General features: G+C 36.4%; 97 protein-coding genes, 4 tRNA genes, 1 other RNA gene and 11 pseudogenes (1 of these 113 cut by a window edge). 81 read left to right on the top strand and 32 right to left on the bottom strand.

The window, feature by feature from the left end; all coding sequences use genetic code 11:
- The 16 genes from V4P55_RS03720 to ligA form a co-directional block, all read left to right on the top strand.
- Positions 1–519, top strand: the final stretch of a protein-coding gene (locus V4P55_RS03720; protein ID WP_455473789.1) for a UDP-N-acetylmuramoyl-L-alanyl-D-glutamate--2,6-diaminopimelate ligase. The gene continues 930 nt to the left of window position 1, outside the view; the window shows 519 of its 1,449 coding nt (coding positions 931–1,449); the start codon falls outside the window, past its left edge; its stop codon occupies positions 517–519.
- On the top strand, positions 519–1,940 hold the full coding sequence (locus V4P55_RS03715) for a UDP-N-acetylmuramoyl-tripeptide--D-alanyl-D-alanine ligase (RefSeq protein ID WP_455473788.1): 1,422 nt from the start codon (positions 519–521) through the stop codon (positions 1,938–1,940). Before V4P55_RS03720 ends, V4P55_RS03715 begins: the two co-directional genes overlap by 1 nt.
- Before the next feature lie 23 nt (positions 1,941–1,963).
- Positions 1,964–3,034 carry a phospho-N-acetylmuramoyl-pentapeptide-transferase gene (mraY, locus tag V4P55_RS03710; protein ID WP_455473787.1) on the top strand — a complete coding sequence of 357 codons (1,071 nt, stop codon included), beginning with the start codon at positions 1,964–1,966 and terminating at the stop codon, positions 3,032–3,034.
- Between the two features lie 4 nt (positions 3,035–3,038).
- Positions 3,039–4,439, top strand: a complete 1,401-nt coding sequence (gene murD / locus V4P55_RS03705) for a UDP-N-acetylmuramoyl-L-alanine--D-glutamate ligase (RefSeq protein ID WP_455473786.1) — start codon at positions 3,039–3,041, stop codon at positions 4,437–4,439.
- Positions 4,440–4,572: 133 nt separating this feature from the next.
- Positions 4,573–5,730, top strand: a complete 1,158-nt coding sequence (locus tag V4P55_RS03700) for an FtsW/RodA/SpoVE family cell cycle protein (RefSeq protein WP_455475030.1) — start codon at positions 4,573–4,575, stop codon at positions 5,728–5,730.
- On the top strand, positions 5,720–6,871 hold the full coding sequence (gene murG, locus V4P55_RS03695) for an undecaprenyldiphospho-muramoylpentapeptide beta-N-acetylglucosaminyltransferase (protein WP_455473785.1): 1,152 nt from the start codon (positions 5,720–5,722) through the stop codon (positions 6,869–6,871). Before V4P55_RS03700 ends, murG begins: the two co-directional genes overlap by 11 nt.
- The gene (murC, locus tag V4P55_RS03690) at positions 6,855–8,282 is read left to right on the top strand and encodes a UDP-N-acetylmuramate--L-alanine ligase (protein ID WP_455473784.1); all 1,428 of its coding nucleotides are present in this window, start codon (positions 6,855–6,857) and stop codon (positions 8,280–8,282) included. Before murG ends, murC begins: the two co-directional genes overlap by 17 nt.
- Positions 8,260–9,237 (top strand): UDP-N-acetylmuramate dehydrogenase, encoded by a 978-nt coding sequence (gene murB / locus V4P55_RS03685; RefSeq protein ID WP_455473783.1) that lies wholly within the window; start codon positions 8,260–8,262, stop codon positions 9,235–9,237. Before murC ends, murB begins: the two co-directional genes overlap by 23 nt.
- 240 nt (positions 9,238–9,477) lie before the next feature.
- A complete protein-coding gene (locus V4P55_RS03680; RefSeq protein ID WP_455473782.1) occupies positions 9,478–10,398 on the top strand; it encodes a D-alanine--D-alanine ligase in 921 nt (306 codons plus the stop codon).
- On the top strand, positions 10,386–11,285 hold the full coding sequence (locus V4P55_RS03675) for a cell division protein FtsQ/DivIB (protein ID WP_455473781.1): 900 nt from the start codon (positions 10,386–10,388) through the stop codon (positions 11,283–11,285). The genes V4P55_RS03680 and V4P55_RS03675 overlap by 13 nt, the downstream gene beginning before the upstream one ends.
- Positions 11,285–12,583 (top strand): cell division protein FtsA, encoded by a 1,299-nt coding sequence (gene ftsA / locus V4P55_RS03670; RefSeq protein ID WP_455473780.1) that lies wholly within the window; start codon positions 11,285–11,287, stop codon positions 12,581–12,583. Before V4P55_RS03675 ends, ftsA begins: the two co-directional genes overlap by 1 nt.
- 65 nt (positions 12,584–12,648) lie before the next feature.
- Positions 12,649–14,391: a cell division protein FtsZ gene (gene ftsZ, locus V4P55_RS03665; RefSeq protein WP_455473779.1), complete on the top strand. Its 1,743-nt coding sequence runs from the start codon at positions 12,649–12,651 to the stop codon at positions 14,389–14,391.
- A 198-nt stretch (positions 14,392–14,589) separates the two neighbouring features.
- A complete protein-coding gene (gene lpxC, locus V4P55_RS03660; RefSeq protein WP_455473778.1) occupies positions 14,590–15,462 on the top strand; it encodes a UDP-3-O-acyl-N-acetylglucosamine deacetylase in 873 nt (290 codons plus the stop codon).
- Between the two features lie 166 nt (positions 15,463–15,628).
- A complete protein-coding gene (locus V4P55_RS03655; RefSeq protein WP_455473777.1) occupies positions 15,629–16,522 on the top strand; it encodes an outer membrane protein assembly factor BamD in 894 nt (297 codons plus the stop codon).
- A gap of 25 nt (positions 16,523–16,547) precedes the next feature.
- Positions 16,548–18,215, top strand: a complete 1,668-nt coding sequence (gene recN, locus V4P55_RS03650) for a DNA repair protein RecN (RefSeq protein WP_455473776.1) — start codon at positions 16,548–16,550, stop codon at positions 18,213–18,215.
- A 113-nt stretch (positions 18,216–18,328) separates the two neighbouring features.
- On the top strand, positions 18,329–20,488 hold the full coding sequence (gene ligA, locus V4P55_RS03645) for an NAD-dependent DNA ligase LigA (protein ID WP_455473775.1): 2,160 nt from the start codon (positions 18,329–18,331) through the stop codon (positions 20,486–20,488).
- 256 nt (positions 20,489–20,744) lie between these two features.
- Here ligA and V4P55_RS03640 read toward each other — a convergent pair whose 3' ends face one another.
- The 8 genes from V4P55_RS03640 to ssrA all read right to left on the bottom strand — a co-directional run bounded on the left by V4P55_RS03640 (position 20,745) and on the right by ssrA (position 28,657).
- Positions 20,745–22,571: an aminopeptidase P family protein gene (locus V4P55_RS03640; RefSeq protein WP_455473774.1), complete on the bottom strand. Its 1,827-nt coding sequence runs from the start codon at positions 22,569–22,571 to the stop codon at positions 20,745–20,747.
- A gap of 15 nt (positions 22,572–22,586) precedes the next feature.
- Positions 22,587–23,456, bottom strand: a complete 870-nt coding sequence (locus tag V4P55_RS03635) for a 50S ribosomal protein L11 methyltransferase (RefSeq protein ID WP_455473773.1) — start codon at positions 23,454–23,456, stop codon at positions 22,587–22,589.
- Between the two features lie 30 nt (positions 23,457–23,486).
- Positions 23,487–24,068 (bottom strand): SCO family protein, encoded by a 582-nt coding sequence (locus tag V4P55_RS03630; RefSeq protein WP_455473772.1) that lies wholly within the window; start codon positions 24,066–24,068, stop codon positions 23,487–23,489.
- Between the two features lie 614 nt (positions 24,069–24,682).
- The gene (locus tag V4P55_RS03625; protein WP_455473771.1) at positions 24,683–27,016 is read right to left on the bottom strand and encodes an ATP-dependent helicase; all 2,334 of its coding nucleotides are present in this window, start codon (positions 27,014–27,016) and stop codon (positions 24,683–24,685) included.
- Between the two features lie 116 nt (positions 27,017–27,132).
- On the bottom strand, positions 27,133–27,384 hold the full coding sequence (locus tag V4P55_RS03620) for a ribbon-helix-helix domain-containing protein (RefSeq protein WP_455473770.1): 252 nt from the start codon (positions 27,382–27,384) through the stop codon (positions 27,133–27,135).
- A gap of 6 nt (positions 27,385–27,390) precedes the next feature.
- Positions 27,391–27,579 (bottom strand): DUF4169 family protein, encoded by a 189-nt coding sequence (locus tag V4P55_RS03615; RefSeq protein ID WP_455473769.1) that lies wholly within the window; start codon positions 27,577–27,579, stop codon positions 27,391–27,393.
- Between the two features lie 8 nt (positions 27,580–27,587).
- Positions 27,588–28,139: an SspB family protein gene (locus V4P55_RS03610; RefSeq protein ID WP_455473768.1), complete on the bottom strand. Its 552-nt coding sequence runs from the start codon at positions 28,137–28,139 to the stop codon at positions 27,588–27,590.
- 163 nt (positions 28,140–28,302) lie between these two features.
- Positions 28,303–28,657: a transfer-messenger RNA gene (ssrA, locus tag V4P55_RS03605) on the bottom strand.
- A 94-nt stretch (positions 28,658–28,751) separates the two neighbouring features.
- Here ssrA and V4P55_RS03600 point away from each other — a divergent pair.
- Positions 28,752–29,065 (top strand): annotated as a pseudogene (locus V4P55_RS03600) (DUF2853 family protein).
- Positions 29,066–29,156: 91 nt separating this feature from the next.
- Here the strand turns inward: V4P55_RS03600 and V4P55_RS03595 are convergent.
- The 3 genes from V4P55_RS03595 to V4P55_RS03585 form a co-directional block, all read right to left on the bottom strand.
- Positions 29,157–30,464: an MFS family transporter gene (locus tag V4P55_RS03595; protein WP_455473767.1), complete on the bottom strand. Its 1,308-nt coding sequence runs from the start codon at positions 30,462–30,464 to the stop codon at positions 29,157–29,159.
- Between the two features lie 913 nt (positions 30,465–31,377).
- Complete coding sequence (locus tag V4P55_RS03590; protein WP_455473766.1) at positions 31,378–32,685, bottom strand: MFS family transporter; 1,308 nt, start codon at positions 32,683–32,685, stop codon at positions 31,378–31,380.
- A gap of 839 nt (positions 32,686–33,524) precedes the next feature.
- On the bottom strand, positions 33,525–34,829 hold the full coding sequence (locus V4P55_RS03585) for an MFS family transporter (RefSeq protein ID WP_455473765.1): 1,305 nt from the start codon (positions 34,827–34,829) through the stop codon (positions 33,525–33,527).
- Between the two features lie 189 nt (positions 34,830–35,018).
- On the opposite strand from V4P55_RS03585, the gene V4P55_RS03580 reads away from it, so the two are divergent.
- The 10 genes from V4P55_RS03580 to ilvC all read left to right on the top strand — a co-directional run bounded on the left by V4P55_RS03580 (position 35,019) and on the right by ilvC (position 47,819).
- Positions 35,019–35,813: a thymidylate synthase gene (locus V4P55_RS03580; protein ID WP_455475123.1), complete on the top strand. Its 795-nt coding sequence runs from the start codon at positions 35,019–35,021 to the stop codon at positions 35,811–35,813.
- Entirely contained in the window at positions 35,810–36,319 is a 510-nt protein-coding gene (locus V4P55_RS03575) for a dihydrofolate reductase (protein ID WP_455473764.1), read from the top strand. Before V4P55_RS03580 ends, V4P55_RS03575 begins: the two co-directional genes overlap by 4 nt.
- Positions 36,320–36,463: 144 nt before the next feature.
- A complete protein-coding gene (gene hflK, locus V4P55_RS03570) occupies positions 36,464–37,606 on the top strand; it encodes an FtsH protease activity modulator HflK (RefSeq protein ID WP_455473763.1) in 1,143 nt (380 codons plus the stop codon).
- A 2-nt stretch (positions 37,607–37,608) separates the two neighbouring features.
- Positions 37,609–38,556, top strand: a complete 948-nt coding sequence (gene hflC / locus V4P55_RS03565) for a protease modulator HflC (RefSeq protein ID WP_455473762.1) — start codon at positions 37,609–37,611, stop codon at positions 38,554–38,556.
- 142 nt (positions 38,557–38,698) lie between these two features.
- Positions 38,699–40,204 (top strand): Do family serine endopeptidase, encoded by a 1,506-nt coding sequence (locus V4P55_RS03560; protein WP_455473761.1) that lies wholly within the window; start codon positions 38,699–38,701, stop codon positions 40,202–40,204.
- 602 nt (positions 40,205–40,806) lie between these two features.
- Positions 40,807–41,709: a tRNA (adenosine(37)-N6)-dimethylallyltransferase MiaA gene (miaA, locus tag V4P55_RS03555; protein ID WP_455473760.1), complete on the top strand. Its 903-nt coding sequence runs from the start codon at positions 40,807–40,809 to the stop codon at positions 41,707–41,709.
- Positions 41,710–41,928: 219 nt separating this feature from the next.
- Positions 41,929–43,728 (top strand): acetolactate synthase 3 large subunit, encoded by a 1,800-nt coding sequence (locus V4P55_RS03550; protein WP_455475029.1) that lies wholly within the window; start codon positions 41,929–41,931, stop codon positions 43,726–43,728.
- A 411-nt stretch (positions 43,729–44,139) separates the two neighbouring features.
- Positions 44,140–45,261 (top strand): ATP-dependent DNA helicase, encoded by a 1,122-nt coding sequence (locus tag V4P55_RS03545; protein ID WP_455475028.1) that lies wholly within the window; start codon positions 44,140–44,142, stop codon positions 45,259–45,261.
- Positions 45,262–45,331: 70 nt separating this feature from the next.
- Positions 45,332–46,063 (top strand): pyridoxine 5'-phosphate synthase, encoded by a 732-nt coding sequence (locus V4P55_RS03540; RefSeq protein ID WP_455475027.1) that lies wholly within the window; start codon positions 45,332–45,334, stop codon positions 46,061–46,063.
- Positions 46,064–46,799: 736 nt separating this feature from the next.
- A complete protein-coding gene (gene ilvC / locus V4P55_RS03535; protein ID WP_455475026.1) occupies positions 46,800–47,819 on the top strand; it encodes a ketol-acid reductoisomerase in 1,020 nt (339 codons plus the stop codon).
- A gap of 90 nt (positions 47,820–47,909) precedes the next feature.
- On the opposite strand, the gene V4P55_RS03530 is transcribed toward ilvC, so the two are convergent.
- The 3 genes from V4P55_RS03530 to V4P55_RS03520 all read right to left on the bottom strand — a co-directional run bounded on the left by V4P55_RS03530 (position 47,910) and on the right by V4P55_RS03520 (position 53,582).
- Positions 47,910–49,310, bottom strand: coding sequence for an amino acid permease (locus V4P55_RS03530; protein ID WP_455475025.1), 1,401 nt, complete (start codon positions 49,308–49,310; stop codon positions 47,910–47,912).
- 1,255 nt (positions 49,311–50,565) lie between these two features.
- A complete protein-coding gene (locus tag V4P55_RS03525; protein ID WP_455475024.1) occupies positions 50,566–51,948 on the bottom strand; it encodes an AAA family ATPase in 1,383 nt (460 codons plus the stop codon).
- Between the two features lie 1,558 nt (positions 51,949–53,506).
- Positions 53,507–53,582: transfer RNA gene (locus V4P55_RS03520), tRNA-Lys, on the bottom strand.
- Between the two features lie 475 nt (positions 53,583–54,057).
- Between V4P55_RS03520 and V4P55_RS03515 the strand changes: the two genes are divergently transcribed.
- Entirely contained in the window at positions 54,058–55,638 is a 1,581-nt protein-coding gene (locus tag V4P55_RS03515) for a TerC family protein (protein WP_455475122.1), read from the top strand.
- Between the two features lie 554 nt (positions 55,639–56,192).
- On the opposite strand, the gene V4P55_RS03510 is transcribed toward V4P55_RS03515, so the two are convergent.
- The 3 genes from V4P55_RS03510 to secD form a co-directional block, all read right to left on the bottom strand.
- Positions 56,193–57,143 (bottom strand): lysylphosphatidylglycerol synthase transmembrane domain-containing protein, encoded by a 951-nt coding sequence (locus V4P55_RS03510; RefSeq protein ID WP_455475023.1) that lies wholly within the window; start codon positions 57,141–57,143, stop codon positions 56,193–56,195.
- A 27-nt stretch (positions 57,144–57,170) separates the two neighbouring features.
- A complete protein-coding gene (gene ybaL / locus V4P55_RS03505) occupies positions 57,171–58,925 on the bottom strand; it encodes a YbaL family putative K(+) efflux transporter (protein WP_455475022.1) in 1,755 nt (584 codons plus the stop codon).
- Between the two features lie 109 nt (positions 58,926–59,034).
- Positions 59,035–61,542: a protein translocase subunit SecD gene (secD, locus tag V4P55_RS03500; protein WP_455475021.1), complete on the bottom strand. Its 2,508-nt coding sequence runs from the start codon at positions 61,540–61,542 to the stop codon at positions 59,035–59,037.
- Between the two features lie 541 nt (positions 61,543–62,083).
- Between secD and V4P55_RS03495 the strand changes: the two are divergent.
- The 5 genes and pseudogenes from V4P55_RS03495 (at position 62,084) to V4P55_RS03475 (ending at position 69,200) form a co-directional block, all read left to right on the top strand.
- A pseudogene (locus V4P55_RS03495) lies at positions 62,084–64,455 on the top strand (mechanosensitive ion channel domain-containing protein).
- Complete coding sequence (locus V4P55_RS03490) at positions 64,449–64,721, top strand: hypothetical protein (RefSeq protein WP_455475020.1); 273 nt, start codon at positions 64,449–64,451, stop codon at positions 64,719–64,721. The pseudogene V4P55_RS03495 and the gene V4P55_RS03490 overlap by 7 nt, the downstream one beginning before the upstream one ends.
- A 779-nt stretch (positions 64,722–65,500) precedes the next feature.
- Positions 65,501–66,307, top strand: coding sequence for an outer membrane protein (locus tag V4P55_RS03485; protein WP_455475019.1), 807 nt, complete (start codon positions 65,501–65,503; stop codon positions 66,305–66,307).
- A gap of 534 nt (positions 66,308–66,841) precedes the next feature.
- Complete coding sequence (locus V4P55_RS03480) at positions 66,842–67,786, top strand: porin (protein ID WP_455475018.1); 945 nt, start codon at positions 66,842–66,844, stop codon at positions 67,784–67,786.
- A gap of 538 nt (positions 67,787–68,324) precedes the next feature.
- Positions 68,325–69,200 carry a tyrosine-type recombinase/integrase gene (locus tag V4P55_RS03475; protein WP_455475017.1) on the top strand — a complete coding sequence of 292 codons (876 nt, stop codon included), beginning with the start codon at positions 68,325–68,327 and terminating at the stop codon, positions 69,198–69,200.
- Here the strand turns inward: V4P55_RS03475 and V4P55_RS03470 are convergent, their stop codons facing one another.
- From V4P55_RS03470 to V4P55_RS03445, 6 genes and pseudogenes are all read right to left on the bottom strand, one after another.
- Positions 69,201–69,479, bottom strand: coding sequence for a helix-turn-helix transcriptional regulator (locus V4P55_RS03470; protein WP_455475016.1), 279 nt, complete (start codon positions 69,477–69,479; stop codon positions 69,201–69,203).
- A gap of 99 nt (positions 69,480–69,578) precedes the next feature.
- A complete protein-coding gene (locus V4P55_RS03465; RefSeq protein WP_455475015.1) occupies positions 69,579–70,061 on the bottom strand; it encodes a DUF488 domain-containing protein in 483 nt (160 codons plus the stop codon).
- 90 nt (positions 70,062–70,151) lie between these two features.
- The gene (locus tag V4P55_RS03460; protein ID WP_455475014.1) at positions 70,152–70,775 is read right to left on the bottom strand and encodes a lambda exonuclease family protein; all 624 of its coding nucleotides are present in this window, start codon (positions 70,773–70,775) and stop codon (positions 70,152–70,154) included.
- Positions 70,736–71,563, bottom strand: a pseudogene (locus tag V4P55_RS03455) (RecT family recombinase). Before V4P55_RS03455 ends, V4P55_RS03460 begins: the two are co-directional and overlap by 40 nt.
- Before the next feature lie 127 nt (positions 71,564–71,690).
- A complete protein-coding gene (locus tag V4P55_RS03450) occupies positions 71,691–72,059 on the bottom strand; it encodes an antA/AntB antirepressor family protein (RefSeq protein WP_455475013.1) in 369 nt (122 codons plus the stop codon).
- A gap of 57 nt (positions 72,060–72,116) precedes the next feature.
- Positions 72,117–72,496: pseudogene (locus V4P55_RS03445) on the bottom strand (hypothetical protein).
- A 214-nt stretch (positions 72,497–72,710) separates the two neighbouring features.
- Between V4P55_RS03445 and V4P55_RS03440 the strand changes: the two are divergent.
- Positions 72,711–72,911, top strand: a complete 201-nt coding sequence (locus tag V4P55_RS03440) for a hypothetical protein (protein WP_455475012.1) — start codon at positions 72,711–72,713, stop codon at positions 72,909–72,911.
- Positions 72,912–72,920: 9 nt separating this feature from the next.
- On the opposite strand, the gene V4P55_RS03435 is transcribed toward V4P55_RS03440, so the two are convergent.
- The gene (locus V4P55_RS03435) at positions 72,921–73,538 is read right to left on the bottom strand and encodes a S24 family peptidase (protein ID WP_455475011.1); all 618 of its coding nucleotides are present in this window, start codon (positions 73,536–73,538) and stop codon (positions 72,921–72,923) included.
- 82 nt (positions 73,539–73,620) lie between these two features.
- Between V4P55_RS03435 and V4P55_RS03430 the strand changes: the two genes are divergently transcribed.
- Entirely contained in the window at positions 73,621–73,989 is a 369-nt protein-coding gene (locus tag V4P55_RS03430) for a hypothetical protein (protein ID WP_455475010.1), read from the top strand.
- A gap of 32 nt (positions 73,990–74,021) precedes the next feature.
- On the top strand, positions 74,022–74,366 hold the full coding sequence (locus tag V4P55_RS03425) for a hypothetical protein (RefSeq protein WP_455475009.1): 345 nt from the start codon (positions 74,022–74,024) through the stop codon (positions 74,364–74,366).
- 141 nt (positions 74,367–74,507) lie between these two features.
- Here the strand turns inward: V4P55_RS03425 and V4P55_RS03420 are convergent, their stop codons facing one another.
- Positions 74,508–75,128 carry a hypothetical protein gene (locus tag V4P55_RS03420; RefSeq protein ID WP_455475008.1) on the bottom strand — a complete coding sequence of 207 codons (621 nt, stop codon included), beginning with the start codon at positions 75,126–75,128 and terminating at the stop codon, positions 74,508–74,510.
- Positions 75,129–75,250: 122 nt separating this feature from the next.
- Between V4P55_RS03420 and V4P55_RS03415 the strand changes: the two are divergent.
- From V4P55_RS03415 to V4P55_RS03385, 7 genes and pseudogenes are all read left to right on the top strand, one after another.
- Positions 75,251–75,720: pseudogene (locus V4P55_RS03415) on the top strand (crossover junction endodeoxyribonuclease RuvC).
- A gap of 2 nt (positions 75,721–75,722) precedes the next feature.
- Entirely contained in the window at positions 75,723–76,736 is a 1,014-nt protein-coding gene (locus V4P55_RS03410; protein ID WP_455475007.1) for a YdaU family protein, read from the top strand.
- The gene (locus tag V4P55_RS03405; RefSeq protein WP_455475006.1) at positions 76,696–77,184 is read left to right on the top strand and encodes a hypothetical protein; all 489 of its coding nucleotides are present in this window, start codon (positions 76,696–76,698) and stop codon (positions 77,182–77,184) included. Before V4P55_RS03410 ends, V4P55_RS03405 begins: the two co-directional genes overlap by 41 nt.
- A 163-nt stretch (positions 77,185–77,347) precedes the next feature.
- Complete coding sequence (locus tag V4P55_RS03400; protein ID WP_455475005.1) at positions 77,348–77,701, top strand: hypothetical protein; 354 nt, start codon at positions 77,348–77,350, stop codon at positions 77,699–77,701.
- 11 nt (positions 77,702–77,712) lie between these two features.
- On the top strand, positions 77,713–78,201 hold the full coding sequence (locus V4P55_RS03395) for a hypothetical protein (RefSeq protein ID WP_455475004.1): 489 nt from the start codon (positions 77,713–77,715) through the stop codon (positions 78,199–78,201).
- A gap of 175 nt (positions 78,202–78,376) precedes the next feature.
- The gene (ssb, locus tag V4P55_RS03390; protein ID WP_455475003.1) at positions 78,377–78,814 is read left to right on the top strand and encodes a single-stranded DNA-binding protein; all 438 of its coding nucleotides are present in this window, start codon (positions 78,377–78,379) and stop codon (positions 78,812–78,814) included.
- Positions 78,815–78,824: 10 nt separating this feature from the next.
- Positions 78,825–79,412, top strand: coding sequence for a hypothetical protein (locus tag V4P55_RS03385; protein WP_455475002.1), 588 nt, complete (start codon positions 78,825–78,827; stop codon positions 79,410–79,412).
- Between the two features lie 570 nt (positions 79,413–79,982).
- On the opposite strand, the gene V4P55_RS03380 is transcribed toward V4P55_RS03385, so the two are convergent.
- Complete coding sequence (locus tag V4P55_RS03380) at positions 79,983–80,507, bottom strand: hypothetical protein (RefSeq protein ID WP_455475001.1); 525 nt, start codon at positions 80,505–80,507, stop codon at positions 79,983–79,985.
- Positions 80,508–81,342: 835 nt separating this feature from the next.
- On the opposite strand from V4P55_RS03380, the gene V4P55_RS03375 reads away from it, so the two are divergent.
- The gene (locus V4P55_RS03375; protein WP_455475000.1) at positions 81,343–81,654 is read left to right on the top strand and encodes a hypothetical protein; all 312 of its coding nucleotides are present in this window, start codon (positions 81,343–81,345) and stop codon (positions 81,652–81,654) included.
- Positions 81,655–81,657: 3 nt separating this feature from the next.
- Positions 81,658–82,254, top strand: a complete 597-nt coding sequence (locus V4P55_RS03370; RefSeq protein WP_455474999.1) for a hypothetical protein — start codon at positions 81,658–81,660, stop codon at positions 82,252–82,254.
- Between the two features lie 302 nt (positions 82,255–82,556).
- Here the strand turns inward: V4P55_RS03370 and V4P55_RS03365 are convergent, their stop codons facing one another.
- Entirely contained in the window at positions 82,557–83,108 is a 552-nt protein-coding gene (locus V4P55_RS03365) for a hypothetical protein (RefSeq protein ID WP_455474998.1), read from the bottom strand.
- A gap of 535 nt (positions 83,109–83,643) precedes the next feature.
- Here V4P55_RS03365 and V4P55_RS03360 point away from each other — a divergent pair.
- Positions 83,644–83,982, top strand: a pseudogene (locus V4P55_RS03360) (Rha family transcriptional regulator); the annotation flags it as partial.
- Positions 83,983–83,999: 17 nt separating this feature from the next.
- Here V4P55_RS03360 and V4P55_RS03355 read toward each other — a convergent pair.
- Complete coding sequence (locus V4P55_RS03355) at positions 84,000–84,230, bottom strand: Arc family DNA-binding protein (RefSeq protein ID WP_455474997.1); 231 nt, start codon at positions 84,228–84,230, stop codon at positions 84,000–84,002.
- A 44-nt stretch (positions 84,231–84,274) separates the two neighbouring features.
- Here V4P55_RS03355 and V4P55_RS03350 point away from each other — a divergent pair, with 44 nt between their 5' ends.
- Genes V4P55_RS03350 through V4P55_RS03340 form a run of 3 tightly spaced genes read left to right on the top strand, consistent with a single transcriptional unit; the run spans position 84,275 to position 85,531 of the window.
- Positions 84,275–84,508, top strand: a complete 234-nt coding sequence (locus V4P55_RS03350; RefSeq protein WP_455474996.1) for an Arc family DNA-binding protein — start codon at positions 84,275–84,277, stop codon at positions 84,506–84,508.
- The gene (locus V4P55_RS03345; RefSeq protein ID WP_455475121.1) at positions 84,498–85,259 is read left to right on the top strand and encodes a phage antirepressor KilAC domain-containing protein; all 762 of its coding nucleotides are present in this window, start codon (positions 84,498–84,500) and stop codon (positions 85,257–85,259) included. The genes V4P55_RS03350 and V4P55_RS03345 overlap by 11 nt, the downstream gene beginning before the upstream one ends.
- Positions 85,256–85,531: a hypothetical protein gene (locus V4P55_RS03340; RefSeq protein ID WP_455474995.1), complete on the top strand. Its 276-nt coding sequence runs from the start codon at positions 85,256–85,258 to the stop codon at positions 85,529–85,531. Before V4P55_RS03345 ends, V4P55_RS03340 begins: the two co-directional genes overlap by 4 nt.
- 148 nt (positions 85,532–85,679) lie before the next feature.
- Here V4P55_RS03340 and V4P55_RS03335 read toward each other — a convergent pair whose 3' ends face one another.
- Positions 85,680–85,784: a CopG family antitoxin gene (locus tag V4P55_RS03335; protein WP_455474994.1), complete on the bottom strand. Its 105-nt coding sequence runs from the start codon at positions 85,782–85,784 to the stop codon at positions 85,680–85,682.
- Positions 85,785–85,876: 92 nt separating this feature from the next.
- On the opposite strand from V4P55_RS03335, the gene V4P55_RS03330 reads away from it, so the two are divergent.
- The 10 genes and pseudogenes from V4P55_RS03330 to V4P55_RS03285 all read left to right on the top strand — a co-directional run bounded on the left by V4P55_RS03330 (position 85,877) and on the right by V4P55_RS03285 (position 94,509).
- Positions 85,877–86,407, top strand: coding sequence for a hypothetical protein (locus V4P55_RS03330; protein ID WP_455474993.1), 531 nt, complete (start codon positions 85,877–85,879; stop codon positions 86,405–86,407).
- Positions 86,400–87,041 (top strand): phage baseplate assembly protein V, encoded by a 642-nt coding sequence (locus V4P55_RS03325; RefSeq protein WP_455474992.1) that lies wholly within the window; start codon positions 86,400–86,402, stop codon positions 87,039–87,041. The genes V4P55_RS03330 and V4P55_RS03325 overlap by 8 nt, the downstream gene beginning before the upstream one ends.
- Positions 87,038–87,379, top strand: coding sequence for a GPW/gp25 family protein (locus V4P55_RS03320; RefSeq protein ID WP_455474991.1), 342 nt, complete (start codon positions 87,038–87,040; stop codon positions 87,377–87,379). The genes V4P55_RS03325 and V4P55_RS03320 overlap by 4 nt, the downstream gene beginning before the upstream one ends.
- A complete protein-coding gene (locus V4P55_RS03315) occupies positions 87,376–88,203 on the top strand; it encodes a baseplate J/gp47 family protein (RefSeq protein WP_455474990.1) in 828 nt (275 codons plus the stop codon). Before V4P55_RS03320 ends, V4P55_RS03315 begins: the two co-directional genes overlap by 4 nt.
- A complete protein-coding gene (locus V4P55_RS03310; RefSeq protein ID WP_455474732.1) occupies positions 88,203–89,309 on the top strand; it encodes a phage tail protein in 1,107 nt (368 codons plus the stop codon). The genes V4P55_RS03315 and V4P55_RS03310 overlap by 1 nt, the downstream gene beginning before the upstream one ends.
- Before the next feature lies 1 nt (position 89,310).
- Positions 89,311–92,452, top strand: a pseudogene (locus tag V4P55_RS03305) (DUF4815 domain-containing protein).
- Positions 92,453–92,464: 12 nt separating this feature from the next.
- Positions 92,465–93,424, top strand: coding sequence for a Bgr_08870 family protein (locus V4P55_RS03300; RefSeq protein ID WP_455474734.1), 960 nt, complete (start codon positions 92,465–92,467; stop codon positions 93,422–93,424).
- Between the two features lie 99 nt (positions 93,425–93,523).
- Positions 93,524–93,802 carry a type II toxin-antitoxin system RelE/ParE family toxin gene (locus V4P55_RS03295; protein ID WP_455475120.1) on the top strand — a complete coding sequence of 93 codons (279 nt, stop codon included), beginning with the start codon at positions 93,524–93,526 and terminating at the stop codon, positions 93,800–93,802.
- Positions 93,803–93,812: 10 nt separating this feature from the next.
- Positions 93,813–94,121: a HigA family addiction module antitoxin gene (locus tag V4P55_RS03290; RefSeq protein ID WP_455474989.1), complete on the top strand. Its 309-nt coding sequence runs from the start codon at positions 93,813–93,815 to the stop codon at positions 94,119–94,121.
- A 61-nt stretch (positions 94,122–94,182) separates the two neighbouring features.
- Positions 94,183–94,509: pseudogene (locus V4P55_RS03285) on the top strand (HigA family addiction module antitoxin).
- Between the two features lie 28 nt (positions 94,510–94,537).
- On the opposite strand, the gene V4P55_RS03280 reads toward V4P55_RS03285, so the two are convergent.
- On the bottom strand, positions 94,538–94,798 hold the full coding sequence (locus tag V4P55_RS03280; RefSeq protein ID WP_455475119.1) for a type II toxin-antitoxin system Phd/YefM family antitoxin: 261 nt from the start codon (positions 94,796–94,798) through the stop codon (positions 94,538–94,540).
- Between the two features lie 231 nt (positions 94,799–95,029).
- Between V4P55_RS03280 and V4P55_RS03275 the strand changes: the two genes are divergently transcribed.
- The 16 genes and pseudogenes from V4P55_RS03275 to V4P55_RS03200 all read left to right on the top strand — a co-directional run bounded on the left by V4P55_RS03275 (position 95,030) and on the right by V4P55_RS03200 (position 108,307).
- Positions 95,030–96,421, top strand: a complete 1,392-nt coding sequence (locus tag V4P55_RS03275; protein WP_455474988.1) for a phage tail sheath subtilisin-like domain-containing protein — start codon at positions 95,030–95,032, stop codon at positions 96,419–96,421.
- Positions 96,421–96,927, top strand: coding sequence for a phage major tail tube protein (locus tag V4P55_RS03270; RefSeq protein ID WP_455474738.1), 507 nt, complete (start codon positions 96,421–96,423; stop codon positions 96,925–96,927). The genes V4P55_RS03275 and V4P55_RS03270 overlap by 1 nt, the downstream gene beginning before the upstream one ends.
- Positions 96,928–96,929: 2 nt before the next feature.
- Positions 96,930–97,217: a phage tail assembly protein gene (locus tag V4P55_RS03265; RefSeq protein WP_455474739.1), complete on the top strand. Its 288-nt coding sequence runs from the start codon at positions 96,930–96,932 to the stop codon at positions 97,215–97,217.
- 38 nt (positions 97,218–97,255) lie between these two features.
- Positions 97,256–97,327 carry a hypothetical protein gene (locus tag V4P55_RS03260; RefSeq protein ID WP_455475118.1) on the top strand — a complete coding sequence of 24 codons (72 nt, stop codon included), beginning with the start codon at positions 97,256–97,258 and terminating at the stop codon, positions 97,325–97,327.
- Positions 97,324–99,111, top strand: a complete 1,788-nt coding sequence (locus V4P55_RS03255) for a phage tail tape measure protein (RefSeq protein ID WP_455474987.1) — start codon at positions 97,324–97,326, stop codon at positions 99,109–99,111. Before V4P55_RS03260 ends, V4P55_RS03255 begins: the two co-directional genes overlap by 4 nt.
- A gap of 5 nt (positions 99,112–99,116) precedes the next feature.
- Positions 99,117–99,506 (top strand): phage tail protein, encoded by a 390-nt coding sequence (locus V4P55_RS03250; RefSeq protein ID WP_455474741.1) that lies wholly within the window; start codon positions 99,117–99,119, stop codon positions 99,504–99,506.
- Positions 99,503–99,724: a tail protein X gene (locus V4P55_RS03245; RefSeq protein WP_455474742.1), complete on the top strand. Its 222-nt coding sequence runs from the start codon at positions 99,503–99,505 to the stop codon at positions 99,722–99,724. The genes V4P55_RS03250 and V4P55_RS03245 overlap by 4 nt, the downstream gene beginning before the upstream one ends.
- Positions 99,721–101,031: a phage late control D family protein gene (locus V4P55_RS03240; RefSeq protein WP_455474986.1), complete on the top strand. Its 1,311-nt coding sequence runs from the start codon at positions 99,721–99,723 to the stop codon at positions 101,029–101,031. Before V4P55_RS03245 ends, V4P55_RS03240 begins: the two co-directional genes overlap by 4 nt.
- A 584-nt stretch (positions 101,032–101,615) precedes the next feature.
- A complete protein-coding gene (locus V4P55_RS03235; protein ID WP_455474985.1) occupies positions 101,616–103,613 on the top strand; it encodes an N-6 DNA methylase in 1,998 nt (665 codons plus the stop codon).
- Between the two features lie 32 nt (positions 103,614–103,645).
- Entirely contained in the window at positions 103,646–105,097 is a 1,452-nt protein-coding gene (locus tag V4P55_RS03230) for a restriction endonuclease subunit S (protein ID WP_455474984.1), read from the top strand.
- A 97-nt stretch (positions 105,098–105,194) separates the two neighbouring features.
- A pseudogene (locus tag V4P55_RS03225) lies at positions 105,195–105,500 on the top strand (phage antirepressor KilAC domain-containing protein); the annotation flags it as partial.
- Positions 105,497–105,778 carry a hypothetical protein gene (locus V4P55_RS03220; RefSeq protein ID WP_455474983.1) on the top strand — a complete coding sequence of 94 codons (282 nt, stop codon included), beginning with the start codon at positions 105,497–105,499 and terminating at the stop codon, positions 105,776–105,778. The pseudogene V4P55_RS03225 and the gene V4P55_RS03220, both read left to right, overlap by 4 nt.
- A 108-nt stretch (positions 105,779–105,886) precedes the next feature.
- A pseudogene (locus V4P55_RS03215) lies at positions 105,887–106,554 on the top strand (lysozyme).
- Positions 106,551–106,778: a hypothetical protein gene (locus tag V4P55_RS03210; RefSeq protein WP_455474982.1), complete on the top strand. Its 228-nt coding sequence runs from the start codon at positions 106,551–106,553 to the stop codon at positions 106,776–106,778. Before V4P55_RS03215 ends, V4P55_RS03210 begins: the two are co-directional and overlap by 4 nt.
- Positions 106,779–106,906: 128 nt before the next feature.
- Positions 106,907–107,125 (top strand): hypothetical protein, encoded by a 219-nt coding sequence (locus V4P55_RS03205; RefSeq protein ID WP_455474981.1) that lies wholly within the window; start codon positions 106,907–106,909, stop codon positions 107,123–107,125.
- Between the two features lie 363 nt (positions 107,126–107,488).
- A pseudogene (locus V4P55_RS03200) lies at positions 107,489–108,307 on the top strand (DNA adenine methylase).
- Positions 108,308–108,526: 219 nt separating this feature from the next.
- Here V4P55_RS03200 and V4P55_RS03195 read toward each other — a convergent pair.
- Positions 108,527–108,612 (bottom strand) — tRNA-Leu (locus tag V4P55_RS03195).
- A gap of 148 nt (positions 108,613–108,760) precedes the next feature.
- Between V4P55_RS03195 and ilvA the strand changes: the two genes are divergently transcribed.
- The 3 genes from ilvA (at position 108,761) to V4P55_RS03180 (ending at position 112,280) form a co-directional block, all read left to right on the top strand.
- Positions 108,761–110,026 carry a threonine ammonia-lyase IlvA gene (ilvA, locus tag V4P55_RS03190; RefSeq protein ID WP_455474980.1) on the top strand — a complete coding sequence of 422 codons (1,266 nt, stop codon included), beginning with the start codon at positions 108,761–108,763 and terminating at the stop codon, positions 110,024–110,026.
- A 35-nt stretch (positions 110,027–110,061) separates the two neighbouring features.
- Positions 110,062–110,592, top strand: coding sequence for a hypothetical protein (locus V4P55_RS03185; protein ID WP_455474979.1), 531 nt, complete (start codon positions 110,062–110,064; stop codon positions 110,590–110,592).
- A gap of 257 nt (positions 110,593–110,849) precedes the next feature.
- Positions 110,850–112,280: a DEAD/DEAH box helicase gene (locus tag V4P55_RS03180; protein WP_455475117.1), complete on the top strand. Its 1,431-nt coding sequence runs from the start codon at positions 110,850–110,852 to the stop codon at positions 112,278–112,280.
- 406 nt (positions 112,281–112,686) lie between these two features.
- Here V4P55_RS03180 and V4P55_RS03175 read toward each other — a convergent pair.
- Positions 112,687–112,761: transfer RNA gene (locus V4P55_RS03175), tRNA-Asn, on the bottom strand.
- 181 nt (positions 112,762–112,942) lie between these two features.
- On the opposite strand from V4P55_RS03175, the gene V4P55_RS03170 reads away from it, so the two are divergent.
- From V4P55_RS03170 to V4P55_RS03160, 3 genes are all read left to right on the top strand, one after another.
- Positions 112,943–113,017, top strand: a tRNA-Cys gene (locus V4P55_RS03170).
- 215 nt (positions 113,018–113,232) lie between these two features.
- Entirely contained in the window at positions 113,233–113,907 is a 675-nt protein-coding gene (locus tag V4P55_RS03165) for a protein-L-isoaspartate O-methyltransferase family protein (RefSeq protein ID WP_455474978.1), read from the top strand.
- A gap of 54 nt (positions 113,908–113,961) precedes the next feature.
- A complete protein-coding gene (locus tag V4P55_RS03160) occupies positions 113,962–115,254 on the top strand; it encodes a TolC family outer membrane protein (RefSeq protein WP_455474977.1) in 1,293 nt (430 codons plus the stop codon).
- Positions 115,255–115,343: the final 89 nt, after the last annotated feature.

Here is a 115,343-nt window from a genome sequence, read left to right as displayed (position 1 = left end):
ACGGGAGTGTCTCCTGAGAAAGTTTTTCGTTCTCTTGAAAATTTACGAGGAGCACCTGGACGGTTAGAATTGGTGGGAAAAACAAATCATAATGCTCCTGTTTATGTAGATTATGCGCATAAACCAGAAGCTTTGGAGCAAGTATTGCTTTCGGTTCGTCCTTTTACGCAGAAGCGTCTCATTCTTGTTTTTGGCTGTGGTGGTGATCGTGATAAAGAAAAAAGACCTTTAATGGGCAAAATTGCAGCGAATAAGGCTGATATTGTTATTGTAACTGATGATAATCCTCGCACTGAAACACCAGAAAAAATTAGAAAAGATATTTTACAAGCAGTACCAGAGGCAATAGAAATAGCAGATCGGGGGGAAGCAATTTCTTATGCAGTAGGACTTCTTGAAGCTGGAGATACATTGATTGTAGCTGGAAAAGGTCATGAGGATGGTCAAATTATAGGGCAAGAAATCTATCCCTTTTCAGATCGTTTGCACGTGCTTTCTGCTTTAAAGGAAAGAGAGTAATGATCGCGCTATGGGATAAACAAACACTGCTGACTGCGATGAAGGGCTTTACAATTGGATGCATACCAGAGACGTTTTCTGGGGTTTCTATTGACAGCCGAACGCTTGTAAAGGGCGATATTTTTTTTTGTATAAAAGGCGATCGCTTTGATGGCCATGATTTTGCTGCACAAGCTTATGCACAAGGTGCTGGAGCTGTTGTTATTGCGCAAGATCATTTACCTGAAGTAGAAAAGTTATCACTTCCATTCATTGTTGTTCCTGATGTTCTGCAAGCATTAGAAAAACTCGCACAAGCTGCACGTAAGCGCTCAAAGGCTAAGATTATTGCTATAACGGGTTCTGTTGGGAAAACAACAACAAAAGAAATTTTAAAACAGACACTTGAAACTGTTGGAAAAGTTCATGCTAATCCTGCTTCTTTTAATAATTGTTGGGGGGTCCCGCTAACTTTGGCGCGAATGCCTGTTGATAGCGATTATGGTATTTTCGAAATTGGTATGAATCATAAAGATGAAATTCGTTCTCTTGTTAAATTGGTTCATCCACATGTGGTTTTGATTACGCAGATTGCCGCTGGGCATATGGGATTTTTTAATAATCTGGAGGAAATTGCAGATGCAAAAGCTGAAATTTTTGAAGGGTTGGATGAGGATGGCATTGCCATTTTAAATGCAGATAATAATTTTTTTTCTCATTTAGCCTTAAAGGCAAAGCAATGTGGTGTGAAAAAAATCTTAAGCTTTGGTGAGATTAAAAATTCTGATTATCAGGCAAAAAATATACATCTTTTCGCAGATTATTCCTCTATGATTTTACGTGTTGGGGAGCAAGATAGGGTAATTAAAATTGGTGCTCCTGGACGACATATTATACAAAATAGCTTAAGTGTTATTGCTGTTTGTGATGCTATTGGTGTTGATTTAGAACGTGTTTTACTTTCTTTCCGCCATTTTTTGCTTCAAAAGGGGCGCGGTGTTCGTTATCGATTGTCCTTATCAAATGGAGGTTCATTTCATTTAATTGATGAAAGCTATAATGCTAATCCCGCTTCTATGCGTGCTGCTCTTGATTTGCTGGCTATAGGGGAAATAGGACCATGTGGTAGGCGAATTGCTATTTTAGGAGATATGCTAGAATTAGGAGCTTATAGTGAAAAGCTTCATCGTGATTTAGTAAAACCAGTATACCTTTCTGGCGCTAATCCGGTTTTTTTATTTGGTGAGGCTATGAAGTTTTTAGCTACTGATCTATCCCCATACGTTAAGGTTTATTATGCTGAAAATGTTGAAAAAATTTTATCTCTTATTTTTGCAGAAATTTCTGATGGAGATCTGTTGATGATTAAGTCATCTCGTAGTCTTTATGCATCAGATATTGTGACTGCATTGCTTGATCGCTATAAAGTGTTTTCTTTATAATTTTAGTGGGTTTTTTTTACATTATGATGCTATTTTTTTCTTTGCTTAGTGATTGGCTTCCAGGCGTTAATGTTTTTCGTTACATTACTTTTCGTACTATTGCAGCTATGCTTACATCGGGGCTGATAGTGTTTTTGTTTGGTCCTAGCATCATTACCGCTCTTAAATTGCGACAAGGGAAAGGGCAGCCGATTCGAGCCGATGGTCCTCAAACACATTTTAAAAAAGCTGGAACACCTACTATGGGTGGATTAATGATTTTAACTGGTGTTATTATATCGGCTCTTTTGTGGTGTAATTTATCAAATGTTTATCTTTGGATATCATTGTTTGTTATGCTTTGTTTTGGAGCGATTGGTTTTTATGATGATTATCTTAAGGTAACAAAACAAACGGAGAAAGGATTTTCTGGTAAAGCACGACTAAGCTTAGAGTTTTTGATTGCGATGGTTGCTGCTTTTTGTATTTTGCAAATTGGCTCTTCTGAATTAGCGTTACCCTTTGTGAAAGACTACTTTATTAATTTAAGTTGGTTTTTTATCCCTTTTTCTGCTTTTGTTATGGTCGCAACTGGTAATGCAGTTAATGTAACTGATGGACTTGATGGGCTTGCTATTGTTCCTGTCATGGTTGCCGCTCTTTCTTTTGCTTTAATTGCTTATCTTTCTGGTAATATAATTTTCGCCGATTACTTACAAATTCATTATGTATCAGGGACAGGTGAATTAGCTGTTTTATTGGGAGCTGTTGTTGGTGCTGGTCTTGGATTTTTATGGTTTAATGCACCTCCTGCGGCAATTTTTATGGGAGATACCGGTTCATTAGCGCTTGGAGGATTGTTGGGTGTTGTTGCTGTGGCAACCAAGCATGAAATTGTTTTGGTTTTTATTGGTGGGCTTTTTGTTGTAGAAGCATTCTCCGTTGTTATTCAGGTTGGTTATTTTAAATTGACAAAAAAACGTGTATTCCTCATGGCGCCAATTCACCATCATTTTGAAAAAAAAGGCTGGACAGAAAGCCAAATTGTCATACGTTTTTGGATCATTTCAATTGTTTTGGCTTTGATTGGTCTTTCAACACTTAAGTTGCGGTGAGATTGTGATTTGTGTTGAGTGTTTTAAAGGTCAAAAAGTAGCTCTGTTTGGATTAGGACGGTCAGGAATAGCTGCAGCGCAAGCATTGATAAGTGGCGGTGCAGAAGTGGTTGCATGGGACGATAGTCCCTCAGGTGTGAAAACAGCTAATGAGGCAAATATTTCAACCAAGGATCTCCAATATGAGGATTGGTCCAAATTTGTTGCATTGATTTTAACGCCTGGAGTTCCTTTAACTTATCCTAAACCTCATTGGGTTGTTGATAAAGCGCGTCAAGCAAATGTAGAAATTATCGGCGATATTGAATTATTTGTTCGCGCGCGTAACCATTTTTTACAACATTCTGGCTTGCATGATAAGGATGTGCCATTTGTTGCTATTACGGGCACAAATGGGAAATCGACAACAACAGCTTTGCTTACCCATTTATTAAAAGAAATGGGGTATGATGTACAGATGGGAGGAAATATTGGAACTCCAATATTATTGTTAAAGCCATTTGTGAAAAAATGTATTTATGTCATTGAGTGTTCATCATTTCAGATTGATCTTACACCATCTCTTCAGCCGACAGTTGGTATTTTATTGAACTTAACACCAGATCATATTGATCGCCATGGCAGCTTTGCTCACTATGTGCAATCTAAGAAGTATTTGGTTTCTAAAGCACGCCATGCTTTTATTTCAATTGATGATATAGCTTGTCAGGATTTGTATCAAAAATTGATTGATAAAGGTCGCCAAGTTGAGCCAATTTCTAAGAATCATTTTATTGCAAATGGTTTTTATGCAGAGGGGACAAAACTTTTTTCTGCTCGGCATGGAAAGTCTCATATGCTTGCAGATCTTGCCCATATAAGCACATTGCGCGGTAGTCATAATGCACAAAATACTCTTATGGTATTGGCAACATTGCAGGCTTTAAAAATTACGGATCCATATCTAGAAAAGCATTTGGCAAATTATAAAGGATTAGCGCATCGTATGCAGCAGGTGCGTAAAATTGGATCAGTTTTGTTTATTAATGATAGCAAGGCTACCAATGCAGATGCGTCGGCTCCTGCACTTTCTGCCTTTGATGATATTTTTTGGATTGTTGGAGGGCAAGCAAAGAAAGGAGGAATTAATACTCTGAAAGGTTTTTTTCCTAAAATTCGGAAAGCCTATTTAATTGGGAGTTCAGCAGAAGAATTTTCTGGTGTTATTGGATCTGCATTTCCTTTTTCTATGAGCTTAACTTTAGAAAATGCGGTGCATGAAGCAGCTATAGATGCGGCTTGTTGCAAATTAAAAGAGTCTGTTGTTCTTTTTTCACCAGCTTGTGCAAGTTACGATCAATTCAAAAATTACGAAATGCGTGGAGACGCATTTATTTCTTTTGTTATGCAGTTAAAAGAAACATAAAATATAAAAAAAAATGATTGTATGTTAACATTCCAGAATCCTTTTTCGTATATTTAGGCTTTGAAGTGCTTGCTAAAAAATAAGCAAATCATGTCACTTTGAATAAAAAATATTGAAGGATAAAGTGGGTATGATGATTACACGTGCAGATCGAGATCCTATTGCTAATTGGTGGTGGACAATTGATCGTTCCATTTTTACTGCTTGTTTGATGCTGATGGGAATTGGGATCATGTTGTCTTTTGCAGCAAGCCCTGCTATTGCAAGAAAAATCGGAATTGCTGATAGTTTTTATTTTGTTCGTTGGCATATCATTTTTAGCATTCTAGCATTTTTTACTTTGATTACTATATCTTTTTTTTCTCCTCGTAATATCCGTCGATTATGCGCTCTTTTGTTAGTTGTAATGCTTGCTCTTATGATTGCAACTTTATTCTATGGTCCAGAATTAAAAGGAGCACGGCGGTGGATTCGTGTATTTGGTGTTTCTATACAGGCTTCTGAGTTTATGAAACCAGCTTTTATCATTATGTCGGCTTGGATTTTTTCAAAACAGGTAAAATGTCAGGGTATTTTCAATTACATGTTAGCTATTTTGCTTTACGTTTTTTGTAGCGTGCTTCTCATTTTACAGCCTGATATTGGCCAAACACTGTTAATTAGTGCTGCGTGGGCTGGTTTGTTTTTTGTTACAGGTGTATCTCTGGTCATTATTGGATTATTTGTCGCTGTAGTTTTGATTGGACTCGTTTTAGCGTATTTTTTTCTTTATCATGTGCGTGAACGGATCAATGGTTTTTGGACAGGTAAAGGTGATACCTTTCAAGTAGATGTAGGACGTGAAGCTATTTTAAATGGTGGCTGGTTTGGTCAAGGTCCAGGTGAGGGAGTCGTAAAACGTATCATTCCTGATAGTCATACAGATTTTGTATTTTCTGTTGCTGCTGAGGAATATGGTATCATCCTCTGTTTGTTGATTTTGGTGCTTTTTGGTTTTATCGTCACGCGTGCACTTTATATAGCAATAAATACGCGTGATACATTTACACGTTTTGGTATTACTGGCATAGCAATGATGATTGGTTATCAAGCAGGAATTAATATGGCTGTGAATTTGCATTTGATGCCTCCTAAAGGCATGACATTGCCATTTATTTCTTATGGTGGCTCATCTATGGTAGCAATTGCTATTTCTATGGGTATTTTGCTTAGTTTAACACGTCGTTGGCCAGAAGCACGTCTTTCAGCTTTTTCTTCATCAGTTATTCCGGATGCAACTTATGAAAAATAAAAAGGTTATTGTGTTAGTTGCTGGTGGTACAGGGGGGCATCTTTTTCCTGCAGAAGCGCTTGCTGTTGAGCTAAGGAAACGTGGGTATGATGTTCATTTAGTAACAGATGAAAGGGCAAAGAGTTTTGTACGTTGCTTTGACGAAGGGCATGTTCATATCGTTTCATCAGCAACATTTGCAAGGCGTTGTCCTTTTGCATATATAAAAACATTTTTGACATTGTTAAAGGGAATAGGGCAGTCTTTAGCGCTTTTTTATAAATTGCGTCCTGTTCTTGTTGGTGGATTTGGTGGTTATCCAACAGTTCCTCCTCTCATAGCGGCTTTTTTTATGAGACGTATAACATTTATTCATGAACAAAATGCTGTTATGGGGCGTGCCAATCGTGCATTGGCGCCTATTGTACATGCGATAGCAGGCGGTTTATTGCCGCAAAATCGTGTTTATCCCCATAAAACTCTTCTAACTGGTAATCCTGTGCGTGATGCTATTCTCAAAGCAGCAGAAGTCTCTTATTGTCCCTCTGTTGGTAAAAAGCCATTTCACTTTTTAGTTTTTGGTGGAAGTCAAGGAGCTTCTTTCTTTTCGCAAATTGTTCCAGAAGCAGTTGCTTTTCTAAGTGATGAGATCCGTAAACGTTTGCGGATTGTGCAACAAGTTCGGGGTGAAGCTACAGAGTTGACAAAAATTTATCACGATCTGGGCGTGCAAGCAGAAATCTCTCCCTTTTTTGATAATATGGCTGAACATATGGCGCGATCTCATCTTATTTTATCGCGTGCAGGTGCTTCATCTGTCTGTGAAATAGCAGTGATTGGTCGTCCTTCTTTGCTTATTCCATATCCTCATGCCTTAGATCATGATCAAGCAGAAAATGCCGCACTGCTTTCTGCTGTAGGGGGAGCTAAAATTATACCAGAAAAAGATTTAAGTGCACGAAAATTAGCATCTCTCTTAACGTATGCTTGTTGTGAACCGCATTTGTTAGAAAAACAAGCTCTTGCTGCGAAAAAGGTTGGGCAACTCTACGCAACCATTCATCTTGCTGATATGGTAGAAGCATTGATTGCAGGACGATCGCTGTCGGATATTAAATCAAATATGAAAAAAGAGGAGTCTTTTAATGAAAATGCCGCTTAATATAGGTCTTATCTATTTTGTCGGCATCGGCGGGATTGGTATGAGCGGAATTGCGGAGGTGTTGCACAGTCTTGGCTATAAAGTAGAAGGATCTGATCAAGTTGATAATGCAAATGTTAAACGTTTACGAGATAAAGGAATTCAAATCCATATAGGTCATCATGCAGACAATTTAAAGGACGCAGAGGTTGTTGTTATTTCTACTGCTGTAAAAAAAACAAATCCTGAATATATTGCTGCGAAAGAAAAGCATTTGCCGATTGTAAAACGTGCTGAAATGTTGGCTGAATTGATGAGGTTTCGTCGGGCAATTGCTGTTGGTGGTACGCATGGAAAAACAACAACCACATCAATGATTGCAGCACTTCTTGATGCTGGACATTTTGACCCGATGGTGATTAATGGTGGGATTATTAATGCTTATGGAACCAATGCTCGTATGGGCGATGGTGATTGGATGGTTGTTGAAGCTGATGAAAGTGATGGTACATTTTTAAAACTTCCCGCTGATATTGCTGTTATTACAAATATAGATTCTGAACATTTGGATCATTATGGTAGTTTTAATGCTGTTCGAGATGCTTTTAGGCAGTTTGTAGAAAATGTTCCATTCTATGGCTTTGCTGTTTTATGTCTTGATCATCCAGAAGTTCAAACATTGGCTAGCCGCATTGATGATCGTTGGTTAATTACGTATGGAGAAAATCCACAAGCTGATGTTCGTTTTTTTAATTTGTTGATGGATGGTCAAAAAACGCATTTTGATGTTCTTATTCGGTCGCGAAAAACAGGAAAAGAAGCAGAATTGAGAAACTTGGTTCTGCCAATGTCTGGGAAACATAATGTTTCTAATGCAACTGCGGCGATTGTTATTGCTCATGAGCTTGGAATTTCAAATGAAGCTATAAAAAAGGGTTTGGCAGCATTTGGTGGAGTGAAGAGGCGTTTTACGCAAACAGGAAGTTGGCGTGGTATTAAAATATTTGATGATTATGGGCATCATCCTGTTGAAATAAAAGCTGTCTTACGTGCAGCTCGTGAAAGCACAAAAGGGCGGGTTATGACAGTTGTACAGCCACATCGCTATTCACGTTTACGTGATTTATTTGATGATTTTGCAGCCTGTTTTAATGATGCAGATACCGTGATGATTACACCCGTTTATGCAGCTGGGGAAGAACCGGTTACTGGCTTTGGCGCTGGAGAGTTAGTAGAGCATATTAAAATGGCAGGTCATCGTGATGTGCGCCTAGTGAACTGTTTAGAGGATGTTGTTTCAATTGTATCTACATTCGCTAAGTCTGGTGATTATGTTGTTTTTCTTGGTGCTGGCAATATCACACAGTGGGCTTGTGCATTGCCTAATAAATTAATGGTACTTGATAACAATGATAAATTTTCAAGTAATTAATGGTGAGGCGCTGTTAGCGCAGTTACAGCCAGTATTGGGTGGGATCAAGGGGAAGCTTACACCTAATGTTGATATGCGGAAAGTAACATGGTTTCGTACTGGTGGGTTGGCTGAGCTTTTTTATCAGCCTGCTAATGAAGAAGAGTTGGCTTTTTTTCTTCAAGTTTTACCTGAATGTGTTCCTATAACAATTGTGGGAATTGGTTCTAATCTTCTTATTCGTGATGGGGGTATTCCTGGGGTTGTTATTCGTCTTTCGGCAAAAGGTTTTGGGCAAGTGCAGCAAGTTTCTCCGACGCGTCTTTTCGTTGGCGCTGCAACAGCGGATAAACATTTAGCAGCAGCAGCTTTAGAGGCTGAAATTGCAGGTTTTCATTTTTATCATGGGATTCCTGGTGGTCTTGGTGGAGCACTAAAAATGAACGCAGGAGCTAATGGCATTGAAACAGCTGCACGTGTTGTTGAGGTTTATGCGCTTGATCGTAAAGGACAGCGTCATATTTTGAGTTTGGCGGATATGCGTTATTCTTATCGTCACTGTGATGTCTCCGAAGATTTTATTTTTACAGCTGCTTTGTTGGAAGGGCAACCAGGAAAGAAAGATGATATTCGTGCTGCCATGGATGAAGTTGCTTATCATAGGGAGACAGTACAACCTATTCGCGAAAAGACAGGTGGATCAACTTTTCGCAATCCAAAAGGGGCATCTGCTTGGTATGTTATAGATAAGGCAGGATGTCGTGGTTTGCAGATTGGCGGTGCGCAAATGAGTGAAATGCACTGCAATTTTATGATCAATACGGGCAATGCAACAGGTTATGATCTAGAAGCATTAGGTGAAACAGTGCGTGCGCGTGTTTTTGCTCACTCATCTCATTTATTACAATGGGAAATACAGCGTATTGGCCAATTTGAGCAAGACCGTATAGTTTCTTTTTTTGATCATATTCGTTGATTTTTTGAACATAAAAAAAATTCACGAAAAAAAAATGAGTCATTTCAAAGAGATAATCAAAAAAATTCTTTAAGAATCAACAAATTAACAGCAAGACTCTTGCGTCATGCGTTTGAGTCTGATTCATTAGAGGAAATGCTAGATTGTTGATTCGCAAAGATAAAACTTAATTTCTCCTGTATATGGTGTTGGTGAATTCTATGTGGTCTATATGTAGTATACAAAAGGGAAAAGGTCGTTATGAAAGATAAGCATGTAGCTGTATTGATGGGAGGGTTTTCTTCTGAACGACCTATAAGCTTGTCTTCAGGTTCTTTTTGCGCAGATGTTCTTGAGGCTCAAGGATATCGTGTAAGTCGCGTAGATGTTGATAGTCATATTGCTTCTGTTCTTGAGCAATTGCGTCCTGATATTGCTTTTAATGCATTGCACGGGCCATTTGGTGAGGATGGACGTATTCAAGGTATTTTGGAATATTTAAAGATCCCTTATACGCATTCTGGAGTGATGGCATCAGCATTGGCAATGGATAAGGGGCGTGCGAAAATTATTGTTGTTAACGCTGGTGTTTCTGTCGCACCTTCTTGTGTTATGAGTCGTTTTGCGGTGGGGAGAAAACATCCTATAGAGCCTCCCTATGTGATTAAGCCTGTGTGTGAAGGGTCGAGTTTTGGTGTCACAATTGTGGAGGGATACGATACTTTGCCACTGCATAAAATTGTGGGGTCTGAATGGACTTATACGGATGAGGTCATCGTAGAAAAATATATTCCTGGGCGTGAATTAACTTGTGCCGTTTTGGGAAATGAAGTTTTGGATGTTTGTGAAATTATACCTGATCAGCGTTTTCAGTTTTATGATTATGAGTCAAAATATAAATCTGATGGCTCTCTTCACATTTGTCCTGCGCAACTTTCACCAAATATTTACCAAAAGGTGCAAGAAATGTCTTTGGCGGCGCATCGAGCGATAGGTTGTCGAGGCGTTAGTCGTTCTGATTTTCGTTTTAATGAGGAAGCAGAAGAGTTGATTTGGCTTGAAATTAATACACAGCCTGGCATGACATCAACGTCTCTGTTTCCTGATATCGCGAAAGCGAGTGGTCGTACTTATAGCGATATCGTTCAGTGGATGGTGGAGGACGCATCATGTATGCGTTGAATATTAATAGAATAAATGTTCAGATGGTGTTTTTTGTGCCCATTTTTTCACGTCTTTATCGTCGTTTTTTTTGGTTTATGTTTAAGTTTGTCAATATTCATGTCCCTCGTCATTTGGGTTCTTTTGCTGTTGTATTTCTTTTCTTTATAACAGCGCTTTACGGAATCTTATCAAGTGGTAACGTAGGGACAATTATGACAACGACAATGTCGGACATTGGTTTTGTTATTACTGATGTTGATGTGCATGGCAATAAGCGTGTCAAAAAACAAGAAATTTTAAAACTTTTAGGGCTTGATGTTTCTCCATCGATATTTATTTTTGATGTTGGTGGGGCACGTTCTGTTTTAGAGCGGCAAGTTTGGATTCAGTCGGCGATTGTTCAGAAGATTTATCCCAATCGCTTGCGTATTTCAGTTGTGGAACGTGAACCGTATGCAATTTGGCAGCATGATGGCATGATGGATATTATTGATAATACAGGACGTGTGATAGTGCCTTTTCAGGGAGGGCAAGTTCAAGATTTGCCTCTTGTGGTTGGGCAAGGTGCACCCAATTTTGTCAAAGCATTTATTCAAGCTCTTTCAGCGTACCCGCAGATATATGATCGTGTCCGTGCTTATGTTCGTATAGGTGATCGACGTTGGGATCTTATTTTGGATAATGGGATACGCGTTATGCTGCCTGAGAATGGTGCACTTAGAAGGCTTGCTTCTCTTATTGAGGCGGGTCAGCTGCAAGATCTGTTTTCGCGCGATATTTTAAGTATTGATTTGCGTCTTCTTGATAGGGTTACAGTTTCTTTATCAGATGTAGCGTTGGAGCGTCGTAGTGCTACTGTGGAAGAAGAACGCATTTTAAATGCGCGTAAGGTAGGGGGGCTATAATGTTTTTAGGATCACATCATGCAGGGGGACGGAAAACACGTTTTCTGACAGTTCTTGATGTGGGGTCAAGTAAGGTTGTTTGTCTCATTGCTTGTTTACGTCCTTTGAAAAATGCACAACATTTGCATGGTCGTACACATTCCATGGAAATTTTAGGTTTTGGAGTGCAGCGTTCACGCGGTATTAAATCTGGTGTTGTAATGGATATGCTTGCGGCGGAACAGTCAGTACGGTTGGCTGTTGATGCAGCAGAGAAAATGGCAGGCTTAGTGGTTGATTCGGTGATTGTGAGTTTTTCATCTGGTCGATTACAAAGCGCTCTTATTAATGGTATGGTACATCTTGATGGTCGTGAAGTTACCTCGCGTGATGTGCGTATGGCGTTAGCGGATGTTTCGCGCAAGGCTTTTGATGTTGAGCGTCATGTTTTGCATTCCGTTCCGATATCTTATGTATTGGATGGAGATAAAGGAATCTCTGATCCTGTTGGGATGGTGGGGGAATTGCTCGGTGTAGATGTTCATGTTGTGACCGCAGAAACAGCAGCTTTGCGTAATTTAGAAACTTGTATTAATCGTGCTCATTTGAGTGTTGAAGCAATGGTTGCAACACCATTAGCAAGTGGTCTTGCTGTTTTAATTAATGATGAAGCGCGTTTAGGGGCAGCATGTATTGATTTTGGTGGTGGAACAACAACATTTTCAGTGTTTTTTGAGGGAAAATTTGTTCACGCGGATTCTCTTGCGGTCGGTGGGCGTCATGTGACTCTTGATGTTGCACGCGGTTTTTCTACGTCTATTAAAGAAGCTGAACGTTTAAAAGTTGTTTATGGTTCGGCGCTTTTGACGAGTGCTGATGAACAGCATATGATTAATGTGACAGAGCTTGGCAGTGAGTTTCGTGAGACCCAATATCCGCGTGCTGTTCTTTGTCGTATTATTCGTGTACGTGTTGAAGAAATCTTAGAAATGGTACGCGATTGTCTTAATCGATCTGGCTTTGGTCATATTATTGGGAAACGTGTTGTTTTGACTGGAGGGGCAAGTCAGCTAATAGGGCTGCCAGAGATGGCGCGTACTATATTAGGAAGAAATGTTCGTATAGGAAGACCTTTGGGTATTTCGAGGCTTCCTTCTCTTGCAAAAGGGGCGGCGTTTTCGTCTGCTGTTGGGCTATTAATTTATCCGCAATTAGTGGGTTTTGAAGAGAAAACTGTGCAGGCGGCAGTAAATCATTCATCGATGAGCACGCGTGGATGTTTTCAGCGTGTTGGTCAGTGGTTGCGTGAGAGTTTTTAAGTGTGTTTATTCAGGGTTAATTTTCATCGCTTGGGCTTGCGATGTCTTATGAAAAGGAAAAGAAAATGACGATTAATCTGCATCGGCCAGATATCGCGGAATTGAAGCCACGTATTACCGTTTTCGGTGTAGGCGGTGGTGGCGGGAATGCCGTGAATAATATGATTAATGCTGGTCTTCAGGGAGTTGATTTTGTTGTTGCTAATACGGATGCACAGGCTTTAGCAATGTCAAAAGCTGAACGTGTGATCCAGCTTGGTGCAGCAGTGACAGAAGGTTTGGGTGCAGGTGCTTTACCAGAAGTTGGGAGAGCAGCTGCAGATGAATGTATTGATGAAATTATCGATCATCTGGCAGATTCCCATATGGTTTTTATCACTGCAGGTATGGGAGGTGGCACCGGAACAGGAGCAGCTCCTGTTGTTGCTCGTGCAGCGCGTGAAAAAGGTATTTTGACTGTTGGCGTTGTGACAAAACCATTCCAATTTGAAGGTGCTCGTCGTATGAAAACAGCAGAAGCGGGTATTGAAGAATTGCAAAAATCTGTTGATACATTGATTGTTATTCCCAATCAAAATCTTTTCCGAATTGCCGATGAAAAGACAACTTTTGCTGATGCTTTTGCTATGGCGGATCAAGTGCTTTATTCTGGTGTAGCTTCTATTACAGATTTGATGATTAAAGAGGGGCTTATTAACCTTGATTTTGCGGATGTTCGTTCTGTGATGCATGAAATGGGTCGTGCGATGATGGGAACTGGTGAGGCATCCGGTGATGGTCGTGCTTTGGCTGCTGCTGAAGCTGCTATTGCTAACCCACTATTGGATGATACTTCTATGCGTGGCGCTCGCGGTCTTCTGATTTCCATTACGGGTGGTCGTGATATGACTTTATTTGAAGTGGATGAGGCTGCTAATCGTATTCGTGAAGAAGTTGATGCTGATGCGAATGTTATTTTTGGTGCGATTGATGATGAATCTTTGGAGGGCGTTATTCGTGTGTCTGTGGTTGCAACGGGTATTGATCGTGCAGTCAATGAGGTAGCTCAGCCTTCTCATCCTAAATTACAGAAACCTGTAACTTCTCGTAAAAGCGATGCCGGAATGCCACAGACTTCTTTTCACATTCATACCTCTTCTCAATCACGTTCTGAACCAATGAGAGAAGTGATGGAAACACTAGAAGCAGAAATGGAAAAAGCTCCTGAAGAGAAATTCCAGCCTAAAAGTCAGATTTTTGCACAGTCTGCGGATGCAGTTTTTGTACGAAATACAAATGCTTCTTCCTATGGAGCGGGTGTTCCACAAGGGCAGTTATCAAATGCGCCGCGTGCACAGATTAATCGCGTTTCTAATCATTCCTTGGCAACAGCAGTGAGCATGGAAGCAACGGCGCATACTCTTGATGAGATGAAAGGGATTATAAAACAAAATGAAAGGCAAGCGCAGGCTCGATCAACCCCAGTACGCATGCCTGAACTAAAAGATTTTCCTTCTGTTGCTTACAGCCAAAAAGAAAGGTCAGCTTCTATTGATCAGGGTCCTCGCAATCTTTGGCAGCGTTTAAAACAGAGTATAACATCCCGCGAAGAAACAGAACCGGAAGCTCGGTTGGAGCCTGCTGTAAAATCTCAGCAGCAAGACTCTTCTGTTTATGGTAAAAATTCTCAAGCGTTTCTTCAAGATTCTTCTGTTTATGTTCCACGTCGTTCTGGAGAGTTGCATCCATATGAAGCTCAGGAACAGCGTACTATAAGCGAAGAAGATCAGTTGGAAATACCAGCATTTTTACGCCGTCAGGTGCATTAATTAGAAGACGTTAGAAAAAGAAAAGTTTTTCTTCTTTTTTTGTGATAAGATAAAAGCTTCATGCAAATGGGCTGTGTTCTTAGTCTTTTTGTAAACCCGCTTATAATAGAATAGGTGGGTTTATTATTTATTTATATGTTTTATTTTCTATGTTTTTTTAAAATTAAAAAGTCTTAAAAAATCAATCAATTGATTATTATGAAATTTATGCAAAAATATCAGTTTACTCTTAAAAAGGCTGTAACATTTCAAGGGTATGGCGTTCACAGTGGTTGTTCGTCTATGATAAAAATTTTTCCAGCAGATGTTGATAGTGGTATTATTTTTAAACGTCGTAGAATAGATGGGACAGAACAAGTATTCCAAGCGCATGCATCGCAAATAGGAGCGGTTGAATTATCAACAACGCTTGGACATGGAGATGTAAGAATTGATACGATTGAACATTTAATGGCTGCAATTGCAGCATATAATTTGGATAATCTCATTATTGAAGTATCGGGGAATGAAATCCCTATTTTAGACGGTTCTTCATGGCAGTATTGCCAAGGTTTTGAAGAAGTTGGTGTTGTGCAGCAAGATGCGTTACGTTCTTATTTTTTTATAAAAAAGCCATTGCGTGTTGAAATGGGTGGTGGCAGTGCGGAATTTTTACCGTTTGATGGTTGTAGATTTGACGTTACGATCTCTTTTCCTTCCACTGCTATTGGTAAACAAAATTTTATTTTTGATCTTAATGCACAAGGATTTCGAGATGATTTATCACGTGCACGTACTTTTGGTTTTATTAAAGATGTAGAAAAAATGCGTGCTTCTGGAAAAGGGTTAGGTGCTTCTTTGAAAAACTCGCTTGTTATTGGTCTTGATAACAAAGTTATGAACCCAAGTGGCTTTTATTGGGAAAACGAATGTGTTCGACACAAAATGCTTGATGCAATCGGTGATACTGCTCTGCTCGGAACACCTTTTATTGGATTATTTCGTTCATATTGTAGTGGACATAGGATAAATTTGCAATTGGTTAAGGCTGTGTTGGAAGATGAATCATGTTATGAGAAAATTCACTTATAGGTATGAAAAAAGGTGAAAATACTTTATTGCGATCCATTTGATTTGTAAGGCAGATAATTGATCTCAGTTTATAAATGGGTTAGTTGGTTTTAAAGTGGTGTAGTATAAAGTTTTTTATAAATAATTTTTGCTATGAAGTGATATTCTCTGGAGGCCAAAAAAAATTATGACACAATCTCACATACGTATTAAAAATATGGCATATGGGAAATTTAATATTGTACGTAAAATATTTAGTAGGGTTCTTTTGGGGAGTACCTTTTTGTTGGCAGGTTGTTTATTTCAAGAAAAAAATACCCTTCCTTCATCCGCATATGTTTTATCAATCGATCCACCGGATGTTTTATATAATCAGGCACTTGCTAGCTTTAATAATGGACGGCTTGAAGAGGCGTCGAAAAAGTTTTTGGCGCTTGAAAAGCAGTATGCTTATACTGAATGGGGTCGTAAGTCTTTGGTAATGGGGGCTTTTACAAATTACCAGCTTGCCAAGTATGATGATGCGATTGGTATGGCTCAGCGTTATATCACTCTTTATCCAGGGGCTGATGATGCAGCTTACGCATATTATATTGTTGGTCTTTCTTCTTTTCGTCGAATTCCTGATGTTACACGTGATCAACGCGATACTAAGCGCGCTATCGCTGCTATGCAGCTGCTCATAGAACGTTATCCAGATTCTAAGTATGTTAAGGATGCTAAAGCTAAAATACGTTTTGGGCGTGAACAGCTGGCTGGTAAAGAAATGCAGATTGGCCGTTATTACGAAGAGGGTCGCAGGTATCTTGCTGCAAGTAGAAGATTCCGGACAGTAGTTGAAGAATATTCAGATACAAACCAAATTGAGGAAGCGCTTTTCCGCTTAACAGAGGTGAATCTTGCTCTTGGTTTAACTATGGAAGCTCAAACGGCAGCAGCTATTTTAGGACGTAATTATCCTAAAAGTCAGTGGTATAAATTGTCTTACAATTTACTGAAAAAACATAAAGTATTGCCACATGAACATAAATCTTCTTGGATTTCAAATGCATTGAGTGGTAATAAGAATAAGGTACAGTAATAGGAATAAGGCACGTTGATTTTAGATGCTGGTACAGCTTTCGATTCATAATATTGTTTTGATCGAAACGCTCGATATTCATTTTACGGCGGGTTTGTCGGTTTTGACTGGAGAAACGGGCGCGGGGAAGTCTATTTTACTTGATGCTTTGTCACTAGCACTTGGTGGACGTGGAGATGCATCTCTTGTACGTCATGGTGCAGCACAGGGACAGGTGACAGCTGTTTTTGATGTGCCTACTTCACATCCTGCACGTCACATTATTCGTGAAAGCGGTTTTGATGATACAGGTGATATTGTTCTGCGTCGTGTGCAATCAAGTGATGGTCGTAGCCGTGTCTTTATCAATGATCATGTCGCCAGTGTCGCATTGATGCGTAATATTGGTCGTATGCTGGTTGAAATCCATGGACAACATGATGATCGTGCGCTTGTTGATACTGCTACACACCGTCAATTATTAGACGCTTTTGGTGGACTTGAAAATGAAACGGAAAGTTTACGTCAATGTTACCAAATATGGCGTGAATTTGAAGAACAATTACAAAAACAGCGTCTTAAAGTAGAAGATGCTATACGTGAGACTGACTATCTTCGTGCTTGTGTGAAAGAGCTTGATAAACTTAATTTTCAGGTTGGTGAAGAAGAAGCGTTGTCTCTTCGTCGAGCTGATATGTTAAAGCTAGAAAAGATAGCGACGGATATTAAAGAAGCTGATGATCTTTTAAATGGGGCAAAATCGCCAATTCCCGTTCTTTCCAATTTAGTCAGACGTTTGGAGAGAAAAATGCCTGAAGCGCAAACACTGATTGCACCTGTGGTAAAAGCAATTGATGATGCATTGCATGCACTTGCTATAGCACAGGATGGGATTGATGCTGCAATGCGAGCGTTGGATTTTGATACTGGTGAATTAGAACAAGTAGAAGAGCGTCTTTTTACTCTTCGAGGGATTGCTCGAAAATATCATGTCGCAGCGGATGAGCTAACACAGTTACGTGATAAAATGGATGCTAAGCTTTCTGATTTTGAAGAAGCCCAGACTACATTAACACGTTTTGAAAAAGAAACGAGAGAAGCTAAAAAAAATTATGATACATTAGCGCAGTTACTGTCGATAAAGCGTCGAGAAGCAGCCAAGCGTTTATCTGAAAGTGTTATGGCCGAATTACCTGCATTAAAATTAGAAAAGGCAGAATTTATTGTTGAAATGCAAAGTGATGCTGAAAAACGTACGGCAGAGGGGATTGATCGTGTTGAGTATTGGGTTCGAACAAATCCAGGGACTCGTGCTGGACCGATGCTTAGTGTTGCTTCTGGTGGTGAACTTTCTCGCTTTTTATTGGCATTAAAAGTTGTCTTATCTGACTGTGGATCAGCTCCCACGCTCATCTTTGATGAAATTGATACAGGAGTCGGTGGGGCTGTCGCAGCTGCTATTGGGCAGCGCTTGCAACGTTTATCAAAAACTATTCAAGTTTTTGCTATTACACATGCACCACAGGTAGCATCTAAAGCGCACAGCCATTTTCTTATTTCAAAAGCGAAGAGTGGTAATGAAGAGCGTTTTATTACGGCTATTCATAAAATGGAAGAGCAGGAGCGTACAGAAGAAATTGCACGCATGTTGGCGGGAGAAAAAATTACTGAGGAGGCACGTGCAGCTGCCCAAAAGCTTCTTGCACAGGAATAGTTGATAAGCCAATAAATACCGACACTGGCGTGCGTTTGTGCATTTATTTGGTTTTATTTTGTAACACAAGAGTTGAAATTTTATGGCTGTGTTCATAAATTAGAATCGGTATTATGAATAAAAATGCAATGAAAAACTTAACTGCTCTTGAAGCAGAAAATGAATTGAAATGGTTGGCAAAAGAAATTGCACGTCATGATGTGCTTTATAATAATAATGATCAGCCTGAAATTTCTGATGCAGAATATGATGCACTTCGTCGTCGTAATGCGGAGATTGAAGCTCTATTTCCAGAGTTAATACGTTCAGATTCTCCATCGTATAGAGTTGGAGCACCAGTTTCTGAAAAATTTGAGAAGGTTGTCCACGCTCAGGCAATGCTCTCTCTTGATAACGCCTTTATTGCTGAGGATGTTAGTAATTTTGTTGAGCGTGTTCGTCGTTTTTTACGTCTTCCAGAAGCACAAGTTTTAGAAATAACAGCTGAGCCAAAAATTGATGGTTTATCTTTATCTTTACGTTATGAAAAAGGAAAGCTTGTGCGTGCCGCTACGCGTGGTGATGGACATGTAGGTGAAGCTGTAACCGTGAATGCACGTACAATTTCTGATATTCCGCAAGTTTTGCAGGGTGAATTTCCCAATATTATTGAGGTTCGTGGCGAAGTTTATATGAGACGGGAAGATTTCCAAGCGCTTAATGTCAGTCAACAAGAGAAGGGGAAGTTAGCTTTTGCTAACCCTAGAAATGCAGCGGCTGGTTCTTTACGTCAGCTAGATTCACGCATAACAGCTGGCAGGAAACTTCATTTTTTTGCTTATGCTTGTGGTGAGGTGAGTGAAACATTTGCAGAAAGCCAAATGGAAATGATGCAAAAGTTTCAAAAATACGGATTTATTATCAATCCATTAACAAAAGTTTTTAAGACGGTAGAAGAGATTATTTCTTATTATCATGATATTGAAGCGTGTCGTCATTCCTTAAGCTATGATATTGATGGAGTTGTTTATAAAGTTAATGATTTGACATTGCAAATGCGCTTGGGGTTTGTATCTCGCTCACCACGTTGGGCAATTGCGCACAAATTTCCAGCAGAAAAAGCGACAACTCTTTTGGAAGATATTGATATTCAAGTTGGAAGAACTGGAGCATTAACGCCTGTTGCACGTCTTGCACCTATCACTATTGGTGGTGTGGTTATTACGAATGCAAGCCTGTATAATGAAGACTACATTAAAGGGATTGGCAATAAAGGTGAATCAATTCGTGAAGGGCGTGATATCCGTGTAGGGGATACTGTAATTGTACAGCGTGCTGGTGATGTAATTCCTCAAGTTATTGATATTATTATTGAAAAACGTCCAAAAGATTCTTCTGCTTTTGTTTTTCCTCATTTCTGTCCGGTTTGTGGGAGTCATGCTGTTCGTGAAGAGGGAGAGGCTGTACGTCGATGCACAGGTGGACTTATTTGCCAAGCTCAAGTGATTGAGCGTATTCGTCATTTTGTTTCGCGCAATGCCTTTGATATTGAGGGTCTTGGTAAGAAGCAGGTAGAATTTTTCTTTCATGTTCAAGATAAAACGCTTTGTATCCATACACCAGCCGATATCTTTACGTTACAACGACGCCAGGAAAACTCTCTAACACGCTTAGAAAATATGGAAGGTTTTGGTACCGTTTCAGTACGTAAACTTTATGATGCTATTAACGCCTGTCGAAAAATTCCTTTAAGCCGTTTTTTATTTGCGCTAGGCATTCGTCATGTTGGAGAGGTTAATGCACGGCGTCTTGCACGTGCTTATCAAAGTTATACTGCTTTTGAAACTGCAGTAATGGCAGCTATTATGCCATGCGATAAAACCGGTGAAGTGGGCAATGAGGTTTGGAGAGATCTTATTAGTATCGAAGGGATTGGACAACGGGTAGGTGCAGCGATTGTTGATTTTTATCAAGAAGCACATAACCGAGAGGTTTTATCTGCTTTGCTTAAGGAAGTAACGCCTCTTGATGAAGAGCTTTTTAACACATCTTCTTCGCCAATAGCAGGAAAAATAATTGTTTTCACGGGAACTTTAGAACATATGTCACGTGATGAGGCAAAAGCATTGGCAGAGCGATTAGGCGCCAAGACATCAGGCTCTATTTCTAAAAAAACAGATCTTCTTGTTGCAGGATTAGGGGCAGGGTCAAAACTGACTAAGGCGCAAGAGCTTGGCGTTGAGGTTATGGATGAGAATACATGGCTACAGCTCATTAAAGGACATCATATTTAAACTTTTTTCTTTCAAGGATGATGCGGGGTGGCGTATTATTCGTTCTGCATGAAGATTGGATATAATTTTTTTATGTATTGCAGCAAATATTGGTAATCTTTTTTAAAACTATTATAATCTGGTTTATTTTTGCAAAACAGTTTTATTTTTTAGATACAGTTTAATTGTTCCTATAAGGAATATTTTTGCTTTCTTTGAGAGTTTAAGTGGCATCCTTCTCCTTACGAGAGAAAGATGCTCCATGCAGCCTTATTGATTAAATTGGCATTGTTGCCTCTTTGATCCATTTTTTGTCTTCTTCATTTAAGTAAGGCGCGTTAACTTGATAAACATGAGCATGGTAGTCATTGAGCCATTGTCGTTCTTGCAGTGTTAAAAGCTCTGGTAGGATTAACCGCCGATCAATAGGGCAATTTGTGATTGTTTCAAATGATAGCATTTCTATATCGCCACCGTTGATTTTTTGTGCTGGTTTTACAATCATCAAATTTTCAATACGAATGCCAAAAGCACCTTCGCGGTAATAGCCAGGTTCATTAGAGATAATCATTCCAGGGATTAATTCTTGACTTCCACGACTTGAAACATTTTGAGGTCCTTCATGGACAGAAAGATAAGATCCAACGCCATGACCCGTTCCATGGGCATAATTAAAGCCTGCTTTCCACAACGCGATGCGTGCTAATATGTCAACATCTTGTCCGCGTGTTCCTCTTGGAAATCGTGCGGAGGCAAGAGCAATCATACCTTTGAGAACAAGAGTAAAACAGCGTTTTTCTTCTTCTCCAATATCTCCAATTGCCACCGTTCGTGTAACATCTGTAGTGCCATCACGATATTGTCCACCTGAATCAACAAGATAAAGCTCACCAGCATTTAGTCTTTTATTTGTTTTTGTCGTTACACGATAATGAATAATTGCACCATTTGCACCTGCTCCAGAGATTGTGTCAAACGATAAATCTTCAAGTTTTTCTCCCATTTCGTTTGCTGTCGTTATACGGAATTCTTCTAATTTTTTAGCAGATGAAATTTCATCCTGTGTGCCCGGTGTTTGTTTGTCTAGCCAAGACAAGAAACGAGTAAGTGCTATACCATCGCGCAGATGCGCTTTACGTGCCCCATCTAATTCTGTAGAATTTTTAACAGCACGTGATAAAGAAGCAGGATCGGTAAGAGAAATGAAAGAGCTCCCTTCTTCTTCAATAACTATGCGCAATTTTTCGCATGTTAGCTGTGGATCTAAAGCAAAAACTGTTCCCTTTTGAACGTAATCTTTGATCTTTGAAACTAATTGCTCTGGTTCATACAGTTTTACATAATTTTCCAAATATTGCTTCTGTTCTACTCCAAGTTTTTTGCTATCAATGAATAAGGCTGGTGTTCCTTTTGTAGGAATGAGAGCAAAACAAAGGGAAAAAGGGGTATTGGAAACATCTTTGCCACGTATATTGAATGTCCATGCAATAGAAGAAGGATCTGTAAAAATAAAAGCATCTGCGTTTGCTTGTTGTATATTTTTTCGAATTAATATTAACTTTTCATCTGTATTACATCCTGCGTATTTGAGAGGATGAATAGATAAGGCAGATTGCGGTAATTTGGGTTGATCATGCCAAATAAGATCAATAAGATTAGACTGAGTTGCAACAAGTCTCCCGCCTTCTTCCAATTCTAATGCTTTTTTTAACGCATCTGTCGCCGCAATGGTGTGGAGCCATGGGTCAAAACCAATAGAGAGCTTTTGCTTATTTTTTGCTAACCATTGTGATGGTGGGCAAGATATTAAATCTTCATAATCAAAAATACGAGGATCTGTTTGTTGGCGAACTTGGAGTTTATAACGTCCGTCTGTAAATATAATAGCTTTATTCTTTAAAATGAGGGCTATACCAGATGACCCAGTAAAGCCAGTCAGCCAGCGAAGACGTTGCGCATGTGGAGGAACATATTCTCCCTGATGCTCATCTGCACGTGGGACAAGAAATCCATCTAATCCAAGGCGATCAAGTTCTTTCCGAAGAGAGGCAACACGTTTTACAGCACAGTCTGGATTTGTTGTCACTTCAAAAGATTGATACATGATAACCCCTTTTTTTTATTTTAGATGTATAGTGACCCATTCTTGACGATGGTATGTTTCGATATGTTTTAAACCATGTTTTACATAAGCTTCTAAAACATAATCTCGTTGCTCTTCAAGAATGCCTGATAATATAAGCGACCCACCTTTTTGCAGTGCTTGTACCATTTCTTGTGCAAGCTCAATGAGAGGATTAGCAAGAATATTAGCGACAATGAGATCAAAGGGGGCACGTGATGCAATGTCATTATGGTTAAATCCCGTGGCGGTAACAGCTGTGATATATTCTTTTACGTTGTTGAGCTCGATATTGTATTGTGCAACTTGAATAGCGACAGGGTCAATATCAGTGGCAAGAATAGTAATAGGCTTGAGCATTGCTATGCCAATAGCAAGCACACCGCTTCCAGTTCCAAGATCAAGGGCATTTTTGGGATTTTCGTTTTGCACGACTTTGGCAATCATTTCTAAACAACCAGCTGTTGTTCCATGATGTCCGGTACCAAAAGCTTGATTGGCTTCAATTTCAATAGGCAAAACATGAGGTGGAATGTCATTTCGATTATGGCTTCCATGAAGGAAAAAGGGACCTGAACGCACAGGCGTCAATCCCTCTAAACTCCGCTGAACCCAATCAATGTTTGGAAGAGTCTCTCTGTGAATTTTATCAGGATCCACTGAAAAGATATTTGCAAGGCGTTTCAGAATATCCTCTTGGTGCTCTTCATCTACATAAAGAGAAAGCTCATATATAGAATTTTTTTCATCTATTTCTGTAAGTCCAAGAGGATATCCTTCTTCTTCAAAAGTTGTTTCCATAACAGTATAAAATCGTTCTGCATCGCTTTTGAGTGCGATATAACACAGACGAATCTGCTGAGACATATTGTTCTTTCTTTTAAGTGTTTATCAAATTTAATTTGAAACGAGTTTTTTAAGCTTGTTAATGGCAATTTCGTCTTGAATATCAGGGTCGATTTTTCCAGTTTCATAAGGAATAATACCTGCTAATTTACCACCTTTTTTTAATAAAAAAATTGCTGCTGTGTGGTTGTAGGTATAGTTTCCATTTGTTCCAGGCACTTTTTCAGCAACAATATTGAAAGAGTCTACCATTTTATGAACTTTTTCTGGATCACCACTGATTCCAATGATTTTATGGTCAAAATTACTAAGGTAATCACGCATTACTTCAGGTGTATCACGCTCAGGATCAACAGTTACAAACCATAGTCCTAATTTATCAGCGTCTGGACCAAGCTCTGTAAGCCACCGATCAAGATTAGCAAGCGTGATAGGACAACTGTCAGGACACATAGTATAACCAAAGAAAACAGCTGAAGGCTTGCTGCGAATATCATCTTCGGTAACTGTTTTTCCATTAGAATCTGTGAGAATAAAATTATCGCCTAACGGTTTATTTCTAAAGGCATCGTAAATGAAAACGCCAGCAAGAAATAGGACCGTTATTCCTAAGATGCGCATTACATTTTTCATAGTTTGACTCTTCTATAAAATATAAAAAACTGTAGTATTGATGACAGTTAATTCTGATTTTTGATATTGTAATCACTTTTATCCACTTAGTCTCTCATATTATCGATAAAAAAACAATTGATGAAAAGCGAATAAAATCTAAAAAAAAATTTCAATTTTGTAAGGTAAATCTCATATTAATATAGAGGGAATAAATATTAAAGGGTTATAAATTAAAGCGCCGTGAGCAAAATAAAGGAGAGAAAAATTTAATTGCATTTCATATGTGTGTAAATATATTAAAGACTTCTGTCGAATGCTTTTATATAGAAAAGCATGTAAGAGCGTTTTTTTCGATATGACTCAATGAGTTGTTCTTGAGGAAGAGATTTTACTCCCTATGGTTATTGTAGATGCTTTTGTCGGTCGATAATGGACAATATATTTTTTAATGAATGCACTTTACATATTGAAGTGTGGTTTTGTAAAATCTTCTCTTTTGGCTAAATTTATAAAGAAGAACAAGAAATATATGCGTTGGTAAGTAAAGTTTAACAATCGTAGCCTTACTACACACAAAAGCAGTCTTCAAAAAGCAATACTTTATTTGAAAAAGTGATTTTATTATACTTTAGCTAAGCTTTATTGACAAAATTATCTAGAACACGCTTTTCTCCAGACTTCTCAAATGTAATGGTTAATTTGTGTCCATCCACTGCTAAAACACGACCATAACCAAATTTAATATGGAAAACCCGATCATTAACTGAAAAATTTGAGGGTGCACTAGATGTTGATCGAGAAACTATTTCTCCTTCAATATCCTTTTGTCCACGTTTCCACCTTGGTGTTGAATAATCTTGATAAACAGAATCTTGATGCTTAAAGTACGATCTTCCATAGCCGCCATAAGAAGTTTCTTTTGCTATTATTTCTATGTGTTCTTGTGGTAATTCATCAAGAAAGCGAGAGGGAATTGTAGATTGCCAAAGTCCATGAATTCTTCGATTAGAGACGAACCATATATGCAGATTTTTTTTTGCTCTTGTTAGTCCTACATATGCTAATCTCCGTTCTTCTTCTAGTCCTGAGCGAGCACCTTCGTCTAATGAGCGTTGATGAGGAAAGAGCCCTTCTTCCCAACCAGGAAGGAAAACAGTTTCAAACTCAAGCCCCTTGGCGGAGTGAAGCGTCATAATATTGACAGCATCCATATTTTCATTGCTCTCAGCTTCCATAACCAGTGCAACATGTTCTAAAAAGCTCTGAAGACTTTCAAATTGTTCTATAGAACGAACCATTTCTTTGAGGTTTTCTAATCGTGTTGATGCTTCTGGTGAACGGTCTTCTTGCCACATAGCTGTATAGCCTGATTCATCAAGAATTATCTCGGCAAGCTCTCTGTGAGGTGTGTTTTGCAGCATATTTTGCCAGCGGCGAAAATTTTCTATAATGTTTCGTAAAGCAGTGCGTGCTTTTGGTTTTAGCTCGTCTGTTTCGATGATTTCAGAAGCGGTAGCAAAGAGGGGTATAGAACGTGCACGTGCACTCTCATAAAGATGACGTAAGGTTGTATCTCCTAAGCCACGCTTTGGTGTGTTGATAATGCGTTCAAAAGCTAAATCATCTGCTGGTTGAACAACAACGCGCAAATAAGCCATAGCATCGCGGATTTCCATTCGTTCATAAAAGCGTGGGCCACCAATAACGCGGTAATTTAATCCAAGTGTTACAAAGCGATCTTCAAATTCACGCATTTGAAATGATGCTCGCACCAATATCGCCATATGATTTAGTAAATGTCCCGTTCGTTGCGCTTGCTCAATTTCTTCTCCGATTGCGCGTGCTTCTTCTGGTGAATCCCATGCGGAATGAATTTTAACTTTTTCTTCTTGAGTATTTACTTGATCAGAAAAAAGTTCTTTTCCAAACCTTCCTTGATTATGGGAAATTAAATGAGAAGCAGTTTTTAAAATATGTGATGTTGAGCGATAATTGCGTTCTAAACGGATAATTTTTGCAGAAGGAAAATCTTGTTCGAAGCGCAATATATTGTCGACTTTAGCTCCACGCCACCCGTAAATGGATTGGTCATCATCTCCAACACAACAAAGGTTTACATGTTGTCCTTTAGGACGTCGCGCTAAAAGACGAAGCCAAAGATATTGCGCTGTATTTGTATCTTGATATTCATCTACGAGGATATAGCGAAATTTAGAATGATATTCTTTGAGAACATCTGGATTATTTTGAAAGATAGAAATAGAGTGAAGCAGCAAATCACCAAAATCACAAGCGTTAAGACTTTGTAAGCGATTTTGATAGCTATGATAAAGTTTGCGTCCCATACCATTGCCAAAGGAATGTGCATCACTTTCTGAGATACGTTCTGGTAAAAGCCCTTGATTTTTCCAAGAATCAATCATTATTGCAAAGCTACGTGCTGGCCAACGCTTATCGTCTAATCCTTCAGCTTGAATAAGTTGTTTTAAAAGACGAATAACATCATCGTTATCAAGGATTGTAAAATTTCTTTTTAAATTAACGAGTTCTGCGTGGCGGCGCAAAATCTTTGCACCAATGGCATGAAAAGTTCCAAGCCAAGGCATTCCTTCAACAGTTTCACCAATAAGTTCGCCAATACGCATTTTCATTTCGTGTGCTGCTTTGTTCGTGAAAGTTACAGCAAGTATCTGTTTAGGGAAGGCAAGTTGAGAGCGCAAAATATGAGAAATGCGGGTAGTCAAAACACGTGTTTTCCCAGTTCCAGCACCCGCAAGAACCAAGAGAGGTCCTTCTGTATTTATGACGGCCTGCTGTTGTTCAGGATTGAGGTTTTCTAAATAAGAAGCATCATATTGTGTTTTTCTTATAGTAGCGTTATTCGTACTTACTTCAGGGCTGTTTTCATGCTCACGAAGAGAGGACGCATCTTCAAAAAACGGTATATGATCGGAAAAATGACTCATCGTACCTTATTTTGTAGTACTTTTTTTCTTTAAGCGCTATAAAAAACTCTCTCTCAAGAAAACTGTAACAGTTTTTTTGATCAAATAGAAGATAAAAACCGTAAAAAAATGGAATATTAAAGAGTTCGATTAAGAACACTCTGGAGTGCATAAACGCGTAATGAGGCTGAAAGATTTATCTGTGGGGGTCTTTTTTTATCAATATCAGCGATAATAAAAGTTAAAGATTTTCCCTTTTTACGTGCTATAGCCTTAAGAACTTCTATAAATGATTGTTCTAAAGATACGCTTGTTGAGTGTCCATCAATACGAACAGATATTTTTTTTAAAACTGTTTTTGACCAATCAATAAGATCATTTTCATGCATGCTTTTTTACTCTGATTCATTGCGGCATAAACGGTTTTGATTAAGAAATTTTTTGGTTTTTAAGGATCTCTTTTGTTCAAATAGCTTTTCAGTTTTTGTTCTTCCAAATCGGTAGCGATTTTCCTCCGCGTGAATGGCTTTTTCCACACGTTTTTTTTGTTTTCGAAAATGGCGAAGGTTAATAAGTTCAACCATGGATAAATCTATTTATTTTTTCTAAAGGAATCTAAGGAAACGACATCAGCACTTTGTTTGGTATCGTTATTTGAAGGTTCTTTATTGGTTTTTAAATTTTTCTCTTTTGTTGGTGTCTCTTCTTGCTTTTTCTTGTTTGATGGAACAGTAGGAGAGGCGCTTACAGTATTTTCTGAATTGCTATTCTCCTTAGCAATGGAATTTGAAGGTAAATCAAATGCGGCTTCAAATGCTGCTATAGGGTCATAAAATATTTGGATAGCAGTAAAAGGGATCACCAATTTTTCACTAATTTCTTTAAAAGAAAGTGTGACTTCGAAAGCTGTTTCTAATACGCTTAAATCTCGGAATTGGTGTTGTAGTACAATTGTCATTTGCTCTGGATAGCGATTTTTTAACCGATTAGAAATTTTTACTCCCGGTGCATTTGTCAAAAAAGTAATAAAGAAATGATGATTGCCTGGGAGTCCTGCTTTGGCCACTTCCAATAAAACTTTCCGTATAACTCCACGCAGTGCATCCTGAACGAGAACATCGTAGCGGATTTGATCTTTAACCATCAAAGTTTATTCCTTTTGTTTTAAAATGTCACTGAACATGAACCATTACTGTACAATGAATGTTTTCTTAAGCTAGCAATATTTTATATATTATGCACTTAATTAATTGATAAAAACACAAAATTTTATGACCAAAAGATTAATCAATAACACTTAATGTAATAGTGAAGGCTTCTGTTGCCAGGTGCCTCCGAACCCCGCTTAAATCTGCGATGATTTAAGACTTAGTTTGAAACATTCGCACCGCATTACGCAGCGAGACGTGCTTCCGCATAGTTGTCATTTGCAACTACTAAGTTAGTCCGATAACGGTGGTACAATGCCGGGTAAAAAAGCAATCTTTACGCTCTTGTCGATCCTATTTCGCCCCCATCAAAATATAATTTTTTGATTATATTTTGGTGGAGGCGCCGGGTACCGCCCCCGGGTCCAATGAGTTTATTTCATTGTTCATTTATTACCATAGCTGGTAAGCCAGCTCTTTAAATATAGATGAATAATAGTCTTAGGAAAAGGGGGGTGTTTAATATTTTAAGTTCTCTCATTATTTATTCAGCTAAATGAAATGATTAAAATATAGGCTATCAATTATTGGAAAGGGGATATAGCGAAATGATAAATGATTTGGAGATATTAAATTATATGATCAAAAGCCTGATACAGATGCAATAGAACGGTTTCGTGATCGCTTATCTTTAGTAATGAAGAGGCAAGTTCATCATTCGTTGCGACGTCAGATAGACAAGAGTTAGAGCGTGTTAAAAATGGATTCGCAACATATGAGGAATTGATGTAGGAAATGCTAAGAAAGCTATCTTAAAAATTGCAGATATATTACAGATATAATATCTGAAAGTTGGAGGAAAAGCCGTATAATTTTTTATTATTTGGTAGCTAAGCAGTTAAATGCATTTAATAAATTATAGATAATATTAAAATTGTTTCTAAGCAATTATGATAAAAAAGTATAAAAACAAAAGCCCGAAAAATTGGGCTTTTGTTTTTGAAGTTTAGTATTTAATACATATCTTTGTTTTGAAGATGTCCTTCTGTTTTGACATTTGGAACAAAGAGAAGTGCAATGAATGCTAAGATCATTACACCAGTTATGTAGTAATAAAAGATGGATTCATGACCAATACTTTTTAATTTAAGTGCTACGGATTCAGCCGTTCCACCAAGCAACGCGTTGCCAATAGCATGAGACATTCCAACACCAAGTGCTCGTACTGAAGCAGGAAACATTGCTGATTTTACAACGCCAGAAATGGATGTATAAAAACTCATAATAAAGAAGAGCCCAACAATAGTTAATAAAGCAATCAATGGGCTATTAGTGTTTCCGATAATTTTCATTCCGGGAAACGTAAAGATAGTTGCTAATATACTCCAAATAATAATGACAGTTTTTATTCCAATTTTATCTGCTAAGATTCCACATAGAGGTTGGATTAGCATAAAAATAAAGAGTGCAATAGTCATTATTGTTGTAGCAGTGTGTTTATCAAAGCCAGTTGTCGTGATCAGATATTTTTGCATATAAGTGGTGTATGTATAAAATGTGAGCGATCCTCCAGCAGCAAAAATAACAATTAGAAAAAAGGATTTTCCATGATGAAAAAAAAGTTCTTTGAAACTTCCAGTTTGTTTTTTGGAGCGGCTTTCTTTAGTGGTTGTTTCATGAAGTGAGCGACGGAGATAAATTGCAACAATTGCTGTTATTCCACCAATAGCAAAAGGAATACGCCATCCCCATGCCTTTAGCTGATCTTCTCTTAAGTAAGTCGCTAGAGTAAAGATAACAAGACTGGCAAAAAGCTGACCAGCAATAAGTGTTGCGGATTGAAAAGAAGCAAAGAGCCCGCGATGGTTTTTAAGAGCTATTTCGCTCATATAAGTTGCAGCTGTACCATACTCACCACCCGCTGAAAGTCCTTGCAGCATACGTAATAAAAGTAGTAAAATTCCTGCAGTTGCTCCAATGGTTTCATAAGTGGGCAGTATAGCAATTAAAAAAGAACCACCACACATCATAAAAATAGAAATGAGCATTGAGCGCTTTCGTCCATAGCGATCAGCAATAAATCCAAAGAGCCAACCACCAATTGGACGCATAAAAAAACCGATAGCAAAAACAGCGGAAGATTGAAAAAGCTCCATGACAACATCGCCATTTGATGGAAAAAACTGCGATGAAAAATAGATAGAAGTAAAAGCATAGACATAAAAGTCATACCATTCTACTAAATTGCCTGATGCGCTTGATATGATAGATAAAATACGTTTTCTTGTATCGTGCGTCTCTAAAACGGCTTGATTTTGCATAAGAATATTCTCCCCTTTTTTTTACACATTATTTGTAATGCTTTTTTATATAAAAAATTCCATTGCATTGTATTCTAAAAAAGGAGGTACAGCATTTTATCTTTTACGTCAAAAGTTAATAATTTTATGAAAATTTTCTATACAAAAATTGGAAATGCGTGATTCAAGTCGTGTATCTTAGAGTTTTTTTATTATTCTTTTTCTTTGTATAATTAATAAAATGAATTATCAGGTTTATATAAAAATTGACCTCAATTTTTAATATTAGGTTTTAATGATAGAGTTGATTATAAAAATTAAATTAAGTTTGAGCGCGGTCAATTTTGGTAGAAAATATGTTTTATTTACAAGCTATTTTGGAGGGAGAAACAATTAAAAGATTGCATGTTTTTTTGGTTTTTGATGAGCTTTTATGGTCTTTTAGAGGCAATATAAATACTGTATATTTAAAAACGCGAGATTAGTCTTTTTAAGACGAATAATTTGATGTTAAAAGACAATTTTTTGAATGATATTATATAGATTAAATTTTCACTTTTTATAAAAATACTAGTAAAATATTTGTTTTTATTACAGATAAAATTTATAATTAAATTATTATGTTAAGTTTAGTAGAAATTTCTATTTTAAACATTATAATTTATTAATAAAGACTAAAGAAGAGCAACATTATATAACAAGTTTTACTTTTTCCAAACTTTTAATATTAATAAAAATAAATCGAATATTTTTTAGCTCAAGTGTTATGAATTTAGTAAAATAGAAATAATATATTAAATGCTCAGTTTAACAGCTTATACTGCAATAGCGATTCCCTGTCCCTTTATAATAGAGAGAACTTTAGGATAAGATTTATAGGGATCCATAACAAAAAAGCTCAATAATTTGAGCTTTTTTGTTTAATATAAAAAAGTTAATGAATATTATCTTTTTGAAGATATCCCTTTTTTCGCGTATCTGGCATCAGGACAATTGCGATAAATGCGATGACCATCATGCCCATTATGTAAAAGTGGAATACGGATTCATGTCCCATTTTTTTTAATTGGAGTGCTACAGATTCGGCAGAACCACCGAAAAATGCATTGGCAATAGCATAAGATAGTCCAACTCCCATTGCTCGTATTGAAGTTGGAAACATTTCTGCTTTTACAATACCAGAGACGGATGTATAAAAACTCATTATACAGAGCATTCCAATAATGATGAATAGTGCAACCCATGTATCATTAGTACTAGCAATGACTCTGAGTGCAGGAATTGTACAAATGATAGATAAAGCACTCCAAATAAGTAATGAAGTTTTAGTTCCAATTTTATCTGCTAGAGAACCAAATATGGGTTGGATTAACATAAAGACAAAGAGTGCGACAGTCATTATTGTTGTGGCAGTGTGTTTATCAAAGCCAGTTGTCGTGATAAGATATTTTTGCATATAAGTGGTGTATGTATAAAATGTGAGCGATCCTCCAGCTGTAAACCCAATAACTAGAAAAAAAGCTTTTCCGTGATTACATAGAAGTTCTTTAAGACTACCAGCTTGTTTCTTAGCACGACTTTCTTTTGTAGTTGTTTCATGAAGTGAACGACGGAGATAAATTGCAACAATTGCTCCTAATCCACCAATTGCAAAAGGGATACGCCATCCCCATGCCTTTAGCTGATCTTCTGTAAGATATAATGCTAAAACAAACATAACAAGGCTGGCAAGAAGTTGACCACCGATGAGCGTAGCATATTGAAAAGAGCTAAAGAAACCACGACGGTTTTTGAGAGCAACTTCACTCATATAGGTTGCTGTTGTACCGTATTCCCCACCAACTGAAAGTCCTTGAAGCATACGAAGTAAAAGGAGCAAAATTCCTGCTGTCATTCCTATAGTTTCATAAGTAGGAAGTACAGCAATCAAGAAAGAGCCACTGCACATCATAATAACAGAAATGAGCATTGAGCGTTTTCGTCCATAACGATCAGCAATAAATCCAAAGAGCCAACCACCGATTGGACGCATAAAAAAACCGATAGCAAAAACAGCGGAAGATTGAAAAAGCTCCATGACAACATCGCCATTTGATGGAAAAAATTGCGATGAAAAATAGATAGAAGTAAAAGCATAGACATAAAAATCATACCATTCTACTAAATTGCCTGATGCACTTGATATGATAGATACAATACGCTTTCTTGTGTCATGAGGTTCTAAGGTTGCTTCATTTTCCATATGGTTATCCCTCTAATTTATTCACATTATGCTCATTTTGGGGGGCTGTTTACAGTATTTTACGTGTGACGTCAAAAATTTAATAATATCATCATAATTCTCTCGGCAAGATATGAGAAATAAAAATTTCAAGTTGTATATTTATAAGTTTTATATTCTTCTCTTCTGTGATGCATGAAGCAGGTTGTCATCTTATATAAAAATCTGTCTCAATTTTTAAATTAAGATATTTATCATACAAATCAAACAAGCGAGCACGATTAATTTTTTGCTATTGTAAAGGGATGTGAATGATAGGTTGTTTTTTCTTTATTGATAAACGAGTAAATTGTATTTGTTCTTCATCCTTATGAGCTTTTGTGGTTTTCTTAAAAGTGATACAAATGTTGTATGGTTGAAAAAATATGGTGTATCGATTTGGGATAAATGAGGTGATAAAAATGAGGTGATAAAGAAGAAAAGCTTTGTGCTATCTACAGCTTTAATGTTGTTCTTGGCAGTTCTTGAGAGTTGTTATATTGCTCACAGTATTAATTTTTTAATTAGGATTAAGATGGTTATTTTTCCTAACGTTATAAAAAATAAAAAGGTATATTTTTGTTAAAAACATCAGATATTTTTCTGATTTTTTGCTCTCTGTATTGCTGCATTAAATAAAAAGGAGAGATCTGCGTATTTATAACAATGTCCGTTTATTTTTTGTAACGCACATTACAATGGAAAGCATTGTTTTTGTGGCATTAAGGATTTTAGGATAAAAACTTATTAACTCTTGTTTTTATAGGAAATGCGTAAACAAAAAGCTCAGATTATTGAGCTTTTTGTTTCATATAAAAAAGTTAATGAATATCATCTCTTTGAAGATATCCTACTTTTTGGACATTTGGCATTAAGACAATTGCGATAAATGCAATGATCATCATGCCAATGATATAATAGTGAAAGGCAGATTCATGTCCCATTTTTTTTAATTGGAGTGCTACAGATTCAGCAGAACCACCAAATAATGCATTGGCAATAGCGTGTGCTAGTCCAATTGATGTGGCGCGTATTGAGGCTGGAAATAGTTCTGCTTTTACAATACCAGAGACGGATGTGTAAAAACTCATAACACAAAGCATTCCAATAATAATAAATAGTGCAGCCCATGTATTATTAGTACTAGCAATTACTCTGAGTGCAGGAATTGTACAAATGATAGATAAAGCACTCCAAATAAGCATTGAATTTTTTATTCCAATTTTATCTGCTAGAGAACCAAATATTGGTTGAATGAACATGAAAATAAAGAGTGCGGCAGTCATTATCGTTGTAGCGGTGTGTTTATCAAAGCCAGTTGTCGTGATAAGATATTTTTGCATATAAGTGGTGTATGTATAAAATGTGAGCGATCCTCCAGCTGTAAAGCACATAACTAAGAAGAAAATTTTTCCGTGATTGCACAAAAGTTCTTCAAGAAGTCCAGTTTTTTGTTTAGAGCGGCTTTCTTTAGTAGTTGTTTCATTAAGCGAGCGACGGAGATACATTGCAACAATTGCTCCTAATCCACCAATTGCAAAAGGGATACGCCATCCCCATGCCTTTAGCTGATCTTCTGTAAGATATAATGCTAGAGCAAATATAACAAGACTGGCAAAAAGCTGACCTCCAATGATTGTTGCATATTGAAAAGAGCTAAAGAAACCACGACGATTTTTGAGGGCAACTTCACTCATATAGGTTGCTGTTGTACCGTATTCCCCACCAACTGAAAGTCCTTGAAGCATACGAAGTAAAAGGAGTAAAACTGCTGCTGTCATTCCTATAGTTTCATAAGTAGGAAGTACAGCAATCAAGAAAGAGCCACTGCACATCATAATAACAGAAATGAGCATTGAGCGTTTTCGTCCATAACGATCAGCAATAAATCCAAAGAGCCAACCACCAATTGGACGCATAAAAAAACCGATAGCAAAAACAGCGGAAGATTGAAAAAGCTCCATGACAACATCGCCATTTGATGGAAAAAATTGCGATGAAAAATAGATAGAAGTAAAAGCATAGACATAAAAGTCATACCATTCTACTAAATTGCCTGATGCGCTTGCTATGATAGATATAACACGCTTTCTTGTGTCATGAGATTCTAGAGTATTGTTCCCCATAAGTTTGCTCCCACCTTATTTATATTTAATTATAGATTATGTTATAATATTGCATCATATGCGATATGCGTCAAAACTATGTAATTTAATTTATATTTACTGTACATAATAACATTTGCTGTATAAGAATATTTTCTGTCGACGTTGAAGCAGAAAATATTGAGAGATAAAATTGATTGTGATATCCGTATGAAACCTTACTTAGATCTTTTATCGCATATTTTAAATACAGGTATTGACCGTATGGATCGGACAGGTGTAGGGACTCGGTCAATTTTTGGATATCAAATGCGGTTTGATTTACAGGCTGGTTTTCCTTTACTGACAACAAAGAAAATGCATTTACGCTCGATTATTTATGAGCTTTTGTGGTTTCTCAAAGGTGATACGAATATTGCATGGCTGAAGAAACATGGTGTGTCCATTTGGGATGAATGGGCTGATGAAGAAGGAAATCTCGGTCCTATCTACGGTTATCAATGGCGTTCTTGGCCAGCTCCTGATGGGCGCTGTATTGATCAAATCAGTGATCTTTTGAGTATGATTAAGGAAACGCCTAATTCTCGTCGTTTGATTGTATCTGCATGGAACCCTGCGCTGACAGAAGAAATGGCTTTACCACCTTGTCATTGTTTATTTCAATTTTATATTACTGATGGTAAATTGTCCTGCCAACTTTATCAACGTTCAGGAGATGTTTTTTTAGGTGTTCCATTCAATATCGCATCTTATGCATTGTTAACGATGATGGTTGCACAGGTCAGTGGACTTAAAGCAGGTGATTTTATTCATACTCTCGGAGATGTTCATCTTTATTCTAATCATTTTGAACAGGCTAGATGCCAATTGTCTCGTACACCAAGTGCTTTACCGTTCATGCGTATAAATTCAGAGGTAACAGATCTTTTTTCTTTTAAATTTGAGGATTTTGAATTACTTAATTATAATGCGCAACCACATATAAAGGCACCGGTGGCAGTATGATTTGTTCAATTTGTTTAATTGCTGCTGTTGCACAAAATGCTGTTATCGGTCGCGAAGGTACAATGCCTTGGCGTCTATCAACGGATTTAAAACGCTTTAAGGCTTTGACATTAGGCAAGCCTGTAATTATGGGGCGAAAAACTTGGAATTCTATCGGTCGTCCTTTGCCTGGACGAACAAATATTGTCATTACACGCAATAGTGCTTTTACTGCTGAAGGTGCTATTATTGCTCATTCTTTGTCTCAGTCCCTTTCTATCGCGAAAAAGGTAGCTTCTCAAAGTGGTATAGACGAGATTTTTATTATTGGTGGTGGCGAAATTTTTCAACAAGGATTGAGTATTGCTAATAAAATACTTATCACAGAGGTTCTCGATTCTATTGAAGGTGATAGTTTTTTTCCTGTTTTTGATAAGGAAAAGTGGAATATAGTGCAAACACAATATATTCCTGATGGAGATAAAGATAGTCATCCGACACGTTTTGTTGTTTATGAGCGAAAATGATCATTTATAATTTTATAATATTGCAATATTAATTATAAGTGAAAGAGCATAATCGTATTGTAATCAGATAAAAGGCACCCTATAAGATCGAGTAAATGGTTACTATATGATGAGTATTTGTTACTAAATTTAAAAGAGGTGATAATGCCCTGGACGAATCAAAATGGTGGTGGGCCATGGAGTGGCGATAAAAATAAACTTGGTGGTGATAGAAAAACACCAGGAAAGAATCTCTTTGGTTCTGGCAGCAATAACGGGGATGATAAGAATCATAATTTTGATGATATCTTGCGTAAGGGACAAAGTCAGCTCAAACAGTTTGGTGATGGTGGTCTTTTTGTTTTGTTGTTTTTGATAGTTGTATTTTTTTGGTTATACCAGTCTATCTATATCGTTCAGCAAAATGAACAAGCAGTAGAACTGCGTTTTGGAATTCCTAAAGAACAAATTATCGGAGATGGATTGCATTTTCACTTTTGGCCTATTGAAACCTATATGAAAGTACCTCTAACAGAAAAAACAATCGCGATTGGTGGACAGCCTGGTCAGGCACAGCAAAGCGAAGGTTTAATGCTTTCAAGTGATCAAAACATTGTTAATGTTAACTTTTCCGTTTATTATAGAATTTCACACCCCAGTCAGTTTTTATTCAATGTGAGTGATCAAGAAGGAACAGTTCGTCAGGTTGCTGAAAGTGCAATGCGTGAGGTAATTGGTTCTCGCCCTGTTGACGATGTTTTACGTGATAAAAAGGAAGAGGTTGCTGATGATGTCAGAAAAATTATTCAGATGACTGTGGATAAATATCAGCTTGGTGTTGAAATAAGCCGTGTATCGATTAGTGAAGCAGCACCTCCTACGAAAGTTGCTGCTGCCTTTAATTCTGTCCAACAGGCAGAGCAAGAACGTGGACGAATGATTGAAGAAGGGAATCGTGTACATTTTAATAAAATTGGTTTAGCTAATGGTGAGGCTTCACGCACACGAGAAGTGGCAAAAGGTGAGAAAGCGCAAATGATTGAAGAGGCAACAGGGCGAGCTGAGCGTTTTGAGGCGATTGCTCGTGAAGCTGCTATTGCACCAGATGCGGTTCGCTATCGTCTTTATATGGAGATGATGGGACGTGTTCTTTCTTCACCAAGTAAGTTAGTGTTTGATCAAGTAAATTCTGCAACGGTACCTTATTTGTCGCTGAATGAGCTGCTACACAGCAATTTGTCAGAGAAAGCAACAACATCAGCGCGTTCTACAAAGCTATCAAACTTTGGCATTTCTAGGGGACAATAATCATGCAGCAATCTCGTTTTTTGTTTATCTTGAGCGCCATAGTCTTTTTTTTGGTATCCTTGTGGTTATCTATTTTTATTGTTTATCCTCGCCAGCAAGTGGCAATTAAACGCTTTGGACAAATTGTTAAAGTAGAACCTGAGCCTGGAATTTATTTTAAGATTCCTTTTTTGGACAAGATGGTTGTTATAGACAACCGGTTGTTACGTTACGATGTTCCTACACAATCTGTGCAGGTTCGCGGTGGTGCTTATTACGAAGTGGACGCGTTCTTTATTTACCGTATTGCAGATCCTAAGTTATTTTTACAACGTATTGCATCGGGACGTCCTCAAATTGCTGCACGTGAAAATCTTGCACCTCGTTTTATTGATGCTTTGCGTGCTGTTTATGGTAAGCGAGAATTTAAAGCGGCTTTGTCGGATGAGCGGGCTTCTATGATGACAGAAGTTCAGAAGCAATTTTCTGTAGATGCGGGTTCATTGGGGATTACTATTGTAGATGTACGTATTCGCAAAACCGATTTAACGGATGCTGTTTCTGAGGATGTATATCGGCAAATGGCAGCTGAACGCGAGGCTGCAGCAGAAAATATTCGTGCTCGTGGACAGCAAGAACGGGATCGTATCGTAGCAGAAGCTAATCGTAAGTATGAAGAAATTGTAGCAGCTGCAAAGCGTGATGCAGAAATTACGCGTGGTGAAGGGCAGGCTGAGAGTATTCGCATTTTATTGAATGCGCGAAAAATTAATCCATCTTTTTATGACTTTTGGTTGGCGATGGAACAGTATAAAAATCTAGAGCGTACTCCAATGGTGATTTCACCAAATGAGGCTTTCTTTTTTCATTTTCGTAATTCGCCACAAACAGATAAAGCATCTTTATCAAAAGTGAATAGGAGCTCATATAATATTGGTCATAACCCCTCAAAAGAAGAGATGAAACAGTAATTTTTTGATAGAACTTTCATAAAAGATGAGGTCTGTGATTTCTTTCTTTTATGATAAAAATGGTGTAATATCATTAAGACTACACTGATTTTGCATAAATGGATTAAGTAATGCTTTGTGTAGTATTGGTTAAAGGTATATCATGGATAAGAGTGCGTTTTTAAAGCGTTTTGCTCCCAAAGTTATAATTATCTATGTTATTTTATCTTTATCAGGATCAATGGGTTGGTCTGGTGTTGTTTCGTTGCAAAATACACCACTTTCTGTTCCAGATTTGGCTGCTGAACTTTTGAAAACGGTTGTGAATATTTCGACGGTACAGACAGTTGAAGGGACTGAGCAAGATGAGAATACTTCTGTTCCCATTATCCCGAAAGATTCATTGCTAGAAGAGTATTTTAGTGATTTTTTTACGCCTAAAGATGCTCAGAAAGGTAGCCAACTTCAGAAAGTTCGTTCTTTGGGGTCCGGTTTTGTTATTGATGCAGAAAAAGGACTTATTGTTACCAATTATCATGTTATTGTTGAAGCTGATGATATTGAAGTTAATTTCACGGATGGTACAAAACTAAAAGCAAAATTACTTGGAAAAGATAGCAAAACTGATTTGGCATTGCTTCAAGTAGAAACAGGAAGAAAAAAATTAACAGCTGTACGTTTTGGTGATTCTGAAAAAGCTCGTATTGGTGATTGGGTTATGGCAATTGGTAATCCATATGGTTTTGGTGGAAGTGTAACAGTTGGTATTATTTCTGCACGTAATCGTGATCTTAATGCTGGTCCTTATGACAATTTCATACAGACAGATGCAGCAATTAATAGAGGTAATTCTGGAGGTCCTTTATTTGATAGAGAAGGTCAGGTAATTGGGATTAATACAGCGATCATTTCTCCTTCTGGAGGATCTATTGGTATTGGTTTTGCTATACCATCTGATATGGCGCTTTCTGTTATTAATCAGTTACGTGATTTTGGAGAAATAAGACGCGGTTGGTTAGCTATTCGCATTCAACCTGTTACAGAGGATATTGCAAAGATTTTAAAATTAGACAATGCTGTGGGGGCGTTAATTGCAGGTAAAATAGAAGGTGCAGAGGTAGATAATAGCCAGCTGAAGGTTGGAGATATCATTCTTCGTTTTGGAAATGCTCAAATTAAAAACGCACGTGATTTACCGCGCTTAGTAGCAGAAAGTCCAGCGGGCAAGGTAATGGATGTTACAGTTTTTCGTAATGGGCGAGAAAAAACAGTAAAGGTTAAGCTTGGTCGTTTAATTGAGACAGATACTGATGAAAACATATCGGAAGAATCCGATAATGAAAAAAGTGATGCTCTATCTGAAAAGGCAACAATGCAATTTATGGGTATGACATTATCTGAGTTAACGAATGATTTGCGCAAAGATTATTCAATTACTGATAAGCTTAATGGGTTAGTGGTGACATCTGTTGCACAAAATAGTATAGCGGATAAAAGACGTATTCGCATTGGAGAAGTGATTGTTGACATTAATCAAAGTGCGATTACCACAATTGATGACGCCAAAAAACGACTTCATAAATTACGTGAAACTGGACGCAAAAATGCCTCACTAATTGTTGCTCGTCCAGATGGAGAGTTACGATTTGTAACGATCCAAATAGATTGATATGGCTCTATTTTGGAAGTCGTTTATTCATCAAAATATCTGCATATGAACAGCAATCTTAAGAGTATACTCGTGTTTTCTTCTATTTTGAAAAAATATGTATAAAAATACGATATTATTAAGAATTTCATATTTTTCTTTGGGTTGTATCTTTATAAAATGAAATTTATATAAATTTTAAAGGATGTTTTTCGTGATTAAGGTAATGTGCGTGCTTTACAGTCATTAAAAACTCTTTTAATTTCCTATACCACAGAAATTTTCCCCATATCCATCGGTATTGTGTCAGTTTTGTTTTGTGCATTATAGCAAAGAGTATTTTTCACCACATTACAAATATTTTGTGGCAGGTTTTTATTATGGGATAATATTATAGAAAAGAATTCTTTTGATACTTTTAAAAAGTTTTATGATGCTAATTTTATAATAACAAGGGTTAGAGAGCTTCTTTAGAGCACTATCTTATAAGTAAAAGGATAGTAATTTATATGGTTATTTGTAAAATTTAATGTCTATGATATTACAGATGTTATATAAAATTTATAATATATCATGGACATTGCAATAAATTACTTCTTTATAAACATAAGAAATTTTTATTTATGACACAAAGAACTATTACTTTGTTAGCAGGTCCTACTGCAAGTGGTAAGTCAGCGCTGGCATTAAAAATGGCACAAAAAAAAGATGCTGTTATCATTAATGCTGATTCTATGCAGATTTATGATGTTTTAAATATTTTAACTGCAAGACCAACAAAATTAGATACTGCAATTGTTCCGCATTATCTCTACGGTTATGTAAATCCTGCTGTTCACTATTCAGTAGGGCAGTGGTTAAATGATGTTAAAAAGCTTTTAAATACATGTACATCAAAATCATTGATTTTTGTTGGCGGCACCGGGCTTTATTTTCGTGCTCTTTTGGAGGGAATTGCAGAGATTCCTCATATTCCGGATGTTGTGCGGCAAAAATGGCGATTGCGACTTGATAAAGAAGGTGCTGAAAATCTTTATCGTCAATTATTGCAGGTTGACACTCTGATTTGTGAAAAAATTTCTTCGCAAGATGGTCAACGCATTGTACGTGCTTTGGAAGTCTATGAAGCAACTGGAAAAAGGTTAAGCTGGTGGCAAAAGAAAAAAACAACACCTCTCATTGCATCAGAACGTTTAAAAAAAATTCTTCTCATTCCACCACGTCAATTACTTTATGCTCGCATTAATGAAAGATTTGATCATATGGTGGAAGACGGGGTTTTAAAAGAGGTCATTGCTATCAAAAATCTTATGCTTTCTCCCTTATTACCGGCGATGAAAGCTATTGGTGTGAGTGAGTTGATGTCTCATTTAGATGGATATAAAAATTTTGAGGATGCGATTGAAACAGCAAAAAAACAAACAAGAAGGTATGCAAAAAGACAGATGACGTGGTTTCGTCACCAATTTGATAAAGAATGGATGCTTATTCCTTCATCAGAAGTACTGCAAAAAACTCTAAAATAGTTTGAAAAAAAACAAAATATTTTAAAGCGAGAGTTTTTAGAAGTATTATTTTTGATTGACGAGCAGTATTGATGAAATTAGATATTTTCAATATGAAAAATATCTTATAGTGTATGCTATATTTTAATAGGGGGATAATTACACAATATATATATTTGCGTGTAATAGGCTCTTTAAAGAGCCTTTTTTGTTATGCTATCAAATAGATGAGTGGGAAAAATGATAGATCATCCAAAAACAAAAGAAAGTGCAGACGGAAAAGCAATGTTAGGAGCTGAAATGGTTGTTCAAGCTCTTATTGATCAAGGGATTACACATATTTTTGGGTATCCTGGTGGGGCTGTACTTCCTATTTTTGATGCTCTTTATCAACAGGATGTACTTCAGCATATTTTAGTGCGTCATGAACAAGCCGCGGGACATGCCGCTGAAGGCTATGCACGCAGCACAGGAAAAGTAGGTGTTATGCTTGTAACTTCTGGCCCAGGTGCAACAAACGCTGTAACACCTCTGCAAGATGCGTTAATGGATTCTATACCTATTGTTTGTTTTTCGGGTCAGGTGCCGACAACTGTGATTGGGACAAATGCTTTTCAAGAAGCTGATACAATTGGTATTACAAAGTCCTGCACCAAACATAATTGTTTTGTTAAAGATGTAAATGACCTTGCAGCGGTTATTCATGAAGCCTTTTATATTGCTCAATCAGGACGTCCAGGTCCCGTTCTGATTGATATTCCTAAAGATGTTCAATTTGCTTCAGGTATTTATAGAGCACCCCAAACGCCAACATCTGTGCATTCTTATCCTAAACCAAAAGAGGATACTGGAGCTATTGAAGCTGCTGTTTCTCTTTTGGCAGAAGCAAAGCGTCCTGTTATTTATTCTGGTGGTGGTGTTATTTCGTCTGGTTTGGAAGCTGTACGATTTTTGCGTGAGTTTGTTACATTAGGAAATTTTCCAATTACTTCAACATTAATGGGGCTTGGTGCATATCCAGCCTCTGGTAAAAATTGGCTTGGAATGCTGGGGATGCACGGAACTTATGAAGCTAATATGACAATGCATCATTGTGATGTTATGTTAGCTGTTGGTGCACGTTTTGATGATCGTATCACGGGGAGGCTTGATGCGTTTGCACCTCATGCTCGCATTATTCACATTGATATTGACCCTTCTTCTATTAATAAAATAGTAAAAGCAGAAGTTCCTATTGTTGGTGATGTGGGTTACGTTTTAAAAGATATTATACGACATTGGCATCAATCTCATGCTGTACCAAAAAGAGAAGGTTGTGATGCGTGGTGGGATCAAATTAATCGCTGGAGAAATCGCAACTCATTAGCATATGCTGAAAAAAAAGATGTTATTATGCCGCAATATGCTTTGGAACGGCTTTATGCACTCACTAAAGATATGCATGCTTATATCACAACTGATGTTGGACAGCATCAAATGTGGGCTGCACAATATTATCATTTTAATGAGCCAAATCATTGGATGACTTCTGGGGGACTTGGAACTATGGGATATGGTTTCCCTGCTGCCGTTGGTGTGCAAATCGCGCATCCTGATGCGCTCGTTGTATGTATTTCCGGTGATGCTTCGATACAGATGAATATTCAAGAACTTGCTACTGCGGTTCAGTATAATGCTCCTGTCAAAATTTTTATTTTAAATAATCAGTATATGGGTATGGTTCGTCAGTGGCAACAATTATTGCATGGCAATCGTCTTTCTCATTCTTATGTGGAAGCAATGCCAGATTTTGTAAAATTGGCGGAAGCTTATGGAGCAATTGGTATACATTGTTCTCAAGTAGATGAACTTGATAGTAAAATAAAGCAAATGATTGATTGTGATAAGCCAGTTCTCTTCGATTGTCGTGTTCATAATTTAGAAAACTGTTTTCCAATGATCCCATCTGGGTGTGCGCATAATGATATGTTGTTGCCTGATGAAGCTAGCGATGAAGCTGTTGCGAACGCTATCCCTACTGAAGGACAAATTTTTGTATAAGACATTTGCAGCGATGATGATAATGACAACGATATGGGATATGGGGGTTCAATTTTCCTTTTTATTATTTTGTTGTTTTTAAGATATTGGAATAAAGATTGATATTAAGCTGTGTGAATGAGATTCCGTAGTTAATTTGTGCTTTTCATATTTAGCTACGGAAGAGTGTGTTTTGTTCAAACAAAAGTAGGATTTATCTAAGTAGCGGATATAAAGTTTGTACAGATTCAAATTTTACATTCCAAAAGTATTTTATACAAAATCGTGAATATGGCGATTTATGTTTATATGCTAAGAGTGCCTGACTATCAGTATGTCCAGAATTTTTGAAGAAAAACATAGCTTTTTTCTGATTGTTGCTTTGTTTTCAAAACACTTGCTCTTTTTATGCGAATCTTATTTTGATAAACTATGCAGTTGTCACCAGAACAAGATAGGGCATTGAAAGCTGTTGCTGCTTGGTTAAAAGATGGACATTCTCCCATTTTTCGTCTTTTTGGCTATGCAGGAACGGGAAAAACAACACTTGCTCGCTATTTTGCGGAAACAGTTGATGGTTCAGTTCAATTTGCTGCATTTACGGGTAAAGCAGCACAGGTTTTACGCTCTAAGGGTGCAAGTAATGCTTGCACTATCCACTCTTTGATTTATTGTCCGCGTGGTGAGGAAGAAGTTGCTGATGAGGTTACGGGGAAAAAGTCTATTGCGCCAACATTTGCGTTGAATAGAAGGAGCGCAGCTGCACAGGCTAAACTCATTATTGTCGATGAGTGTTCAATGGTGGATGAACAATTAGCACGTGATTTAATGAGTTTTCGGACACCAATTCTTGTTCTTGGGGATCCAGAACAATTGCCTCCTATATCAGGAGGAGGTTTTTTTTCTAATGGTGAGCCAGATTTTTTGCTTTCAGAAATTCACCGACAAGCACGCGACAATCCGATTATTCGTTTAGCTATGGATGTGCGTGAAGGGCGTGATATTGCCTATGGCGATTATGGGAAAGCGCGTGTTATCACCCGCAAAGAAGTATATCAAAAATTGGTTTTGGATGCTGATCAAATTTTGGTTGGGATTAATAGGACGCGCCACCTTTATAATAAGCGTTTGCGTGAGCTAAAGGGATTTATGGCAGATTATCCACAAGCTGGAGATAAACTTGTTTGTCTACGTAATGATCCTGCTAAAGGGTTGTTGAATGGCTCTTTATGGAAAGTTATGACTTCACAAAAGGAAACTGTTAAGCCAGGTATTAGTCTTCTCGTGATGTCAGAAGAGAATGAGCGAAGAGTAACAAAGATTAAGCTTTTAAAAGCAGTATTTGAGAGTCCCGATAATGAAGTTTCATGGCAATTAAAAAAGAGATATGATGATTTTGATTATGGGTATGCATTAACTGTCCATAAAGCACAAGGATCTCAATGGGATAATGTGGTTTTATTTGACGAAAGTTTTGCATTTCGTGATATGTATACGCGTTGGCTTTATACTGGAATCACACGTGCGGCAGAGTGTTTGACGATTGTTCGATAAAGCAAATATTTTATTATCAGGAATTGCTTTTTTTCTGCCTTTAGAATTATGTATGATAATGGGAGTGGACATGGCAGTAAAACTTTCAGTTAATCTCAATGCTGTAGCTGTTTTGCGTAATCGGCGGAATCTTCCTTGGCCAGATATCAAAAACATTGGTTATATAGCACTTGCTGCTGGAGCAGCAGGTTTAACAGTCCATCCGCGACCAGATGAGCGGCATATTCGTTTTTCTGATTTGCCAGACATATACAGTTTGATTAACAGTACGTTTCCCACCGCAGAGTTTAATATTGAAGGTTATCCAACTGATAAATTTTTGAATTTAGCAGAAAAATATGCTGACCAAATTACTCTTGTTCCTGATGATCCAACGCAATCAACCTCTGACCATGGTTGGGACTTTGCTCATAATGCTGAGTTTTTAGCGCCTATTATTCAACGCTTAAAAGAAAAAAAAATTCGCGTGTCTCTTTTTGCAGATCCTATTGCAGATAATCTTGATATTGCAAAAGCAATTGGTGCTGATCGCGTAGAATTTTATACTGGACCTTATGGTGGAGCGTTTAAAGATAAAGCAATGCAGGATAAAGAATTGGATAAGTTAATTTTAGCAGCAAAAAAAGCTAAAGAGCTGCAATTAGGGATCAATGCAGGTCATGATTTAACGATTACTAATCTTGCAGATTTTGTTAATCATATTCCGTGGCTTGATGAAGTTTCTATTGGTCATGGGCTTATTGCTGATGCGTTAGAATATGGAATGCATACGACTGTAAAACGTTTCCTTCAGTTATTATAATGAGTTTGCTTTTTCTTAAACTTTGTAAATGTCATTTGATAACGTTATAACAGCTTGAGTAAGAGAATTATCATATATGTTTTATAAATAATATCTCTGTCTTAAGGATGATGTGTTGATTGAAAGTTTTTTTGCTGACCTCGTTTGTGAGCTTTTGTGTGATTACTGTCATTGTGAGAACGCTTAATTCTTTTTATGTAATCTTTTACTTTTAAATGAAGACGAAAAAGCCGAATTTTGAGAGTGTTGTTTTATTAAAAAACTGTGAAACAATCTGCGTAAATAATGTTTTTGTTGCAGGATATATGAAATTGATTTTTTATATTTTTGTATGAAAACGCGAAATTACAGTGTTTATTTTTATAATTTTCTTTGCTATCTTTTTGAACCTTGTTCATGTTCAATTGTGCATTAAGCGTTTTAGTTTTTTAAGAGCTCAATTGCTAATTATGCAAAACGAAGAGTAAAATTTTTAAATATATATTTTTTATCAGTACTGTTTTGTATAATGCGTTGTTTTTTTTAATTGCAGCTAAAATTTACTTTTTTTTCAAAAATTGGGGGGAGTATAGTTTTTTAACGAAAAATGCAAATTTAAAAAATTATTTAATTCCCATGTTATTATAAAAAGTAATTGTGTTACTCATTATGCGCAAGTCTATAAGGGAAAATTTTTGCTTTTATTCAGTAAAAATATTTAAAATTTATCTTAAATGCAAATGTAAGGAAGTATTTTATGCATGTTTATTATGATTGTGATGCAGACGTTAACTTAATTAAAGAAAAAAAAGTGGCAATTGTTGGTTATGGTTCTCAGGGGCGTGCGCATGCTTTAAACTTAAAAGATTCCGGTGTAAAAAATGTGCGAATTGCTCTGCGCTCAGAGTCAAAAACAGCTAAAAAAGTTGCTGCAGATGGTTTTGAAGTTGTTAGCGTTGCTGAAGCAGCAAAATGGGCGGATCTTATTATGATGGCTACACCTGATGAGTTACAGGCTGATATTTATAAAGAGCATATTCATGATCATTTGCGCGAGGGAGCAGCGATTGCTTTTGCACATGGTTTAAGCATTCATTTCGGTTTAATTGAAGCGAAGAAAACTGTTGATGTTGTGATGATTGCTCCTAAAGGTCCAGGACATATTGTGCGTAATGAATATCAATATGGCGGTGGTGTTCCTTGTTTAATTGCTGTTGCACAAAATGCGTCAGGGCATGCTCACAACACAGCACTGTCTTATGCATGTGCCATTGGTGGTGGGCGTGCTGGTGTTATTGAAACTACCTTTAAAGAGGAATGTGAAACAGATCTTTTCGGTGAACAAGCTGTTCTTTGTGGTGGACTTGTTGAGCTTATTCGCGCAGGCTTTGAGACATTGACGGAAGCAGGTTATGCGCCAGAAATGGCTTATTTTGAGTGTTTACATGAAGTTAAAATGGTTGTTGATCTCATTTATGAGGGTGGTATTGCAAACATGAATTATTCTATTTCCAATACGGCTGAATGGGGCGAATATGTATCTGGTCCACGCGTGATCACTGATAAAACTAAAGCAGAAATGAAGCGTGTTTTAAAAGATATTCAAACGGGTAAATTCACATCAAATTGGATACAAGAATACAAGGCTGGCGCTGCCAATTTTAAAACCATGCGACGCATAAATGACAGCCACCCCATTGAAGTGGTTGGTGAAAAGCTTCGTGCAATGATGCCTTGGATTAAGTCTAACGCTTTGGTTAATAAAGAACGCAACTAAATTTTAATGAAAGTTATATACAAAAGTATAGTCATTACTTTATAAAAAAAAGGGGCAGAAAACTGCCCTTTTTGTTTATTTGTATAAGATTTATTTTTGTTTTTCGAAAAAGTTTCTTTTTCCAAATATAAAATATATGATCCCTAAAAAAATAAACCATAATGGGGTGTATTTTAATGCTATTAAAGTATCAGGCTCTAACGTCAACAAAAAGATAATGAAAGCAAAGAAGGCTAAAATAATCCAACACATAATAGTGCCTCCTGGCATTTTGTAGATAGATGCAGCATGTTGCATAGGACGATTGCGACGATAAGTGATATAGCTAATCAAAATTATAGACCATACAAATATGAATAAGATTGCTGCAATGGTGGTCACAACCGTAAAAGCATATATGATGTTTGGAGACAACGATGAAATCGTATATCCTAATAAAATGCATAAGCAAGAAAAGATAAGTGCATTGGCTGGAACATGGTTTTTGGAAAGTTTTGCAAAAATACTAGGAGCACCTTGTTTAGTTGCAAGCCCATATACCATGCGGCTGGTAGAAAAAATGCCACTATTAGCAGAAGATGCGGCTGATGTAAGGACAACAAAATTGACCAAGCTAGCAGCTATAGGGACGCCAGCAAGCCAAAACATAGCAACAAATGGGCTTTTATCTGGACTAATCTGTTCCCAAGGTGTAACTGACATAATTACAACAAGAGAAAGTAGATAAAATAGCATAATACGAATAGGGATCGCGTTAATTACTTTTGGTAAAATTATTTTAGGCTCTTTGACTTCAGCAGCAGCCGTTCCAGCCAATTCTACACCAACAAAAGCAAAGATGGCAATTTGAAATCCAGCAAAGAAACCTGTGATCCCTCGAGGAAAGATATCTCCATTGTTCCAAATATGTTTTAAAGAAGCAACATTTCCATTTGGAGAGACAAAACCGGTAAGGATCATAGAAAATCCAACAACGATTAATGCCAAAATTGCTATGATTTTAATAAGACCAAACCAAAATTCGAGTTCACCAAATAGTTTTACAGCTAAAAGATTAAACATTAAAAAGAAAATAATAGCAATGAAAACAATAAGCCACGGGCTAAATGAAGGCCACCAAAATTGTGTATAGTTTGTAATGGCAATAACCTCTGCAGTTCCAGTTACAATCCAACATAACCAATAAGTCCAGCCAATACAAAAACCTATTCCTGGACCTAGTATGTCAGCGGAGAAATCAATAAAAGATCGATATTGCATATTAGAGAGTAATAATTCTCCCATAGCGCGCATAACAAAATAGAGGGCGCTGCCTATAATAGCATAGACTAATAAAATTGAAGGGCCAGCAACATGAATTGTTTTTCCTGACCCCATAAAAAGACCTGTTCCTATAGCACCACTGAGAGCTATAAGTTGTACATGACGAGTTTCCAATCCGCGATGCAATTTTTTACGATGATTTTTATCTAAATTTTGTTTATAATCCATTTTGGGGAAATTCCCTTTATTCTTTTAAGACAAAATTATGCTAAAAAATGTCATTCTATATATGAATGCAGAAATAAGAGTAGGTTGCAAAGAAGAAAAACATTTTTAGTGACTCTCATAATTTCAAGCAAGTTATGCTAGAAAACGTTGGAAAGCAATAGTAAGATTATTTATTTCAGTGGCTGTAAGAGCTTTTGTTTGTTCATTAATGCTTAGGCAGTTTTGTTTTATAAGATTGTGTATTACTTACTGTATGTATTAGAGAGAAATGTAATCTAAAAATGAAAAAAATTGAAAAGAGGATATAGTTTTTACGCAAAAAAATATGTTATAATTTTGTTTATTTTATCTCTTAATAATGAATATAAACGGATGCTTAACCTTTATTTTGTAGTACGTTAATTCATTAAGAGTTTGATTCCTTAATTAATGATTTTGTGAAAATATTATATATGAATTTTGTATTAAGATCATTAACCTAAGGCAGAAATTATAACGGTTTGTCATGAGTACAATGATAATCACTTAAAAGTTTCATTTTATCAGTAAACTATTTAATAGTTCACATGAAAATAATTAAGTGTCTTGCTATTTGAAAAACATAATTTCAAATGTAAAATAAAAGGATGGTAATATCATTTTTTTTATATGAGATTGATGATTACAAATCTTTTTTAGATGTGTAAAGCTGAAAAACTTAGTTTTAAAGAAGCTATCAATTACATTTTGTGTAAAAATATTTATCAAAATATCATTTAATTACAATATATTATAAATGAATTATTATATATTGAATGAAGTTTAACTGTAAGTGTTTATTATAATAAACTCCATTTAAATCTTTTTTGTCAGGCATTTCTGCATATACAAGAAGATTGGTATGCTTGAGCAATAAACCCACAAAAATATGCAACTAAAATAAGTAAGCAGCATATATGCCGAGCAATTCAATGATGAACACTTTTATACCAACCTTATAAACTTTCTTAAATAATCAATCTACATGAATTCTATATGTTCTTGAAAGTTTATTATTACAGTCTGAAAATCGGACTAAAAATTGAATAAAAGAATAGTCATTTTCAAAAAACTATTTCAAAAAAGACAAAATCTAAGACTTTAACAATATTAATGATTAGCTTACCTTAGCACAGAAAAAAACTGTAATGGACTGATCTTAACGAAAAAGACGACAGACACATCACTATTTCATTAAATGCAGAGAAATAATCAACTTTATAAAAGAGAACTTTTATTATAAAAATAATTTAAAGAAGGCAATAATTTTAGTAGTATATTCTATTCCATCACTCGTTTCTTTTAGAAAATTTAAAACTTGGTCTTTGTGTTTAAGACAATTTATCCATTCTGCTTGAAGAACAGGACAAACAGATTTTTTATTCTCTTCTGTTAACGTATCTAAATCAGATAATTTTTCACAAACAATTCTAGGGAGAGTGTTGCTCTTTATCTCATTGCGTACAGAAAATACGTTTTCATGGGCTTCTTCATTAATAAGGTAAGGAGAATGAGTTGAATAAATCACCTTATTTTTACTTGATTTTAATAAATTTTTTAAAGAGCTCAGAACTTTTTTTTGTGAATCAATATGTAAATGACTTGCTGGTTCATCTAAAAGAAAAACGATCCCATTTTTATTTTTATTCGACTTTGCACGAATTTCAGTAAGAAGTTTAAAACAAAAAAACCAGCGAAATCCTTTGCTTTTTTCATGTAAAGAAAAATATCTATTATTGGATAAAATATGCAATTGGAAATCCATAGCCCAGTTATTGTTATTATTGACTCTTTCTAAAGAATAAAAATCAAATTGCTTTTCATTTCCATTGATATCTGACCAATTTTCTCCAATGACCGAATTTAAATAAGAATTAATAGCGCTTAAATTTTGACGAACAGCATCTTCATCGGTGTAATCAACGATGCTTTTTTGAAAATCAATGTTACAATCTAAATTGTCATAAGAGTCATTATGGTTATTTTTATAATAACACCCTATAAAAATATCATTGATAATTGCTTGCCATTGGCGGTTTTTTTCTGATTTCAGAAATTCGTCATCTTGAATAGTAAGACCAGAACTATCGGTAAAAGTACTTTTCAAAAATCTGATTTTATCTGGAACTTCACAAATAAAGTCACCATGATAGATAATTTCAGGTATAGATTCTTTTATCCATTCCAGAATTTCATTTTCTTCTTGTACTTTTCTTCCATTGATTAATATGGAATGATCGTAGCATTTACTATTACTAAAATGATAAACAAACGATACTTTGAATATTTCATTATTGTCTGAAGCGTTTGCTTTAGAACTATTTTGTTTTTTTATCTGTGTTTTTTCTTCGTCTTCTCCATAAGCAAGATATGCTGTTAAAATAGTATCCTTATTAAAATAAGGCGCTTTAGGACGTATAGAAGTAATAGAATTCTCGTTTAATTTCTCTCCAGAGCAAAGGCGATAGATTAAACGAATACCTTCAAGAATTGTTGTTTTTCCCGCTTCATTATCTCCGATAATAACGAAAGGAAAAGATGGATTTCCATCTGTCATATCTATTTTTACAGGATCTGAAATTCCTCTAAAGTTTTCAAACTCAAATGCAGTAAATTGCATATTTATAAAATTCCCAATATATATTGTTAAATTTGTTTTGATTTTTATAATCACTATCATTCTAAAGCAAGTTGTTTTCAATTTTTTGATTTATTTTTTTACTTTTTGAATAAAAAGTTGTGAATAAATGAATGGGTATTTTTGAATGTAATTAAATTAATTAAAATTATAAAAATGATTTAAATATAGGCGGATATTTTATTTTTTATAATTATGAAACAAGATACAGTAGAGGCTGTTTTTAGGAATAAACAGAGCAAAAAATATACTGTAATTAAGGGAATAACAAAAAATAAAGAGAGAGTTATTTTTTATTGGATGACATTGCAGTAATATAATTATTATGAAATTATGTCATTAGAAAATATTTTAGAATTGTACAAAAGAAAATTGTTCAATAGTTTTCTTTTGTATATTAAATTTTGATTTATTATATATGTTGGCAACGTATAGCAATTTATGTACGAGTGGCTATATTATAAATATTTTTGCAAAGAAGACATAAAAATGAATTTGATATTCTGTTTCTTAGCGTGCGGTTTTTTGCAAATGTTAATAAAAATAGTTCTGATTTTTACCTTTAGATTACCTCACTGAGTATCAAAGATGATTATGAAAAGTTTATTTGAATGAAAGTATGATAGAGAAATTTCATGTTTCTTGCGTAATTTAAGCAAAGAAGAAGTTTTTTAATAAAGGAAAGATTTTGTTTTTCCTTAAATGACGTTTCAAAGATTCGAAAAGTTTCAGCCAATTTAATAGAAAAGATTATTACATTTTATGTCATTGCTTTATCAAATGATATAACCGTAACTTAAGAAACGGATCATTAAAAATTACACTTGTGTAAAAGAGAATTTTTTATGTACATGAGTAGCTTATAACAATTTTTGAAAGTCCTTTTGAGATAAAGATTAATACAAAAGTTAATGACAATTTATAATCGAGAAGATGACAAATAACCTCAAAAATGCCATGTGTTTATCTTTATGAGATTATATTTTAAATTTTTGATCCAGTTTATGCAGGCGAACAGGATTTCATACGTTGCAGAATATTAATTGTAAATTGCAGGATTCAGGATACAATGTTTGCGAGTGTATGATGTTACCTTAAATTGTTTGGAAATATCACCTTGATCTAGATAAAATTTTTAAGTCCGCAATACTTCTTTTGGTTTGTGGAGGATCTTCTATATTAAAACAGAAGAATGACTTCATAAAATGAGTGCTTTCTCGAATATATAGCTGTGACTACATTAAGATCAAACAGAGACATATATCTGTTTTTATAGAGAGTTGCCATTGATGTTAGTTTAAACGGAAAAAATAAATGGCGTGCACAAAATGATTGTAGAGATTGTAAATGAAAGCTTATGCTAAATATTTTTTTACCTTGATGGTTATCTTATTGCAGAAAAAAATACAGAAATACCATGAAGATAAAAAACAGCCTTAAAAGATCACTGAAAATCTTTTAAAAAAGAAATCAACGTAAAACCTATTATTTAAACAGATTTGTTTCTCTATAATAAAAAGACGATAAATTATAATCTCACTGGTGGGTGATGAGGGAATCGAACCCACGACCCGCTGATTAAGAGTCAGCTGCTCTACCGACTGAGCTAATCACCCACGATTTCTCAAAAGGCAAGAATGAGCGGTTCTATAACGTTCCTAAGAGAGGATGTCTAGATCGTTTTATAATTTTTTGTATAAAATAACACATATCCTACCTAAATTGGCTGTGTGGTTAAAAATGTAATACTCCCTCTTGATCTTATATAAAAATAGAACCATTATAGGAATCTCAATAAATAAATGTTCTGATTGTTATGCGGAATTCTAGTTGGAGGATTATCGAGCGTAATGCCCGAGCAAAATTCAGAGAAACCTTCTTGTCGTTGCAAGAGGTGTGGGTTGCTATTCTGTTTTATAAATTTTATAAATAGCACTGTATGTTCAAGCGATGCCGTGCGGTTTTTTGCTTTGAGATTCAAAATGTTTACATTAAATATGATTATAAATTCTACGAATGAAAGCTCATGAATTTATTTTATCAATTACGCGCATTGAAGCTTTTCAAAATCTTCTTAAAGGGTGAACTGTGATGGAGTGGATCGTTGATCCCTATGCGTGGTTTGGCTTGGTTACGTTAATTTTTCTAGAAATTGTTTTGGGAATAGATAACCTTGTCTTTATTGCAATTTTAGCGGAAAAATTACCAGTGCATTTGCGTGATCGTGCACGCTTAATAGGCTTAGCCTTAGCACTAGTTATGCGGCTCTTCCTGCTTACAGTTATTGGATGGGTTATGAATCTTGATACAATCATTTTTTCTATCTCATCTTTTGTATTTAGTTGGCATAGTATCATATTAATTTGTGGTGGGGCTTTTTTACTGGCAAAAGGAACATTAGAGTTGCACGAGAGATTAGAAGGTGCAGCAAACGAAAAAGAAATAGGTTTTACCTATGCTGTTTTTTGGCAGGTCATTATTCAAATTGTTGTACTTGATGCAGTGTTTTCCCTTGATAGCATTATTACTGCAACAGGTATGATTGTCAAAGAACAAGTAATGGTTATGTATATAGCTGTGATCATTGCTATGGGTGTGATGATGTACGGGTCTGGCGCATTGATGCGTTTTGTTAATCGCCATCCTACTATTGTAATTCTTTGTCTTGGCTTTTTGATGATGATAGGCTTTTCCTTGATTGTTGAAGGTTTTGGCTTTCATATTCCAAAGGGGTATTTATACGCGGCTATTGGTTTCTCTGTTCTCATCGAGGCTTTTAATCAAATAGGGCGTCATAATCGTGAAAAGATGATTACGACAAATGATTTACGCAATCGAACAGCTGATGCTGTTTTGAGACTTTTAGGGGGTGGAAAAAAAGACGGAAATCTTGGTGAGACTGTAGATGTTATTGCTGAACAAGCTGCTGCTTCAGAAATTTTTCGTCCAGAAGAAAAAGAAATGATTCGTGGTGTTCTTGATTTAGCTGATCGTCCTGTTCGTTCTATTATGTCGCCACGTAATGAAATTGAATGGTTAGACTTAAACGGCGATGAAAATGAAATGCGTGAAGAATTGCAACAAGTTAAACACAGTCGTTTAATTCTTGCCCGTGAAAAAGTGGATGAATTTGTTGGTGTTGCTTTAACAAAAGATCTTCTTTTGAATTTGGCTGAAGGAAAAAAGATCAATTGGAAAAAAGCTATGCGTGAACCACTTGTGGTGCATGAAAATACAAGTGTTTTACGATTGATGGAACAGTTGAGGCATTCTTCGATTCAGCTTGCAATTATCGTTGATGAGCATGGATCTTTTGAAGGCGTTGCAACACCTACGGATATTCTTGAAGCAATTGCGGGTGATTTTCCTGATGACGATGAAGAACCAGTAATAGCAGAGCAGCTTGAAGATGGAAGCTTTCTTGTTGAAGGATATGCTGACATTCGCCGTCTAAGTGGCTATCTTGAACGTAATCTTGTTGATGAAGCAGATCGTTATACTACTTTAGCTGGATTTATGCTTTGGCGTTTTGGTTACTTGCCAAATGAGGGCGAAAGTTTTGAGACGGATGGCTTATGTTTTAAGGTTGTTGAGATGGATCGCCGAAATATATCTAAAGTTCTTATTTCTCGACTTACTTATCCGGAAGACATGAATCATTTAGATAAGTAAAAAAGTAAGAAAATTTGTTATTAAGCTATAAGATCACTGTAGAAAGCATTGAAAACTTAAGAATCTTGGTTGTTTGTTATTTTGCTATTATTTTGCATATGTCCAAATATATGGTGCACTTTATGTGCGTAAACTAGTATTATTAATAAACAAAAGAAATCTTCATTTGTATAAGACAAAAGGGTTCTAAAAAATAGCGCATAATAATTTATGAAATGGCTATTAATTAAAAAAGGTGATTGTATTTGCACTCGTTGGTCATTTTTAAGGCATGCACATTTTGCAAAAATTTTTTCTTTTTTATTAACTGCATAGGGAAGGTTAATGCAAAGAATTTCAAAAAAAATTAAAACATCTGTATATTTTTTATATATTTAGATTTAACAAATTTTATATTAAAGCAATTATAAATAATTAAAAAATGGAATGCTACATTAAAGAAATACAATCAAATGTTCATTGCCACTACGTTGATTTTTGGTGAAGAAGTAAACTTTACACAGATACTCTTATTTATACACGCGCAAAAAGGAAGAAAGTGAATCTTTCTTTATTTAAAGTGGTGTTTGGTGTGTTCGTTTCCAATATTGTCGAAATTCAAAAATTGCTACAACGAATAAAGAGATAATGAATGGTATAATCAAGTAAAGCATTCTAAATACAATGAGCGCGACGATAACATCAGTTGGGTTTATATTGGGCATACCTGTTATAAAAAGAGCTTCAAGAACGCCAACGCCTCCTGCTGGAGCATTAGAAAGAAGGGTAACAGTGAAGGAAGCAAGAAAAACGCCAAGCACACAAATAAAAGAAACATCAGCATTATGAGGAAGTACAGCATATATAATTCCTGCGGCTCCTAAAAGCTCTAAGGGGCTAATGAGAAGCTGTTGGATGACTATTTTTATCCGTGGGTAAGAAAGTTGAATTTTTTTCCCCAAGCGTAAAGGTTTTAATTGAAGCCAGCTGCCAAAACTATAAAGAGCTACAAAGCTGAGTAAAATTGTACCGATCATTGTCCCAAGCCATGCAGGAAGATTATGATAAATAATAGTGATAATTTTGGGTTGCAAGATCAAAACAATACCGGAAAGTAAGATTGTACCTATTACGAAAGTAAAAGAGCAGAAACCGACCAATATTGCAATTTCTGTGCCACTTAATCCTTTTGTTTTATAGGCACGATAACGCACGACAGCACCAGAAAGAACTGAAGCGCCAATATTATGAGAAAGTGCGTAAGTAGTAAACGAACATATAGCGATAAAAAACCAAGAAATCTTATGACCTAGATGCTGTAAAGCAATTCGATCATATCCGGCAAGCGCAGCATAGGCAACAAGAGAGCACAAAATGGCTAATAGCCAGTTCTGTCCACTTACATTGCTTAAGCGATCTAATACATCATTAAACGAAATGGCAGACAGTTTTATATAAAGAATGCGGATAGACACTAGCATTGCTAAAATACCGATCAGTGGCCATATAAAATGCTTTATTTTCATGCTTTTCTATCCGCTTTTGTTTTCTATTTATGTTTTTTGTAAATTGGGTTCGTCATCGTTTTTACTAAGTAAAGGTCGCTGTTCAGTTATATATCCAATAATACCGTTTGCGATTTCTTCATCATCTGTTACTACAATGTTCGCTCCCAAATCAATGAGATATGCTATGTCAGAATCAGACGATGCATGGGTAACTATTGGAATATTTTTTTCAGTAGTACGTATATTTCTTATGCATTGTCCTATTTCAATGGTATTATGCATTGTAATAACTATTTTTTGTGCGTTATTCACATTTGCTGCATCCATTATTTCTTGTTCAACGATATTTCCACAAATTGCTTCAATACCATCTGCAATTGCTTTATCAGAAAGACGTTTTGATTCTTCTACTACAACGACAAGTTTTCCTTTGTCCATTAAAGATGATGCGACGTATTTACCAACACGACCATAACCAATAATTACAATATGGTTAGTTTTTGATGTCGTTGGCACAAATTCTTGGTCAGAATGATTTGAATCAATATCAATGATCGTTTGTATGTTTTCCGAATTGGCAGGCAGATTTTCTAGGTATTGTTTAAGTCTATCAGAAACAAGAAAAACAAGAGGATTAAGCAAAATAGATAGAATCGCCCCTCCAAGAATTAATTCATGAGCGTTATTGTTTAAGAGTCCAAAACTTGAACTTAATCCTGCAAGAATGAAAGAAAATTCTCCAATTTGAGCAAGGCTGGCAGAAATGGTTAAAGCTGTTTTATTAGAATAGTGAAATGCTTTAACGATGAAAAAAGTAACAACAGATTTTCCTAATACGATAATTAACAGCGTTGCCAAGAGCGGAAAGAAATTTGTTAGTATTTTTCCTGGATCAAACAACATTCCCACAGAAACAAAAAAGAGAACAGAAAATGCATCCCGCAGCGGTAAAGATTCTTCCGCAGCGCGATGACTTAATTCTGATTCACTCATAATCATACCTGCAAAAAAAGCGCCAAGAGAAAGAGAAACCCCAAACAAATGTGCTGCCCCAAAAGCTACTCCTAGTGAAATAGCAAAAACACTAAGACGAAATAATTCACGTGATCCTGATTGTGCACTTACTTTTAGTAACCACGGAATAACACGTCGTCCAATGATCAGCATGAGAGCGATAAATATAATAACTTTTAGGATTGTGAGTACAAAAATTCCTTTAATATCTAAGTTTAACCATTGAACAAGAGGATCAATAGCTTCTTTTGGGTTGTTTCCAAAGATATTTGCTAATGATGGGATAAGAACAAGTATGAGGACCATGGCTAAATCCTCAATAATCAACCAACCAACAGCAATGCGTCCTTTTTCTGTTTCCATAAGATGGCGTTCTTGTAAAGCACGCAGTAAAATAACGGTACTTGCTGTTGATAGGGCCAGACCAAAGACTAAGCTACTGCTAAGCTCCCATCCCATGATCAGACCAAAAAGAAAACCTAAAAAAGTAGAAAATGCCATCTGTGCAATAGCTGCAGGAACAGCGATAGCTTTAACAGATAAAAGGTCTTTTAATGAAAAATGCAATCCAACACCAAACATAAGCAAAATTATACCAATTTCAGCAAGTTGGTTAATAATAATAGAATCTACTCTAATTCCACCTGTATTGGGGCCCACAATAACACCAGCTAATAAGTATCCCACGAGCGGTGAGATATGCAAACGATTAGCGATCATTCCCAAAAAAAATGCTAAACCTAAACCTGCAACGATAGTTGTAATAAGTGGCGTATCATGGAGCATGTTCTTTATGACTCTTTTCAAAAAATGAACTGGTTTAAATGAGCATTAATCCATATTCTAAATAGAGCACAACATACCATATGGATTAACGCGGTATTATCTTCATTCTTTATTTAATGCTTATACGACGATTTCGTTCATTCCACCAATTCCCAAGTATTAATAAAATAGGAGCAGCAATAAAGATGGAAGACGATGTCGCAATAATAATTCCCGCAACCATGGGGAATGCAAAATTATGAACAGCACTTCCACCCCATATTGCCATAGGCAACATAGCTAGGACTGTAGTGGTTGATGTAAAGAGGCAACGTATAAGAACTTGATTAATTGAGAGATCTATCAGTTCACGTAACGACATTTTTTTATAAAGACGCATATTTTCACGCATTCGATCATAAACAACAACTTTATCGTTTATAGAATAACCAACTATTGTTAAAAGGGCAGCAATAGCAGTTAGATTGAAATCAAGTTGAAATAAACTAAAGAAACCAACCATTTTTGTGGTATCTAAGATGAGTGTCACAATTGCTCCAACAGCAAAAAACCATTCGAAGCGGAACCATATATAAAGCGACATGGCAACTGCTGCTAGAATAACAGCAATAAATGCGGCTGAGGCAAGTTCGCCTGAAATTTTAGGACCAACAACTTCTATTTGATCAAATGTGGCATTCGGATAGATATTTTTTACAGCTGTTTTGACTTTTTCAATGGCGTTAGTTTGTTGTGCTTCACTACCATTTTGTTTTTGAACACGAATCATAATTGTATTTGGGTTATCAACATTTTGCAGTGTTACTTCACCTATATTGAGAGTAGCAAATTCTGAACGCAGCGTTGCTAAGTCTACTGGTGTTTTTGTGCTAACAATCATTTGGCTACCACCAACAAAATCAATTCCATAGTTTAAGCCAGGTTTAAAAAACAGAAAGATTGAAGCAAGCGATAAGATTATTGATAGACCGATTCCTATGAAGCGTGCTTTCATAAAATGAAAAGTTGTATTTCGTGAAATAACATTCAAAACAGAATGAAAATGTAAAGTTTTAATTTTCCATTTACGAACTGCCCAAATCATAATGAGGCGCACAATGGTGATATTCGTGAACATGGAGATGATAATACCAAGCAGCATTGTTACAGCAAAACCGCGAACGGGACCAGTACCAAACCAAAAAAGTAAAACAGTTGCAATAATTGCCGTCACATTTGCGTCAATAATAGTTGAAAAAGCGTGTTTAAATCCGCGATCTAAAGCAGCAAAAGCGCTGATCCCTTTTTGACTTTCTTCGCGGATACGCTCATTAATTAAAATATTAGCGTCAACAGAGATACCAATACCTAAAATAATACCAGCAATACCCGGTAATGTGAGTGTGGCATCTAGAAGACTGAGTGCGGCAAATGTTAAAACAGTGTGTAATGCCAGTGCTATATTCGCAATGGTACCCCAAACTCCATATAGAAGAAACATGAAAATTGTAACAAGAATAAATCCGATAACGCCTGTATAAAGTCCCATTTGGATGGCATCAGCACCAAGATTTGGACCTACGGTTTTTTCTTCAATTACAGTAAGCGGTGCTGGTAAGGCACCAGCGCGTAGAAGAGCAGCTAAAGTTGATGCTTCTTTTGTATCAAAATCCCCTGTAATTTGTCCTTGTCCATTAGGAATAACACTGTTAATCACTGGAGCAGTTAAAACTTTGTTGTCAAGAACGATTGCGAAGGGGCGGTTAATATTTTTTCGTGTTATATCGGCAAATACTTTTGCACCAGCGGAATTCAGAGTAAATGAGATGATAGGACGTCCTGGAATTTGTGGGTCAAAGCCTGCTCGAGAATCCTTAAGCACATTTCCATCTAAAGCGATTTGATCATAAATTGCATAAAGTTGTGTTTCATCAGTATATCCAGGAAGAATTGAAACGCCGATAGGTGGGTTATTAATATCGACATTAGAGGGCACAAGATGAAAGGTCATTTTAGCTGTTGTTCCCAAAAGATCACGCAGCTGCTTTGGGTTTTGTAAACCTGGCAATTGAACCATAATACGAGCAGTTCCTACCTTTTGAATGGCAGGTTCAGCGACACCAATTTGATCTATTCTGCGCCGAATAATCTCTAAACTTTGTTCAATAGCATTGTTAATACGATCTTTGATGCTTGATTCTGTTGGCACTACACGAATAATTTCATTTTGTGCATTAATAATAATATCATTGGTTGTAGTTCCAAAGCTGCTATATATGGGAGTTATCAATGTTTTTAAAGCAGAGATAGCTTTTTCATTTTGTGTTGGATCAGAAAGAATAGCAACCACGCTATCTTCTACGATACGGACACTAGACGTGCGAATTTTTTTCTCTCTTAATGTATTACGTACATTGTCCAAAAGTGTATGTAATTGGTCACGCTTCAATGTTTGAGTATCTATCTCAAGTAAGAGTGAAGAACCTCCTTGAAGATCAAGACCAAGTGTTACACGGGTGTTAGGTAAAAAATTTGAATTTTGAACCTGTTCTTGCGAAAATAAATTCGGTAAAGCAACATATATGCTGCCTAAAATAATAAAACAATAAAGGGCAGTTAGCCAACTAGGTGTACGCATGATATATTCCGCTAATATACAATCCAAAAATTATTAAAGTTAAAGACAGAAACAATATGAGAGACGGTGTTATAGTTTAAAAAATAGTAGGAGGAGCACGTTTACTCAAAAAATATTGCGTTTGAAAATCACTGATAAGCAAAATGTATTCTGTATGAAAGATTATAAAATTTTTTTTTACAAATGTTGTAACATTTAACAGCTTATGTTCAATTTCTAAGTCAATTCTATTGGGTTTAATTATATGGCTGATATGTGATTGCTTTGTTGAATAAGTTCGCGCTTCTAAATTATCCATCAATGACATACCAAAGCTGGATAAAAGAAACCAGATCATAAAAGAGAGAAAATTTTCTTTTTTGCAATATAGACGCAAAAAAAACATGCTCAAGTGCCTTTTATCCTATTATTTTTCATTTTACTTCTTATCAGCATTATAAGGTGAGGGAAAGCGTTTATAAGATTAATTGCAAAAGTTGAAAATATTTTATTCATTCATATTTAAAGGGAGTGGTTGATCGCATTTATATTTAAGGCAGATATGTATTTATTTTTTAAAAAAAATTACGCATTTTTTTTTTCATTTTTGGGATAATTGTTGTCTTTGGCTCTTGTGCATGGGGGAATTCTGTATCACAAAATACGGAAATTAAACAGTCCGTTACTGTGCATTCAATTGATGAAATTATTCAAAAACAACAGCTCATTATTAAAGCTCTTAAACAAGATACAGAAACTTTAAAAGAAGATTTTAAAAATAAATCAGAAGATGAAGATTCTTTGGCAAAATTGCGGTTACGAGCGAAAGAAATTAGTCAACGTTCTATAGAAGCAGCATTTGCTTTGCGGGCACCTCTCAATGATATTAATGCACTTCTTATGCAGTTGACAGAGCCTAGTGATGATTCCAAAAATTTAAAAATTCAAAGTGAGGAACGTAAGAATCTTATAAGTCAAAAAGCTGCGATTAATAATGCAGTGATGCGATTTGAAGAGTCCTTTTTAGCTGCAAATAGAATAGCTGGACTTGCTATTTCTCAATCTCGGGAACTTTTTAAACGTCAACTTACGCACAGATTTGAATTTTCGATAGAGACAATCAAGTATTTTGTCGAAAAAACTAAAGAAGCTCTTTCTGAATTTACTTTGCTGTTCAGTTTGTGGTGGAAATTTGTATTTTATTTAAAGCCTCTACAATTATTTCTTTCTTTGGTGATTCTATTTTTTGCTGCTCTTACCTTTTCTTATTTTAATCGTAAAGCTTTTGCACATATATACTGGCGTATTACCAAGGGAAATGAAGAAATATCTTATTTACAGCGTTTATTAGTTGCTTTTATTTCCGTACTTCTGCCTTCTCTTATATGTGTTATTTGCGTTTATCTTGCGTTTTTTTTGTTTCACAGTTTTGGTTTGGATCGAGAAAAATTAACAACAATCTTCCATACGGTTGGACATCAAATTATTTTAGTTTTTTTGATAAATCGTTTAGCTGTTGCTCTTTTATCACCAAAGATATTACATGTGCGTCTTCTAAATATTGCGCCGTCAACAGCAAATCAATTGGTGATTTTGGTTACTATTTTAGGTGGAATTTTAGCGTTTGATGCTATTTTTGATAGTATCTATCAAGTGGTCTCCACTTCTCTTTCTCTGACAATTTTTAAAAGTTTCATTGCTGTTTTTCTTGTAGCAGTATTGCTACTTATAATTTCAGTTATACCTTTACGATTTAAACGTGGATTTCCAGGTGAAAAAAAAGAACCGTTATTTTGGCCATTTTATATACGCGTTCCCATTTTTATTTTGGGATTATTCCTTATTGTAGTAGATTTTTTGGGTTATATTGGCTTAGCACGTTTTATTATGCAACAAATCGTGATCGATAGTGCATTTTTGGTTTTAATGTATTTGGGAATAAAAAGTGCTAAAGCTATTGGATCCAAGGGACAATTTGGGAAAACAAGTGTTGGCTATGCTTTAAGGCAATGGCTGCATTTAGAAAATAAAACAATGGACCAATTAGGAATTGTGAGCAGCGTTTTTCTCAATTTTGTCGTTGTCATTTTTTGTGCTCTGCCGCTTCTCATGCAGTTTGGATTTTCGTATTCTGATTTAAAAGCTATATTCTGGCAGTTGATGACCGGTTTTCAAATTGGAAATGTCTCTATTTCTTTAATTTCTATCGTTACAGGAATCTTTTCGTTTGCGGTTTGTTTTTTCTTTATCCGAAGATTAATCGGGTGGGTGGATGATGCGGTGTTGGTACGTGGAGAATTTGATTCTGGGGTACGTAATTCCATAAAAACTGTCATCAGTTACGGTGGTGTGGTTATATCTGCTTTGGTAGGATTATCAATGGCAGGTTTGGATCTCAAAAACTTTGCACTTATTGCTGGTGGGCTTTCGCTTGGTATAGGCTTTGGTTTGCAAAATATTGTTCAAAATTTTGTATCTGGACTTATCATTTTGATTGGAAGACCATTTAAATTAGGTGATTATATAGAATCTGGATCAGTAGGTGGAACTGTTAAACGTATCAGTGTACGTGCAACAGAGCTTGAGACATCTCAACGTAAGACTATTATTATTCCTAATTCAAGTCTTATCAATAATAATGTAATTAATTGGACTCGCTCTAGTAAAGTAGGTCGAATTGATATTCCATTTTCTGTTTCATCTTATATTGTTCCTGAGTTTGTTATTAAAATTTTGTTAGAGACGGCTTCTGCTACAGAGGGGATTTTAAAAAATCCTGCACCGCGCGTGAATTTCACTGCATTTGATAGTAAAAAACTTTCATTTACTTTGGTTCTTTATGTGCCAGATATTACCTCTACTTCTACGGTAGCTAATGATCTTCGCCTGGTATTATATAAACGTTTTGCTAAAGAAGGGATATTAGAATGCTAAAATATATATATGTTTTTATTGCTATTATGTTGTTGGATATTTTGTCTATGATGGCTTTTGCCGCAACTGTAAAAAATACTGATCCAGAGACGCAATCTCTTATCGTTGTTGAAGGAAGTACAATTTCAAATATTTCTTTAAATAGCAATCAAGTTACTACAGTTTGTATGAATGGTTGTTTTATTACTTTTCCAAATAAAGACCATTTTGCGATAAAGGCAGACGATAATATAGAAATCAATGATGGTAGAGTATTTTTTAAATAAAATAGTTTAGAATATTTATTTAAAAGAGCAGCATTTTATGTCTGTCAATTCATAATAGCACAATTGAAGAGCTGTTCATGGAATATATGATATTTTAGCAAAATTAACATTAAGTCGTGAAACATATGTGACTTTATTGAAAGTATTAAAAAATATATGTTTTCAGTGTCGTAACATTTAAACCTTTTTATAACCTAATACCAAAAGGTATTTTTGATATTAAATGTACTATAGTTATTTAGTAGGCACCTTTGTAAATGGAATGATTTATGTGTATTACTTATGACATGAAGCTTTCTATTCTAGTTTAATCGTATTTGTTACGACAGAAAGTCTTAAAATATGAGTGCAATGGATCTTGATAAAAACTAAGACATTGTGCTTGTATTCATTTATCTTTCCATAAAGTGTTTTTAACAATATTCATCAATATCAATTTGATCAAAACATACCAGCGTTATATTTTAGATAGAATTTTATAAAGTGGACTGTAAAGTCGTCTGTTTATTCTGCGTTTTTTTGCGGTAATTTGGATAAAAATGTATCATAATCTAACATTTTCAGAAAACGTGATAAACTTTATGGATAAAGTTTCAACTTTTTAGGCAACGTCTGATTATTAGTACCTTAGAAATGACAAAACTATTTGAAATATCAAACTTTGATATATTTACACTAAAGAGATGTGTATGCGATTTTGCAGTATAGTGTTTTGCAGCATTTTGTATAATATTTCTATTTTAAAAAAAACAATAGCGTTAGCATTGAGGTATAGTTTTATGAATATTAAATATTTAATGACAGTATCCATTTTTGCTTTTATTCCGTTATTTTCTGCACGGGCAGCAGATATAGTGGCTACTAGTCAGCCAAAGCAGATGGTTACGCCAATTATTACTTCTCCAGCTTTTTCTTGGACAGGTTTTTATTTAGGGGGACAAATTGGTGGATTTTCGAGTAAAATTTCTGCAATGAGTTATAATCTTGATTCCACTATATTACCTGTCGCGCTTGCCGAGCAACACAAAAAGGAAAAATGGATTTCTGTTGATAAAAAAGATTTACCTGAGCTTTCTGGTTTTATAGGTGGAATCTATGCAGGTGTTAATGTTGATTTTGGTACGGATTTTATCGTTGGTGTTGATACGGATATTCTTTTGTCTGAACGCAAAGATACAAAAACTATCAAGTTAATAGACGGTTCATTAGACGATGGTGAGCATTTAACTTTTAGTCATACTTTAAAGCAAAAATGGACTGGAGCTACGCGGGTGCGTGTAGGATATTCTGCTGATTGTATTATGCCTTATATCGCTGGGGGAGTTGCTTATGGAAATTTCCAGAATGTTTTATCGGCATTGTCTGTAGAAAGAAAAGAAGAAGAAGTAACTTCCATTAAATTAGATGATACAAAGATGATGATTGGTTATACTCTTGGTGCGGGTGTTGATTTTGCAGTGACAAATAATGTTATTTTGCGTGCAGAGTATCGCTATTCAGATTTTGGAAAAAAGAAGTTTAACGATATTGTTGAGCTTGATTATAAAACGAATGATTTTCGTGTTGGTGTAGCTTATAAATTTTAATGATTAGGAATTATGTTTCTAAAAGGTTCCATCTATGATGGAGCCTTTATTTTTTTCTATGATGCTTCTTTTATAGAGAAAATTATTATTGATAATTTAAAATTTTATTTTCATGATTCGTGATGTTTATTTTTATACATTTTCAATCTATGATAAATCTTAAATTATGAATATCTGAATTTTATAAAGAGTAATAATATACAATGTTATTATTTTTTAAATGTATCTATAAAATATTTAATGCATATATTTGTTATCATATTGCATAAAATAAAAATGTGAACTGACTTAATTATTAGTTTTATAAAATGAAGTTTTGATCTTATTTTTCAATAAAATACTATAATTTTTGTGTATAAAATATCATTTTGTCAAGTATTTATGGTTAATAAAAGTTTAAAAGTGATTAAAAACTGTTTGCTAATATTAAATTTTAATATATCATAAAATACATATGCAGTTTTGCAGCATAAAATTTTACAGCGTTTTGTATAATATTTTATATGTTTAAACAATAGCTTGAGGTATAATTTTATGAGTAGAAAAGAATATTTAATAATAGCGTCCGCTTTTGCTTTTATTTCAACTTCTGTAGCACAAGCAGCAGATATAATAGTTCCTTATAAATCAAAAAATACTGTTTCATCAGTTATTATTTCTCCAGCTTTTTCTTGGACAGGTTTTTATTTAGGGGGACAAATTGGCGGTTTTTCAGGTAGACTTTCTGCGATTGGTCGTGATGTAGACGATCCTTTCTTATTTGATGTAAATGATCAGGATACAAAATGGTTTCAAATTGAGAAGAAAAATTTGCCTGAACTGTCTGGTTTTATAGGCGGTGTTTATGCTGGAGCTAATGTTGACATTGGGCAGGGTTTTATTTTGGGGTTTGATACAGATGTCCTTTTATCTGAGAAAAAGGGGACACAGAATGTCGCCGTTCCTCAAAAGCGTCTTGATCACAGATCTATATTTGATCAGGATAGTAGTGAGAAGGGAACTAAAATTGATGATTTAGCAAAACGAATGCTAAGGCAATCATTAAAGGGTGAGACAAGCACAGATTCTTATAATGGTGTAGAAAGTTTTAAAGAGACTCCTAGAAAAAAAAAGGGAGAAAAGCCTTTAATTTTTAGCCATACTGTAAAACAAAAATGGGTTGGTGCTACACGGGTGCGTATTGGTTATTCTTCTGGTTGTTTGATGTCTTATATTTCGGGGGGGATTGCTTATGGGCATTTCCAAAATATTATATCAGCATCGTTGAATGAGACAGATGAAGTTGGCAATAAATTAGACGATACAAAAGCAATGGCTGGTTATACTCTTGGTGCGGGTGTTGATTTTGCAGTGACAAATAATATTATTTTGCGTGCAGAGTATCGCTATTCAGATTTTGGAAAAAAGAAGTTTAGCGATATTGTTGAGCTTGATTATAAAATGAATGATTTTCGTGTTGGTATAGCTTATAAATTTTAATCATTAGAGAATCACGTCGCTAAAAGGTTCCATCTTATTATGGAGCCTTTACTTTGGAGGCTGTAAACACTTTTTTTTGTAATAAAAACGTTATTGCTTTTTGTTATAATTAAAGTGCGAGAAGCAGTTACGGAAGTTTTTAATTTTATAAATGAAATTATAAATCAAAAATTCTTTTCATTATTTGCATAATCAAGATATCAGCTCAAAAAGGGGTGTGATTCGAAAGCAGTCATCATAAAATTTTTACTTTGTGGCATTATATAATAATAATTTTTATAAAAAGCTGCTTTATTATTATACTATTTAACTTATTCAAAAATAAGGAAAAAATTACTTAATGATGGTGCGGACGGCGTGCACCATTTTTCTCCTTCCTTTAGAGTTCTCTACAATATCAGGTGATAGCGTCTTTTATCTTTTTTATATTTAATAACTAATTGTTTTTATTGTAATTTATTTTTCATATTATCTTTTATATGCAATTTTGATACCAGGTGAAAGCGTCTCAAGCGCGACTTAAAAGGTGGTTTAGAAGGTGGTTTTAAGGATAAGAGTACGTGATAGGCTGTCTGTCTTAGCAGTGAAAAATTTGTCAAAAGGTAAATATGCTGATGGAGCAGGTTTATGGCTTATCAAAACGGCATTAGATCAAGGGCGTTGGGTTTTTAGATTTGATCTTAATAAAAAGCGCCGTGAGATGGGGTTAGGCTCCTGTGATGATGTATCTTTAAAAGAGGCGAGGCTTAAAGCCACGGCTTGCCGTGAACTCTTGAACCAAGGAATTGATCCAATTCGTGAAAGAAAAAAAGAAAAATTACAGCGAGCTGGTGGTGGTATTTCTTTGCGAGAGATTGTCTTAAGTGCTTTTGAAGCGAAAAAAAGTGAATTGAAAGGTGGTGGGAAAGCTGCAAGATGGCTAACACCTCTTGAGTTGCATGTTTTTCCTAAACTTGGTGATATCGCAATTAACGAATTGAGTCAGGTTGATATAAAAGAATGTGTGTCTCCTATTTGGAAAACAAAAAACGAAACAGCAAGCAAAGCTTTGTCTCGCTTGAATATTGCTATAAAACATGCAGCAGCACGTGGTATAGATGTTGATATGCAATTGGTACCAAAAGCAAAACGAAATGGCTTTTTATTTGTTGGAAATTCTGGAAAGCCTATATCTGATGCGACACTTTCTAAATTCATGAAAGATAGAGGGATTGATTATAGACCTCATGGTTTCAGATCAAGTCTTCGTGATTGGATAGCAGAAACAACGTCTACACCATTTGAAATTGCAGAAGCTATTCTTGCTCACTCGGTAGGGAATACAGTCACAAAAGCTTATATGAGAACTGATTTTTTAGAACAGCGACGTGTTCTTTTAGAGCAGTGGTCATCTTTTGTGACTGGTGTTAATTAGTTACGATAATAGCGTTGATAGTTTTAATGAATCTCTTTCGGTTTTCTTCGTTTCAATATAGCGATCAATTTCTACGATATCCCATTTTAAATACCGTCCCTCTTGTATTGGTTTAGGAAAAGCTCCAGCTTTTACAAGCTCTCTAATATATGTCATCGACATTCCAAGATAAATTGAAAGGTCTTGTATATTAACAAGTCGTTGTAATCGCATTGACAATAAAGCTTGTTCAAATAAGCTTACTTTTTCTATTGAAGCGTTTAATTTTTCTTCATTCATTTGGAGCTTTCCTTTCTATATGTTGAAAATGAGAAAAAGTGGAGGACTAGGAGATGTTTAAATAGCGCTCTCACACTTTAAAAGTTTATAAGTTCATTTTTAAATGTGTTTAATTTCATATTGCCAATCTTGTAATTGTGTAAGAGCCAAGGCAATTTGTCCTCGATGACACATGCACACATCAGCTTCAAAGCAGGTGATTGCAATACGCTTTTTAGCTAAAAAAATTTGATACAATTTGTCTATTGCACAAGAGTTATTCTTAAGAGTTGTATTTTGGTAATCTTCAAAAAGAAGCTCGTAGTCTTGTTGTGTTTTTAAATTTCGTCGCTTTTCAGAGACAATTCCAAGTTCAGGAATGTGCATATATTTAATATCGAAGCTTTGTACAGCTTTTTCTAGCTGTGTTTTTGAGAATCCCTGTTTTCTGCTTACTGGATTTTTACGAACATCACACAAAGTTTTAATATTATTTTCCATGAGACATTTGAGATAATCGTTAAGAGATTTTTTTTCATATCCAATAGTAAAAAGACAAAGGCTTTCATCTTTAGCAGGGATGGTATGCTGTTCATGTTCCATATTTCATTTCCTAAAGAATTACACACATGTTGAAAGTTTTTGTGAAAGGGTGGGGGTACTCTAAGGGAAGGAATAACACCCCCATAGTGTTTAAGCGGCTTGAGTCAATATCTGCTGCATGTCTTGCTCTATCTTTTCTAAAAACGCTTCGACAGCTTTGTTTATGTGTTCGATTTGCTTTTCATCACGGTATATGCGTCGTATTTTGAGGCGTAAATGTGATGATTGGTCAGTAAAGCGTGGATCATAGCTTACAAAATCACACCATTTACGCTCCGTACAAGCCATTTGGAATTGCATTTGTGCGATATATTCAGGCTTGATTTCGTTATCGATAAAAAAGCGGATGTGGGTTGTTGATCTTGGACATTTGACTTCGATTAAGCCATGTTCTCCAACAAGACCATCAGGGCTTGCTCCAGCCATTGCAATTGTTGGATGCGGTACAAAACCGCACTTTGTTATATTGGCATCATAAATAAAGCTATATTCTTTGATTGCATCATCTTCATGCTCGATACCCCATCGCATATCTTCACTTTCATAATATGGGTTTGTTTCTCCCGTTAAGCGCTCTGTAAGGAGTTTGATTTTGTATTCATCATATTTGCTTGTGGGTAATCCTTTGGCTGTTCGATTGGTGACGCTGTAGACGTTTGAGGCAGTGACTTTTCCTAATCGTGCTTGAAACCATTCTGCTGTTCTTTGTTCCATATTACACTGCCGTTTCTTGTTTTTGCAGGATTTGGTTCATATTCAGCATCTTGTATAGAGGCGTTTTGTTGTGCTTGAGCTATTTGTAAGCGTTGTTTTCTTTTCAAACCATCCAAAACAGTTTGAGCTTTTTCATGAGACAGATCGCTAAGCCCTTCGACTTTTGCAAAAGAAAGTACGTTTTCTTTCTTTGTTTGTGTTTGATCCATTAATTCCTGAATTTGCATAAGCATTTCATTTGAAATCTGTTGACTTTGTGTGTTGTGATTTGTTCTGTTAATACGTGCGGCTTCGTCTTCATCGTAAATGCCAGACAACCCAAAAGCATAGCGTGCACATTGTATGGTAGCTTTATGACGCAACATGCGAGCAGGGTACTTTATCCAAATATCTGTGTTTTGTTTACATTCTGACAAATATTCGGTGACCTCTATAGGATCTTGAATGTTTTTTTAACGGATGGAACATTTGATAGCAACCAAATTGCCATTGTTGTCGAGTTGATCGTGGAAGGTCATACCATCAAAGTTTGGATTTGCTTTAATGATCTTAATCCATCCATCAATGGAAACGATAGGCATGATCCCTCCGCCTTTTTTGGGGAAGGCATAAATTTCTTTTGTGAGAGGATTAAGTCCGTAAGTATTGGCAACACAAATAAAAGCAGTGAATTCTTCATTAGAAAAAGGAAATTTATTACTGGTACAAGTTTTGATGATTGTTTCTCGAAATTCGTCATGGGAGAAACCATATTTGTGTGCCATGAGTGTTAATGGAGAATTGGTCATTTAATATCCTTTTATATGTGCTTTGTCTTTGTAATTTTTGAGAAAGAATGCTGATGCGTTTTGTGGTGATTTTGTTGAAGCCAGCATTTTTTCAGATGTTATAATGAGGCTTTGCATCATCGCTTCCTTAATTAATAAAAAAAATCAAGGACTGGTATAATGCTCTGTTTTTGTTTCTGTAGCATTTTGCTTTAGCAATTTTCCTTGCTGTGTAAATTGTGAAATAACGATTATTGATTTCATCTGTTTCTATTTTTAGATTTTGGATAAACTTTTTTCTATTATCTTCTTGTTTTGTAAAAACGAAATGCACATCCTCTTTCAGGTTATGTTCTTCAATACAATCATTAAACCAAGATGAAAAATCTTGTTTCAATTCTAAGAACTTATACATTGCATGGGCATTGACCATTAGGATGTAACCACTTTTGTGTTCTACTTCGTTTTTGGGTATGACACATCTTTCACCCTCTTTATTTTTGGCATAACTGTTCATAGATTTACTTTCGTTAATGAGATTGATGGAGAAAAAAGGGGCGCTCTTAAAACACCATTAGATTACGTCGCAAAAGCGTAGACGGTGCTGTTGTTCATAAGTGCCGTACATTGCATCTTCATATTCTTGTTTTGCTATTTCATCCAACAAGTTATCATATACTGTACTGTCTAAAACAAAGTCGTGATGTATATTTTTTTCAAAGAATATACTTTCATGTTCTTTAAGATAAATTTCAGCAATATCTTCTGAGATATCTTACAACGATTAATTGTTGGTTCGATACGGAAAATCTGTACAGCGTTATTAACACTATCAATAAAATCAATAATGTCTTTTTCTTCGTAGAATGGTCCCGATTGTGCGATGTTTTCTAACTCATCACGGCACATAACTAACAAAATTTCATCTGAATTTATAAAAATTGGCTTTTTCATAATTTCCCCCCTCTAAAGCCGCTTGGAAATTGTTTGTTTATAGTTTATGGAAATATAAGTACATAATGTACTGAAAGTAGCCAAGTACATTATGTACTATTTTAGAAAAATAAAATAATAACGATGAAACGTGAACAATTAAGATTATGACACAAGGAGTAATTAATTGAAAAATGACACGGCAGCAAAAGGATGCTAGCTGAACACATTAAGTATGTGCCTTTTACTTTTACTAGCATATTGCACAATTCAGATAGTTGATGAATTAATAAAAATTATTAATTTTTTCGGTGAAATTCCACCCTTTTTGGTTGAGATATCTGAACAATTTATTAGTCTTTTTCAAGTGAAGCCTGAAGTTCAACAAGCTATTTTAACGATTCTTCAGAATTCTGACCAATCAGATAAAGCATAATAATCGCGTTTACATGTCAAGAACAGTACGTCGTACACGACCTATTATAGAAATAGCACCTTCAAGTTTTGGAGCTTTTATTGTTTTGTCGTATGATGCGGGTTGAAAAGGAGGAGTATCATTAGGTCTGTATCGTTTATATGTTGCTTGTCCAGATTCATCTGCAATGATATAGCAGGCATTTGGTACAAGTTTTTTGTCTTGTGTATTCACAAATATTATAGAATCTGGGGGGCTAATTTTATTCATAGATGCACCATCAACGCGTAAAGCAATCCATTTGCCCGCAGGCAAATTAACGGCTTCTGCTATTGGGTAATCTGAAAAATCCATTATACCATCTTGCTCACTTAATTCTCCAGCGCTGATCCACGATATTAGAGGAACGTTTGTAATAAGGCTAGGATTTTCTAGATCAGATTCACCATACAAAATCCATCCTGGGTCGACATTAAATACTTGTCCATAGTGTACAGCCATTTGACGCGAAATAGCTCGATTTCCATTTTCATTACTATTTAAAGTATTAATATTGATACTTGGTATAGCGCGTGCAGCCTCAGCTGGTGTTTTGTACCCAGCATTTTTACGTGCTATTTTAAGTCTGTCTTTTGGTAAGTAAATCATGCGTATATTATCCACGATTTTTTATGCAATTTGTACGATTTTTGTATTGATTTAAATGTGTACATAATGTACTGTTTATATTATGAATAATTTCTCTGTTAAAAATTTGATTGATGCTTGGGAATCTATAAGCCAGTTTGCAGAACAAATTGGATGTAGCTACGAGGCTGCTCGTAAAATGCGAGATCGAAATAGAATTTCTCCGAGATATTGGAACACAATTATTCAATTATCTAAATCCAAAAGTTTATCTTGGGTTACGTTGAATTGGTTTCTTCGTACATATGAGAATACCCCCCACACCGCTTCTCTTTTAATGGAAAAACAGAGGAAAGATATGCTTTCTTCAGTAGGAAAATTTACTGCATTGGATGGATCAGAGTCAATAACGCCTTCTTGTATGGATAATTCTATAGTTAACAACGAGCAACAGCACAATTCACACTCTTAAAGTGAGGAAAAATAAAGGAAAGGAATAAGTGGATGAGTCAAAGCGTAATGATGGGAATATTAAACGTCACGACCGTGTTTTCTTATGCGTGGATATTCTTTTGCGTTTTGCAATATAGAAAAGAAATTAAAATTCTTAGGAAAGGGATTGAGGAAAAGCGAGAACTGCTTGAAAAATTAGTTACAATACTAAAGCACCATACAGATTGGCTAGAAGAGATATCATGGAAAATAGAACAATTCAAACCAAGATTTTTTCTCACTTCACCAGAATTTAAACTCCGTCCTGGTGTTGCTATTCCATTACATCATCTGGATATGGAAGATCAATCTTACAAAGAATTTTTACGCAATATAGCTACGGGAGAAACTCCCTAGCAATAATTTTATCATACGTTTGTCTTGAGTGTGACGATGATGTCCAAAAAGCAGCAGTGATTAATTCATCTGGATTGTCTTGTAAGGTGTATTCAAGTGTAAAATTCGCAACGTTTTGGGTTTGATCCTCAGGACAGGTTACTAGGAGATTGAAGACAGTGTATTTTCCAACAGGTATAACAAATAAATTTGAGGAAAATTTTTGCGTAGTATTAGATTGTATATCTTTTGGATATAAAGCAATGGCTTAGGAGTTGTTCTATTAATTACAACAATAGTGCCTAAAGTATCAACTATATACTTGGCAAAGGGAATAGCTATTTCACAAAATGCAAAGGGACTTTTTTCAGTTATTTGTATATTTCTTATTGTAATATTTTGTGCTGCTAAATTTGTAATATGTAGTCTTATAGCAATATCTGCAATGCCTTTTCGCATTTCTAATAAATCAAAGTCTGCCTCAAGATGTAATAGTGATTCCAAATCACGCGTGTTTTTATCTTTTAATAAAATTCCGATATGCTTTTCTGAATATTTTGCAAAATTTTCAAGAGCTACAGTTTGTCTTTGGTTTTCTGTAAATTGTTTTGTTACCCACTTTCGATCTTCTTCTCGGATTTTGGCGGTTGTTCTGCGGTCTTTGCTTCTCACAATAAGCGCCGCCATTCCTGTAGCTATTGTAATGACGATGGAAGCAACTACGGAATTGTCATTTATCCAATGTAGCAAGAATGTAGCTTTATCAATTATCCATTCTTGCATCGTGTTTTCCCTCGCTTTTTTAGAATCAGTGAAAGGGTATTTTTTCAAAAGCATTTATGCAAGAGAGCCAATTTAAGCGCTCCATTACACACACCAATACACTACAATTTTCAGAGGGGATTATGAATTCTTTACAAACCATTCTTTGCCTTGATCTAGGCACCAAGACAGGCTGGGCGATTTGTGGTGCAGATAACCACATAATCAGTGGAACAGCCAATTTCCAACCACGTCGTTTTGAGAGTGGGAGAATGCGTTATTTGCGCTTTAAGCAATGGCTTACAGAAATCATGATGGCAGCAAGCCAAATTGATGTTGTGTATTTTGAAAAGGTGTGTCGCCACAGTGAAGTGATACCGATGCTGCGCATATTTATGGCGGATTGTTGGCAACCTTAACAGCTTGGTGTGAACATCAACAAATTCCTTATGATGGTGTTCATGTTTGTGCAATTAAAAAAGCGACGACAGGGAAGGGGAATGCCTCAAAGGAAGAAATGATAAAGGCGGTTCGTCCTAAAAGACATGCGCCACAAGATGATAATGAAGCAGATGCTTTAGCAATTTTACATTTAATTAAAGAGAGGGGATAATCATGTCTAATGATATGCCATGGTTCAGATTCAATTTATATGACTGGATCAGCGGTACAGATGGAATGACATTGGAGCAAAGGGGCGTTTATATTACTCTTCTCGTGCGCATGTATGATAAAAAATCACCAATTAAAGAAGATTATGAGACGCTTGCACGTACCTGCAATTGTTCAAAAAAGAAGTTTGTAATCATCGTCGAATATTTAATGAGAAATGATAAATTGATCCAAACAAATGAAGGTTTATGGAGTTATCGTGTTGAAGAAGAGCTAAAAGAGTTTATCGAAAAAAAGGAGCACATATCGCAAGTCCGCAGTGAAGCTGGTAAAAAAGGTGCACAAGCAAAAACACATATAAAACAATCAATTAATAATTTTGCTGAAGCAAACGGTAAGCAAAATCAAGCTATAAAGAATAAGAATAATATATATAAAAAAACTAATACTATCGTATTAGCAAAAAAAGAAAATTTCGAAGATTCAGAAACTGCTCTTTCTGTTCACGAGCAAGAGGGGTGCGATATGTTCGATACGCTTTCAGCTCAAAACGAAATTTCAGATGCAAGCAGTTCTCCAGAAATCACTAACGTTGTGAATTTACTTCCCATTCATGAGCAAGAGAACATTTCTTCACAAGCTAAACGAGCTAACATTGATCGAGGTTGTCGGTTGCCTGATGATTTCGAACCTGATTACGATTTTGCAATTCGGGAGGGTTTGCTTCCAGAGCAGGCTAAAATCGAGAGTGCAAAATTTCGAGATTATTGGAATGCCAAGACAGGGAAGGACGCGACCAAACGTGATTGGCCAGCGACATGGCGTAACTGGATTAGAAATTCAAAAAATTACGGAAATAGCAAGATAGGTAGTAATCATGGCAATTATCCTCAAAGACAAAAAAGTGTTGGCGAGCGCATCGCAGACAGCATCCTTGATATCGGAAATCGAGGTTACTTTAAAGAACATTCGTGCAATGATAGCTTCGGAATTTCCTCTAGCTTTGAAGGATGGTAGTAAGTTAACCAAGCAGCAGGAAATGCTTGCTTTAGAGGCTTATGATCAACTTCGGGAACTGTTTGCGGTGAAAGCCGAAAAAGAAGACATTGCAAAGGCTATTCGTATGCTCTCGTGTGGATTGAAAATAGCGCAAAATGCAGATCATGAGGGGATAGCACTGACCTATGGAATGGTTCTCGAAAATGTTTCGGCATGGTCATTGATGAAAACGGTTAAGCGAATTTTGTGTGATGAAATAGATGGTTTATCCGATACGTTTTTCCCAAGTACTCGCGAGCTTGTGAGACTGTGTCGTGATTTGGAAGCCAGCCTTTTAACCAGAGCGAGTGTTGTTCGCAAAGCTGTTTTGAATACACGTAAAAAGACGATGAAAGAAAAAATAGCGAGAGAGCATTCCCGACCATTTACGCTTGTTCAGGAGCAAGAAGGAAAAATAACAAACTAGTAAAAGTGTTGATCGTTTTGTATTAGGCATACGTTTAAATCAATAAAAAGGCACCATACAGAGCGATTAAAGAATTTTTTGATCATATGCATTAAAATAAAAATGGCTATTTGTGGTCAAATTTGTGGCAAATAAGCCTATCGATAAAATTAAGGATTAAAGCATGGAAATCTTAAAACATCTGTTCTCAACAAAACGTAAACAGCCAATACAAAAAAAGTTTGTTGCAACAGCTATTGGCCATGCACCTTGGGGGCTTGGTTGTGCTGAATATTTTTATAACCTTTATGAGTATGAAGATGGAGCCAGAGAATATGAGGAGTTTGAAGGCTGCAAACACTATGAAACGCTAGAAGGAGCGAATTTCAGTACTGAAGCGCAAGTAAAAGCGTGGTTTTATGGGAGTGCACTGCCCAAAGCTGTTCTTAACTATGAGCCACTCATAGATGAGATTAACAAAGATATCAAAAAGTTATCGGAAACTATTAAAAAATTATCGAAATCTGCTGAGAAATAAACATGTTTACAATGAAGAAAACAACAATTTTATTATATGGCATCGGGTTTATAGCACTTATAGCTTTGTCTTTTTTGGAAATAGAAAAAAACACTGACTTTATTCAAGGCGTTTTAACATTTGCATCTATCTTTTTAGTAATAGTAACAATCCTTTGTGCAATCTTATGTAATTCTAAACTTCCGTCAAAATTACATTTTGATCCAGAGTACCAATATGAAAATACAACATCTTGGAATATCATAACATCTGATTTGCATTTATATATGCATCAACTTTTTCGTTTAATTGTTTTGGCGCTTGTGACATTAATTTTTTCATACAGTCCTAAGACAGATATTTCTTTTCTCTCTGCTTTTGGGGATGAAGCCCACTTTTCAGCAAATACTCTTCTTTGGCATATTTTGTTGGTTTTTGTCGTTTATGTTATGGCTCGTACATATAGATTAATAGATAAGCTTATTAATTTATTACGGTCATGCGCTCTGGATTCTGCATAAAATTTCTCATTTGATCCACCATGCGTTTGTAGCAGTCAAGTACTATCAATGAGCGCTGTAAAATATAATTTTATATATTAATAATTTATAATATCACTTTGAAAACATTAGAAAAATATAAGAATTTATGTTAAAATAATGTTCGTAAAAACGTAAATTTAATGGATATGAAAATATGCTCAATAAAGTGACGTTAATAGGGTATCTTGGTGCTGATCCTGAAAGTAAAACAATGCCTTCTGGTGTTGAAGTGGTCAATTTTAGGATAGCAACTTCCGATAGCTACAAAGATAAAAACACCAATCAAAAAATAGAGAAAACGGAATGGCATTCCGTGGCGGTTTTTAATCCCCACATTGCAAAGATTGCCCTTCAATATCTTAAAAAAGGCAGTAAGGTCTATATCGAAGGGCGATTACAAACACGTAAATGGCAAGATAACAAAAGTATTGAGCGTTACACGACAGAAGTGATTGTACCGCAGTTTAAAGGTGAATTGTATTTGCTTGATGCAAAGAAAGAGAGCGATACCTATGTCACTGCTCAAAGTTATGCAGTTGCTTCAGGTGCTGCTGATTATAAAACATCTGTTAATGACGACATTCCGTTTTGATTGAAAAAATATGGCAAAAAGAAAAAAACGAGCAAAACGTGGACGACCACGGATTGAGGGACGTATGAGAGAAAAAAACGGACGTATTTCACGTGCAAAAAGACCACGTGAAGCTATTGATAAATTAACAATTGCAATGCGTGCTAAGCACTTTGGGTTAACTGTAGAAGAAGCAAAAAATCCACTTTCTGGCACTTATATCGGGAGACTGTGTTTGCTCGGATATAGACAAGACCCATCAGGCATTAGCCAAGACCAGTATGATGCTGCACAGAAGTATCTTGAAGTTAGAAATGATTACCTGTGTGCAAAAGGTTTGCCGAGCGGCTATTATGACGATTTTATTCCATTGTCAGATGAGGAAGCACAAGAACGGTGGATTCAAAAAGCAACCGATCGCTATGAAGATATGAAGGAAGCTATAAAAGAAGCACAAGATTTGTATCACCAACATAATTTTTATGCTGCACTGCAATGTCTTGTTATCGAAGATCAATCATTGTCGTATCTTGTACATTCACTGCGTATTATTCTTAATGTGCTTCATAAATATTTTGCGCAAAGCCGTAAAGTATACAAATCTCAAGCAGCATCCTGAATATCAATGGTAACTTCTTTTCCAAGAGCAAGAAGAGTAAATGCGAAGACATCTAATTTTATTGCATGGTTTAAACCTAATAATCAGTTAATTTGTATTAGATGGGGTTAAAAAAAATGCGTAAGATTAGCTTTGCAGGAAATTCTTTGGGTCGTAAATTATGCGTTGCAATAGCAAACTTGCCTTTAGAGAATTTCTCTTAAATTATAATTCATTTTATTATTAAAATTTAAAGCATTGAGCGTCGATACAATAATATATTTTCCATAACAAAAAACACTTCTTTTTAGAATCACTGTTTCAACGAAATTTCACTTGATATTCTGTATTATCGCTATGTTTTCCTAAAATAGAGGTTCAGTAAATTTTATGCGCCTACTTTTACGTATCCTTCACAAAATAGCTGTATTTTTTGATAAAGGATACGTTAAACTTATAAGAATAAGGGTTATCAATTTTCGGTATTTTTATGGAAATACAGTTAATTGATAACAGACATAGTTAAAACCAGACAGCTTTTGAGGCTGTCGTAGTATAAATTTTAGGACTAAGAAAAAATAAGATTAAATTTTACATACCAAATAATAAACATAAGTTATATTCAAAAGCATACTCTTGCATAAATTGATAAGTTGCTGTGTTTGCGATTTCGATATTCTCAGCTGTTTTCACCATGATTGTTGAGTAGGTGCCACGAGATGAAATACTATGTCCACTTTTATTATGCATTAATGTTGTCTCTAATGTAATTTCTTCGGTAGAATATTGGACAAGTGGATTGTATACGAAGAATCCGTGTTTTGAGATCAACGGCATGACCTCTTTTAATATACCATCTTTGAGATAGTGATATCCTCTGCCTGTGAATGTTGGCTGAGGTTCTCTGGTAAATTCTGGCAATTCATTTTTTAATTCATTAAGTGAATTTATAAATGTAACATGCAAACAATGTTTTCGTTGTATATTGTGGTAATCTACTGCTATTTTTAGCGCTCCTAAAGTACTAGCATTGTCTTCAAATCCTTTTTTTAAAGTTTCTTCTACGATAAAAGGCAGTGTCAATTCGTCATGTATTGCATTTATAGTATTATTCATGGGGAGTTCTTTCTTATTTTAAAATTGCAGCTTTCAAATTTCAATTTTTGCGTTATTATCAATAAATTTAATAATTATCAATTTAATAATAATGATATATAATTTGAAGAAAATTTTTGTAATTTTTTATGAAAAAGGGTGCGTTTTTCACTGTGCTCATTTCGATTTCATTCGAACTCATATTCAAGCTCATATCATCTTGCTTTTGGAAATCGTTTAGGGATTCAGTTTGCTTACATTTTTACGCGTTTAGTGTCTGCTTCAACAATCTGTATTTCATTGCAGCTTACGAGTATGTACTTAACTATTGTTTGTGCTAATTCATAAGAAAACAAAATAAAAAATAATAAAAAAAGACTCTGTAAAAACTTAATAATTATTTTTAATAATATTAATTTTATGTAAAATAATATTTAAATTTTTATTATTTTTTAGTATTTTAAAATGATTCATATTTTATCAAAAAATCAATTTTGAATGCTTTACTATGCTAACATATATTTTTTGTTGTGGATGAAGTTTAAGAATGGTATCTACAAATTTTAGTTTTTTAACACTGAAAAATTAGATAAAAAATAAAAAAAATACAATATTTAGATTTTTTTGTTGACATGGTGTAAAAAATCGTATTTAATGACATGTGCGGTACTAGTTTTGTTGTGTCCAGATTTTAGATTTTCCCTTAAAAATTTAGAAAAATATTAAGCCTTTAATGTGGCTAGAGAGCCTGGTTTTCTTAGGAAAACGGGCTGTTTTTTGTTTCAAGCAACAAAAGCGAATAAATGACCAGTTATGTCATTAAATGTCATTAAATAATTCATCAAAAGGAGTGGCTATGAAAGTAGTAATCACTAAACCAATGTGTGTGTTGGGTGACAATAAAAGTATTGTTCGTTTTGAGCCTTCGGTTTTAGATAATCCATTCGTTGAGGTTTCTCATGCAGTTTATGCTCGTCTTAAACGGGCTAATGCTGCAAGGCTTTATCAAGAGGATGAATGTGTAGCTTCTGGTAAAGAACAACAGTTTGATGAGCAAAAAGAGAATACAAATATAAGCGAACAAGAAGCTTCAGAAACAGCCGTTTCCGAGAAGCCTAAAGCAGTTAAAGCTTCTAAGCCATCAACGGATTTTCCAAAGAAGGCTTAGCATTTGAAGTTAACTATTCATCAAAAATGGTATCTTCAGCAAGTTGAAAATACTTTTACCAGTCTTAAAGCGCCACGTCTTAATTGGGCGCTTCGTAATGCTGTAAACACCGCAGCAAAACAGGTTGAGCGTTTTACAGAACGAAAAGTTTCTGAAGTTTCATCAGCTCAAGTAAAGCGTGTTAAGAAAGGTGTTTACATAAAATCAAAAGCAACAACACAATTTCCTGAAGCAGATATTATTGGTTCAGGGACAGCATTGCCGCTTAAATTTTTTAAAGCAAAAGAAACAAAGCGCGGTGTGGTTTATACAATGTTTGGAGCAAGAAAGATTTTGCCTCATGGCTTTATAAAAGGTGGGACATTTCCCCAGCGTGTTAATTTAAGGAGAGGAGGGGGGAATGTTTTCCAAAGAGCTGGGGGAGATCAATTCCCCATTGAAAAACAAGAAGGGATCTCCATTGCAGAGGTCATGTCTAATCCAGAAATTGCCAATTCCATTGTACAACATGCCAATGAAAGATTAACAAAAAATATACAGATACAACTTGCTCGTCAGGAATATGCTGCAAAGAATAAGGCTAAAGCACGTTCTAAGTGATGTCTATGTGTTGTATGCAGTGATTATAATTTTTAAGACAAGATTATCGATGATAATTCGCTTTTTTCATAAAAAAAGTCAATAAAATCAATGCAAAAGGTACTTCCAGGCGGGTTGGACTTGTTGCGGGGCAGCCCAGCGCGAACCATCGCTAGCGACAGAATTTTAAAATTGACTGTGCATTGTACATGTAAGTTATTGAAAACAATTAATTTTAATGTGCAGACTGTACAGTTTTAATGTGCACAGGCTGTACAGTGTAGATTATTTTAAACGGAAAGAAATTTTGTAACATTCAAAATTCAATAAAGCTGTACGAGAGATCGGACTATTGCGGAAAATTTGGGACTGGCAGCAAATTTATAATTCCATGAGGTGCCAGAGCGACATTTAATCCGACATCCTTGGTATGTGAGATTTGCTGATGCAATTTGCGCCCAAGCAATTCGTTCATTTTTTTTAGGAGTTTCAAATATAATGGCTTGGTTTGTTACCAAAAGACGTCCTATAGATTTGTTTTTTTTACTGCTAGCAAAGGTAACATTTTGTTGCATTCCCAACAATTTTTCATTGTGTGCTAAACGATAATTATTTTTGTTAAGCTCTTGAAATAGTTCATATGCGTTAAGTTTTTGAAACACTTCACACGCTTCTGAAAAGCTAGAGGGAAAAGGATATGGTCGTAATGCTGAAACTTGTTGTTCAAAATATTTTTTTCGTTTGTGTTGTCGATAATTATAAAAAATGAAAAATGTAAAAATAGCGAAGGATATTAATAACAACCATTCCAAAAAGCTTAATTCGTTTTTATGATTGGAGCCTATATGACTTATAGTAATAAATTTTATTATCATACATCCAATAACTAATAAAAAAATGAAAGCAAGGATTTCAATTCCATTTTTTCGCATCGATTTTGTAAACAATAATATTGTTCCAGTAATAATTCCACCTATACAAATTAAATTTATAATTATGCTTATATATACATATATTAAGTATACCATTTTTCTCGTCCGTAAGTAAAATATGAAAATTAACTATAATGTTTACAATAAAATAACAAGTAAAGACACACTTATATATTTTTAAAATAGTTCTCTTCACCTATTGACAATATGGCAGGAACATGCCTATTGTTGAGTCAGGTGCGTAAGAAACACTTTAAAATACACAGCGGAAGATTGCCGAAATAATCTTTTCTCCGCAAATTGAAAGATTTTGACTCATTATATGCTTGTAGCATATAGTGGCTTTGTCGGGTGTGGTTATGCCATAAAATACCCTTTTATGGGGAAAGCATAACGACGGACTGTGTACCGTGTTTCTTAGCACCCGACATCCCTTTAGGGTGTCATTAAGAAACGTCTAACTACACAGGAGTCCCTTATGAATACTTTCATGAAAACTATAGAAAGTGCCAGTAATGGTGCTGCGGTTCAGACTATGTCGAGTCGTGAAATTGCGGAGTTGTGTGACAAACAACATGCACATGTGATGCGTGATATTCGAAAAATGCTTGAGGAACTTAACCAATCCAAATTTGGATCGGTTGATTTTAGTGGCACTTACGTTGATGGAAAAGGTGAAATACGCTCTTGTTATAATCTTCCTAAGCGTGAATGTTTAATTCTTGTGTCAGGTTACAGTACGACACTGCGAGCAAAGATAGTTGATCGTTGGCAAGAATTGGAGAAGCAAGTATTAGCACCACAAATTGATTATTCGGATCTACGCACGATACATCAAGCTTTATTATTTTTATTCAAAAATAATTGTTCAATGAACTTTTGGGAATCTTTTGAATCCATTGCTAGCATACGATTCGTCGTAATGGTAATGTGAACAGATTCTTCTAAACGAGCAAGAATTTCACCCGTAAGACTACGATGGTTTGCTTCAGCAAACTCTTCCAATTGATTTTTCAATTCAACTGGAATGAGAAATTTAAATTGTACACGATCTTTTTTTGTCATGTACCTAAAATACACTAAAAACACACTTGACACAAGGTACCTTTATGGTACTAAATATGTGCATAGGAGGTGAAATGAAAACGATCCAATATAAAATAAATATGCCACATATGTTAAAAGAGTGGTTGTTTGATCGGGCGACAGAGAATGATCGCTCTCTTTCATCTGAAATAATTAATATTCTTAAAAAAGAAAAAGCGTTAGAGCATAAGTCCGCAAAAACTCACTCTAACGCTTCACATATAACCAACCTGAAAGAGGTTAATAATAATGGATAGCACATACTTAGCTATCGATAAAGAGCAATTAATCAAATTAAGAGAAATAGAAAACGAGCCTCGTGTCCGAGATATGGATTTAGCAGAGAAATTAGGGTTTGTTCGTACACGTGACATTAGAAAATTAATTACAAGAAATATGCAAGAAATAGAAAGGTTTGGGACGTGCGCCACAGTGGCGCAGGTAATAAAAGGCAACCACGTAATAGAATATTGGCTTAACGAAGAGCAAGCATTATTGATAGCGACATTATCGAATACAGAAAAATCTTCTCAAGTCCGTTATATGCTTATTAAGTTATTTGTTGCATGGCGTAGAGGCGAGATAAAGCAATCTCATGTTCAATCGATTGACTATTCCAGTCCTGAAGCAATGATTGGCTTTTTGAAACATCTCCAAGGACAGATAGAACAAAAAGACACGATCATTGCTAAATTAGAACCGAAAGCAAAGACACTTGAAGGCTTAACACGTTCTGATGGTTTGTTTGGTCTGACAGAAGCAGCAAAGGTATTAGAGGTACGACCAAAAGATTTAATTGATTATCTGCGTGGAAATGATTGGGTTTATCGGCGCGCTCCAGGCTCTCCATTATTACCTTATCAAGACAAGATCAAGAAAGGTCTCATGGATTGCCCGACCATCACGATTCAAAGATCCGATGGCACAGAAAAGGTCTTGCCTTCAACAAAAATCACCACAAAAGGATTGGCATGTTTGAGAGAGCAAATCCACGGAGGTGTACAATGAATATTAATATCGATTCTTTGTGTGATTTGTGGATAGCGTTGTTTAAGCTTTGCAATCGTGATGGTGTTGTAGATGAAGAATGTAACGCTATAGTTAACACCATGAGTGTGGTAGAAAAAGCTTTGGTTTCAAAGATCAAGAAAGATGCGTATATTGTTAAGCTTTTAGTGGTTCTTACAGACTTTGGGGATTCAGAGTTTCCTCGTGGTATCGATCCTTTGTTGAAGGCATATGATCCGAACTTAAAAAGCTCGCTTAAGAAAGTGGCTTAACTTGAAAGGAATATGATCTATCTTCCCATCTTCACAGGTGGGAAGGAAGTTAAATCATACGTTTAAATTTATTGATTTGGCAAATTCTCCTGCCTTTTTTGATTGCAAGACATTTACGTCGTAAGCAGCTTGCGTATTAAGCCAGAATTCAGCCAGTTAAGTTATAATCAGTAAGATCAGCAGTATCAACAAAGTTTTCTGCTTCTGCATCCGTTTTAAAAACAGGCATTTGTTTTAATTTTGAAGTTCTCATAAAGGCTGATTTTCTTTTGGTGCATGTTAGCGGTTGCTCATAAGACATATCCACAAAATATAACAAAATCAACTTATTGAACAGGAACCTTTATGCACCCGAGAGAGACGATAAGAGAGATGTTTATTGCCTTGATAAAGGCAGCAAAGACAATTGCTGGTGAGCGTGTTTTCAATATGCGGGACTTTAATTTTTCTGTTGAGACCATGCCTGCCATTAACGTGTCTACACAAAATGAAACACTGGAACAGGGGCATGATTATGGATTGCGGCGACGTGTTTTAACCGTTGATGTTGAATGTTACGCAACACAGGAAGAGGGAGCGCGCTGTGTTGATCAGTTGGCATGGGAAGTTGAAAGCATTTTTCATGCCAATCCTCATTTAAACAACACGGTTGAGAGTTGTCGGTTACAGAATATTGCTTTTGCCTTTGGTGATAACGGTGCTGTAGCGCTTCATGGTGCCATTTTAACCTTTGAAGTCACATATGTAACGAATATTTCTGAGACCGATGAAGGAAGTATAGAGGCGAGATTTGTTGAGCCTTTTGTTGGTTTTGATCCCGAAACAGGGAGAGAAAACGAAGATAAATATCAAAAGATTGAGGGGTTTCATGCTTGAGAGACGCGGCAAGGAAATCAACGATCTTAAGCGTCGTGTGGCGAATATGGTTGTTGTAGGAAAGATTAGCCATGTTGATCATAAGAATGCTCGTTATCGGGTGAGAAGTGGTGCTTTGGTCAGTGACTGGATTCCAGATACACAAGCGCGTGCTGGAAAAACCTGTTCTTATGAGGGGCGCGATATTGGCGAGCAAGTTGTTGTTGTGTCGTCATCGGGGGATTTATCGCAAGGGGTGATAGTTGGCTCCATTCATACCGATGAGACCCAAGCAGCGGATAAAGGAAGCATTCATCGAACCATATACCCTGATGGAACGACCATTGAATATGATGATGAACAGAATACTTATGCCCTTTCTATTCAGTCAGGAGGCAAGTTTCTGCTCACGATTTCTGATGGCGTTTCCGTTAAAGGAGAGGGTGGCATGTTAGAACTTACAGCTCCTGATGGTCTCAAAATTGTTTCAGAAAGTGATGTGAGCTTAAGTGCAGGGGGCAATCTTTCTTTGAAAGCTGGCGGTCATGTTTCAATAAATGGCAGCTCTTTAACCCATAACGGTAGAAATGTAGGCGCATCTCACGTTCATAATGGTGTGGCTTCTGGTAGTTCTATAACAGGAGTTCCGATTTGACCATAGGAATGGATCGGAACACAGGACAGCCCTTATCAGGCATTGATCATTTGCGTCAATCAATCCTTGATATTTTGTCCACACGGATTGGGTCTCGTGTGATGCGGCGTGATTATGGTTCACGCGTTCCTGAGCTCATAGATGCGCCTGTGAATGATGCTTTTGCGGTTTCGCTTTATGCAGCTATTGCGGAGGCTTTGGATCAGTGGGAACCGCGTTTTCAATTGAAGGAAATTGATTTGCAATGGGTTGAGGCTGGAAAAGTTTCTTTGTCATTTTCAGGGATTTATTTGCCTTCAGGAAAGCCCATTGTCATGGAAGGATTGCTAATAAAATGAGTGAAGCACTTACCAAACCTGAAATCATTTCGGAACTTTCTTTTGAGGAAATCCGTGCAGCCTGTCTTGCTCATTTAAAAGAACTTTTGCCCGAGTATACGTTTCTTGAAAGTGATCCGGCGATAAAAGTCATTGAGGCTTTCAGTTATCGAGAATTGCTTTTAAGACAACGCATTAATGAAGCCGCACGCGATAACATTCTTGCTTTTGCAACGGGCGCTTCCCTTGATGCTTTGGGAGAATGGCACGGTGTTTACCGAATGAAAGATGAAAGTGATGATAGGTATCGTGAACGCATTAAACTGCATGCTCGCAGTGGTAAAGGTAGCGGTACAGAGCCCTATTATAAATTTGTGGCTCTGTCAGCAGATAACCGTGTTAAAGATGCTATTGTCTATCGTAATGGGAAAGATCCAACGATTCATGTTGCACTTTTTGGCAATAATAAGCAAGAAACAGCCAGCCCAGATCTTTTAGAGAAAGTCTCAGAAGCACTTCACGAAAAAGATGTGATTATGACCAATGATACGATCATTGTTCACGCGGCTGTAGCAAAGGTGGTGGATTTGGAAGCTGATGTTTGGCTGTTACCAGAAACGGCACTGACAATTTTAGCACAAATGGAAGAAAACTTAAGATCAGCATGGAGACAAGAACAAATGCTTGGTCGCGAATTAAGTTTATCATGGTGGGTTTCAAAATTGATGATTGGTGGTGTGCAAAAAGTTATTGCTCTTGAACCAATGGAGGATATTGCTGTTTTAGATAAAGAAGTTTTGTCTGTTGGAAAAGTCACGTTAAACTTCAAAGGTCGGGCACGCTAATGGTTGGATATTTGCTTGCCAGCAATGCGACAGAATTTGAAAAATGTCTTGCCGATGCTTGCGATTTTCATCAAGATGTTGATGATATTATTTGGGGGATTTCACGTTTAAAACTTACTGTATGTTCCTCTCGTTTTTTGCCATGGCTGATTGAGGAATACGGGTTTGGTGAGTTAACACCTTATGTACCAAACCCTTATGATTTGCTTGATAAAGGTTCCAAATGGCAGCAGGTGCGTGGGTCTATAGCAGCCCTTGATAGTGGACTAGAATGGTTGGAGCTTTCAGCCCGTTTTATACCAGCATGGGCAGGGCGTGTGTGGTGGAATTCCTTTCAGCTTGATTTTGACAGTTTACCTGAACAAAGCCAACTTGAAGCAATTTGTGCGATTATCAATCTTTCTAAAAGTTTGCGTTCTGATTTTAGACGTGCCGTTTACGGTTATAGCGTTGGGGCTTGTGAAGGCAATATGTCGAGATTGAACAATGCGCTGCTGGATCGCGAGAGTGGTGTGCGCATGACAACAAGCGATACATTGTTTTCTTTTGGACAAGATGTAGACATCACTCACACCCTTCGTAAAGAAGAAGGTCAATTGATTGGCAATTGGATAGAGGATCCCGATGAGGAGCTGAGTTGGGAAAAGCTCCACTATTCATGGGATGGCGTAAACTTTTCTTGGAGTTTTATCACGCGGCATGAGCGTAATATCTTTTTGGCACAGTGGTTTAGAAATCGAACTCTTTATCTTGTTTTGAGAGATAGCGAGGGTACAGTTATTGGCATTCGCAGATGTAACATTATACAGCCTGTAGAGCAGGCATTAAATGGAGTTTACAGTCATTTAGGTGAAAACTTTAAGCCTTCGAGTGCAGGCGCAATGGTCTTGTTGGCTGCACGTACAGATTTCCATAACGTTGATGATAAGCAAGTCGCTTCTGTTTCTGTTTTAGTTGATGCGACTCCAGCAAAACACGTCCCTTTAGGAAAGCTTTGGTTGAGAGTTGATGAACTCATTGGAGGCGTTGAGATTATAAAAACACCTGTCAACATTCTTTTACGCGCAGATGTTCGCACACAATTCAAAATTTTATTGAGGTTTTAAAATGAAGCATGAAAGTGGTTTACCCTTTGCGATTGATAGATCTGTGGGCATGGATGAGCAACAAAGTGTTGTGTTCTACGGAGAGCGTCCCTTTCTTCAAAGTGGCGAATTAAATGAGGTTCAAACAATCATCAGAGGGCGTCATGATCGTTTGGGACGATTGGTGGCTAAAGAAGGCGATCGCATTGAGCGTGCTGATGCTTTCGTGAATAAAGACAGCCAAACTGTCACGTTAACGGATGGTAAGATTTTTATTGCGGGTGATATTTTCCCAGTCTCACGAGCTGTTTTGGAAAATGTTTCGATGGTTGGTCGCATGGAAATTGGTGTAAAACTTCAAAAAAAGTGGATTACACATGAGGATGACCCTCAGTTATTGGGTCAAGTTCCAGGGACATTATCAGAAGGTGAACCAGGGGCAGCGCGCGAAACAGTAAAGCTGGTCTGGGCACTCAAAGATGATACCCAAGAAGGTTCTTTTTATCCTGTTTATGTGCTGCAAGATGGTATTTTGATTGATCAAAAATCGCCTTCTTTGCTTGAGCCTGCTATGCAAGCGATTGCTACCTATGATCGTGCACACGGTCATTATATTGTCAATGGTTGCCGTGTTACAGCTTTGGGCAAAAAGGAACAGAGCCAAGTTTTCAGTATTCAGGAAGGGGAAGCCAATATTCATGGTTTTAAACGCAAACGCCTTGCGGCTTTGAGACATGAGGAATTAGAGGATTTTTCTGAAGGGGTTGTGCCAAGTGAAACCCATATTTTTTCAACAAAGCAAGGGGAAACAAGTTTTACCTTTAAACCTTATTACTTTCCTGTTGCAGCCATTCATTCTCTTTTGCTGACCAAAGAAAAAACCGCCCATGTCACACGTGGGGCGATCGCTTCAGGACGTGATGGTGTGCCTGATAAAAGTATCACATCGTTTATTAAAGTCATCCAAGGAGACAAGGAATTTAAAGAAGGCACTGACTTTAAAAAAACGGGCGATACAATTGATTGGGGGCTGGCTGGTGATGAGCCGCTTTCAGGCAGTACTTATTATGGTCATTTACCGCTATCGAGCGCAAGTCATTGCTGATAAAATCACAGCGCAAGAGATTACTATCTCAGATGGCGCACAAGGTGGTGATATCATTGTCAGTTATACTTATAAATTACCACGAATTGATCGCCTAGGATTGAATGCACAAGGCACAGTGGTTTACATCAAGGGGGTTTCAGCCGATGATCCCATGGCACCGAGTGTGCCTGATGATGTGCTGTCTTTGGCTACGATCACCAATAATTGGATGGATTTACCCATTGTCAAGAATGATGGCACCCGGGTTGCCCCCTATGATGAGATGTGGCGCTATTTCCAGCGTGTTCTCTCCCTTGACCGTCTCATGCAGTTAGAGCGGATTAAAAGCAATGTTGATGCAAAAGAGCCTGTGGCAAAAAAGGGTATGTTTGTTGATCCCTTCCTTGATGATGCTTATAGAGATGAGGGAGTTTCACAGACAGGAGCCATTGGAAACGGCATTTTGCAGCTTGCCATTGAGCCAACATTTTATACTGCTACTTTAAAATCTCCTGTAACGCTTGATTGGGAAAACGAAGTCATTATCGCACAAGAGTTGGCAACGGCTTGTGAAAAAATCAATCCTTATCAAAATTTTGCACCTCTGCCGGGTATGGTAACACTGACACCAGCGACAGATTTTTGGCACGAACAGCGCACAGAGTGGCTTTCTAGCGTAACCAATCAACTGTTTACGGGGAGATCCCAAAAAAGTATCACGACTACGGAAGTGAAAAATGTTCTTGTTGATGCACATCAAGAACAAATAGATTTTTTAAGACAAATTGATCTTGATTTTAAAATTGAAGGTTTTGGCAAAGGAGAAATTTTGGAAAGCCTCACCTTTGATGATGTGGATGTTTTGCAAAACAAGCATTTTGTTGCCGATACCAAAGGTGTCATTGAAGGTACATTTACTATTCCTGAAAATATCACTGCAGGCACGAAAAATATTGTGGCGAAGGGCAAAGGGGGAACAACTGCAACGGGTCTTTTTACAGGACAGGGTGTGATTGATGTACAAGTTATGCGGCGCACCACAACGGTGCGTATCTGGACAAAATCTGACCCACAAGCGCAAGTGTTCATTCCCGATGAAACACGTCAAGTCACAGCTATTGATTTCTACCTTTGTAAAATTGGTGATCCTGCTCATGATTTGGTGATTGATTTAGTGACCACAGAGAACGGATACCCCACAGCCGATGTCCAAGCACAAACATCCTATTCCATGAAAGAAGCCAAGGAGGGCTGGGCACAGGCACGCTATGATGTGCCGTTAACGGTTTCTAATGATCGTCTTACGGCTTTTGTTATTAAGACTGATGATGGTCATCATGCTATCTCATTGGCAAAGCTTGGAGGTTTTGATGAAGAAAAGCAAAGAGTTGTCTCAAGTCACCCTTATGTGACAGGTCCACGTTTTTCTTCTGTTAATGCGCGAAGTTGGACAGCTCATCAAGACGAGGCTTTAACCTTTCGGGTGTTAGCAGCACGCTATACGCAAACAGAAAAAACTGTCAATTTAGGAGAGTTTGACCTTGTTGATTGCTCAGATTTACAAGTGCGGGCAGCGATTGAATTGCCTTCCAGTGATTGTTCTGTCGTGTTTGAAATTGAAAGAAACAATGGCACAATTTACCAATTACTTCCGTTTCAATTGCTCAGTTTAACAGAATATATCAGCGAAAAGGTTCAGTTGCGCGCTATTCTCAAGGGGACTGAAAAGCTCTCGCCTGTTTTGTTTGCTCCTGTTGAACTTATTGCAGGGAAAATCCACAAACAAGCCACTTATGTGACCCGTGCTTTTGCCTTTGGAGAACGGTCAAAGCTCACCAGCTATATTAAAAGCTTTTTACCAGGTGGAGCGACCTTCAAAATGGAGATCCAATTTGATGATGGAGCTTTTATTCCGCTGACGTTGGAGGAGACAGAACAACTCGCTGAGCCGCTTTGGACGGAACGTAAATTTATCAGTGATAACAAAACAGCTAAACAGGCACGCTTGAAATTCACACTGACTGGTGGTCCCGCATCAAGATCGATGGTGCGTGATTTTGGCGCAGGTATATTATAATTGGAGTGGAAAATGGCAAAAACAGAAAAATTGAATTTGGAACTTCCTCAAGAAGGGCGCTTTATCAGCGCTGAATTTCCTATCTTGCGTGAAAATTTGACAAAAATTGATCAAGCAATTGCAGATATTGAAACACAAGTAAAAGAAAAAGCACCTTCACAACATGTACATACGATAAGCGATATCACAGGTCTTGAGACAACTCTCAAAGGCAAGATGCCTGCGGATAAGAGTTTTGCACTTTCTGAGTTAGCAGATGTCGAGGGTGCACAAGATGCGGCTAATAATTATGTTCTCTACAAGTCAAGTAACAATAATTTTACCTTTGGTAGTGCTAAATCGCTTTTAGGTCCTCATCAACATAAGACTGAAGATATTGTTGGGCTTGAGGAGAATTATTGCACAAAAGAAGAATCTTCAGCGACACTTCAGGAAATATACCAAACAATGAAGGCAATTTTCCCCGCTGGATTCATTGCCACATTCGCCATGCAAGAAGTGCCAAGCGGTTGGCTCTTATGTGATGGTGCGACCTATGAACGTGAAGAGTATCCACGATTATTTGAGGCAATAGGCGATAAATGGGGAAAAGATAGCGAGACAACCTTTAAAGTTCCTGATTTGAGAGGGATGTTTTTACGTGGTTTTGATAATGGTCGCGGTTTAGATCCAGAGAGAGATTTTGCAACCGAACAAAAAGACAGCATAAAATCGCATACGCATGATTGCATTCTTGAAGAAGCGGGCGAGCATTCCCATAATTTTCAGTATAATGGAGTTAAACAGCTTTCTAATTATGCTGGTGGATGGAATGATCTCAATTTTGTAGCGGTTGGTAAGTTTCACTATGCATCCATAGAAAACGTAACAAAACCTGCTGGTGCTCACACGCACAAAGCAACTCTTTCCCCAACGGGTGAAGCAGAAACGCGACCTGTTAATGCAACAGTTGTTTACGCCATAAAATCATGAGGTTTACTGATGAGTAGAATATTAATGTCTTTATCTATTTTAGCATTTGTAATGTAAGCTATTTGTTGACATTTATAATGATCGACACTATATATGGGTATGATTAAAACGTTTAAAAGCAAAACATTGGCTGAATTATTCAAAACAGGAAAATCATCCAAGATTGATAAGAAACTTGTAAAACGTATTATTGTTCGTCTTGATCGTTTGGATGTTTCTGAAAGACCAGAGGATATGAATCTTCCAGGATTTAACTTTCATTCTTTGATTGGATATTCACCTACCCGTTACACTGTTCACGTTAATGGACCATGGTGTATTACTTTTGAATTTAATACATGCCACGCTTACCGTGTTGATCTTGAACAATATCATTAAGGATACGATTATGAATGATATTCTTGCACAAAGAGATAAGAACCGTTGCCCTTCTCATCCAGGTGATTTACTGGCAGAAATTATTCCTGAAACTGGCAAAACAAAATCAGAAATTGCGCAAATGCTTGGTATCTCACGCCAGCATCTTTATGATATTCTGAATGCAAAAAAACCAGTTTCTCCGTCTCTTTCAGCTTGCTTGGGGAAAATGTTTGGTGATGGTGCTGCTGTCTGGTTACGCATGCAAGCAGCTTATGACGCTTGGCATGCTGAGCATGAAATCGATGTTAGTAAAGTTCCGACACTTCACACTCTTTGATTTCTTTGCGGCTTTTTGCTCTAGAGCAATATCTTAAGTTTTTCAGAAGGAGTTTTTACCTATGAGTACATGCAATCCTAATCGCTGTCCTTCTCATCCAGGAGAAATTTTAGCTGAAGCTTTAGAAAATTTGGAGATAAGTAAAACTGAAATTGCTCGCATTCTTCAAATATCATGCCAGCATTTGCATAGTATTCTTAAAGGGATGCGTCCTGTTACGGCAGTTACAGCTGCGCGTATAGGCAAGCTTTTGGGTAATGGACCAGCTCTATGGTTACAGTTGCAGGCGAATTATGATACATAGCATGCACTACGAGATATTGATGTTTCTTCCATTCCAACGTTGACAGCTAACAAAGCAGATACGCAAATAGAACATAACCGCTAGAGGCTTGTTCTAATAATATCGAACAACGTTACCTACTTTCAACATTTGCATCATCGTTTAAAATATCATCTAACCCACGATCTAAGTCGTCTAATATATCTTTTGGTGCGTCTGCATAGATAAAAGATTGTGCAGCAGAACGGGATTTTATTAATTCATTATATAAATTGATGGGGAGCATAATGATCTTTTCACGTCCCCGTTTCGTTAAAGCTACAGGCGTGGACATAGCTTCATCTAAAATATTGCCAGTCCCGCGGTTCACATCTGTAAAACTGTATTTTTTCACTTCTCTCACCTTTTCCATAAAAGGGACGTTCTCGATAGGACTGCTCTCAGCGATACTCACATCTATGAGCTGCACGTGTGCAGCTCATAGATGAGCGCTAATGCACACAATGCATGCAATACATATTATATGTATAATATGTATAATGTCAAGTTTTTCTCAAGAGCGACGATCCAATCATTATTTTTCCCATTCATTTCATTAGCCAATTATTTAAAGGAGCATAAAAAAATGGCAGCAGGCTTTTTACATGGCGTTGAAGTTATCGAGTCCGATGACGGTACGCGCTCACTTCGTACGGCTCAATCAGCAGTGATCGGAATTGTGGGCACGGCACCAGATGCGGATGCGGGGGCATTTCCGCTCAATACCCCGGTTTTGGTTTCTGGTTCCCTTTCACAAGCAGCAAAGCTTGATAAAACAGGCAAGCGGCGAGGCACTTTACCCAATGCTCTTGATCTGATTTTCAAGCAAGTGGGTGCTATTGTTGTCGTTGTGCGGGTGAAGGAAGGCGATAACGAACACACAACCCTCGGCAATGTTCTTGGAGGTGTTAATGCCAATGGTGCTTATGAAGGTGTCCATGCTTTGATTGGAGCGCAATCCATTGTTGGACAAACACCACGCATTTTAATTGCCCCAGGCTTTACACACAAACGTCCAGTAACTCTTAGCAAGATTAATGTTACGAACCAAGGCAGTGGTTATAGTCGAGCAACGGTTAAAATTACAGGTGGTGCTACAGCAAAGGCGATTATTTCAGATGGAAAAATCACGTCTATTGTTATTAAGGACAATGGTACTGATTACCAAACATCACCAAGTGTGACAATTGAAGGTGACGGGGCAGGTGCGACAGCTAAGGCTGAAATCAAAGCAACGTCTAATCCTGTAGCCGCGGAGCTTCTTGGCATTGCAGAGCGGTTGCGTGCCATTGTGGTTATTGATGCACCAAACACGACAGATGAAGCAGCTTTTGCAGTCGCAAAGGATTTTGATTCAAAACGTGCGATGATTATTGATCCCTTTGTCACTGTGAATCGTGATGGAAAAATTCTAGCAGAACCAGCGAGTGCAGCAGTTGCCGGTGTTATTGCTAAAACAGATTTCACCCACGGCTTTTGGCATTCTCCTTCCAATAAAGTCATCAATGGGATTGTTGGTATAGCGCGCCCAATTGATTTTTCCATTGGTGATAGATCTAGCCGCGCGAATCTTCTTAATGAGCAAAATATCACAACCATTATCCGCGAAAATGGCTACCGCTTGTGGGGAAATCGTACGCTTTCAAGCGATATAAAATTTGCTTTTTTATCGGTGGTGAGAACTGCGGATATGATTAACGATGCCATTTTGCGCGGACATTTGTGGGCTGTCGATAGGAATATCAAAAAAACCTACATGAGTGATGTGAGCGAAAGCGTCAATGCTTATTTGCGTGATTTAAAAGCACAAGGGGCAATTCTGAGTGGACGCTGTTCTCCAGATCTAGAGCTGAATACAGCAAGCGCTATCGAAAGCGGAAAAGTTTATTTCAATGTTGAATTTACACCAACAACCCCAGCAGAACATATCACTTTCCGTTCGCGAATTACTCATGATTATTTAGAGGAGATTGCTTGATGGCTGTACCAACTTTACCAAGGATTTTGAAATATTTTAACATTTATGTCGATGGCATTCCTTATCAAGCAAAGTGTGAAAGCGTGACTTTACCGAATTTGAATCTCGTTGTTGAAAGTTACCGTGGCGGCGGCATGGATGTGCCCATTGAGTTGGATATGGGACTTGAGGTTTTAACACTGACCATGACGATTTCTGATTGTTCTCCAGAGCTTATGGCGCAATTGGGACGGTCTGATGTTGACATCTCTTTGCGAAGTTCGATGCAAGCGCAAGGCACACCAGCAGAAGGGGTTGCGATCACTATGCGAGGGCTTTGCAAAGGCTTTGAAATGGCAGAATGGCAACCAGGCAGTAAAGCGACTTCTACAGCGACATTCACATTGCATTACTTCAAATATGTTCAGAAGGACGTTGAGATTGTCGAAATAGATGCGATCAACATGGTGAGAAAATTTAATGGTGTCGATCAATTAGCAAAACACAGAGAATTTTTAGGATTATAAAAATGGCAACACAACCAAGCATTACCCATCAATTACTTGTTCCCGTTAAATTTGAAGGAAAAGAACACACAAAAATCACTTTACGGCGTGCCAAAACAAAGGATTTGCAAGCGATTGATAAAAAGGAAGGGATCGAGCAAACGATAGCAATGATCGCGCGTCTTTCTGAATGGCCATATGAAGCGGTTGGAGAACTGGATATTGAAGATTTGTCGAGCATTGGAGAAATTTTGGAATCTTTTATCAAGCGGCGGGATATCTCGACTGGGAAACCGCCGCTAAACTCATAGCAGATATTGCCATTGTTTTTCACTGGTCACTTTCAGACATGCTGGAAATGGAACCACAGGAGTTAATCTTTTGGCGCAAGAAAGCCGCAGAAAGGTATAAAACAAAATGAGTAAAAAAGTTGCTGATGCAAAGGTAAAATTAACGCTTGAAGATAAAATCACTGCACCTCTTAAACGTGTACAAAAGAAGTTTAGAGAGTTGTCAGAGAAATTATCGCATAAATTGAGTGTTCCTCGTTTTTCTGCTGCGGTAACAAAGATGACGGCAAGCCTTAAGGGTGTTCAAGGCGCCCTTAGCACTGCGGCAAGTCGTACAGCGGTCTTTTCTGGTGCTTTAGGTATTGCTGGTGGTGGTTTGGTGGCAAGTTTAACTGCTGTCACTGTGAAAACCATGCATATGGGGGATAGTCTTTATCATGCGTCACGGCATTTAGGCATGAGTGTTGCAGCGCTTCAGTTATGGGGCGATGCAGCAGACAATTCGGGGACTTCTGCTGAACTCTTTCAACAATCTTTAGCAGTGTTAAATAGACGTTCTGCACAAGCATATGCTGGGCAACGAAGAGGCATGATGGGATTTGAGGCACTTGGTATTTCTGTCAAAGATGCCTCTGGGAAACTTAAGTCAAATTCAATTTTGTTGGAAGAAATCACCGACAAGATGAGCAAGATGCACAATCAAGCACAAAGACAACAGATTGCGGCTCTGCTTTTTGGTGGGGATGGGAAGGAAATGGCTGCTATGCTCTCACAGGGCATGGGAAAAATCAAAAGTCTTTTTGCAGATGCGCGAAAAGGAAAATGGATGATAGGTGCCGATGTCGCACGCTATGCAGCAGATTTAAGTGATAAGCTTGGTGCTTTTAAGAGTCAATTAGGAGGAGTTGCCAGTTTTATCGGGGCGCGTTTCATGCCTATTATGAGTGATTTGATTGATGCTTTTTCCGCATTGATTGATGAAAACCGAGAACTCATTCAAACAACTGTTTCTCAATGGGCGAAAACTTTAAAACAAGTGCTTAAAGATTTGCGTGATCCTACTTCTGATTTAAGACAGGGCATCGCAGATATTACCGAGAGAATAAAAGGCTGGTTTAAGTGGATGGAGCCGTTGATTGGTGAAATCACTCTCTTTAAGATAGGTCTTGTGGCACTTAGCGCATTCATCTTTGGACCACTCATTGCATCGTTAGCTGCACTTGGAGCAGCGTTTGTCACGCTTGGTTTTACTATAGCAACGATGCCTATAGGCTGGATAATCGCCGCAATAGTAGCGCTTGCGGTTTCTTGGTATTTTCTTTACAAGCACTGGAATAAAATCATAGCGTCTCTTGGTGCGTTATGGAATTTTCTCGCAAATACAATCAGCGGATTTGTTGATTGGTTTTGTGGGCTTAGTTTGGTCAAAGCAGGCGCTAACCTGATTAGTGGGCTTTGGGAAGGCATGAAAAGCGCATGGCAGACAATGTACAATTGGCTTAGCGGTGCGGTTAAAAAATTGACCAGCTGGATGCCAAATTGGATGCAAGAAAAGCTAGGTTTTAGCGCTACAATCAACGAAAATTCAACGGAGACTATTAAAAATCTTACTGAAGAAACTAGTGCACGCGTAAAGAGAATAGCCGATGCAACAGTTGTTACCAATACTCCACCTAAACAACAAAACAGTAATCGCTCAATTGAAACGACAAAAATAAAAACTGAAGCTATTAACATTTCTGAACCAATCATGGTTCATAAGCCTTCTGAAATAGATGCTTCTATCACGATTAGCAATTTGAATATTTCGGGGGGAAGTGGCTCTCCCAGTGACATTCATGCTGCGGTCAATCAAGCCCTTGAACGTCATGCTAGACAACAGCGCTTAGCGATTGCTTCGAGTTTTTCGGATTAATTGTCATGATGTTGGCTTTGGGACACTTTATTTTTTCGGTGGAAACGGCAGCTTATCAAAAACTTGATCTGTTTTACGATGTTCCATGGGTTGAGCAGGGGCGCTTGGGGAGAAAAGCCGCACTGCAATTGCCAGCCGTTGCAAACGCAGAGTTTTCCCTAACAGGTGTGGTGTATCCAGACTTTAAAAGTGGGACTAGACAGCTAGAACAATTGCGGCGGATGGCGCATAACGGTGCACATATTCTTGTGACGGGACAGGGGAGAATTTTAGGGAAATTTGTCATTCTTTCTGTTGAGGAAAAGCAAAGCTTTTTCCATAAAAACGGTACTCCAAAGAAGCAAGAATTTACCGTGAGATTAAAAGAATACGGAGAAGATGGAGGGGGTTGGTGAGTGATCTTTACGTAACCAAAGAGGGTGACATGGTTGATGCCATTTGCTGGAAATATTATCCCAAAGGTCAGCAAGCCCTTGCCGTTGAGCGTGTTTATGCTGCAAACTATGGTCTTGCAGATTATGGAGCAATCTTAAAAGCAGGGATAACGATCATTTTACCTTCTCTCCCTTATCCAAAAGCCACACCAGTGATCAGAATCTGGGGAAGCAAATGAAGCCTTTTTGTAAAGTGATGGCTAATGGTAAAGACATTACAAGCTCTTTAATGGATTATGTTTTGTCGATTGAAATTACCGATGAAGCAGAAGAAAAAAGCGACCGCATCACCATAGAGCTTGATGATCGTGCAAGGGAAAATGATAATGGCTTTCTTGATATTCCTTTGATTGGGACAGTTCTTTCTGTCACTCTTGGCTATGCAGGGGGAGTGATGCGTGATATGGGAACCTACTTGATTGATGAAATATCGGTAAGCAGCCCACCGCAAAGTCTCAGTGTTACAGGGCGTGCTGCTTCAATGAACACCTCCTACAGAACACCCAAAAGTCAATCTTATCACCAACAAACATTAGGCAGTATTATCCAGGAAATAGCACAGCGCAATGGCTATACAGCAAAGGTTGATCCCACTCTTGCCAAGATTGTTGTGCGTCACATTGACCAAACAGCGGAAAGTGATATGGCTTTTGCTGCACGCCTTGCCGCAGAATATGACGCTGTTGCAAAGCCTGTTGATGGGAAACTTGTGCTTGCCAAGCGCGGGTTTGGTAAAGCCATAACGGGTGAGCCACTTCCTATCGTTTCCATCAATGAGAAAATGTGTAGCTCTTGGGATTTTAAGTACAGCGCACGTGAGGAAGCAGGGGCAGCTAATGGCTTAGAAATAGATGTGGGTGACGATCAAAAAGCGGCTGCCAATGCACGAGCACCAGAAGAAATCGGGGAAGATGAAAACTTTATCCATATGGATGAAGGAGAGATAAGCGAAAGCTCTACATCACTGAATCTAAAAGAAACAGAACAAACACGTGAACAAGAGGAAGAGAAAAAGGGTGGTGTTCTTGCTGCTTATTATGATTTACGCAGTGGTGAGAAAAAAGAAGTCAAAGTTGGGAATGCACCCTTTCATGAATTAAAATATACCTATCATAATCAATCAGAAGCGGTTGCAGCTATTGCTTCTTATCGTAATAAATCATCACGTGGGAAATCAGTCTTTTCGTGTAGCATGGGTGGGAATCCTCTCATTCAAGCAGAAGCAAAGCTTGTTCAAGAACCGCCACTTCGACCTTATATCCCAGCAGAATGGCGCATCAAAAGTGTTAAGCACAAATTTGATAAGATAGGCGGGTATATCACAAACATAGAATGTGAACTCTTTGATGGAGCACAAGAAGATGCTGCGGGAAACGTCGCAAATACACTGCCCGATAAGGATGACATGATTGATCCCAACGCTCCACCTGACGCATCATATGATGAAGACGAGAACACTATTCATATGGATAAGGAAGATATGTGAGAGAACGAGCTAAGAACTATAAAGGATTTCATTTAAAATAAAAGTGAGTAATCGCTTGAAAAGCTACTATCTAGATTTGACTATTCTAAATTTAAAATAATTTCATTACTCGCAAAATTAAGCACATTAAATAGAAGTTAGAGCATGTTGAAAAATGTCATGCAGATATGCGTTTGAAAAGATAGCCATTTTACAAAAGGCGTTATTCATTTTTGATTTAAACCATGACAGTTTTTTGCTCAATACCATTATTGAAATTGAAAAATACGAATGTGTCCGTTTAGAAAATAATTTGTTGAAACAATCCTCACAGAAAATGGTGTCTTACAGATTTTTGCTGCTTAATAAGCAAATAACAAGTAAAATAGTGATAATGCTATTTCTAATTATCGCTATTTTAAATCTCTTTGTATTATTGTGGCTTTTTAAATTTAGATGAATCTGATTTATTAGATGAATACCACTCAGTTAATGAGTTAAAATAATTTTGACACTGATTATTGAGGATACAAAATGAGTCCACAAGCCTACAATAAATTGTTTGAATCAAATATCAATCGCTCATTTAAAATAGGAAGTTTAAAATGATTAATACTATTAAATTAGAAACTATTTTAAAAGATTCACAATATAAAATAACTCAATTTACTCAAGAACAGATAAAAAAATTGGAATCTAGAATTATTGCTAAAGAACAAAAAGATAAAATAGTTTTTTTTATTAATTGTAGTATTAGAAATAAAGAAATTAAGCTTACTCCTGAAGAAGCTATTAGACAACTTTATTTATCAACTTTAATGGATAAATATAACTATCCATTAGATCGCATAAAGGTTGAACATGTTATTAATTTTGGACGTGAAGAAAAACGTTCTGATATTGTTATATTTGACAAAAATAGTATTACATCACCATACATTATAGTTGAATTAAAAAAACCAAAGCTTAAAGACGGCAAAGAGCAATTAAAATCTTATTGCAATGCCACAGGTGCACCTATTGGGGTTTGGACTAATGGAGATTCTATTTCATTTTATCATCGAAAAGATCCAAACTATTTTGAAGATATTTCATGTATTCCAACAGACAATGAAAAACTCTCAGATATTCTCAATAACCGCTATAATATTGACGATTTAATCTACAAAGACAAGTTAGTGAATGAACGGAAATCGCTCAAAGATCTGATTTTGGAAATGGAAGATGAAGTTTTGGCAAATGCTGGCGTAGATGTGTTTGAAGAGCTATTTAAGCTGATTTTTACCAAACTTTATGATGAAATGCAAAGCGGACGAGATAAAAGCCGTTATCTCGAATTTCGTAATAATGGTGACACGGAAATTGAGCTGAAAGTTAAAATTCAGCATTTATTTGAAAAAGCGCAAAGAAAGTGGGAAGGTATTTTCTCAGAAGATGCTAAAATTCAGCTTACTCCATCGCACTTATCTATTTGCGTGTCGTCTTTACAAGATGTAAAATTATTTAACTCTAACCTTGATGTAGTAGATGAAGCTTTTGAATACTTAATTAATAAATCCAGCAAAGGTGAAAAGGGGCAGTATTTCACGCCACGTTATGTAATTGATATGTGCGTAAAAATGCTCAATCCAAAGAAAGAGGAAACTATTATTGATACAGCTGCTGGCAGTTGTGGTTTTCCTGTGCATACCATTTTTCATGTTTGGGAGCAAATTCTCAAAGAAAAAGGTTTGCACAAAAACCATCTTTTTACCATAGAAGATAAGCCGCTGGAATGTATTGATTATGTTGTGAGTAAAGTTTTTGCCATTGATTTTGACGAAAAAGCCGTGCGTGTCGCTCGCATGCTTAACCTGATTGCAGGTGATGGACAAACCAACGTTTTACATTTCAATACTCTAGATTGGGAACGTTGGGACGAAAAAACCGAAGATGAAAGCTGGCGCGATACCTACGGAACAGGTTGGAAGGGTTTACGCAAATTGCGTAAAGAAAAAAACCGCAATCGTGATTTTCAGTTTGATGTGCTAATGGCAAATCCACCATTTGCTGGGGATATTAAAGAGAGCCGCATTTTGGCAAAATATGAATTAAGCAAAAATTCCAACGGCAAATATTCAACTAAAGTTGGACGAGATATTTTATTTATTGAACGCAATTTAGATTTTTTAAAAGACGGCGGGCGTATGGCGATTGTATTGCCACAGGGGCGTTTTAACAATAGCAGTGATAAAGCTATTCGTGAATTTATTGCCAAACGCTGCCGTATTTTGGCTATTGTAGGCTTACACGGCAATGTTTTTAAACCGCACACAAGCACGAAAACCAGCGTGTTGTTTGTGCAAAAATGGCACGATAAGCTTTGCCCTAAAGTAGAAGATTACCCAATTTTCTTTGCCACCATGCAAGAATCAAGTAAAGATAATAGTGGTAATAAAATATTTGTCCACAACGCAGATGGTACGCCTGTTTTAGATAGTCATGGTCACTTAATCGTTAAACATGATTTATTTAATCACGATGGGCTAACTCAAGATGGTATTGCTGAGGCCTTTATAGAATTTGCTAAAAAAGAGAAACTGTCTTTTTTGGGAAAGGATTAAGCCCCTTTGATAACTTAAGATATCAAAAGTTATTGGAGGGGCTAGAAGTTAGTGAAGTCCTACTTAGCCATATAGATTTAGGTGACCGTTTTGATGCAGAATTTTTTGCTAAATCTGATTTAGAAATTGAAATAAAGTTAATTAAAAAAAAATCTGTTGAATTACGCACATTAGGAGAGTTTGTTGCTAGTGCATTTTATCCGTCGGCTACACACTTATATGAAATTGGGAATACACCATTTATTCGTTGTGTAGATTGCGTTAATTTCCCAGTCATTACTCAGTATCAGAACGATTTATTTGAAAAATTGCCGATGTCGTTCATTACGGAAGAAAAAGGGATAAATTTATTAAATAAGAATGATATTGTTATTACCAAAGTTGGAACACCAAGCTATGCGAGTATTATTTATGAACACGAGCAAGTAGCATTATCTCGAACAGTTTTAGGTATGCGAAATATCGAAAAGGTTGATCCATTATACCTTTTAATTTTTTTGCGTTCTAAATATGGTTTTTCTCAGTTACAAAGACATAGGGAATTAACAATTCAGTATCAGCTCACTCTTGAACGAACTAAACGAGTATTGGTTTATCTTGCAAGCAAAAATATTCAGCAGGAGATTGCTAATTTAGCTAAGCGTTCTATTGAATATTTGACAAAAGCAAGATTAGCAACATTAGAAGCAGAAAATTTGCTGTTAAACTGTTTGCACTTGAGTGATTTTACTCCTCCACGACAAACAGTTAATATCAAGCTATTTTCTGAAAGTTTTAGGTCTTCAGGGCGGTTAGATGCAGAGTTTTACCAACCTAAATATGATTACCTGATACAACAATTAGCAAAAAGTGAAAATGCTATGTTAAAAATGCTTGTTAAAATCAAGAAATCTATTGAGCCAGGTTCAGCGGCTTATGATAAAAATGGCTTGCCATTTATTCGTGTATCAGATTATGATAAATTCCAAATTACTACACCTGCGAAATATCTTTCAGATAATTACTACGCAAAAAATAAGATGTTATTGGAAAATTTAATGCCGAAAAGAGATACGATTTTATTTTCCAAGGATGGTACAATCGGGATTGCTTATTTATTGACAGAGGATTTAAAAGGTGTAACTTCTGGAGCAATTTTGCATTTAAACATTAAAGACAAGCGAGTTTTGCCAGAATATTTAACGCTTGTACTAAATTCTCCTGTTGTACAGATACAAGCTGAACGTGATGTAGGTGGTTCAATTATTCCACATTGGCGAAAAGAAGAAATTGAAAATGTAATAATTCCAATAATTTCAATGGAAACTCAGATCAAAATTGCTACCCTAATCAAGCAATCTAACCGCTTGCGTGCAAAATCTAAAATTTTATTAAAACAGGCAAAAAAAATTGTAGAATTAGCGGTTGAGCAAGATGAAAATACTGCTTTAAAATTCATATGGGAAATGCACCAATCAGCGTCGTATAAAAAGGATAAATTATGAAATTATCTAAGACGGTTATGAGAGAGCTGGAACAGTTTTATATGTTTTAAAGTTTTGTATAATTGTTACATAATAGCCCAGCTCAGATTATGTTTAAAAAGCAAAGGCATTTGAAGGATTAACATGTTCTGATGGTTTGTTTGGTCTTCAAGAAGCAGCAAAGGTATTGGAGGTACGACCAAAGGATTTAATTGATCACTGACGTGGCAATGACTGGGTTTATTGTCGTATGTCAGCGGGACGCTTATTGCCTTATCAGGACAAAATTAAAAAAGGTCTTATGGATTGCCCAACTATTACGATTCAAAGACCTGATGGTACAGAAAAAGTCCTTCCTTCAACAAAAATCACCACAAAAGGATTGGCATGTTTGAGAGAGCAAATCCACGGAGGTGTACAATGAATACGAGTATCGACTCTTTGTATAGTTTGTGGATGGCACTGTTTCAGATTTGCAATAGTGATAGCGCTATGGAAGATGAGGAACATAATGTTTTGGTTAACACCATGGGCGTAGTAGAAAAAGCTTTAGTTTTAAAGCTTGAGAAAGAAGCTCCACACATTATTAAGATGTTAGCAGTTCTCACAAATTTTGGTGTTTCAGAGTTTTCTTACCTTCTGAAACCTTTGTTGAAGGCATATGATCCAAACTTAAAAAGCTCGCTTAAGAAAGTGGCTTAATCTTATAATGCAGCTTATCGTTTTCCATTGTTAAAGATGGGAACAATTAATTTTAAATGTATCAATCAGCTCCGCGTTTTGCGGGGCTTTTTTTATGGAGGGAAAAATATGCGAAAAATATCCAAAGAAGGGTTTGCTCTCATTAAACAATGGGAAGATTTGCGCTTGCAATTTTATCAAGATGCTACCGGTATATGGACAATAGGTTATGGTCATACAAGTAACGCTGGAAAGCCTTTTGTACATAAAAGTATGAACATCACTGAAAGAACAGCAGAAGAGATTTTATTTCAGGACTTAAAACAATTTGAGAAGGCTGTTGATCAAGCAGTTGCCGTCTCTTTAACTGATGCGCAATTCGCAGCGTTAGTATCCTTTTGCTATAATAATGTAGGAATAAAAGCGTTTTGCAATTCAACATTGCTCAGAAAGCTTAATAAGGGTGATTATGAAGCAGTGCCATTTGAATTACAGAAATGGACGAAAGCAGGGGGAAAACGTCTGCAAGGTCTTGTAAACCGCCGTGCAGCAGAAGCAGAGGGTTATGGGCTAAGGGCTCTTATGTTTGCTCAAATTATCAGGCAGTAGAAACAAAAGAACCAACAGGTTTTATCAAAGCAGAAGCTTTAGCACCGATTATAAGTTCTTTTTCAGGGCTTGGAGGCTTATTAGCGGGCAATGGTCCAGTTCAATGGGCATTCGCTGTTATTATGGTTTTAGCGGCATGTGCAGGTGTTGTTTTTGTTGCCAAACGTTTTCGTGAGCAACGTTTATGATCTGGCGGATAAAGAAAAATCTTATACTCATTGTAGCAGCTTTAGCTGCTTTTTTTATGGCTATAGCAAAAGCTTTTTACTTTGGAAAAAATTCTGAGCAGCAAAAGCAAACAAAGAAAGCTTTAGAAGCAGCAACAATACGACTTGAGGTGGAAAATGAGATTAACAAGAAAAGTGATGTTGATGTGCGTGCTGAGCTTTCTCGCTGGGTGCGTGATGAATGAACGTTCAATGTGTGTTGGCTGGATGCTAATTTACTTGGAAAAGCAAGATGTTACGGCAATTAGTTCTGGTTTAGCAAGAGACATTTTAAAGCATAATAAACAAGGGGAACATTTGTGTGGGTGGAGACATGGCCAGAAGAAAAATTGAAAAAATTACAGAGCTAACGGATGCAGAAAAAGAGATGCTTCAAGAGATGATTGTCATTTACCAAAGTGTGAAAATGATGTCTCGCTTTATGAAATGGATCGCATTCATCATTTTTCTATTTATTCTTGAATTTTCGCGTCTCATAGAAGCAATGGATAGTATCTTTGCACATCTAAAGCAGTGGTTTTCAAAGAGTTAAAAAATAAAGATCAAAAAATTTTATTTTATGTTTAACTACCTATAAAAATATAAAATACTTAATTAATATATTAAGTTTGCAATATTATACATATAATTAAAAGTAAAAATAATAATATAAAATATTATTTATTAATAATTAAAATTATATTTATATAATATTGCAATTAATTCCCATAAAATTAAAAAATATAAATAAAAATATATTATTATTTTATAATTTATTGTAAAATATAAATAAGATGTAATTGTTTAATCTTATTTAATACGAAAAAATCTTGATTCAATACTTCATGTTTGTTCGTCCTTAAAATCTCCAAGCAGCAAAGCTGTGCTTTAAAATATGAAAAAGTGTGAAGCAATAATGGATATAATTCATTCAGAAACATTAAAATTGACCAATCCTGTCACACCAGCTTCTCCTTATATTGGCGGTAAAAGAAGATTGGCTAAAACCATTGTTAAAATCATTGAAGACATTCCTCATGATGTTTATGCAGAACCTTTTGTTGGAATGGGTGGGATTTTCTTTAAGAGAAAATTGATTCCATCTGCTGAAATCATCAATGATTTTTCAGGCGATGTAGCAAATTTTTTCCGAGTGGTGCAACGTCATTATCAGCCATTTATGGATATGCTGAAGTTTCAGATCAGTAGCCGTTAGGAGTTTCAACGCTTTTCTCGACAAGACCCAAATGATTTAACTGATTTAGAGCGTGCTGTTCGGTTTTTATATCTACAACGATTGAGTTTTAGCGGTAAGGTGACTAAGCGCACGTTTTGCGTTGAAACGAGCCGTAGCGCACGATTTAATTATTTTAAAGTTGAAGCGTTATTAGAGCTTATTTACCGCCGCTTGGCAGGGGTTACAATTGAAAATTTAAACTGGCCAGACTTTATGCTTCGCTATGATAATCCAAACGTCTTGTTTTACCTTGATCCGCCTTATTGGGGTATTGAAGGTTATTACGGCAAGGATTTGTTTAAGCGTGAAGATTATCAGACGATGGGCATGATTCTTGCGCAATTAAAGGGGAAGTTTCTTCTCTCTTTAAATGATGTACCAGAGATCAGAAAAACCTTCAGTCAATTTAATCTAAAAGAGGTTGCTACATCTTATACATGTGGCGATTCAAATAACGCTATTGCTAAAGAGTTGGTCATCACAAATTGTGATTTTTAGAAAAGAAAAAAACCTTCTTCACGGGAATTTAAAAGTCCCTTTTAAAAAATTAGGTTGATACAAACCTAGTTTCAAGCAACATCAAAAAGAAATATTGATTCGTAATTTTCTATAGTACGGTTCCACCTGATAGCACTATAACGACATAACGAAAGGTGGTTTAGCTTTTTTTCAATTTTTAATAACCATTTGAAAAATAAGGAAAAATTGCCATATGGTTGGTGCGGACGGCGGGACTTGAACCCGCAAGGTCTTAGACCGGCAGATTTTAAGTCTGCTATGTTTACCGATTTCATCACGTCCGCGATGAAGGGTCCTTCATAAGCTATATTTTTTATTGAATCAAGAATTAATAATAAGTTATTTTTAAAGTAAATTTTTATTGGTAATCACTGATTTTATAGCTAAAAGAAATTTATGTAATATTGATGAAATATGAAATGATTTGTTTTAATGAGTGAATTTATTCAAGATGTAACTAGAGCTACAAGTGCTTTGCGTAATGTGTTTGTTGAAACACCATTGCAAAAAAATGACTTTCTTAGTCAAAAGTATGACGCCGACATTTATTTAAAACGTGAAGATTTAACGCCTGTGCGATCATATAAAATTCGCGGTGCTTTTAATTTCATTTCGGGAGTACTGGGGCAGACTTCTGAAAATTCTACATTCATTTGCGCATCAGCGGGAAATCATGCGCAAGGTGTCTCTTTTGTTTGTCGGTATTTTAAACGTAAAGGCGTGATTTTTATGCCGGTGACAACTCCGCAGCAAAAAATTGATAAGACATGCGTTTTTGGTAAAGAGTTTATTGATATTCGTTTAGTTGGGGATACCTTCGATAAATGCTATGAAGCTGCACGTGCTTATGCTGCTGAAAGTGGTGGTATTTTAGCTCCACCTTTTGATGATATTCGCGTTATTACAGGGCAGGCGACAGTCTTGTACGAAGCTGCTTTGCAATGGGAAAAATTGAATGGAAAAAGCGAGCCAGATTTAATAATTGTGCCTGTAGGTGGAGGTGGTTTAGCAAGTGGTGTTAGCATGTTGCTACATGAATATGGTTGGAAAACAAAGATTCGTTTTGTTGAGCCCCAAGGAGCTGCAAGCCTATTGGCTTGTTTAAAAAGCGGAAAACGTGTTAAACTGGAAAATATTGATACATTTGTAGATGGTGCTGCTGTAGCTGAAATTGGTGCGTTAAATTACGAAATTTTGAAAAAGTTTTCACCAAATTCTGTCATTACAGCGCCTGAAAATCGTGTTTGTTCGACAATGGTTGAAATGCTTAATGTTGAAGGCGTAGTTCTTGAACCAGCGGGTGCGTTATCGATTGATGCTCTTAACAGTATTCCTTCTCATGAATTGCAAGGCAAAAAAATTCTTCTCGTTATTTCAGGTGGAAATTTTGACTTTGAGCGTTTACCAGAGATTAAAGAACGTTCTTTGCGCTTTCAGGGATTAAGAAAGTATTTTATTTTTAGCTTTCCACAACATCCTGGTGCTTTGCGCCATTTTCTTGCTCAATTGTCACCGGATGATGATATAGTGCGCTTTGAATATTTAAAAAAATCAGCTAGAAACTTTGGTTCTGTGTTGATTGCAATTGAAACAAAAAAATACGATAATTTTTGTCTTTTAGAAGAAAAATTTAAAGTGTTAGGTTGGCGCTATCGTGATATTACTGATGATAAAACGTTGTTTGACTTTGTTATCTGAGAAGATGATTTTTTGTTAAAATAAGAGATATGAAAATGAAGTTGACTTTTTATTTTATGGTAAGTTTATTTTTGTTTTTTAACATTAGTGAACAAAGTTTAGCATCTGAGTTTACAACAACACAAAAGACTCATCTTTTGAATTTAATTGTTGATGTGAATAATGCTGTAAAAAATAGAAATTTTGAAACTATTTCTGCTCATATGCCTAGCCGAATTTATAAAGAAATGGCTCGTCGATTAAATACAACAGAAGATAATTTACGCCATAGTTTTCTTGAACATTTGCGTGCCCAATTTAAAAATTTACCTTCTGATGCTTACCATTTGGATGACAAAAATATAGATTATTTGAAAACTGATAGTGGTACTTTTTATGCGTTGATTCCAACTGTGCTTGAGACAAAAGATCGCATTATTCAATATAAAACTTTGGCGATTTTTGATAAAAACCAATGGCATTTAATCTATGGAGGTCAGAAAGCTGTACAAAATCCAATTTTCCTCGAAATTTATCCTGATTTTAGCAAGGTTCATTTACCAAAAGAAACAGTAATAAGCAAATGAGTGGTTAAAGCATTCTTATTCTTATTTAATAAATATTTTTTTATGCTTGCTTTTTTTCCTAATCCAATGATACTGGAAAAAAGTGTTTAACTTGAATGATCCGCTTTTTATAAGTTGGATCTGTGTGCTCGTTTGATTTTATGTTTTTTTTATAGGATGCGTGATCACAATTTTCAGCGCTGTTTCCAATAATCTAAAATATTAAAATCCTTATTATGCAGATTCTCAAATAATGAGGTTCGGCATGTTGTTTATTTATTGTTGTTGAACTGAAGAAAGATGTTATTTTGGGCGTAATAAATAGAGATAATAGTTTTACAGAATTGGGTGTATCTGAACTTTTGATTAAAAATTTACTTATTTCTGGAATGAGTCAACCTAAACTTATTCAAGAGCAAGCTATTCCATTAATGTTGAATGGGCGCGATATTTTAGGTATTGCTCAGACAGGTTCTGGAAAAACTTTGGCATTTAGTTTACCTGTTTTGAGCCAAGTTTTGACTTTGGGAAATAAACGCCGTCCTAAAACTGCTCGAGCTTTAATTTTAGTTCCTACGCGCGAGCTCGCCGTCCAGATTGATGAAACAATTCGCCTTGTTGCAAAAGGAACGCATCTTTCAACATGTCTCATTTTTGGTGGGGTATCACGTTTAAAACAAATTAAACGTATGCAAGCAGGTGTTGATATTTTAATAGCAACGCCAGGTCGTTTAATGGATCTTGTTCATGAAAAATGTGTAGATCTATCTCAATCTCGATTTTTTATTCTAGATGAGGCTGATCGCATGTTAGATATGGGTTTTATTAATAATGTGCGACAAATTGCAAAACTTTTGCATAAAGAACGTCAAACAGCGCTTTTTTCTGCAACAATGTCGAAAGAAATTATTGCGCTTACAAGCAATTTACTTAATGATCCTGTAAAAATAGAAATTGTTCCTCAAGGAACTACTGCAGCTGAAATTACACAAAAATTGTATTGTGTTCTTACACGTGAAAAAAAGAATGTTTTAGGTCAACTTTTAACAAATCCAGATTTTTCTTCAGTTATTGTTTTTACTCGAACAAAACGCGGTGCTGATACGGTCACACGTAGTCTAGAAAAGATGGGGTATTCTGTTGCGACGATTCATGGAAATAAATCACAACATGCTCGGCAAAGTGCGTTAAGGGCTTTTCGTGAAAAATCAGTGCAAATTCTGGTTGCAACAGATATTGCTGCAAGAGGTATTGATATACCTCAAATAAGTCATGTTATTAATTACGATTTACCAGATGAAGCTGAAAGTTATGTCCATCGCATTGGCCGTACAGGACGTAATGGCGCATCTGGAGATGCTATTACGCTTTTTGATGAAACGGTGGAACGGGTGCGATTGCGTGCTATAGAGCGTTTGATTTGTATGAAATTAGTGCGTGAAGATATTCCAGAACAGTTTGCTGAGTTTCCAGAACAATTGTGTGGATCGAAAGATGAATTGGAAGATAGAAAAAAGAAAAATAGTAAAGGGCCGCATTTAAAGAAAACTAAACGTCAAAAGCAAGTTTTAAGAAAAAAAGATGGTGTTATACAACGACAGAAGGAGAAAAATTCTACATCTCTAAACGAAAGACATAAAAAAGCTAAATCGGCGGCAAAACATGCAAAATCACACCGTTTGCGCAAAACAGCGAAGAAAGCGGCTTAGATAAATTTAGTTTTAATTAGAGGTAAATATATTTTCCTGTTTTAATTTTTATAAAAAACAAAAGTAGTAATTTTTTTCGAAGCAATATTCATGGCGCTTTTTGATTTATAATGGAAAAGAAGCTATCGTTGATAAAAAATTGTTTCATATAACATGCAAATAGGTCGCAGTTATCTTACAGCCCAAACTACTGTTTTTTAGTGCTTTAAATGATTTTTATGAGATAAATTTCCAAATTCGATATTTTATACAAAACATTGTTCTTTGAATAAAAAACATTTCTCAATTATTAATTAAGCAGCAAACACTCCGAATCTACAATTCCAGTTCTCTTCTGTAAATCGCATAAAAAATTATGAGAATAAAAACCCAACTTATTATGAGTCTTAAAAAAAACTCTAATAAGTGGCTCCCCGGGCCGGATTCGAACCAGCGACCAACCGGTTAACAGCCGGTTGCTCTACCGCTGAGCTACCGAGGAATGGCTCACTACTTAACTATGCAAGCTATAGCAAAGCAATATTGATTTGCAAAGGGAAAAGTTGTTTTTTTTAAAAAAAAATCAAAAATTGTATAAGCATCAGAAAAAAGAGAAGAAGAAATTTCTATAGCTTGACGAATGAGCTGCCTTCCCTTATGGAGAATAATATATTTTTGGGTGAGGCCTCGTGGCAGAATGGTTTACGCAGAGGACTGCAAATCCTTGTATCCCGGTTCGATTCCGGGCGAGGCCTCCAGCCAGTTTTAATTAAAATGGCTTGCAGGGGGGTATATTTCAGAAAAATTTTTTCTTCTTAATAAAAAAGCTTTTATATTGGAAATAGCACGATACAATTAGAATTTAGTGTTGATTGTGGCGTACTTTTTTGCAAAACTCATTGCAAGAGGTTTCATCTCTTAATTATTGCTGCTTTTGCACGTTTCTTATTTGTATGTGAGGGAAAAATTGGTTATGATTGCAAATTTTGCAGAGCTTCGCCGCAAAATGGTCGACAATCAAATTCGTACGGTAGATGTGACGGATTTATCTGTTCTTAAGGCATTTTTAACTGTTCCGCGTGAGGATTTTGTACCAGAAGATCTGAAGGCTTTAAGTTATCTTGATACTGATGTGACTGTATATCCAGCGCAAAATGGGTCACCTGCGCGTTATTTAATGAAGCCTGCATCTTTAGCAAAATTATTACAGCTCGCGTCTATAAAATCATCTGATATTGTTTTAGATATTGGTGCCAATAGTGGATATTGTGCGGCATTGCTTTCAACATTTGCAAGGTTTGTGGTTGCGTTGGAAAGTAACAAAGCTCTTTCAGGGCAAGCGATTAAGATTTTAGAATGTCATCATTATGATAATGTTAGTGTCGTTCATGGTTCATTAGAAAAGGGGTATGCTATTGAGGGACCTTATGATGTAATTTTTATTGAAGGAGCTGTTGATTTTATTCCTAAAAATATATTTGATCAAATGAACGACGGTGGGCGTCTTGTTGTGGTTGAAGGACATGGAAACGCTGGTATTGCGCGTATTTATTTCAAAAAAGATGGGATTGTTTCAGTGCGCTGTGCTTTTAATCTTGCTGTAAAGCCACTTCATGATTTTTTAAAAGCATCTGATTTTGTATTTTAGTGTCTATTTTTGTAGATAAAAACATAGTTATAATAATTTTTAGGGGTTGTTGTTGTGTTCAAAATAAACAAAAAAATTCAAATATGTTTGTTGTTTATATCGGGTGTTTTGGGGTCAAAGTCAGTTTATGCAGAGACTTTGATGGATGCTTTTTCAAAAGCGTATATACAGAATCCTAAGCTGAATAATGAACGAGCAGCTGTACGCATAGCTGATGATGATGTAGTCATTGCACGTTCAGTATTATTACCACAAGTTGAAGGGACTGGTAATTATGGGCGCAGTAAACCTTTGATGGGTCCTTATAATACTTCTGGATCTATAGGAATAAGGTTAAATCAGCGATTATTTGACGGCTTTATTTCGCTAAATACATTTTCTTCTGCTCAGGTTAAGTTGCAAGCACAACGTGAATATCTTCGTAATATTGAGCAAAATGTATTTTTAGAAACTGTAACAGCTTATGCTGACGTATATAAAGCACGTCGTATTGCTGAACTTCGGAAAGAAAATTTGTCTGCTCTTGAAGAGCAAGTTCGTTCAAATAAAGCAAAGCTTGATGTCGGAGAAGGAGGGCGTGTTGATCTTTCTCAGGCGGAAGCTGCGCGTTCTGTAGCAGTTTCAGAACTTAGTTTGGCGCGTGCTGATGTAAAATCAGCAGAAGCTGTTTATAGACAAGTTGTCGGCTCTGATCCTGAAAAGTTACAACATCCAGCAGCGGCAAAAGGGTTGCCTATAAATCTCGATATTGCTCATAAAATTAGTGTTGTTATGCATCCAGCAATTCTTTATGCTAAATATTTAGTTGATGCAAGTTTTTATAATGTAAAAGCTAAAGAAGGAACATTGCTTCCTAAAGTTGATTTGTTCGCAACAACGTCCTACAATCGCATTTATGATGGTCCTGGAAAAGATGGGGTTTCTAAATCAGTGGGTTTATCATTGAGTGTTCCAATTTTTGAAGGTGGACGTACATCTGCACAAATTCGCCAATCGAGAGAACAACTAGAGCAAGCTCATCTACAGTTAAGTTTAGCTCAGAGCAATATAAGGCAAACACTTACTTCTGCATGGTTTCAGTTAGAGAGTGCTCGTGCATCAGTCATTGCTTATAATAATAGTGTTCGTGCTGCTAAAATTGCTCTTAAAGGACGTGTTCAAGAAAATCGTGTAGGACAAGCAACTACACTAGATGTTTTAAATTCTCGGACTCAGTTGATTAATGCACAAATTGCGCTTGCAATAGCAGAACGCAATGCTGTTGTTGCAAGTTATGGTGTTCAATCTTCCATTGGTAAGTTAACTGCAAATTATTTAGGTTTGAAAAATATTCAACATGTTCAATAAAGGTGTAGTTTAAACATTTTTTTATTTGCAAAAGGGCTATATAACAGTTTTTAGCGTTTTGGAAAGTATAACGGTTAAGGTTTATAAAA

Source organism: Bartonella sp. B30(2025) (assembly GCF_053793825.1).
Note: the sequence above shows the minus strand (reverse complement) of the source record. Positions and strands in the feature narration are given on the sequence as shown.

Excerpts from the sequence above, each read along its gene's own strand:
- V4P55_RS03380 (WP_455475001.1), bottom strand. The coding sequence starts at position 80,507 with ATGAATAATACTATAAATGCAATACATGACGAATTGACACTGCCTTTT.
- V4P55_RS03250 (WP_455474741.1), top strand. The coding sequence starts at position 99,117 with ATGATGTTGGCTTTGGGACACTTTATTTTTTCGGTGGAAACGGCAGCT.
- V4P55_RS03480 (WP_455475018.1), top strand. The coding sequence starts at position 66,842 with ATGAGTAGAAAAGAATATTTAATAATAGCGTCCGCTTTTGCTTTTATT.
- secD (WP_455475021.1), bottom strand. The coding sequence starts at position 61,542 with ATGCGTACACCTAGTTGGCTAACTGCCCTTTATTGTTTTATTATTTTA.
- V4P55_RS03640 (WP_455473774.1), bottom strand. The coding sequence starts at position 22,571 with ATGTATCAATCTTTTGAAGTGACAACAAATCCAGACTGTGCTGTAAAA.
- V4P55_RS03540 (WP_455475027.1), top strand. The coding sequence starts at position 45,332 with ATGGCAGTAAAACTTTCAGTTAATCTCAATGCTGTAGCTGTTTTGCGT.
- V4P55_RS03325 (WP_455474992.1), top strand. The coding sequence starts at position 86,400 with ATGCTTGAGAGACGCGGCAAGGAAATCAACGATCTTAAGCGTCGTGTG.
- V4P55_RS03235 (WP_455474985.1), top strand. The coding sequence starts at position 101,616 with ATGATTAATACTATTAAATTAGAAACTATTTTAAAAGATTCACAATAT.
- V4P55_RS03330 (WP_455474993.1), top strand. The coding sequence starts at position 85,877 with ATGCACCCGAGAGAGACGATAAGAGAGATGTTTATTGCCTTGATAAAG.
- V4P55_RS03545 (WP_455475028.1), top strand. The coding sequence starts at position 44,140 with ATGCAGTTGTCACCAGAACAAGATAGGGCATTGAAAGCTGTTGCTGCT.
- V4P55_RS03375 (WP_455475000.1), top strand. The coding sequence starts at position 81,343 with ATGAAAGTAGTAATCACTAAACCAATGTGTGTGTTGGGTGACAATAAA.
- V4P55_RS03210 (WP_455474982.1), top strand. The coding sequence starts at position 106,551 with ATGATCTGGCGGATAAAGAAAAATCTTATACTCATTGTAGCAGCTTTA.
- V4P55_RS03715 (WP_455473788.1), top strand. The coding sequence starts at position 519 with ATGATCGCGCTATGGGATAAACAAACACTGCTGACTGCGATGAAGGGC.
- ssb (WP_455475003.1), top strand. The coding sequence starts at position 78,377 with ATGCTCAATAAAGTGACGTTAATAGGGTATCTTGGTGCTGATCCTGAA.
- V4P55_RS03405 (WP_455475006.1), top strand. The coding sequence starts at position 76,696 with ATGATAGCTTCGGAATTTCCTCTAGCTTTGAAGGATGGTAGTAAGTTA.
- V4P55_RS03460 (WP_455475014.1), bottom strand. The coding sequence starts at position 70,775 with ATGGAACAAAGAACAGCAGAATGGTTTCAAGCACGATTAGGAAAAGTC.
- V4P55_RS03355 (WP_455474997.1), bottom strand. The coding sequence starts at position 84,230 with ATGACAAAAAAAGATCGTGTACAATTTAAATTTCTCATTCCAGTTGAA.
- hflC (WP_455473762.1), top strand. The coding sequence starts at position 37,609 with ATGCAGCAATCTCGTTTTTTGTTTATCTTGAGCGCCATAGTCTTTTTT.
- V4P55_RS03350 (WP_455474996.1), top strand. The coding sequence starts at position 84,275 with ATGGTACTAAATATGTGCATAGGAGGTGAAATGAAAACGATCCAATAT.
- V4P55_RS03625 (WP_455473771.1), bottom strand. The coding sequence starts at position 27,016 with ATGAGTCATTTTTCCGATCATATACCGTTTTTTGAAGATGCGTCCTCT.
- V4P55_RS03525 (WP_455475024.1), bottom strand. The coding sequence starts at position 51,948 with ATGCAATTTACTGCATTTGAGTTTGAAAACTTTAGAGGAATTTCAGAT.
- V4P55_RS03240 (WP_455474986.1), top strand. The coding sequence starts at position 99,721 with ATGAAGCCTTTTTGTAAAGTGATGGCTAATGGTAAAGACATTACAAGC.
- V4P55_RS03385 (WP_455475002.1), top strand. The coding sequence starts at position 78,825 with ATGGCAAAAAGAAAAAAACGAGCAAAACGTGGACGACCACGGATTGAG.
- V4P55_RS03485 (WP_455475019.1), top strand. The coding sequence starts at position 65,501 with ATGAATATTAAATATTTAATGACAGTATCCATTTTTGCTTTTATTCCG.
- V4P55_RS03550 (WP_455475029.1), top strand. The coding sequence starts at position 41,929 with ATGATAGATCATCCAAAAACAAAAGAAAGTGCAGACGGAAAAGCAATG.
- V4P55_RS03585 (WP_455473765.1), bottom strand. The coding sequence starts at position 34,829 with ATGGGGAACAATACTCTAGAATCTCATGACACAAGAAAGCGTGTTATA.
- murG (WP_455473785.1), top strand. The coding sequence starts at position 5,720 with ATGAAAAATAAAAAGGTTATTGTGTTAGTTGCTGGTGGTACAGGGGGG.
- V4P55_RS03465 (WP_455475015.1), bottom strand. The coding sequence starts at position 70,061 with ATGGAACATGAACAGCATACCATCCCTGCTAAAGATGAAAGCCTTTGT.
- V4P55_RS03450 (WP_455475013.1), bottom strand. The coding sequence starts at position 72,059 with ATGAACAGTTATGCCAAAAATAAAGAGGGTGAAAGATGTGTCATACCC.
- V4P55_RS03205 (WP_455474981.1), top strand. The coding sequence starts at position 106,907 with ATGGCCAGAAGAAAAATTGAAAAAATTACAGAGCTAACGGATGCAGAA.
- V4P55_RS03680 (WP_455473782.1), top strand. The coding sequence starts at position 9,478 with ATGAAAGATAAGCATGTAGCTGTATTGATGGGAGGGTTTTCTTCTGAA.
- V4P55_RS03335 (WP_455474994.1), bottom strand. The coding sequence starts at position 85,784 with ATGAGAACTTCAAAATTAAAACAAATGCCTGTTTTTAAAACGGATGCA.
- V4P55_RS03420 (WP_455475008.1), bottom strand. The coding sequence starts at position 75,128 with ATGCAAGAATGGATAATTGATAAAGCTACATTCTTGCTACATTGGATA.
- V4P55_RS03185 (WP_455474979.1), top strand. The coding sequence starts at position 110,062 with ATGAAGTTGACTTTTTATTTTATGGTAAGTTTATTTTTGTTTTTTAAC.
- V4P55_RS03400 (WP_455475005.1), top strand. The coding sequence starts at position 77,348 with ATGGAAATCTTAAAACATCTGTTCTCAACAAAACGTAAACAGCCAATA.
- hflK (WP_455473763.1), top strand. The coding sequence starts at position 36,464 with ATGCCCTGGACGAATCAAAATGGTGGTGGGCCATGGAGTGGCGATAAA.
- V4P55_RS03655 (WP_455473777.1), top strand. The coding sequence starts at position 15,629 with ATGACACAATCTCACATACGTATTAAAAATATGGCATATGGGAAATTT.
- lpxC (WP_455473778.1), top strand. The coding sequence starts at position 14,590 with ATGAAATTTATGCAAAAATATCAGTTTACTCTTAAAAAGGCTGTAACA.
- V4P55_RS03440 (WP_455475012.1), top strand. The coding sequence starts at position 72,711 with ATGTGCCTTTTACTTTTACTAGCATATTGCACAATTCAGATAGTTGAT.
- recN (WP_455473776.1), top strand. The coding sequence starts at position 16,548 with ATGCTGGTACAGCTTTCGATTCATAATATTGTTTTGATCGAAACGCTC.
- V4P55_RS03580 (WP_455475123.1), top strand. The coding sequence starts at position 35,019 with ATGAAACCTTACTTAGATCTTTTATCGCATATTTTAAATACAGGTATT.
- V4P55_RS03575 (WP_455473764.1), top strand. The coding sequence starts at position 35,810 with ATGATTTGTTCAATTTGTTTAATTGCTGCTGTTGCACAAAATGCTGTT.
- V4P55_RS03560 (WP_455473761.1), top strand. The coding sequence starts at position 38,699 with ATGGATAAGAGTGCGTTTTTAAAGCGTTTTGCTCCCAAAGTTATAATT.
- V4P55_RS03675 (WP_455473781.1), top strand. The coding sequence starts at position 10,386 with ATGTATGCGTTGAATATTAATAGAATAAATGTTCAGATGGTGTTTTTT.
- V4P55_RS03700 (WP_455475030.1), top strand. The coding sequence starts at position 4,573 with ATGATTACACGTGCAGATCGAGATCCTATTGCTAATTGGTGGTGGACA.
- ligA (WP_455473775.1), top strand. The coding sequence starts at position 18,329 with ATGAATAAAAATGCAATGAAAAACTTAACTGCTCTTGAAGCAGAAAAT.
- V4P55_RS03490 (WP_455475020.1), top strand. The coding sequence starts at position 64,449 with ATGCTAAAATATATATATGTTTTTATTGCTATTATGTTGTTGGATATT.
- V4P55_RS03620 (WP_455473770.1), bottom strand. The coding sequence starts at position 27,384 with ATGCATGAAAATGATCTTATTGATTGGTCAAAAACAGTTTTAAAAAAA.
- V4P55_RS03275 (WP_455474988.1), top strand. The coding sequence starts at position 95,030 with ATGGCAGCAGGCTTTTTACATGGCGTTGAAGTTATCGAGTCCGATGAC.
- ftsA (WP_455473780.1), top strand. The coding sequence starts at position 11,285 with ATGTTTTTAGGATCACATCATGCAGGGGGACGGAAAACACGTTTTCTG.
- V4P55_RS03635 (WP_455473773.1), bottom strand. The coding sequence starts at position 23,456 with ATGTCTCAGCAGATTCGTCTGTGTTATATCGCACTCAAAAGCGATGCA.
- ftsZ (WP_455473779.1), top strand. The coding sequence starts at position 12,649 with ATGACGATTAATCTGCATCGGCCAGATATCGCGGAATTGAAGCCACGT.
- ilvC (WP_455475026.1), top strand. The coding sequence starts at position 46,800 with ATGCATGTTTATTATGATTGTGATGCAGACGTTAACTTAATTAAAGAA.
- V4P55_RS03595 (WP_455473767.1), bottom strand. The coding sequence starts at position 30,464 with ATGCAAAATCAAGCCGTTTTAGAGACGCACGATACAAGAAAACGTATT.
- V4P55_RS03610 (WP_455473768.1), bottom strand. The coding sequence starts at position 28,139 with ATGGTTAAAGATCAAATCCGCTACGATGTTCTCGTTCAGGATGCACTG.
- V4P55_RS03295 (WP_455475120.1), top strand. The coding sequence starts at position 93,524 with ATGATTAAAACGTTTAAAAGCAAAACATTGGCTGAATTATTCAAAACA.
- V4P55_RS03365 (WP_455474998.1), bottom strand. The coding sequence starts at position 83,108 with ATGATAATAAAATTTATTACTATAAGTCATATAGGCTCCAATCATAAA.
- V4P55_RS03165 (WP_455474978.1), top strand. The coding sequence starts at position 113,233 with ATGATTGCAAATTTTGCAGAGCTTCGCCGCAAAATGGTCGACAATCAA.
- V4P55_RS03515 (WP_455475122.1), top strand. The coding sequence starts at position 54,058 with ATGGAGTGGATCGTTGATCCCTATGCGTGGTTTGGCTTGGTTACGTTA.
- V4P55_RS03290 (WP_455474989.1), top strand. The coding sequence starts at position 93,813 with ATGAATGATATTCTTGCACAAAGAGATAAGAACCGTTGCCCTTCTCAT.
- murC (WP_455473784.1), top strand. The coding sequence starts at position 6,855 with ATGAAAATGCCGCTTAATATAGGTCTTATCTATTTTGTCGGCATCGGC.
- V4P55_RS03310 (WP_455474732.1), top strand. The coding sequence starts at position 88,203 with ATGGTTGGATATTTGCTTGCCAGCAATGCGACAGAATTTGAAAAATGT.
- V4P55_RS03270 (WP_455474738.1), top strand. The coding sequence starts at position 96,421 with ATGGCTGTACCAACTTTACCAAGGATTTTGAAATATTTTAACATTTAT.
- V4P55_RS03430 (WP_455475010.1), top strand. The coding sequence starts at position 73,621 with ATGAATAATTTCTCTGTTAAAAATTTGATTGATGCTTGGGAATCTATA.
- ybaL (WP_455475022.1), bottom strand. The coding sequence starts at position 58,925 with ATGCTCCATGATACGCCACTTATTACAACTATCGTTGCAGGTTTAGGT.
- murB (WP_455473783.1), top strand. The coding sequence starts at position 8,260 with ATGATAAATTTTCAAGTAATTAATGGTGAGGCGCTGTTAGCGCAGTTA.
- V4P55_RS03470 (WP_455475016.1), bottom strand. The coding sequence starts at position 69,479 with ATGAATGAAGAAAAATTAAACGCTTCAATAGAAAAAGTAAGCTTATTT.
- miaA (WP_455473760.1), top strand. The coding sequence starts at position 40,807 with ATGACACAAAGAACTATTACTTTGTTAGCAGGTCCTACTGCAAGTGGT.
- V4P55_RS03530 (WP_455475025.1), bottom strand. The coding sequence starts at position 49,310 with ATGGATTATAAACAAAATTTAGATAAAAATCATCGTAAAAAATTGCAT.
- V4P55_RS03220 (WP_455474983.1), top strand. The coding sequence starts at position 105,497 with ATGAATACGAGTATCGACTCTTTGTATAGTTTGTGGATGGCACTGTTT.
- V4P55_RS03425 (WP_455475009.1), top strand. The coding sequence starts at position 74,022 with ATGAGTCAAAGCGTAATGATGGGAATATTAAACGTCACGACCGTGTTT.
- V4P55_RS03410 (WP_455475007.1), top strand. The coding sequence starts at position 75,723 with ATGTCTAATGATATGCCATGGTTCAGATTCAATTTATATGACTGGATC.
- V4P55_RS03300 (WP_455474734.1), top strand. The coding sequence starts at position 92,465 with ATGGCAAAAACAGAAAAATTGAATTTGGAACTTCCTCAAGAAGGGCGC.
- V4P55_RS03315 (WP_455474990.1), top strand. The coding sequence starts at position 87,376 with ATGAGTGAAGCACTTACCAAACCTGAAATCATTTCGGAACTTTCTTTT.
- V4P55_RS03435 (WP_455475011.1), bottom strand. The coding sequence starts at position 73,538 with ATGATTTACTTACCAAAAGACAGACTTAAAATAGCACGTAAAAATGCT.
- V4P55_RS03265 (WP_455474739.1), top strand. The coding sequence starts at position 96,930 with ATGGCAACACAACCAAGCATTACCCATCAATTACTTGTTCCCGTTAAA.
- V4P55_RS03615 (WP_455473769.1), bottom strand. The coding sequence starts at position 27,579 with ATGGTTGAACTTATTAACCTTCGCCATTTTCGAAAACAAAAAAAACGT.
- mraY (WP_455473787.1), top strand. The coding sequence starts at position 1,964 with ATGATGCTATTTTTTTCTTTGCTTAGTGATTGGCTTCCAGGCGTTAAT.
- ilvA (WP_455474980.1), top strand. The coding sequence starts at position 108,761 with ATGAGTGAATTTATTCAAGATGTAACTAGAGCTACAAGTGCTTTGCGT.
- V4P55_RS03340 (WP_455474995.1), top strand. The coding sequence starts at position 85,256 with ATGAATATTAATATCGATTCTTTGTGTGATTTGTGGATAGCGTTGTTT.
- V4P55_RS03590 (WP_455473766.1), bottom strand. The coding sequence starts at position 32,685 with ATGGAAAATGAAGCAACCTTAGAACCTCATGACACAAGAAAGCGTATT.
- V4P55_RS03255 (WP_455474987.1), top strand. The coding sequence starts at position 97,324 with ATGAGTAAAAAAGTTGCTGATGCAAAGGTAAAATTAACGCTTGAAGAT.
- V4P55_RS03510 (WP_455475023.1), bottom strand. The coding sequence starts at position 57,143 with ATGAAAATAAAGCATTTTATATGGCCACTGATCGGTATTTTAGCAATG.
- V4P55_RS03630 (WP_455473772.1), bottom strand. The coding sequence starts at position 24,068 with ATGAAAAATGTAATGCGCATCTTAGGAATAACGGTCCTATTTCTTGCT.
- V4P55_RS03395 (WP_455475004.1), top strand. The coding sequence starts at position 77,713 with ATGAAGAAAACAACAATTTTATTATATGGCATCGGGTTTATAGCACTT.